Source organism: Cobetia sp. SIMBA_158, from assembly GCF_046566945.1.
Classification (GTDB): domain Bacteria; phylum Pseudomonadota; class Gammaproteobacteria; order Pseudomonadales; family Halomonadaceae; genus Cobetia; species Cobetia amphilecti.
Genome location: NZ_JAWJYL010000010.1, coordinates 57,672 through 144,726 on the forward strand (window position 1 = coordinate 57,672; position 87,055 = coordinate 144,726).

General features: G+C 64.1%; 67 protein-coding genes and 3 tRNA genes (1 of these 70 running past the window's edge). 19 read left to right on the forward strand and 51 right to left on the reverse strand.

The window, feature by feature from the left end; genetic code table 11:
- A protein-coding gene (gene hemF, locus R2R70_RS14515; RefSeq protein ID WP_107336010.1) for an oxygen-dependent coproporphyrinogen oxidase crosses the window boundary here: on the reverse strand, positions 1–575 show its 5' portion. The gene continues 346 nt to the left of window position 1, outside the view; the window shows 575 of its 921 coding nt (coding positions 1–575); the start codon lies at positions 573–575; its stop codon lies beyond the left edge, outside the window.
- 179 nt (positions 576–754) lie between these two features.
- On the reverse strand, positions 755–1,336 hold the full coding sequence (locus tag R2R70_RS14520; protein WP_410978364.1) for an L-threonylcarbamoyladenylate synthase: 582 nt from the start codon (positions 1,334–1,336) through the stop codon (positions 755–757).
- A 306-nt stretch (positions 1,337–1,642) separates the two neighbouring features.
- Here R2R70_RS14520 and R2R70_RS14525 point away from each other — a divergent pair, with 306 nt between their 5' ends.
- Positions 1,643–2,527 carry a 5'-nucleotidase, lipoprotein e(P4) family gene (locus R2R70_RS14525; RefSeq protein ID WP_410978365.1) on the forward strand — a complete coding sequence of 295 codons (885 nt, stop codon included), beginning with the start codon at positions 1,643–1,645 and terminating at the stop codon, positions 2,525–2,527.
- An 87-nt stretch (positions 2,528–2,614) separates the two neighbouring features.
- Here R2R70_RS14525 and dprA read toward each other — a convergent pair whose 3' ends face one another.
- Complete coding sequence (dprA, locus tag R2R70_RS14530) at positions 2,615–3,904, reverse strand: DNA-processing protein DprA (RefSeq protein ID WP_410978366.1); 1,290 nt, start codon at positions 3,902–3,904, stop codon at positions 2,615–2,617.
- Positions 3,905–4,005: 101 nt separating this feature from the next.
- Positions 4,006–5,058 carry a LysM peptidoglycan-binding domain-containing protein gene (locus tag R2R70_RS14535; RefSeq protein ID WP_410978367.1) on the reverse strand — a complete coding sequence of 351 codons (1,053 nt, stop codon included), beginning with the start codon at positions 5,056–5,058 and terminating at the stop codon, positions 4,006–4,008.
- A 255-nt stretch (positions 5,059–5,313) separates the two neighbouring features.
- Between R2R70_RS14535 and def the strand changes: the two genes are divergently transcribed.
- From def to R2R70_RS14560, 5 genes are all read left to right on the forward strand, one after another.
- Positions 5,314–5,823, forward strand: coding sequence for a peptide deformylase (def, locus tag R2R70_RS14540; protein ID WP_043333797.1), 510 nt, complete (start codon positions 5,314–5,316; stop codon positions 5,821–5,823).
- 185 nt (positions 5,824–6,008) lie between these two features.
- Positions 6,009–7,013, forward strand: coding sequence for a methionyl-tRNA formyltransferase (fmt, locus tag R2R70_RS14545; RefSeq protein ID WP_410978368.1), 1,005 nt, complete (start codon positions 6,009–6,011; stop codon positions 7,011–7,013).
- Positions 7,010–8,461 carry a 16S rRNA (cytosine(967)-C(5))-methyltransferase RsmB gene (gene rsmB, locus R2R70_RS14550; protein WP_410978369.1) on the forward strand — a complete coding sequence of 484 codons (1,452 nt, stop codon included), beginning with the start codon at positions 7,010–7,012 and terminating at the stop codon, positions 8,459–8,461. The genes fmt and rsmB overlap by 4 nt, the downstream gene beginning before the upstream one ends.
- A 160-nt stretch (positions 8,462–8,621) precedes the next feature.
- The gene (gene trkA, locus R2R70_RS14555; RefSeq protein WP_043333795.1) at positions 8,622–9,995 is read left to right on the forward strand and encodes a Trk system potassium transporter TrkA; all 1,374 of its coding nucleotides are present in this window, start codon (positions 8,622–8,624) and stop codon (positions 9,993–9,995) included.
- A gap of 94 nt (positions 9,996–10,089) precedes the next feature.
- Positions 10,090–11,538, forward strand: a complete 1,449-nt coding sequence (locus R2R70_RS14560; RefSeq protein WP_043333794.1) for a TrkH family potassium uptake protein — start codon at positions 10,090–10,092, stop codon at positions 11,536–11,538.
- Positions 11,539–11,627: 89 nt separating this feature from the next.
- On the opposite strand, the gene R2R70_RS14565 is transcribed toward R2R70_RS14560, so the two are convergent.
- From R2R70_RS14565 to R2R70_RS14610, 10 genes are all read right to left on the reverse strand, one after another.
- Positions 11,628–12,539, reverse strand: coding sequence for a tRNA-uridine aminocarboxypropyltransferase (locus R2R70_RS14565; RefSeq protein ID WP_410978370.1), 912 nt, complete (start codon positions 12,537–12,539; stop codon positions 11,628–11,630).
- Between the two features lie 99 nt (positions 12,540–12,638).
- Positions 12,639–13,583 (reverse strand): bile acid:sodium symporter family protein, encoded by a 945-nt coding sequence (locus tag R2R70_RS14570; protein ID WP_043333793.1) that lies wholly within the window; start codon positions 13,581–13,583, stop codon positions 12,639–12,641.
- An 82-nt stretch (positions 13,584–13,665) separates the two neighbouring features.
- Positions 13,666–14,415: an SIR2 family NAD-dependent protein deacylase gene (locus R2R70_RS14575; RefSeq protein ID WP_052384572.1), complete on the reverse strand. Its 750-nt coding sequence runs from the start codon at positions 14,413–14,415 to the stop codon at positions 13,666–13,668.
- Between the two features lie 54 nt (positions 14,416–14,469).
- Positions 14,470–16,248 carry a bifunctional isocitrate dehydrogenase kinase/phosphatase gene (gene aceK / locus R2R70_RS14580; RefSeq protein ID WP_410978371.1) on the reverse strand — a complete coding sequence of 593 codons (1,779 nt, stop codon included), beginning with the start codon at positions 16,246–16,248 and terminating at the stop codon, positions 14,470–14,472.
- 218 nt (positions 16,249–16,466) lie between these two features.
- Entirely contained in the window at positions 16,467–17,432 is a 966-nt protein-coding gene (gene ttcA, locus R2R70_RS14585; RefSeq protein WP_082388814.1) for a tRNA 2-thiocytidine(32) synthetase TtcA, read from the reverse strand.
- Positions 17,433–17,660: 228 nt separating this feature from the next.
- Positions 17,661–17,882 (reverse strand): hypothetical protein, encoded by a 222-nt coding sequence (locus R2R70_RS14590; protein WP_043333792.1) that lies wholly within the window; start codon positions 17,880–17,882, stop codon positions 17,661–17,663.
- Positions 17,883–18,389: 507 nt separating this feature from the next.
- Positions 18,390–19,034 carry a 3'-5' exonuclease gene (locus tag R2R70_RS14595; RefSeq protein ID WP_054556854.1) on the reverse strand — a complete coding sequence of 215 codons (645 nt, stop codon included), beginning with the start codon at positions 19,032–19,034 and terminating at the stop codon, positions 18,390–18,392.
- A gap of 28 nt (positions 19,035–19,062) precedes the next feature.
- Positions 19,063–21,033, reverse strand: a complete 1,971-nt coding sequence (locus R2R70_RS14600) for a DUF294 nucleotidyltransferase-like domain-containing protein (RefSeq protein ID WP_410978372.1) — start codon at positions 21,031–21,033, stop codon at positions 19,063–19,065.
- A 152-nt stretch (positions 21,034–21,185) separates the two neighbouring features.
- Positions 21,186–22,988 (reverse strand): sodium:solute symporter family protein, encoded by a 1,803-nt coding sequence (locus tag R2R70_RS14605; protein ID WP_054556853.1) that lies wholly within the window; start codon positions 22,986–22,988, stop codon positions 21,186–21,188.
- Positions 22,989–23,078: 90 nt separating this feature from the next.
- Complete coding sequence (locus R2R70_RS14610) at positions 23,079–23,336, reverse strand: DUF4212 domain-containing protein (RefSeq protein WP_043333789.1); 258 nt, start codon at positions 23,334–23,336, stop codon at positions 23,079–23,081.
- A 553-nt stretch (positions 23,337–23,889) separates the two neighbouring features.
- Between R2R70_RS14610 and R2R70_RS14615 the strand changes: the two genes are divergently transcribed.
- Positions 23,890–27,888 (forward strand): NahK/ErcS family hybrid sensor histidine kinase/response regulator, encoded by a 3,999-nt coding sequence (locus R2R70_RS14615; RefSeq protein WP_410978373.1) that lies wholly within the window; start codon positions 23,890–23,892, stop codon positions 27,886–27,888.
- A gap of 146 nt (positions 27,889–28,034) precedes the next feature.
- On the opposite strand, the gene R2R70_RS14620 is transcribed toward R2R70_RS14615, so the two are convergent.
- The 4 genes from R2R70_RS14620 to R2R70_RS14635 all read right to left on the reverse strand — a co-directional run bounded on the left by R2R70_RS14620 (position 28,035) and on the right by R2R70_RS14635 (position 33,045).
- Positions 28,035–28,697, reverse strand: a complete 663-nt coding sequence (locus R2R70_RS14620; protein WP_043333788.1) for a response regulator — start codon at positions 28,695–28,697, stop codon at positions 28,035–28,037.
- Between the two features lie 228 nt (positions 28,698–28,925).
- Positions 28,926–29,897 carry a DMT family transporter gene (locus R2R70_RS14625; RefSeq protein ID WP_410978374.1) on the reverse strand — a complete coding sequence of 324 codons (972 nt, stop codon included), beginning with the start codon at positions 29,895–29,897 and terminating at the stop codon, positions 28,926–28,928.
- A 268-nt stretch (positions 29,898–30,165) separates the two neighbouring features.
- Positions 30,166–32,112, reverse strand: coding sequence for an acetate--CoA ligase (gene acs, locus R2R70_RS14630; RefSeq protein WP_107335998.1), 1,947 nt, complete (start codon positions 32,110–32,112; stop codon positions 30,166–30,168).
- Between the two features lie 276 nt (positions 32,113–32,388).
- Positions 32,389–33,045: a SprT-like domain-containing protein gene (locus R2R70_RS14635; protein ID WP_410978375.1), complete on the reverse strand. Its 657-nt coding sequence runs from the start codon at positions 33,043–33,045 to the stop codon at positions 32,389–32,391.
- Positions 33,046–33,226: 181 nt separating this feature from the next.
- Between R2R70_RS14635 and R2R70_RS14640 the strand changes: the two genes are divergently transcribed.
- Complete coding sequence (locus R2R70_RS14640) at positions 33,227–33,955, forward strand: YecA family protein (protein ID WP_131432714.1); 729 nt, start codon at positions 33,227–33,229, stop codon at positions 33,953–33,955.
- Positions 33,956–34,069: 114 nt separating this feature from the next.
- Here R2R70_RS14640 and R2R70_RS14645 read toward each other — a convergent pair whose 3' ends face one another.
- Entirely contained in the window at positions 34,070–35,191 is a 1,122-nt protein-coding gene (locus R2R70_RS14645; protein ID WP_410978376.1) for a phospholipase D-like domain-containing protein, read from the reverse strand.
- Between the two features lie 363 nt (positions 35,192–35,554).
- Between R2R70_RS14645 and plsB the strand changes: the two genes are divergently transcribed.
- Positions 35,555–38,179: a glycerol-3-phosphate 1-O-acyltransferase PlsB gene (gene plsB / locus R2R70_RS14650; protein WP_410978377.1), complete on the forward strand. Its 2,625-nt coding sequence runs from the start codon at positions 35,555–35,557 to the stop codon at positions 38,177–38,179.
- 120 nt (positions 38,180–38,299) lie between these two features.
- On the opposite strand, the gene R2R70_RS14655 is transcribed toward plsB, so the two are convergent.
- From R2R70_RS14655 to ampD, 8 genes are all read right to left on the reverse strand, one after another.
- Positions 38,300–38,998, reverse strand: a complete 699-nt coding sequence (locus tag R2R70_RS14655; protein WP_410978393.1) for a class I SAM-dependent methyltransferase — start codon at positions 38,996–38,998, stop codon at positions 38,300–38,302.
- A gap of 296 nt (positions 38,999–39,294) precedes the next feature.
- Positions 39,295–40,113, reverse strand: coding sequence for an undecaprenyl-diphosphate phosphatase (locus tag R2R70_RS14660; protein ID WP_043333784.1), 819 nt, complete (start codon positions 40,111–40,113; stop codon positions 39,295–39,297).
- A 205-nt stretch (positions 40,114–40,318) separates the two neighbouring features.
- Positions 40,319–41,014 carry a tRNA (adenosine(37)-N6)-threonylcarbamoyltransferase complex dimerization subunit type 1 TsaB gene (gene tsaB / locus R2R70_RS14665; protein ID WP_054556848.1) on the reverse strand — a complete coding sequence of 232 codons (696 nt, stop codon included), beginning with the start codon at positions 41,012–41,014 and terminating at the stop codon, positions 40,319–40,321.
- Between the two features lie 290 nt (positions 41,015–41,304).
- Entirely contained in the window at positions 41,305–41,961 is a 657-nt protein-coding gene (adk, locus tag R2R70_RS14670) for an adenylate kinase (protein ID WP_131432716.1), read from the reverse strand.
- Between the two features lie 554 nt (positions 41,962–42,515).
- Entirely contained in the window at positions 42,516–43,277 is a 762-nt protein-coding gene (locus R2R70_RS14675; protein ID WP_043333781.1) for a TerC family protein, read from the reverse strand.
- A 257-nt stretch (positions 43,278–43,534) separates the two neighbouring features.
- Entirely contained in the window at positions 43,535–45,568 is a 2,034-nt protein-coding gene (gene aceF, locus R2R70_RS14680) for a pyruvate dehydrogenase complex dihydrolipoyllysine-residue acetyltransferase (RefSeq protein WP_410978378.1), read from the reverse strand.
- A 105-nt stretch (positions 45,569–45,673) separates the two neighbouring features.
- Positions 45,674–48,349, reverse strand: a complete 2,676-nt coding sequence (gene aceE, locus R2R70_RS14685) for a pyruvate dehydrogenase (acetyl-transferring), homodimeric type (protein WP_043333779.1) — start codon at positions 48,347–48,349, stop codon at positions 45,674–45,676.
- A gap of 448 nt (positions 48,350–48,797) precedes the next feature.
- Positions 48,798–49,409, reverse strand: a complete 612-nt coding sequence (gene ampD / locus R2R70_RS14690; RefSeq protein ID WP_410978379.1) for a 1,6-anhydro-N-acetylmuramyl-L-alanine amidase AmpD — start codon at positions 49,407–49,409, stop codon at positions 48,798–48,800.
- Positions 49,410–49,580: 171 nt separating this feature from the next.
- Between ampD and nadC the strand changes: the two genes are divergently transcribed.
- From nadC to R2R70_RS14705, 3 genes are all read left to right on the forward strand, one after another.
- Positions 49,581–50,444 (forward strand): carboxylating nicotinate-nucleotide diphosphorylase, encoded by an 864-nt coding sequence (gene nadC, locus R2R70_RS14695; protein WP_054556845.1) that lies wholly within the window; start codon positions 49,581–49,583, stop codon positions 50,442–50,444.
- A gap of 110 nt (positions 50,445–50,554) precedes the next feature.
- Positions 50,555–51,214 carry a class I SAM-dependent methyltransferase gene (locus R2R70_RS14700; protein WP_410978380.1) on the forward strand — a complete coding sequence of 220 codons (660 nt, stop codon included), beginning with the start codon at positions 50,555–50,557 and terminating at the stop codon, positions 51,212–51,214.
- A gap of 135 nt (positions 51,215–51,349) precedes the next feature.
- A complete protein-coding gene (locus R2R70_RS14705; RefSeq protein ID WP_410978381.1) occupies positions 51,350–52,144 on the forward strand; it encodes an SDR family NAD(P)-dependent oxidoreductase in 795 nt (264 codons plus the stop codon).
- A 104-nt stretch (positions 52,145–52,248) separates the two neighbouring features.
- Here R2R70_RS14705 and R2R70_RS14710 read toward each other — a convergent pair whose 3' ends face one another.
- From R2R70_RS14710 to R2R70_RS14725, 4 genes are all read right to left on the reverse strand, one after another.
- The gene (locus tag R2R70_RS14710) at positions 52,249–52,770 is read right to left on the reverse strand and encodes a GNAT family N-acetyltransferase (protein ID WP_234368093.1); all 522 of its coding nucleotides are present in this window, start codon (positions 52,768–52,770) and stop codon (positions 52,249–52,251) included.
- A gap of 93 nt (positions 52,771–52,863) precedes the next feature.
- On the reverse strand, positions 52,864–53,544 hold the full coding sequence (gene mtnC / locus R2R70_RS14715) for an acireductone synthase (protein WP_410978382.1): 681 nt from the start codon (positions 53,542–53,544) through the stop codon (positions 52,864–52,866).
- Positions 53,541–54,137, reverse strand: a complete 597-nt coding sequence (locus R2R70_RS14720) for a 1,2-dihydroxy-3-keto-5-methylthiopentene dioxygenase (RefSeq protein WP_410978383.1) — start codon at positions 54,135–54,137, stop codon at positions 53,541–53,543. Before R2R70_RS14720 ends, mtnC begins: the two co-directional genes overlap by 4 nt.
- A complete protein-coding gene (locus R2R70_RS14725) occupies positions 54,134–54,799 on the reverse strand; it encodes a methylthioribulose 1-phosphate dehydratase (protein WP_410978384.1) in 666 nt (221 codons plus the stop codon). The genes R2R70_RS14720 and R2R70_RS14725 overlap by 4 nt, the downstream gene beginning before the upstream one ends.
- 359 nt (positions 54,800–55,158) lie before the next feature.
- On the opposite strand from R2R70_RS14725, the gene tsaA reads away from it, so the two are divergent.
- Both tsaA and R2R70_RS14735 read left to right on the forward strand, forming a co-directional pair.
- A complete protein-coding gene (tsaA, locus tag R2R70_RS14730) occupies positions 55,159–55,899 on the forward strand; it encodes a tRNA (N6-threonylcarbamoyladenosine(37)-N6)-methyltransferase TrmO (protein ID WP_043333824.1) in 741 nt (246 codons plus the stop codon).
- Positions 55,900–56,086: 187 nt separating this feature from the next.
- A complete protein-coding gene (locus tag R2R70_RS14735; RefSeq protein ID WP_043333775.1) occupies positions 56,087–56,665 on the forward strand; it encodes an NADPH-dependent FMN reductase in 579 nt (192 codons plus the stop codon).
- Between the two features lie 161 nt (positions 56,666–56,826).
- Here the strand turns inward: R2R70_RS14735 and purC are convergent, their stop codons facing one another.
- The 4 genes from purC to dapA form a co-directional block, all read right to left on the reverse strand.
- Positions 56,827–57,543, reverse strand: coding sequence for a phosphoribosylaminoimidazolesuccinocarboxamide synthase (purC, locus tag R2R70_RS14740; RefSeq protein ID WP_043333774.1), 717 nt, complete (start codon positions 57,541–57,543; stop codon positions 56,827–56,829).
- Between the two features lie 194 nt (positions 57,544–57,737).
- Entirely contained in the window at positions 57,738–58,520 is a 783-nt protein-coding gene (locus R2R70_RS14745) for an MBL fold metallo-hydrolase (RefSeq protein WP_043333823.1), read from the reverse strand.
- A gap of 155 nt (positions 58,521–58,675) precedes the next feature.
- Positions 58,676–59,614, reverse strand: a complete 939-nt coding sequence (locus R2R70_RS14750; RefSeq protein ID WP_054556839.1) for a hypothetical protein — start codon at positions 59,612–59,614, stop codon at positions 58,676–58,678.
- Positions 59,614–60,498: a 4-hydroxy-tetrahydrodipicolinate synthase gene (dapA, locus tag R2R70_RS14755; RefSeq protein ID WP_043336386.1), complete on the reverse strand. Its 885-nt coding sequence runs from the start codon at positions 60,496–60,498 to the stop codon at positions 59,614–59,616. The genes R2R70_RS14750 and dapA overlap by 1 nt, the downstream gene beginning before the upstream one ends.
- A 447-nt stretch (positions 60,499–60,945) precedes the next feature.
- Between dapA and R2R70_RS14760 the strand changes: the two genes are divergently transcribed.
- On the forward strand, positions 60,946–61,422 hold the full coding sequence (locus R2R70_RS14760) for a peroxiredoxin (RefSeq protein WP_054556838.1): 477 nt from the start codon (positions 60,946–60,948) through the stop codon (positions 61,420–61,422).
- A 134-nt stretch (positions 61,423–61,556) separates the two neighbouring features.
- On the opposite strand, the gene R2R70_RS14765 is transcribed toward R2R70_RS14760, so the two are convergent.
- Entirely contained in the window at positions 61,557–62,648 is a 1,092-nt protein-coding gene (locus R2R70_RS14765; RefSeq protein ID WP_043336373.1) for an AI-2E family transporter, read from the reverse strand.
- Positions 62,645–62,911, reverse strand: a complete 267-nt coding sequence (locus R2R70_RS14770; protein WP_043336423.1) for a sulfurtransferase TusA family protein — start codon at positions 62,909–62,911, stop codon at positions 62,645–62,647. The genes R2R70_RS14765 and R2R70_RS14770 overlap by 4 nt, the downstream gene beginning before the upstream one ends.
- A 255-nt stretch (positions 62,912–63,166) precedes the next feature.
- Between R2R70_RS14770 and R2R70_RS14775 the strand changes: the two genes are divergently transcribed.
- Positions 63,167–64,669: a M48 family metalloprotease gene (locus R2R70_RS14775; RefSeq protein WP_410978385.1), complete on the forward strand. Its 1,503-nt coding sequence runs from the start codon at positions 63,167–63,169 to the stop codon at positions 64,667–64,669.
- A gap of 110 nt (positions 64,670–64,779) precedes the next feature.
- Here the strand turns inward: R2R70_RS14775 and nadA are convergent, their stop codons facing one another.
- The 12 genes from nadA to purL all read right to left on the reverse strand — a co-directional run bounded on the left by nadA (position 64,780) and on the right by purL (position 80,483).
- Positions 64,780–65,859, reverse strand: a complete 1,080-nt coding sequence (gene nadA, locus R2R70_RS14780) for a quinolinate synthase NadA (protein ID WP_404813630.1) — start codon at positions 65,857–65,859, stop codon at positions 64,780–64,782.
- 296 nt (positions 65,860–66,155) lie between these two features.
- Positions 66,156–66,230: transfer RNA gene (locus R2R70_RS14785), tRNA-Lys, on the reverse strand.
- A gap of 16 nt (positions 66,231–66,246) precedes the next feature.
- Positions 66,247–66,321: transfer RNA gene (locus tag R2R70_RS14790), tRNA-Lys, on the reverse strand.
- A 36-nt stretch (positions 66,322–66,357) separates the two neighbouring features.
- Positions 66,358–66,432: transfer RNA gene (locus tag R2R70_RS14795), tRNA-Lys, on the reverse strand.
- 260 nt (positions 66,433–66,692) lie between these two features.
- Positions 66,693–67,553, reverse strand: a complete 861-nt coding sequence (gene rluB / locus R2R70_RS14800) for a 23S rRNA pseudouridine(2605) synthase RluB (RefSeq protein ID WP_043336411.1) — start codon at positions 67,551–67,553, stop codon at positions 66,693–66,695.
- A 332-nt stretch (positions 67,554–67,885) separates the two neighbouring features.
- Positions 67,886–68,953 carry an SMC-Scp complex subunit ScpB gene (gene scpB, locus R2R70_RS14805; RefSeq protein ID WP_410978386.1) on the reverse strand — a complete coding sequence of 356 codons (1,068 nt, stop codon included), beginning with the start codon at positions 68,951–68,953 and terminating at the stop codon, positions 67,886–67,888.
- On the reverse strand, positions 68,950–69,987 hold the full coding sequence (locus R2R70_RS14810; protein WP_084589624.1) for a segregation and condensation protein A: 1,038 nt from the start codon (positions 69,985–69,987) through the stop codon (positions 68,950–68,952). The genes scpB and R2R70_RS14810 overlap by 4 nt, the downstream gene beginning before the upstream one ends.
- Before the next feature lie 126 nt (positions 69,988–70,113).
- Positions 70,114–71,328, reverse strand: coding sequence for a hypothetical protein (locus R2R70_RS14815; RefSeq protein ID WP_043336371.1), 1,215 nt, complete (start codon positions 71,326–71,328; stop codon positions 70,114–70,116).
- A gap of 131 nt (positions 71,329–71,459) precedes the next feature.
- Positions 71,460–73,250 (reverse strand): DEAD/DEAH box helicase, encoded by a 1,791-nt coding sequence (locus R2R70_RS14820; protein WP_410978387.1) that lies wholly within the window; start codon positions 73,248–73,250, stop codon positions 71,460–71,462.
- 215 nt (positions 73,251–73,465) lie between these two features.
- Positions 73,466–74,287, reverse strand: a complete 822-nt coding sequence (locus R2R70_RS14825; RefSeq protein WP_131432728.1) for a crotonase/enoyl-CoA hydratase family protein — start codon at positions 74,285–74,287, stop codon at positions 73,466–73,468.
- Positions 74,288–74,500: 213 nt separating this feature from the next.
- Positions 74,501–76,147, reverse strand: a complete 1,647-nt coding sequence (locus tag R2R70_RS14830) for an FMN-binding glutamate synthase family protein (RefSeq protein WP_279834767.1) — start codon at positions 76,145–76,147, stop codon at positions 74,501–74,503.
- A 421-nt stretch (positions 76,148–76,568) separates the two neighbouring features.
- Complete coding sequence (purL, locus tag R2R70_RS14835) at positions 76,569–80,483, reverse strand: phosphoribosylformylglycinamidine synthase (RefSeq protein WP_410978388.1); 3,915 nt, start codon at positions 80,481–80,483, stop codon at positions 76,569–76,571.
- 172 nt (positions 80,484–80,655) lie between these two features.
- On the opposite strand from purL, the gene mltF reads away from it, so the two are divergent.
- Positions 80,656–82,149 (forward strand): membrane-bound lytic murein transglycosylase MltF, encoded by a 1,494-nt coding sequence (gene mltF / locus R2R70_RS14840; RefSeq protein ID WP_082388806.1) that lies wholly within the window; start codon positions 80,656–80,658, stop codon positions 82,147–82,149.
- An 82-nt stretch (positions 82,150–82,231) separates the two neighbouring features.
- Complete coding sequence (locus R2R70_RS14845) at positions 82,232–84,187, forward strand: GGDEF domain-containing protein (protein ID WP_410978389.1); 1,956 nt, start codon at positions 82,232–82,234, stop codon at positions 84,185–84,187.
- A gap of 108 nt (positions 84,188–84,295) precedes the next feature.
- Here R2R70_RS14845 and tadA read toward each other — a convergent pair whose 3' ends face one another.
- Positions 84,296–84,742 (reverse strand): tRNA adenosine(34) deaminase TadA, encoded by a 447-nt coding sequence (gene tadA, locus R2R70_RS14850; protein WP_216061401.1) that lies wholly within the window; start codon positions 84,740–84,742, stop codon positions 84,296–84,298.
- 200 nt (positions 84,743–84,942) lie between these two features.
- Between tadA and R2R70_RS14855 the strand changes: the two genes are divergently transcribed.
- Positions 84,943–85,788: an acyl-CoA thioesterase gene (locus R2R70_RS14855; protein ID WP_213114017.1), complete on the forward strand. Its 846-nt coding sequence runs from the start codon at positions 84,943–84,945 to the stop codon at positions 85,786–85,788.
- A 165-nt stretch (positions 85,789–85,953) separates the two neighbouring features.
- On the opposite strand, the gene R2R70_RS14860 is transcribed toward R2R70_RS14855, so the two are convergent.
- Positions 85,954–86,232 carry a hypothetical protein gene (locus tag R2R70_RS14860; protein WP_410978390.1) on the reverse strand — a complete coding sequence of 93 codons (279 nt, stop codon included), beginning with the start codon at positions 86,230–86,232 and terminating at the stop codon, positions 85,954–85,956.
- Positions 86,233–87,055: the final 823 nt, after the last annotated feature.

The following is an 87,055-nucleotide window of genomic DNA, read 5'->3' on the forward strand; positions in this document are numbered from 1 at the left end:
AGATCATCGAAGAACAGGCCACCCACGCCCCGCGTCTCGTCGCGGTGCTTGAGGTAGAAGTACTCGTCACACCAGGCCTTGTAACGCGGATAGACATCACTGCCGAAGGCGATGCAGGCATCGTAGGCCGTCTGGTGCCAGTGACGCGCATCTTCTTCATGCGGGTAGAACGGCGTCAGATCGTAGCCGCCCCCGAACCACCATACCGGCGCTTCGCCCTCCTTCTCGGCGATGAAGAAGCGCACATTGCCATGGCTGGTCGGCACGTGCGGGTTGTGCGGATGCAGCACCCAGCTGACCCCGACGGCGTGGAAGCTGCGGCCGGCCAGCTCCGGACGTACCGCCGTCGCGGAAGCCGGCAATTCATGCCCGAAGACATGCGAGAAGTTGACGCCACCCTTCTCGAACACGCCGCCGTTCTCGATGACCCGTGAGCGACCACCGCCACCCTCGGCACGCTCCCAGCTGTCTTCACGGAAACTTGCCTGGCCATCGCAGGCTTGCAGCGCCTCGCACAGGCGGTCTTGCAGATCGAGCAGGTAGACCTTGACGTCTTCGAGATTGGCGTGGGCCACGATGCCTCCGGTAGAACGGGAATGAATGATGACGGGGCGACACCCGTCGTTGGCCGCTGCTGGCGGTGAACTGCCAGCTTACCGCGACACGCTGCGCTCGGCAGGTCGGAAAATGCCCCTCTTGGGCGCCTGGATGACGCGGCACTGATCTGGATCAACCCGAGGGGCGATCCTGCTGCTCAGGCGCGCAGCACCTTGCCGGTCGCGAGATCACGAATGGTGCTGGGACGCGGATTGCCGCCGAGCGGCCCTTCGAGGATCACGTCATTGACCAGCGCGTCGCCGAAGGCGTCACGCACCTCGTCTGCGGTTATGGCAGGCGATTCGCCTGCACGGTTGGCCGAGGTCGACACCAGCGGGCCGCCGAAGGCGGCGCACAATGCCTGGACCAGCGGATGGTCGGTCACGCGCACGGCCAGGCTGACGTGTTCACCGCGCAGCAAGGGGTGCGCACGGCCATTGTCAGGCACCAGCCAGGTATAGGGTCCCGGCCAGCTGGCCAGCAGCTGCTCACGCTGCTCGACGGTGACTCCCGCCAACCAGGGTTCCAGCTGGGCGATATCACCGGCGATCAGGATCAGGCCCTTGGCGGCGTCGCGGGACTTGAGCTTGATCAGCCGAGCCAGGGCCTCACCATCGTCGGGATCACACCCCAGCCCCCAGACGGCCTCGGTGGGATAGGCAACGATGCCCCCATTGCGAAGACAGGCAGCGGCACCGTCGAGGGCACGCTGATCCAGCGAAACATCACTGACATTCATGATCTGCTCGAACTCCTAGCTGCGGCAACACGATGGCGGCGATTCTAGCATGCTCACCGGCGCGAGACCGACGCTGCACATCGACGCAACACGGCGTCGCGTCGGGGGGGCATAGGCGCACCGCCCGGTTCACGGCATGATGAACGGGTCCATCGCCCTCAGGGTATTGCGAAACTGACGCAAAGGCTTGTTTCAAAAGACTATCGAGGTCATTTGAACGCTTTGCTGGACAGTCTCCAGCGCCGGGCCTGATGGCGTTTCACCCCCACTTTTCCTCCCCCTTTTCTTCAGACAAGGATGTGATCCATGCGCCGCGCTTTCTCACTGACCACCTCAGCCGCTCTACTGCTGGCATTGGCAGGCTGTGCCAGCTCTGGCACCCAGACGCCGACCGCGCCGGCGCCACGCCCTGCCCCGCAGCAGGATGCCGCGGCGCAGGCGCCCTTGAGCGACCAGGCGATGCTGGCGACCCTGTGGATACAGCGCAGCGCGGAGTTTCATGCCCTGTCACTGCAAGCCTTCAACGTGGCCCACGACCGCCTGAATCTGGCGCTGGCGCGTCGCCACGCGCAGAACAAGCCGCTGGCGGTGGTCGTCGATGTCGATGACACCGTGCTCGACACCACCAGCTACGGCGGCTGGGCACTGCGTGAAGGTCGTACCTACGACAGCCAGAGCTGGGCTGACTGGGTGGATGACGCCGTCTCCACGGCTTCACCGGGCGCCGTGGAGTTCCTCAACTACGCACACGCCAGCGGCGTCAATGTCTACTACATCACCAACCGCAAGGCAGCCGGCAAGCAGGCCACCATCGCCAATCTTGCCGCGCTGGGCTTCCCGCAGGCCAATGCCGAGCACGTGATGCCGCGCACCGACAGCTCCGACAAGACCGCGCGCCGCGCACGGGTCACGCAGGAGCATGACATCGCGCTGCTGATGGGCGATAACCTCGGTGATTTCGATCAGGCCTTCCAGCAGTCCACCACCCGCGCACGCAATGCCGAGGTCGCCCGCCAGGCAGGTCAGTTCGGCCGTCGCTTCGTGCTGTTGCCCAATCCGACCTACGGCGAGTGGGAAGGCGTGCTCTACGATGGCAACTGGAGTGCCAGTGAGCGCGAGAAGCGCGCCATGCGTGATGCGGCGCTCAATGCCTGGCAGTCCGAGAGCGGCAAGGTCAGCCTGGGCAAATGAGTTCAGGTTGCCGGCCTCTCGGATCATCACTGCCAGGTCGGCAGCCTCAGATCATCACTGCCAGGCCGGCGACTTTTGCTCAGAACGTCAGAGCCGTTTCCAGCCACCGGGAGCCTGCATGACTCGCCCCTCGAGCTCCAGTTCCAGCAACTGCATGCTCAGCTCGCTGACCGAGGTGCCACTCAGCTCGACCAGCTTGTCCAGCGCCAGTGGCACGGCCCCCAGAAAGCACAATGGCGCCGCCTCCTGACTGACAGGCGGCGTGGCAGCGCGTGACGCTGGCGGCGCCAGGGACGGCAAGGGCAGTGATGTCGTGGGTGTCGCGAAGGTGGCGGAGGCTGTCGCTTGCCGAGCCGAAGTGGCGGAGCGAGAGGCCGCAGAGACGGCAGCGGACTGCCTGGATGACGCCACCCGGGGCTGCGTTGACGGCTGCTCGGTCGAGTGAGCCGGCAGCAGGTGCTCGAGCTCCGCCAGCATGTCATCGACGTCGCGTACCAGCGTCGCCCCCTGACGGATCAACTCCAGACAACCGCTGGCGGTGATGTCATCGATGCGTCCCGGCAGCGCGAACACCTCGCGATTCTGCTCCATCGCCAACCGAGCACTGACCAGCGAGCCACTGCGCAGCGTGGCTTCGACCACCAGCACGCCAAGTGACAGGCCGGTGATCAGCCGATTGCGGCGGGGAAAGTGGCGCGCATGCGCGCCGGTGCCAGGCGGATGCTCCGAGAGCAGCAGACCGCCGCCCTCCAGCAGCCGCTGGCGAAGATGATGATGCTGGGCGGGATAGACCACATCGACCCCACAGCCGAGCACCGCCAGCGTCGAGGGGTTGGCCGCATAGTCGTGCGCGCCGAGACGCGCTGACGCCGCCAGGGCTCCCTGATGCGCCGCGGCATCGACCCCCAGCGCCAGCCCACTGGCGACACTCCAGCCACGTGAGACCAGCTCAGCCGCGAAGTCATGCGCATGCCGCAGGCCTGCCTGGCTGGCCTTGCGTGCGCCGACGATGGCCAGCATGGGCAACTCAAGCAGCGACTGCCGCCCCAACGCCCAGAGCGCCAACGGCGGGTCCGGCAGGGTGTCGAGCATGGCTGGCCACTCGGGGTCCGCGGGGGTGAGCAGATGATAGCCCTGTGCCGGCGCATGCCAGGCAAGGTCTGCCATCACCTGCTCATGGAGCGGCGAGGATTCGGGGCGCTCGCACCACAGGCGCAGCGGTGCCGCGAGGCGTGGCGGCAATACCGCCAGCCAGCCCTGCGGCCAGTCGGCCCGCTCACGCAGCTTGGCCGCGGTATGCGTGCCAAAGCCCGGCAGGCGCGCCAGAAAGACGAAATCCGCCCGCGAGGGGCCGCGTTGTTCGACATCGATCGACACGCCACACCTCCCGAGCGGATTATTGACTCACCCTGGTTGTTCACTTCAGCACGACGAGTCGTTTCACCACGCCGATGCTTGCGGATGACAGGGGCTTTCGATCAGCCGTGGGGCTCCAGCAGCTTGTCACCGACGCTCAATGGGCGGCCGGCCTGCATCACCAGCGCGTAGCTGACCTTGTCGTAGATACGAAATACCATCACCAGGCCACCTTCCTCACCGGGCAGGGTGATCGGCTCGCCGGTGACGGGGTCGGTGATCGTCTCGCCGCGGCGCTCGATACCGAAGACATACCCCGGCTGGATGCCTTCACGGCTGCCACGATTGAGCGCCACGATGTCATTGCGACCGATATTGCGCAGTCCATCGGGGGCCGCGAGAATGACGCCGCCCACATCTTCTTCGGGCGGCTGCGGCTGGAAGCTGGTGGTGATCGCACCACCATCCGCCGGCAGCAGCAGATCGCCATTGAGAATCTCGCGATTGGCCGACAGCACGCGCAGCACGCCGATATCGCCTTCGCGGCGCTCAAGCTTGATGTCGCCGATGCTGATCATCTCCAGCCCCAGAAACTCCTGGGTGTCCGGATCCAGATAGCGCTGGCCCTTGCGGTAGACGCTGTAGGTGTCATTGGCGGACCAGTTGCCACGGGCGTAGATGGTATCGCCGGCACCGCTGATCAGGCGGGTGTCATCCCCGGCCACGATATAGGGCGCATCGGTGAGCAGCGCCGGGTCAATCACGCGATGCTCTTTCAAGAAGGCCGAGATCTTCTCCAGCGGAATCGGCGGCACCGCCTCGCGCTTGGGAATCTTGCGGATCTGGGGAGACAGCTTCACGACCCCGCCCTGGCCGCGCTCCAGGCGCAGACGTGGCTCGCCATTCTCGTAGTAGAGCGAGATGCGATCGCCCGGATAGATCAGGTGCGGATTCTTGATCTGCAGATTGGCGCGCCAGACTTCCGGCCACAGCCAGGGTTCACGCAGAAAGCGCCCGGAGATGTCCCAGAGCGTATCGCCACGCACCACCACGTAGGTGGAAGGTACGTCATCACGCACGGTTGCTGCCTGTGCCAGCGACATCCCTGCGCTTGCCCCCAGCGTCGCCATGCCGAGGAGTGCCGTAAAGACGGCATTGCCGACCAGTCGTTTCATGCCCATTCCTGCGTCCCTTGCGTTATTGCCACCCATCGCTCGGTGGTGATGGTCTTGTTCTGAACTCCGCACCGCGCAGACCCGCTCTGCCCCGCGCCTGGTGGCTGCTGCCCCCTGTCCATCGCCATGTCAGATCAATCCTGACTATTGCCGCGATAGTAGCAGCATTGACGGCATTCGGTTCCGTTCCTCGCTTGCGCACACTACAATATCAGGCAAACCCTTTCTGACAGCACAACGGTAATTACACCAGCCATGGCCAAACGCGAAATCCTTGAATTCCCTGATGAGCGTCTGCGCAACGTTGCCGCCCCGATCGACACGATCGACGCCGAGCTGCAGACCCTGATCGACGACATGATCGAGACCATGTATGACGCCCGCGGCATCGGCCTCGCCGCGTCACAGGTCGACGAGCATCGCCGTCTCATCGTCATCGACGTCAGCGAAGATCAGTCCCAGCCGCTGGTGCTGATCAACCCGGAATACACGCCGATCGGTGACGAACAGCAACCGATGCAGGAAGGCTGCCTGTCGATTCCTGAATATTATGCCGAAGTCCCGCGCTATCTGAAGGTACGACTCAAGGCTCAGGACCGCAACGGCGATGCCTACGAACTGGAAGCCGATGGCCTGCTGGCACATTGCATCCAGCACGAGCACGACCACCTGCAAGGCAAGCTGTTCGTCGACTACCTCTCCCCGCTCAAGCGTGATCGGGTGATGAAGAAGATGCAGAAGCGTCACAAGCTGCAAGAAGCCTGATCCCTCACGCTCGGCCACACGGCCGATATTGAGCGCATGGCGGCACCGCACGAAGGCCGAGGGCAACCCCTCGGCCTTCGTGCGGTTACTGGTCCATCAGCCGCGTCTATCGCGCTGGCCGTCCTGCCGCAACTGTCAGCACCTTGAGCACGGCCGCCTCCGTGCTCCTACATGAGTCATAGCACATGTCGAAAGCCCTGCGCATCGCCTTTGCCGGCACCCCCGATTTCGCCGCCGAGTGTCTGTCCGCCCTGCTGGGCAGTCGCCACGAGATCATCAGTGTCCACACCCAGCCTGATCGCCCCTCCGGGCGTGGTCGCAAGCTGACCCCGGGCCCCGTCAAGCAGCTGGCACTCCAGCACGATATCCCCGTCCATCAGCCGCTCAACTTCAAGGACGAGGCCGATCGTCAGATTCTGCTCGACCTCGACGCCGACATCATGGTGGTGGTGGCCTACGGGCTGATCCTGCCGCAGGCGGTGCTCGATATTCCGCGTCTGGGCTGCCTGAACATCCACGCCTCTCTGCTGCCGCGCTGGCGCGGTGCCGCGCCGATCCAGCGTGCCATCGAAGCCGGTGACAGCGAATCCGGCGTCACCATCATGCAGATGGATGCCGGCCTGGATACCGGTGACATGCTGCTGATCCGCCGCACCCCGATCACCGCCAGCACCACCGGTGGCGAGCTGCACGATGCGCTGGCGGCCCAGGGTGGCGAGGCCATCGTCACGGCTCTCGACACCATCGCCGCCGGCGACCTGCCCGCGACCCGCCAACCGGATGAGGGCGTGACCTACGCCGCCAAGCTCTCCAAGGCCGAGGCCGAACTCGACTTCACCCGCCCTGCCGCCGAGCTGGACGCGCGCATCCGCGCCTTCAATCCGTGGCCGGTGGCCTGGACACGCCTTGAAGGCGAGCCGCTGCGCCTGTGGATGTCCCGCACCGGCGAGCGACGCCTCACCGACAGCGTGACGCCCGGCACCCTGCTGGCGCCCGGCAAGGATTGCCTGCGCATCGCCTGCGGCGATGGCCATGAGGTGCTCGAGATCACTCGCGCCCAGCTGCCCGGCGCCAAGCCGCTGTCCGTCAAGGACCTGCTCAATTCCCGTGCTGCGCGCTTCCCCGAAGGCCTCGTCCTCGGCGCAGATCACGCCCCTGATACCGATTCCCAGACCGAGACTTCCGCATGAGCCAGTCAGACAACCCGTCCTCCAAGGGCAACGGCAAGAAGCGCAACTCCCTGCCGCCGGCCCGCAGCAAGGGCGGCGCTCACAAGCATGGCGGCGCCCGTCGCAAGCCTGACAATGCACCGGCCTCGCCGGGTGCTGCGGTGCGTGTCGCGGCCGCGCGGACGCTGGCCCCGGTGCTGGCCGCGCGCACCTCGCTGAACCTGGACAGCCTGCCGTCCGGCGTCGCCGGGCGTGACCAGGGCCTCTACAAGGCACTGTGCTTCGGCGTCTGCCGTCAGCTGCCGCGTCTGGATGCCTTGGCGGGCAAGCTGCTGAAGTCGTCCTTCAAGTCGCAGGATCAGGACATCCACGCCCTGCTGCTGCTCGGCCTCTATCAGCTGCTGTACATGCGCATCGCCCCGCACGCCGCCGTCGGTGAGACCGCTGGCGCCGCCCGTGGCCTGGGCAAGGGCTGGGCCACCGGTGTGCTCAACGCCTGTCTGCGTCGTTTCCAGCGTGAGCAGGAAGCGCTGGAAGCCGAGGTCGACAAGGACCCCGCCGTCGCCCTGTCCCACCCCCAGTGGTTGCTGGATACCTTCCAGCGCAACTGGCCGGACGACTGGCAGGCCATCGCCGAGGCCAACAACGCCCAGGCGCCGATGACGCTGCGCGTCAATGTCGCCGCCATCAGCCGCGACGACTACCTCGCCCAGCTGGCGGAAGCCGAGATCGAAGGCGTGGCCTGCCCGTTCGCCGAGCACGGCATCACCCTGACCAGCGCCTGCGACGTCAGCGCCCTGCCGGGCTTCGAGGAAGGCCTGGTCAGTGTGCAGGATGAAGCGGCACAGCTGGCCGGTCAGCTGCTGGCACCGGCCGTGACGGCCATCAACGCCGAGGGTGAAGGCGTGCGCCTGCTGGATGCCTGCACCGCGCCGGGCGGCAAGCTGGCGGACATGCTGGAGCGCTTCCCGGGCCTGGATGCCACCGCCATCGACATCGACGGCGAGCGCCTCGAGCGCGTGGAAGAGACGCTGGAGCGTCTAGAACTGGGTGCCGGCGTCGTGTGTGCCGATGCCAGCGAACGCGACTGGTGGGACGGCGAAGCCTTCGACGTCATCCTGCTCGACGCGCCCTGCTCCGGCAGTGGCGTCATCCGTCGTCACCCGGACATCAAGCTGCTGCGTCGCCCGAACGACATCGGCGATCTGGCACGCCTGCAGGGCAAGCTGCTTGCCAATCTGTGGGGCATGCTCAAGCCCGGCGGCACCCTGGTCTACGGCACCTGCTCCATCATCACCCAGGAAAACGCCCGCGTGATGGACCGCTTCCTGGCCGCGACGCCGGACGCCAAGGCCGAGACCATCAAGGCCGACTGGGGCCGTGTCTCCGGTGCTGGCCGCCAGATGCTGCCGCAGGTCAATGGTCACGACGGCTTCTACCTGGCCCACATCACCAAGGCCTGCGCCTGATCACAGCCAGGTGAGCCGTGTCGGCGCGACGTCCGTGATGACATGAGACGCCACGCCTGACATTCCCGGACAGCCGCGCCCCGACTCTCGGGGCGCGGCTGTCTTCCGTCCTGGCACTGGTTTATCCTGTGCCGACTGAGCAACAGCGGACGAGCCGGACATGAAAATCATCATTCTGGGCGCAGGTCAGGTCGGCGGAACGCTCGCCGAACACCTGGCCCATGAAGAAAATGACATCACGGTGGTGGATACCGACAGCGAACGGCTGCGCGAGCTGCACAACCGACTCGACATCCGCACGGTCACGGGGCCGGCGAGCTATCCGCAGATCCTGCGGCAGGCGGGTGGCGAGGATGCCGACATGCTGATCGCGGTGACCAACTCTGACGAGGTCAACATGATCGCCTGTCAGATCGCCCATAGCCTGTTCCACACGCCGACCAAGATCGCACGTGTGCGCTCGACCGCCTATCTGACCCGCAAGGGCCTGTTCTCGCATGACGCCATTCCGGTCGATGTGCTGATCAGCCCCGAGCAGGTGGTGACGGACCACATCCGCCGCCTGATCGAATACCCCGGCGCCTTGCAGGTGCTCGACTTCGCCAATGGCGTCGCCCAGCTGGTCGCGGTCAAGGCCTATTACGGCGGGCCGCTGGTCGGTCAGGAGCTCGGTTTCCTGCGTCGCCACATGCCCAACGTGGATACTCGCGTCGCCGCCATCTATCGTCGCAACCGTCCGATCATCCCGCGCGGTGACACCGTGATCGAGGCCGATGATGAGGTGTTCTTCATCGCGGCACGCAAGGACATCCGCACCGTGATGGGCGAGCTGCGACGCGTCGATCGCAACTTCCGCCGGGTGGTGATCGCCGGTGGCGGCCATATCGGTGAGCGTCTGGCCGAGACGCTGGAGCACAGTCATCAGGTCAAGATCATCGAGCACTCGCTGGCGCGTTGCACCGACCTTTCCGAGCGCCTCGATCGCACCGTGGTCCTGCACGGCAGCGCCACCTCCAAGCGTCTGCTGCTGGAGGAGAACATCGAGGATTGCGACATCTTCTGCGCGCTGACCAACGACGACGAGGTCAACATCATGTCGTCGATGCTGGCCAAGCGACTCGGTGCCAAGAAGGTGCTGACGCTGATCAACAACGCGGCCTATGTGGACCTGGTGCAGGGCGGCGAGATCGACATCGCCATCTCGCCGCAGCAAGCGACCATCGGCGGCCTGCTGACCCACGTGCGCAAGGGTGACATCGTCAATGTCCACTCACTACGCCGTGGTGCGGCGGAGGCCATCGAGGCCATCGCCCACGGCGATGAGCGCTCCTCCAAGGTGGTGGGCCGACGCATCGAGGATATCAACCTGCCGGAGGGCACCACCATCGGTGCCGTGGTACGCGGCAAGGAAGTGCTGGTGGCGCATCATGACCTGGTGGTGGAATCCAACGACCACGTCATCCTGTTCGTGGTCGACAAGCGTCGCATCCGCGAGGTGGAGCGTCTGTTCCAGGTCGGGTTGACCTTCTTCTGATGCCGGCCTCCATGACTTCCGCCCCCCGCTCGCGCCCGCCCCGAACGTCACTCGGCGGCCTCGCCACGCAGCGCCTCTCCCAGGGAGGCGCCGCATGAGCCTACGCGTGATCTCTCGCATCCTCGGTATCCTGCTGATGCTGTTCAGCCTGACGCTGGTGCCGCCGATGCTGATCTCGAGGGTCTTCGAGGACGACACTCTGAGCGCCTTCGCCGTGGCGATGGGCATCACCCTGCTGACCGGTTTCGCACTCTTCTACCCCAATCGGCACGCCCGCAAGGAGCTGCGCAACCGCGATGGCTTCCTGATCACGGTGCTATTCTGGACCGTGCTGGGGGCCTTCGGCTCGCTGCCCTTCCTGCTCGCCGAAGACCCGAACCTGACCATCATCGATGCCATGTTCGAGTCGTTCTCGGGCCTCACCACCACCGGCGCCACGGTGATGACGGGGCTCGATCTGCTGCCCCACTCCATCCTCTACTACCGCCAGCAGCTGCAATGGCTGGGCGGCATGGGGATCGTGGTGCTGGCGGTGGCGATCCTGCCGACACTCGGCATCGGCGGCATGCAGCTCTATCGCACCGAGATTCCCGGCCCGCTGAAGGATTCCAAGCTGACGCCGCGCATCACCGAGACGGCCAAGGCGCTGTGGTACATCTACGCCGCGCTGACGCTGGTGTGCTTCGCCAGTTACTGGGCGGCCGGCATGAGCTGGTTCGATGCCCTGGGCCACAGCTTCTCGACCGTCGCGGTCGGTGGGTTCTCGACCCACGACGCCAGCATCGGCTACTTCGACTCCGCCAGCATCGAGATGATCTGCGTGTTCTTCATGGTGGTGTCCTCGATCAGCTTCGGCCTGCACTTCGCCGCCTGGCGCGAGGGCCGCATCAGCCATTATCTGCGCGACCCGGAGACACGCTTCTTCCTGATCCTGCTGCTGATCCTGACCTGCGTCACCATCGCCGGCCTGCTGCTCACCGGCAGCTACGATGACAGCAAGGCGCTGCGCCACGGCCTGTTCGAAGCCGTCTCGGTGGCCACCACCACCGGCTTCGGCGTCGCCGATTTCACCGGCTGGCCGGGTGTCTTGCCGATGATGCTGTTCATCGCCGCCTTCATCGGTGCCTGCTCCGGGTCCGCCGGTGGCGGCATGAAGGTCATCCGCATCCTGCTGATCCTCAAGCAGGGCGTGCGCGAGATCCATCGTCTTATCCACCCCAATGCCATCCTGTCGGTCAAGGTCGGCAAGATGCGCATCTCGGAGGGCGTGGCTGAGGCGGTGTGGGGGTTCTTCTCCGTCTACCTGATGCTGTTCGTGCTGATGATGCTGGGCATGCTGGCCACCGGGCTTGATCAGGTGACGGCGTGGTCAGCGGTCGGCTCGGCGCTCAACAATCTGGGGCCGGGGCTGGGTGAGGTCGCGACCCACTACGGCGATATCCCGGGGGCCGCCAAGGGCATCCTGATCCTCGCCATGCTGCTGGGGCGTCTGGAGATCTTCACCATCCTGGTGCTGTTCACGCCGGCCTTCTGGAGGCGCTGATAGCCGCCAGCGTGCCGAGAGCATCACCTTGAACGCAAACGCCCCCGCCGGAGGACTCCGACGGGGGCGTTTTCATTGTGGCGCTTCGACTATGACTCGCCAGTAGTGTCGTCACGGCGCGCCAGCAGGCGGCGCATCGGCTCGGTCGGCTCCAGCACATAGTGGATGCGGCTGGCACGATAGCAGTCGTTGAAGGCATCGAAGTAGTCATCCAGCACGCTGGCCGCGTTCTCCTCTCCCGCCTGACGCAGCAGCTCCGCCGCCACTTCCGCCGTGCACAGGTGCGCCTCGGAGGCAGGCTTGCGCAGGTGATAGCGGGTCAGACGTTGAGTGTGCAGCGGCAATACCGGCAGGCCGTCCAGATAGGGGCTCTTGCGGAAGATGCGCCGTGCCTGACGCCAGGTGCCATCGAGCAGGATGAACACCGGAATGCGCGCCTCGCCACTGGGGGTATGCGTCGCCACATCGGCGCCGACGCCGGCGATGGCATTCACATCGACCACGCGGTCGGCGTAGTCGGGCTGGTCATCCGGGAAGATGATGAAGGGCTGATAACGCTCATCTTCCAGCAGCGCCAGCAGGCGCGGGTCCGGCTCGACGCGATACCAGCTGAAGACCTCGGTGCCCGCCAGCACATCCGAGATCAGGCGCCCGGTATTGGTCGGCTTGTAATGCTCCAGCGGATGGGTGATCAGCCAGAACTTGATCCGCGACTCGGCAGTGACCTGATAGGGACACAGGCAATTGAGCCTGGGCAGGCGGCACGCCTCACAGCGAATCACCTGACTGCCGCGCGCCTTGAACTCGCGGCGCGGATGCCGTCCGTGCCATGCCTCCGGCTCGCCACTGGGCAGCGTGGTGATGCCACTGCCTTCGCCTGGCGCGCCGGTATCGATTGCCACAGCATCGCCATCGACGCTGGAGGCGACAGCGGAAGCAGATTGAGGCGCACAGGCGGCGATATCGTCGCCATCAGCCGGCGGGGGGCGGGAATCACACATGATGAGCAGTCAGAACCAAGGAAAAAGGGACGCGCATTCTAGCATGCGCGTCCCTTTCTCATATTCCTCTATCACAGCTCAGGCGGCCAACTCGCGGGATCAGACCTCGTAGCGGTGCTTGCTGCCGGTCACGAACTTGGGCGGACGACGCTTCCAGTAGCCTGCCAGCAGCGACCCCGAGACGTTGTGCCAGATGGAAAAGATCGCCCCCGGCAGCGCCGCCGTGGCGGAGAAGAACTGACTGGCCAGTGACGCCGCCAGGCCGGAATTCTGCATGCCGACCTCGATGGCGATGGTGCGCGAAGTGCGCTCATCCAGCCCGAACAGACGCGACAGGCCATAGCCGGCGCTCAGGCCGATGGCATTGTGTGCCACGACCGCCAGCGCGACCAGCGGGCCCAGCGTGGCGAGGCGCCCGACGTTGAGCGAGACCACGATGGCGATGATCAGCACGATGGCCAGCATGGCCAGACTCGCCAATGCCGACTCCCACTCGCGGATCAGATCACGCGCGAAGTGGTGCACGACCACGCCGAGCACGATGGGGGCGACCACCAGCTTGGCGATGCTCAGCAGCATGCCGCTGACCGGCACGTTGATATCGGTGCCCAGCAGCCACCAGGTCAGCAGCGGCGTCATCACGATGGAGAGCAGCGTCGAGGCCATGGTCATCGAGACCGATAGCGCCACATGTCCGCCGGCAAGCCAGGTCATCACGTTGGAGGAGGTTCCCCCTGCCGTGGCGCCGACCAGCACCATGCCCACCGTCAGCGCCGGGTCCAGCCCCAGCAGACGTGCGATCAGGAAGGCGGCCAGCGGCATCACGCTATATTGCAGCAGCAACCCAAGCGCGATGGGGCCAGGGCGACGTGCCACGCGTATGAAGTCGTCACGCGACAGGGTCAGGCCCATGGCGAACATGATCAGCGCCAGCAGAGGCTGAATGGTGTCCTTGAGCGCCACGAACGGCGTCGGAGCCACCACGGCGATGCCGGCAAAGACCAGCGCCCACAAGGGGAAGAAACGATTCAGCGTCTCGAACATGCTTTTCACTTTTCGGTCGCCCGGGGCATCGATTTCCCGGAAATTGCTGGCCCGCCTCCCATGGCAGGCCTGAAGGCGCGCATCATAACGTATCAGGCAGCCCCAGGTGGCCCTGATACAACCAATGGCGCACAAGGCGCGGTACCGCCTGACCGGCACTTTCGGCCAGCGGCAGCACGCCGGGCTCGGCCAGTTCATCGGCATTCGGGTCGACCAGCACGATGGGGGCATCCAGCGGCGCTGCTGCATAGAGGTTGGACGCCGGCATGACCTTGAGCGAGGTGCCGACGATCAACAGCAGGTCCGCCTCGGCGGCGATCTCCTCGGCGACCGCATAGAGCGGCACCGCCTCACCGAACCACACCACGTCCGGGCGCAGCTGACTGCCCTTGTCACACAGGTCTCCGAGGCGAATGCCGCCACGCGGCAAGGGATAGCGCAGGCCGTGGTCGACGCTGGAGCGCGCCTTGAGAATCTCGCCGTGCAGATGCACGACCTCGCGCGAGCCCGCTCGCTCGTGGAGGTCGTCGATGTTCTGAGTGATGACCGAGACGCGAAAGCCGTGCTGCTCCAGCTCAGCCAACGCCTTGTGGGCCGCGTTGGGCCTGGCGCGGCGTACCTGGGTACGGCGGTCATCGTAGAAGCGCAGCACCTGCTGGGGGTCACGTCGGAAGGCCTGCGGCGTCGCGATGTCTTCCAGACGATGTTCTTCCCACAGGCCATCCTCGGCGCGGAAGGTGCGCAGGCCGCTCTCGGCACTGATGCCGGCGCCACTCAACACGACCAGATGGCGTCCGTGACGTGCACCGGGGTCCTTGAAGCCTTCACTCATCTAGCACTCTCTCTGGCGTTGGACAGGATCGAACTGCGGGCATGGCGAACACACTCAGTCATCGATGAAGTCCTGACTGCGATCGACACCGAAGCGCCGCTTGTTGCGATAGGGATAGACATCGATCACGCGCCCTTGCGCGATGGCGTCCTGCAGGCCACGCCACCAGCTGGCCTGGAAGATCTCGGGATGCAGCTCATAGAACAGCTTGCGCAGCTGAATATCGGCAAACAGGAAGGGGCCGAACTCCTCGGGGAAGATGTCGTTGGGCCCCACCGAATACCAGGGCTCGCTGGCCAGTTCCTGCTCAGGGTAACGTGCCTCGGGAATCTCACGGAAGTTGCACTCGGTCAGGTAGCTGATCTCGTCGTAGTCATAGAAGACCACCCGCCCGTGGCGCGTGACGCCGAAGTTCTTGAGCAACATGTCGCCGGGGAAGATGTCAGCGGCAGCCAACTGCTTGATCGCATTGCCATAATCATTGAGCACCGCGCGGGTTTCCTCGCCGTCACACTCGTCGAGATACAGGTTGAGCGGCGTCATCATGCGCTCGGTATAGCAGTGACGGATCAGCACCTTGTTGCCGCGCAGGCTGATCGAGGAGCTGCACACCTCCAGCAACTCTTCGAGGCAGGCCGGGTCGAAGTGGTCCTTGCCGACGGTGAAGTTCGAGAATTCCTGCGTATCGGCCAGTCGCCCGACCCGGTCATGGCGTTTGACCAGACGGTACTTCTCGCGCACCTGATCACGACTCATGTCCTTGCCGGGGGCGAAGCGGTCCTTGATCAGCTTGAACACCAGCCGGTAGCTGGGCAGCACGAAGACCGCCATCACCATGCCGCGCACGCCCGGCGCGATGATGAACTGATCGGAGCGACTCGCCACATGCTGGTTGAGGCCGCGGAACAGCTCGGTCTTGCCATGCTTGTAGAAGCCGATGGCGGCGTACAGCTCGCCGATGGGCTTCTCGGGCATCAGGGTCTGCAGGAACCCGACCACCTCGCTGGGCACTTCGATCTCGACCTGAAAATAGGCCCGTGTGAAGGAGAAGATGATCGAGACCTCTTCCGGCTCGATGATCACGGTATCCAGATAGACGCCATCGCGCTCGGTATGCAGCACCGGCAACACCAGCGGCAGGGTCTGGCCGCCACCCTCGATGCGCCCGACCAGATAGGCTCCCTTGTTGCGATAGAAGACGCTGCGCAGCATCTCGAAGGCGGCGTCCGGCGCATCGCGCACCGCCTCAGGCAGCGTCGCGAGCAACATCTCGGCGCCCAGCGTCACATCGCGCCCCTGATGCTCGAAGGCGATCCCCAGCGGCGCCTCGTTGAGCACGGATTCGAGTGCCCCGGCCCAGTCACCCTCGACCGGAACCCGATGACTGATGCTCAAGCCGGAATGGCGTGCCGGCCTCTGGCGGGATGGCGAGACGAACATCCAGTCGTCGCGGATGTGACGATGGGAAAACACGCTGCAGAAGATGGAGTTGTAGAAGGTCTCGGCCAGCTTGTAGTCAAGGCGTTGATCGATCAGCGCCATGTACTGCCGCTTGGCCTCGCCCCACAGGGTGCACTCGCACAGGCGGTCGGGCTCGAAGGCGCGCTCCAGCCGCTCCATGGTGGCGGCGACCTTCTCGTCGTAGAGGTTGATACGTGCGGCGGAGGCCTGCTGGGCCTCACGCCAGTCGGCCTCGATGAAGCGCCGCCGCGCATCACTGGAGATCTGCTTGAAGCGTGATCGATATTCATCGAAGCCATGCAACACGGTCGCCGCCAGCCGCTGGCCCTGCTGGCCATTGCCGCGCTCGTCACTGTCCACATCATTGCCCATCGCCGCCTCCCTGCCCTTCAGTCACCTGACATGACCAAAGCATGCGGACTGTCGCGCCAGCAAGCGAGACGACAATGGTCGCGGGCCTTCAACCCTGGCTCACGCTAGGTGCGCCATCCACCAAGGCCGGGATGGCAGCGGACCGCCTGAAACGCAGAACGCCACCCCGCAAGCGAGGTGGCGTTCATGATGTCTGACGATGGCCAGGGGCGCGTGGCTTACAGCTCATGCCCCAGCGAGGCCGCCGAGTCGGCCAGCGGCTTGACGCGGCGCTCGGCCTCGAACAGGTCATCGGCCATGCCGGCCTGCTCGGAACTCATGTCCAGCGCATCGATGCGCGAGGCCTGGAAGCGGTCACGCTGCTCATCCAGGCCGGCGAAATCGAACAGGTCACGGTCTGCCAGATGTGACGGCGCCACCGAGGTGACGGCATGGAACATGGTTTCCAGCCGCCCCGGATGCTTCTTCTCCCAGTCCTGCAGCATCTCCTTGACCACCTGACGCTGCAGATTCTCCTGCGAGCCGCAAAGGTTGCAGGGGATGATCGGAAACTCGCGGGCGTTGGAATAGGCCTCGATATCGGACTCACGGCAATAGGCCAGCGGGCGAATCACGATATGGCGCTGGTCATCGGAGAGCAGCTTGGGCGGCATCGTCTTGAGCTTGCCACCGAAGAACATGTTCAGGAACAGCGTCTCGAGGATGTCGTCGCGGTGGTGGCCGAGGGCGATCTTGGTCGCGCCGATCTCGGCGGCGAAGCCATACAGCGAGCCGCGACGCAGGCGCGAGCACAGCCCGCAGGTCGTCTTGCCCTCCGGCACCTTCTCCTTGACGATGGAATAGGTATCGCGCTCGAGGATGTGGTACTCGACGCCCACCGACTCGAGCCATGCCGGCAGCACATGTTCCGGGAAGCCGGGCTGCTTCTGGTCGAGATTCACTGCCACCAGCGTGAACTGCACCGGCGCATTGCGCTGCAGGTTCATCAGGATATCCAGCATGGTGTAGGAATCCTTGCCCCCGGACAGGCACACCATCACCTTGTCACCATCACGGATCATGCCGTAATCGGTGATGGCGGTACCGACATTGCGCCGCAGGCGCTTCTGCAACTTGTTCAGTTCGCGCTTGGCAGTGGCCGCATCAGTGGGGCTGGACGAAAGCTCGCTATCGGGTGTGAACATGGGGCATCAGGCTGGCAGTTTGGAAGGGCGCACAGTCTAGCATTGGCCAGTAGACGGTCACAGAGGCAGCGTGCTTCAGGCGGGGGTGCCTGCCCCTGTCGGGCCAGGTGGCGTGACGCCGACGCAAGATACGCCAACGCCCGCAGTCAGCGGGCGTTGGCATTTGGTATGCGCCGTGGGCAACAGCGGCGCTTGCAGGACGTCCGTGCAAGCTAGAAAAGGCGCAGGCTAGAACAGGCGCAGCACTTCCAGATAGCGGATCACCACCCCGCCCAGCATCACGAGGATACCGAAGCGTTGCAGTCTGAATTCAAGCGCAGTGAGCGCAAGCTTGCGTGACCAGAACATCAGCACACCGCGCATGTCCTGTGTCCGGCGAATATAGAGGCCGTAGGCAAACAGCACGATGGCCAGGCCAAGAATCAACAGCGTATTGGTCGCGATCAGCATGTCGCACCTCGTGGGCAAGTACCCCTGAGTCATAAGGAAGGCAATCTCGGGCGGATGCCTTATCTGAAGCCGGGCCCCGAGCAGATGCCCGGAGCCCGACAGTCATCACCTGGCGCAGTGATGACGATCCTGAAGAGAAAGATGCCGTCCTCAGGCCTGACAGAGGCTGGCTGACAGCAGGTCCTTGTCACGCATGGCCTTTGCTCGCTGTCGCCGCTTCATTATGGTTATCAAAGCTGCTCGGTCTTGCATCCTGCATGGCTTGGCCGTCCTGCTGGCCGATAGTGCACTGGCGTGTAATCAGAGTCGACCTCTCGCCGCAGTGGGCGTGTCGTATGGCTGCCAGTGTGGACAAAGGCAGTGAGCTGGGCCATTGGACATTCCGGCAACAGACCTTGGAATAATAGCCTTGAGGATGATGTCGGCTGATGAGACGTCTGATACCGGGCCTGGCACGCATCCAACGCCTGCCCAGCCCCTGCCATAAGCTCCTGACATAAGCCCCGCTCAGGCCTGGCTGGCCAGCGAGGGCGACAGCGGTGCCTGCATCAGGCGCTGCGCCATCAGCGCACTGGTCACGGCGTCCCCCAGCGCAGTGTGGCGACCGATCACCGGCACGCCCAGGGCATCTGCCATCGCCTCGAAGCGCAGGTCCGGGGCGGCGTCCGGCTGCTCATGCTTGCAGCGCCGGACGTAATCGCGCGCCAGATCATGACGCTGGTTGGGCAGATCAAAGCCGAAGCGTGGCCGCAGGTGACGGTTGATCACCGCGACATCGAAGTCGATGCACCAGCCCACCAGCGGACGATTGCCGATGAACTCCAGCAGCTGTCGCAGCGCATCGCCCAGCGCTTCTCCGCCATGCAGATCGATACCGCGCAGACGATGGATGCGGATCGAGTCGCCCTGCAGCCCTTGCGGGCATTGCAGATAGAGCGACAGCGCGCTGGAGGTATGGATATGGCGCGCATCGAAACGCACCGCCGCCAGCGAGACCAGCTCGGCGTGGCCGACATCGAGACTGGTGGTCTCGCAATCCAGCGCCACACGCTCCCCGCCCCGCTCGGCGGCATGCCAGGGACGAAAGAGCTCGGCGAACTCCCCCTGCGCATGACGACGACGATCACTGGCGCGTCTCAGTTGTTCGAACATGCCACCTCCCCTCGGCCCTGAGGCCGGTTCAGTATTCCAGGTGATAACGATGTGACAGGCGCTGCTTGAAGTCCTTGACCCGACTCAGGGCATCGCGCAAAAGATCACGCTCCAACGAGGACAACGACTGGGTGATGATCAGGTTGCGACTCCCCGCCTCCCGCGCCGCCGTGGTCTTGTCCTGGCCATCCCTTCGCGAGTCGCTAGCCCCGCCAGCCCCCGCGCCGTGTTCATCCTCTTCCAGATGGCGCAGCTGCTGGCGCAGACGCAACTCGGCAAACAGGGACAACGCCTCGGCAAGGTCAGCGCTGTCGCTGGCCTCGATACGCCCATCACTGACCAGCGCCTCAAGCCGCGCGAAGGTGCCGGTGGCCATCACTCCGCGTTCCAGCGCCATGGTGCGAACGCCATGCACGATGGGGAAGATGCCGCCCTTCTTGATATCGATGCCGTGACGCGGCGAACGCAAGGAGCCGAACAGCGTCAGCGGAGTCGAGAAATGCAGCGCCGGGCGCGCGAAGTGCGACAGCAGCAGTTCATCGCGTGTGGCGTGACGCACCAGGTGGCCGCGCAAGCTGTCGACCAGCGCTTCATTGCCGCCGCTGGCGCGCGCATCGAAGACGATGGCCAGATTCATCAGCGCCTCGCCATCGCGCCCGGCGCACCAGCGTGCGATCTTGCCGCGCCAGCGCGACTCGGTGGCGACCCACTCCGGATTGGAGACCATGATATTGCCCGGGCATGGTGGATAGCCGAGACCCGCCAGGGCGTCACTGAAGCGCTGCAGGGTGTCCTCGTTTTCGGGCCACTGGTGGCCATCGGCGATGATCAGCCCATTGTCCTGATCGGTCTTGAGGATCTGTTCGCCACGCCCTTCGCTGCCCATCAGCATCAGGCAACTCGAGGCTCGGTGCTCCTCCGCCACCAGCATGGCGAAGGTGCGCTCGATCAGGCGCCCGTTGAGCGCACTCAACAGCGCCATGGCATGGCGCATGTGTACCCCCTGCATCGCCAGCGCCCTGACCATTTCCGGCAGACGCGCACTGGCCTGCTCAAGCGCCGCCATGTCAGAGGCGCGTTCGATCTCGAGACTCACCAGCTGACTGCGATTGGAGAAGAACCCCAGCACGTCGGTCAGCTCGATGACCCCGACGACCGCCGCGTCAGGCGTCAGGCGCTCCTTGACCACGACCCGCGCGACCCGGTGGCGGGTCATCTGCACCAGCGCCTGGAACAGATATTCCTCCGCCGTGACCGCCACCAGCGCAAAGCTGCCCAGCGAGGCGAGCGGATGATTGGCAGCCAAGCCCTGGATCACCAGCGCATTGAGCAGGTCCGTGCGTGTCACCACGCCCTGACGGCCCTCGACAGAGATGATCAGGCTGTCCGCCCCCGCCGTCTGCATGGCCTTGACGCCCTGCTCGATGCTGGCGCTGGCCGCCAGCTTGAGCGGCGGACGCATGCAGTCCATCACCCGCGCCAGCATGAAGCCCGCCTGGTCGCGACTCGCGCCCTGACGGGTGTCACGCTGTGCCGCCAGCAGCCGCGCCTTGTCACTCAGGCTGTGCTGGAAGTACTCACCGAAGGCAGGACACTCATCGCACAGCGAGAAGAACAGCTCTGCGGGCAGCTGATAGCACAGCGTCTCCTGCTCGCAGACGAAGCGGGTGCGGCAATGGCCATTGAGCAGCGTCAGCGCCCCGAACAGGTCCCCCGCGGTGTAATGACCGATGCGCAGACTGACCCAGGCATCCAGCCCCTCGCGCTGCGCCTTGTCGAGCGTGGCAGCGTCCGGCAATGCCGAGTCGGCGGCCAGTTCCGCCACCTCGCCCTTGTGAATGATGTAGACCGCCTCACCGACGGCCCCCGGCACCAGCGGCTGCGCCAGCGCCTCGAAATAGTGAAGGTCCACCCCTTCGGCCAGCCGTTGCCGAAGACGCTCATCCAACAGACTGAACGGCGGCTCCTCGAACGCGATATCCACCAGTGACGCTTGCATGACAGCGACTCCCCTCTGCGCGTGCACCGCTGATCGATGCACGAGCCCTCAAACCACGAGGCCCCGCCTGCAGGTGCAAGACGGGGCTTCGGGAAACGGGGGCCTGTTCGCGCCGATGCTGCGTGCTGCGCGAACAGGCCCTGCTGCCTGAATCAGTGATCCACTGCTGTTCCGGCCCCGCGCGGAACACGAATGTCCTCGACGATATGCTGGATGTGCTCGGGCGGCGGCGGGGTCATCTTGCAGACGATGACCGCGACGACGAAGTTGAGCACCATGCCCAGCGAGCCGATCCCCTCCGGCGACACACCCAGCAACCAGTTCTCGGCGCTGTTGAGTTCCGGCGAGATGAACTTGAAGTAGACGATGTAGCTGAAGGTGAAGACCAGGCCGACCAGCATGCCCGCGATGGCACCTTCCTTGTTCATGCGCTTGGAGAAGATCCCCAGCAGGATGACCGGGAAGAAGCTCGATGCCGCAAGCCCGAAGGCAAAGGCCACCACCTGCGCCACGAAGCCTGGCGGATTGATGCCGAAGTAGCCGGCGATCACGATGGCCACGGCCGCCGCCATGCGTGCCGCCATCAGCTCCTGCTTCTCGCTGATGTCTGGTTTGAAGGTCTTCTTGAGCAGGTCATGCGAGATGGCCGACGAGATGACCAGCAACAGACCGGCCGCCGTCGAGAGTGCTGCCGCCACCCCACCCGCCGCCACCAGTGCGATGACCCATGCCGGCAGGTTGCCGATCTCCGGGTTGGCCAGCACGATGATGTCGCGGTCGATGTAGACCTCGCTCTCGTTGTCGGTGGGCGTGTTGCTCACCAGACGCTGACCGTACTCACCGCGGGCCGCCTGGCTGTCGGCGCTGCCTTCGTAGCTCGGCTTGCCCGCGAAGGGATCACCGCCACGCATCTGGATGATGCCGTCGCCATTCTTGTCGACCCAGCCGATCAGCCCGGTGTTCTCCCAGTTGTAGAACCAGCCCGGCAGCTCCTCATAGGCCGTCTCGTTGACGGTTTCGACCAGATTCACCCGCGCGAAGGCACCCACGGCCGGCGCAGTGGTGTAGAGCAGTGCGATGAAGAACAGCGCCCAACCGGCGGAGATACGCGCATCCTTGACCGTCGGCACCGTGAAGAAGCGCACGATGACGTGGGGCAGGCCCGCAGTACCGCACATCAGCGCGGCGGTGATGAAGAAGACATCGATGGTGGACTTGGAACCCTCGGTGTACTCGCGGAAGCCGAGATCGGTCACCACCTGATCGAGCTTGTGCAGCAGATAGACGCCGGTGTCATTGCCCTGAGCATCGACCAGGGTGCCGCCGAAACCGGTCTGCGGCAGCACGTGGCCCGTCATCATGATCGACAGGAACACCGCCGGCACTAGGAAGGCGAAGATCAGCACGCAGTACTGGGCCACCTGGGTATAGGTGATGCCCTTCATGCCGCCGAGTACCGCATAGAAGAAGACGATCGCCATGCCGATCACCACGCCGACGTTCACGTCCACCTCGAGGAAGCGCGCGAAGACGATGCCGGTACCGCGCATCTGGCCGGCGACATAGGTGAAGGAAATGAAGATGACGCAGACCACCGCCACGGTGCGCGCGACGCTGGAGTAGTAACGGTCACCGACGAAATCCGGCACCGTGAACTTGCCGAACTTGCGCAGGTACGGCGCCAGCAGCATGGCCAGCAGGACATAGCCGCCGGTCCAGCCCATCAGGTAGACGGAGGCGTCGTAGCCGACATAGGCGATGATGCCCGCCATCGAGATGAACGAGGCCGCCGACATCCAGTCAGCGGCGGTCGCTGCCCCGTTGGCGATGGGGTGAACGCCACCCCCGGCGACATAGAATTCCTTGGTGGAACCGGCTCGCGACCACACCGCGATCCCGATATAGAGCGCAAATGACGCGCCCACGAACAGATAGGTCAGCAGTTGAACATCCATTGGCAGTGTCCTTGGCGATGTCGATCATATTGTTCTTATTCACACAACGGCGCGTCACGACGAGCGGCCTGTGCCCGGCGTATCACTGACTCATTGCTCGTGAACATCGAAGCGCTCATCGAGCTTGTTCATCGAACGGGCATACAGAATGATCAGCGCGAGGAAGAAGTAGATCGCCCCCTGTTGCGCAAACCAGAAGCCCAGCTTGAAACCGAAGAACTGGATGTTGTTCAGCACGTCCACCAGCAATATCCCGCATCCATAGGACACCACGAACCAGACCACGAGATAGCCCATGATCAGTTTGATATTGGCGGACCAATACGCCTTGGCATTCGCTTCCTTCATGATGGTGTTCTCGCATTGTTATTGTGATTGGCGAAGTGGAGTGATTGGCGATCCGGAGATCGATGACCACCCGTCAGCGGATGATCCTTTCTCGGCGGTTGATGGGTATTTCCTGCGCCTTTCAAGGCATGACAGGAAACTTGGCGACTCGAATCTGACAGTAGACAAGGCCCTGCAACGCTGCAGGCTGACTTTAGTCGAGAATGTCAGCCATCCCTGATGGAGCAAAGTTGAGAACGATGCAATTCATTTGAAATCAACAAGTTGATTCATATCCTAAAGATGCAATCCCTTGGTCTATTGGCCAAATGGGCGAAGAATGATCAGCGAAAGCTTCGACGTATTGCGCGCATGACATTGGCCAATGCCGGAAAACAGGCCCGTTGTGCAGACGCCATTTCCGGCTTCTTGACGCCAATCATCGAGGCGTCTGCGTGGCAATGGATGACACAGCCTCTTCCCCACGACTCTCAAGACGCCGAGTCTGTTATGCACAGTGCTTGGGACTCGTGGCGGGGCTGCGTAGAATGGCGCTTCCAGAGAGGAGAGCGACATGTTCCAGGGTTGGTGGCTGATCGCAGTGGCACTCGCATATATCGCGGTGCTGTTCACGATTGCATGGCGGGGGGATCGCAACGCCAAGAAACACGGGTCGCCGAATCGGCGCCCAGCGGTCTACAGTCTGGGGCTTGCGGTCTACTGCACCAGCTGGACCTTCTACGGTAGCGTCGGGCAGGCCGCGACCAGCGGCTGGAGTTATCTGAGCATCTTCATCGGGCCGATTCTGGCCTGTCTGCTGTTCTGGCCGATCCTGCTCAAGATGATTCGGGTCGCCAAGCGCCAGAACATCACCTCGATCGCCGACTTCATCGCCTCGCGCTACGGCAAGACGCAGTCGCTGGCGGTGTTCGCCTCGCTGGTGGCTCTGGTCGGCACCCTGCCCTACATCGCCCTGCAGCTGAAGGCCGTCTCGAGCGCCTATCAGGTACTCACCGACACCAGCGATGTCACGCGGACCGCCTGGCTGGGCGATACCGCCTTCTATGTCGCGGCGATCATGGCGCTGTTCGCCATCCTGTTCGGCACCCGCCACACCGACGCCACCGAGCACCATGTCGGTCTGTTGCAGGCGATCGCCTTCGAATCGCTGGTCAAACTGGTCGCCTTCCTGACCCTGGGCGTCTATGTCACCTGGGGCATGTTCAATGGCCTGGGCGATCTGTTCACCAAGGCCGATAACTATCTGGAGCTGCAGCAGCAGCTGGAGACCCAGACCTTCGGCACCGGCTTCTGGGCCCAGACGCTGCTGGCGATGCTGGCGATCTTCTGCCTGCCGCGTCAGTTCCACGTCGCGGTGGTCGAGAACACCCACCACGATGACGCCCGGCGTGCGCGCTGGATGTTCCCGATCTATCTGGTCGCCATCTCCTTCTTCGTGCTGCCGATCGCCGCCGCCGGCCTGACCATGTTCCCCGATGGTTCGGTGTCACCGGACAGCTTCGTGCTGGCACTGCCGATGGCGGCGGACCAGACCTGGCTGACCCTGCTGACCTTCATCGGCGGCTTCTCCGCCGCCACCGGCATGGTGATCGTCGCCGCCGTCGCGGTCTCGATCATGATCTCCAACGAGATCGTGATTCCGCTGTTGTTCCGCCTGCGCTGGTTCGATACCGAGGCACGCGACTACAGCCATATCGTGTTGCTGGCGCGCCGTCTGACCATCGTGATGATCCTGGCGCTGGCCTACGGCTTCTATCTGCTGATCGCCGAGTACAGCACCCTCTCGGCCATCGGCTTGCTGTCGTTTGCCGCCGTCGCCCAGTTCGCGCCCTCGCTGATGGGTGGCCTCTACTGGAAGCGCGGCAATCGCCTCGGCGTCATCGTCGGCCTGAATGTCGGCTTCGCGGTCTGGGCCTGGACCCTGCTCGTGCCGGCACTGGCACAGGCGGGCCTGATGCCGGCCGAGATCGTCAACCAAGGCCCACTGGGCATCGACTGGCTGTCGCCGCATGGCCTGTTCGGCTTCCGCTTCAATGACCCGCTGACCCACGGCGTGATGCTGTCGCTCGGCCTGAACCTGTTCTGCTACATCTTCGTCTCGCAGATGACGCCGCAGCGCGTGGTCGAGCGCATCCAGGCCTCGCTGTTCGTCGACAGTGTCGAGACCCGCCAGACCAGCGTTTCGCGCCCCTGGACCGGCTCCACCTCCGTCTCGGACCTGCGCGTCCTGTGCGAACGCTTCCTCAGCCACGAGCAGGTCGAGCGCGCCTTCGAGGACTACGCGCGCCGCAGTGGCCAGCCGCTGGAGCTGCATGCACGCGCCTCCATCGACCTGATCCAGTTCACCGAACGCTTCCTGGCCTCGGTACTCGGCGCCTCCTCGGCACGCATCGTCGTCAACTCGGCGCTGCAGGGTCGCGGCATCGGCATCTCGGATGTCATCTCCATCGTCGATGAAGCCTCGCAGGTGCTCGAATTCAATCGTGCCCTGCTGCAGGCGACCATCGAGAACATCCACCAGGGCATCAGCGTAGTCGACCAGCACATGCGCCTGGTGGTGTGGAACCAGCGCTACCTGGACATGTTCCGCTTCCCTGACAACCTGATCCGGGTCGGCGCGCCCATCGATCGCATCTTCCGCTACAACGCCCACAACGGCGAATACGGCCCGGGCGACCCCGAAGAGCACGTCGACCAGCTGCTGGATGCCATCCGCAACGGCGAGCCGCACCGCTACGTGCGCTATCGCCAGGATGACAGCGTGATGGAGATCCAGGGCAATCCGATGCCCGGTGGCGGCTTCGTCTACACCTATCAGGACATCACCCAGCAGAAACGCACCGAAGAGGCGTTGATCCGCTCGGAAAACAACATCCGCATCTACACCGACAATGTGCCGGCGCTGATCGCCTACTTCGACAAGGAGTGTCGCTACCTCTTCACCAACCGTGCCTATGAAGCGGTGATGGGCATCGACCGTACCGCCGTGATCGGCGAGCCCGCCGAAGAGGCGATGCCGGAAGACATCTATCGCCAACGCGCGCCGTGGATGACGCGCGCGCTGTCCGGTGAGCGCGTCTCCTTCGAGATCTCGCTGGAAGCCCCGGAAGGCGGCGTGCGCTACATGCTGGTCACCTATACGCCGCACTTCAGCACCAAGGGCAACATCCTCGGCTTCTTCGCGCTCTATCAGGACATCACCGAGCGACGCCTGGCGGAGATCGCCCTCAAGGAGACCAACGAGAACCTGGAGGAGCGCGTGCGCGTGCGTACCCAGGAGCTGTCACAGGTCAACGAGGCCCTGCGCACCGAGAACCGCGTGCGCGCCGAGGCCGAGCAGGCACTGCGTCAGGCCAAGCAGCTGGCCGAGGATGCCAACGCCTCCAAGACTCGCTTCCTGGCCGCGGCCAGCCACGACCTGCTGCAGCCACTGAATGCGGCGCGCCTGTTCACCTCCGCCCTCGCCCAGCAGGTCGAAGGCGAGATGAAGACCACCACCAATCACATCGACAACTCGCTGCAGGCCGCCGAGGAACTGCTCAGCACCCTGCTCGACATCTCCAAGCTGGATGCCGGGGCGCTGGCGCCACGCCGCAGCGTGTTCCGTCTCTCCGACATCCTCAAGCCGCTCAAGGCCGAGTTCGAGGTGATGGCGGAAGACCGCGGGCTGGACCTGAAAGTGGTGATGACGCAGCTGGCAGTGGATTCCGATGGCCAGATGCTCAGACGCATCGTGCAGAACTTCCTCTCCAACGCGGTGCGCTATACCCGTCAGGGCCATGTGCTGCTGGGCTGCCGCCGTCTGGGCGACCGCATTCGCATCGAGGTCTGGGACACCGGCCCCGGCATTCCCGAGTCGAAGCTGACCGAGATCTTTCAGGAATTCCGGCGTCTCGATCAGACCGAGCGTCATAAGGAAAGCGAGAAGGGTCTCGGCCTGGGGCTGTCGATCGCCGAACGCATGAGCCGGGTGCTCGACCACCCGATCACGGTGCGCAGCTGGGTCGGCATCGGCACCGTCTTCGCCGTCAGCGTGCCGATCAGCAAGGAGCTGCCGGCGGCCGAGCTGCCGGATGCCGTGCCGGCTCGCAAGCGCGCCGGCAACAAGCTGACCGGCACTCGCATCCTGTGCATCGACAACGAGAGCCTGATTCTCGAGGGCATGAAGGCGATGCTGTCCGGCTGGGGTTGCGAGGTGTTCACGGCGACCTCGATCGGCGGCGCCAAGTCGGTGATCCGCAACCTGGATGGTGATCCAGATGCCATCCTCGCCGACTACCACCTCGACAACGAGGTGACTGGCCTGATGGCGCTGGACGCGCTGGATGAACGTCTGGCGGGCTCGGTGCCGGGCATCGTGATCACCGCCGACCGCACCGATGAGGTCGCCGAGGAAGTACGCCGTGCGGGCTATCACCTGCTGCTCAAGCCGGTACGACCCGCCGCACTGCGTGCGCTGCTGACGCGCACCCTGCAGGCCAATCGCGCCGAGAAGCACACCAGTGGCGCGAGTGATGCCCCCGACGCCGCGACGGATGACCCAGCCCCCTGATCAGGCGGGCTGGCCTGTCGCTCTTTAGCCCTCTAGCTCTTTCATCCATGACGCAAAAAGCCCGCCCTGTCAGTGACAGGGCGGGCTTTTTGTGGCTTGAGGGCAAGACTCTCGAAGAGAGCCTCAGCTCAAGCGCTGACGCAGGATCAGGAGCGGACTTTCGGCGGCTCGACTTCCAGACGCTGGGCCGCGATGACGGCCTGGGTGCGCGAATGCACGCCCAGCTTGCGCAGAATGGCGGTCACGTGTGCCTTGATGGTGGCCTCGGACACATTCAGCTCATAGGCGATCTGCTTGTTGAGCAGACCTTCCGTCAGCATGTTGAGCACGCGGAACTGCTGCGGCGTCAGTGACGCGATCGCCTCGGCGAAGCGCGATTCATCCTCGGAAGACTCGCCCATGGCCTCGGCGATATCCGTCGGCAGCCAGACTTCACCTTCGAGGATCTCGCCGATGGCTTCGGCGATGACGTCGAGGCTGGCGGACTTGGGAATGAAGCCGGAGGCGCCATAATCGATGGCGCGGCGCACCACGTAGGGCTCCTCGCTACCGGACACGACCGCCACCGGGATGTCCGGTGTCTGGCCACGCAACTGGATCAGACCGGAGAAGCCGTGGGCTCCCGGCATGTGCAGGTCCAACAGGATCAGGTCGGCATCGGGATGGCGGGCAACGACTTCGTTGGTCGCTTCCATGCTGTCAGCCTCGACGATCTCCGCCTGAGAGGCGACTTGTCTAAGCGCCTGGGTCAGTGCGGCACGAAAGAGCGGGTGATCGTCTGCAACGATGAACTTCTGGGCAAAGGCCATTGAGTCTCCTCCAAAACCCCGATGGTGATCATCACCGACCTTCCTGGCCGGTCAACAATCGCCGTTATTTTCTGGCATGTTACCCCATAAAACGTGCGTTTAACAAAGCAGCCCACCATCGGAAGATGTACTGATGTTTCGCTCGGGGAACACGAGTATCGCACGGATTGATGCCCGGCGAGCGAACAATCCGTGCGCTGATTCTGACAGCATCCTGGGGATGGTGAGTCAGACAACCCTACCCGCAACGCGACTGGCATGCCAGCCGATCAATGCGACACCGGCAATCAGCACGAAGCCGATCAGACTGGCGATATCCGGCACCTCCCCCCAGATGGTCCAGCCCGCCAGTGCCGAAAACACGATGGTGAGATAGGAATAGATCGACACTTCCCCCGCCGGTGCGAGGCGATAGGCGGTGGTCATCAGAATCTGACCGCCGGCCGCAAAGATGCCGATGCCCAGCAAGGCCAGCGCCTGAGGGCCGCTCGGCATCACCGGATTCATCAACATCGGCACCAATGTCACCACACTGGAAACCAGCGAGAAATGCAGCACGATGGTCGCCGAGGCCTCGCGCCCTCTCATCGCACGGATGAGCGTATAGGCCGCCCCCGCCAGCATTGCCGAACCCAGCCCGACCATGGCGGGCAACAATGCCTCCACCCCACCCTCGGCAAATGCCAGTTGCGGCTTGATGACCAGCGCCGCGCCAGAAAAGGCGACCAGCATGCCGACCAGCCGCCAGCCACCAAGGCGCTCGGCCAGGAAGAGGCCGGCAAACAGGCTGACGAAGAACGGCGATAGCTTATTCAGAATAGTCGCATCTGCCAGCAGCAGATGATCGATGGCGTAGAAGAAGCTCATCACGCCGCCGAGGCCGATCAGTGACCGCGCCATCAGCATCGGCTGGTGATGCCAGTGGCCCAGAAGACGCGCGCCCGCCATGCGCACCATCACCACCGCCACGCCGAGACTGACCAGGTTGCGCACGAAGACCTTCTCGAACAGCGGCAGGTCGCCACTCAGCTTGACCATCGCCCCCATCAGCGCGAACGAGATCGCCGACAGGCACATCAGGATGACGGCGCGAGGACGATTCTCGCCCTCAGTGGACGACGACGCGGCGGCGGGAGAACTGGCGGGAGAACGGGCTGGCTGAGAGGCGGGGCAGGATGCATCCGACTTGCCTGCTGACATGGGGGCGGCCTTGATCATGAATTGATTGGGGAAATGCGCAGCGAGGCGCGAACGGACTCCGCGGGCACATGCGCTGCCACGTCATTATCAAGCCAGCGCCTCCTCGATGGCCAACCTTTCACGTCTCGCACTTCGCAAAAGCGCGGGTCAGGAATACGAACAGGCAGATGCTCCCGGACAGGCGCACAAAAAAGCGCGGGAGCCAGGCTCCCGCGCTTCGCTGTCGCTGCGTGTCTTGTCAGGCCTCGAAGACCGTCACTCGACGCGTTCAGCGGTTGGCGCGCTGCTCGATCAGGTCATCCACCACTGACGGGTCCGCCAGGGTCGAGGTATCGCCGAGGCCGTCGGTCTCGTTGGCGGCGATCTTCCTGAGGATGCGGCGCATGATCTTGCCGGAACGCGTCTTGGGCAGCCCCGGCGCCCACTGGATGACATCCGGCGAGGCGATCGGGCCGATGTCCTTGCGCACCCACTGGGTCAGCGTCTTCTTGAGTTCATCACTGGCTTCGATACCGTCGTTGAGCGTCACGTAGATGTAGATGCCCTGGCCCTTGATGTCATGGGGATAGCCGACCACGGCGGCCTCGGCGACCGCTTCATGCGCCACCAGCGAGGACTCGATCTCGGCGGTGCCCATGCGGTGGCCAGAGACGTTGAGCACATCATCGACGCGCCCGGTGATCCAGTAGTAGCCATCCTCGTCACGACGACAGCCATCACCGGTGAAGTACATGCCCGCATAGGTGGAGAAGTAGGTCTGCACGTAGCGTTCGTGATTGCCCCAGATCGAACGTGCCTGCCCCGGCCAGCTGTCGAGAATCACCAGGTTGCCTTCGGTCGCGCCCTCGAGGATGTTGCCCTCGTTGTCGACCAGCGCCGGCTGCACACCGAAGAACGGCAGCGTGGCGGAGCCCGGCTTGAGATCGGTCGCACCCGGCAGCGGCGCGATCATGATGCCGCCGGTCTCGGTCTGCCACCAGGTGTCCACCAGCGGGCAATTGCCATTGCCGATCACGCGGTGGAACCACTCCCAGGCCTCGGGGTTGATCGGCTCGCCCACCGAGCCGAGCAGTCGCAGGCTCGTGCGCGAGCTTGAGTCCATCACGCTGTCACCGTGTGCCATCAGCGCACGCACGGCGGTCGGGGCGGTATAGAGAATGTTGACCTGGTGCTTGTCGACGATCTCGCCGATGCGCCCGTGGGTCGGATAGCTGGGCACACCCTCGAACATCAGCGTGGTCGCGCCATTGGCCAGCGGCCCGTAGACGATGTAGCTGTGGCCGGTCACCCAGCCGACATCCGCCGTGCACCAGTAGATATCGCCATCGTGATAATCGAACACGTAGCGATGGGTCATCGCGGCATAGAGCAGATAACCGCCCGTGGTGTGCTTCAGACCCTTGGGCGTGCCGGTGGAACCGGAGGTGTAGAGGATGAACAGCGGGTCTTCCGCACCCATCGCCTCGGCCGGGCAGTCACTGGACTGACGGTCCACCAGCTCATGGAACCAGGCATCGCGACTGCCCCAGTTCACCTCACCGCCGGTACGCCGCACCACCAGCACGTGGTCGACACAGTCGGTGCCATCACGCTCCAGCGCCTCATCGACGTTCTCCTTGAGCGGCACGCGCTTGCCACCTCGCAGTGACTCATCGGCGGTGATCACGATGCGCGAGCTGGAATCGACGATACGCCCCGCCAGCGCGTCCGGCGAGAAGCCGCCGAACACCACCGAGTGCACGGCACCGATGCGCGTACAGGCCAGCATCGCCATCGCGGCTTCGGGAATCATCGGCATGTACAGCGTGACCACATCGCCCCGCTTGACGCCCAGTTCCTTGAGGCCATTGGCAAACTGGCTGACACGCGCGTGCAGCTCGCGATAGGTGATCGACTGGGACTCGTTCGGGTCGTCCCCTTCCCAGATGATGGCGACCTGATCGCCACGCTCGGCGAGGTGGCGATCGAGGCAGTTGTGCGCCACGTTGAGCTTGCCGTCCTCGAACCAGCGCACATCGACATCACCGGGGCCGAAGTTGGTATTGCGGATCACCGAGGGCGCATCGAACCAGTCCAGTGACTGGGCCTGCTCGGCCCAGAATGTCTCCGGCGCCTCGACGGACTGCTGATACATGGCCTGATAGCGCTCGCGGTCTGCCCAGGCGTGGGCGGCGACATCGGGAGTGACCGGATGAACCTTGGCATGTTCGCTCATGTGGCGTGACCTCTGACGGATTGGCTGGCGACTCGCTGTCCCACGCGGCATGCGTGAAGCGCAGGCGAGCCGAGGCAAGTCCATTTCAGCTTAAACCCAAGCATGGGGGGGCCACACACTAGACCTTGGTAGATAAATTTTTACTAATTATTTCAACTGTTTATCAACAAATTACACCAAGGTCACAGCGACGTTCGGAGGACAGAAACCGCCCGAAAAGACACCTTCTGGCGCGACTCGCACTTTGCAACGACGCGCCAGCGAGCGAAATGCGCCTCAACGCGCAGTCGACGCATTGCGCGCCGGATCATTCAATGGCCCGCTCAATTCCTGGCCACAGCGCCGACAGCGATAGCGGTGACCGCGCTGGGCATTGGCGTGGCGTCGCGAGCTGAAATAGTGCGCGGTATCGCAGCCACAGCCATAGGCCCAGGGCATCGGACTGGCAGTCGAGACATCCATGCGATGCGTCACCTCCGGCGGGATGCCGTAGAGGTTGGTCATCACCTGCTGCCACTCGGGGCCATGCGGTTTGACGCGTGTCTTGCCGGCGCGCTCGACCACCTCCATCACCACCCAGTGCGCGACCTCGTGAGGGACGGTCTGGCTGAGGAAGTGATGGCGGTTCTCGCTGAGCAGTTGCCAATTGAAGCGCAGCCGCTGGCGCGCCGAATCCGCCGTGCCCGCCGTGCGCCCCTTGAGGCGGCAGGAGACCGACGGCATGCGCAGCTCTGGGAACAGGGCACGCGCGCGCGCCAGACATGCCAGCACCTGCGCCTCCAGCGTCGCGTGCAGAGCAGGCGCCGTCAGCGCCTCGAGCGCGGCGGCATCGGCCAGCGGCAGCGGCGTCGCGGGGGTCTCCCCCAGGCAGGCCAGGGCATGATCGGGCGCAAAACGGTGACGACTGACGACACGACGAGTGGATGATGACATGACACGAAGACCAGACAGCAGAGCGAAGGAACGGATGAGCTGATGACGAGCGAGCGTACCACTCCTCGAGGCGTGAAATGATACACTAGCGCCATTCACGCCTGCCCGGTTCCCCTTGGTTCACCCAGGTAGCCAGGCGGCACTGTTCGACTTCTCCCCTTATCGCACGTGAGACTCCCCCATGGCCGAGCCTGTCCAGACCCAGCCGCTGCTGGATGATGAATCCCTCGACATCCTCGACGAATTCCTCGAGTCCGACATCGTCGGCCCGGAAGCTCTCGATATCATCAGTGCGCATGGCTTCATGCTGGCACTGGCCATCGCGCCGCGCGAAGTGCCCTCCAGCCTGTGGCTGCCGGAACTCTTCCAGGGGCAGCCAAGCTACGAAAGCCCGCAGCAGGAAGCGGAAGTCGTCTCCCTGTTCGAGCAGATGCGTGCCAACGCCATCGATGCCCTCGAGCACGGCGTGCTGCCGGAACTGCTGTTCGAGCTGGAACTGGGCGGTGTCGACCCCGTCGAGACACCGATCGGCGACTGGTGTGCCGGCTTCATGGAAGGCGTGTTCATGGACGAGGAGGCCTGGTTCGGCACCCAGGAAGAGGCGGCCGCCGAACTGCTGCTGCCGTTCATGGCCATCTCCGGCGTCTTCGACGATGAAGACCCGGAGATCGGCGAGCTGATCGCCGACCCGATCGGTGCCCAGCGCTTCGTCAACCAGCTGCCGGAACTGCTGCTGGATCTCTACCTGCTCTACCGTGTCCCGCCGGAAAGCCCCAAGCCGTCGCCGCGTCGCAAGGGTTCCGCCGCACCGGGCGCGGCCGGCATTCCGCGCAGCAAGCACGCCGGCAACAAGGGCGCTGGCAAGGGTGGCAATAAGAACGGTGGCAAGGGCGGCGGCAAGAAGCGCTGAGCTCGCCATGGCGCTCTTAACGCCATGCAGCCTTTAAAACGATAACGCCGGGCGACCTCATGGGTCGTCCGGCGTTTTGGTTCCACGCAGCCGCGTCTGACAGCTGAAAGCCGGTCAGCGCAGCCGCGTCACCAGGCTATCCAGGGTGCCATAGCCCCACTCGCGACAGCGCTGCATCAACGGCCGACGCTGCCAGGCGGCCTGGGTGATCTCGACACTGTGGGCGAAGTGATGCTCGAACAGCGTGGCGACGTCGGTGGCAAAGCGATGGTCCTGCACCTCCTGATTGGCCTCCAGATTCCACTGCAGGCTCCAATGATCGAAGTTGCACGACCCCAGCGTCACCCAGTCATCCGCCAGCGAGAACTTGGCATGCAGAAAGCGGGGCTGGAATTCATGGATACGCACGCCCGCCTTGAGCAGCCCGGCGTAGAAGCGCTGCCCCGCCGAACGCACGCCCGGGTGGTCATGATGCTGGCCGGCGATCAGCAAGCGGACATCGACACCCCGGCGCGCCGCGCGCTTGAGACGCCGCCGCATGCTGAAGGTCGGCACGAAGTATGGCGTACAGATCCACAGCCGCTTGCGTGAGCTGCTGGCCTGATGCTGCAGGGAATGACGGATGGCCTGATAGCGGAAACCATGCCCCCAGACCACCCGCCCGCGCATGCTCAGATAGCCCTCGACCCGGCACGCCCGCACATTGATGCTGCGCACCGCCAGCCGGCTGCCATGGCCACGACTGGCCGCGGAGTCCCACACGCGTGCGAACAGGCGCACCCAGTCACTGATGCACGGCCCCTCGATGCGTATCGCGACTTCCGACCAGGCCTCGGCGAAGACGTCCACCGCACCGAAGCCGCCGGTAAAGCCCACCTCCCCATCGACCACCAGAAGCTTGCGATGGTCACGCGTCAGATTGCGCCCCAGCCGCCACCAGGAGAGCGGGTTGTAGATCCTGAGCTGGATATCGGTCTCGATCATGCGCTGGCGATCAGCTTCCTCAAGGCCCAGCGAGCCGAATCCATCCAGCAGCACCAGCACCGTCACGCCGCGGCGGCGCGCGCCACATAGCGCATCGATCAGGACGCGACTGAGGTGGCCGCTCTCGGCCAGATACAGCTCGAGCAGGATGGAATGGCGCGCGGATTCCACCGCCTCCAGCATGCTGGGCAGAAACCGCGCGCCTTCCGGCAGCAAGGTGAATCGATTGCCTGATCGCCACATTCCCAGCATGCCTTGCCTCCCGTCATTTCCCTGCACGGCACGATACAGATGACGATGCCCATGACGGTGCACCGCCAGATGCTGCCACTGTGCGCTTCGTCACTACGCACTCAGTCACTAAGTACTCTGTCGCTACGCACTCAGTCACCAAGTACTCAGTCACCAAGTACTCAGTCACCAAGTACTCTGCCACGGCGTCTGCGGGCAGAATGCGTATAATGTTCAATATCATGCTTGCGCTGAGCGCTACCAGCCAGACCATGAAAACGTCGCAATCAACCCTCATTCATCGTCCCGATGCTTTATTCGTGAACGCCGACAGATTGTCGTTTCCGGTAGTCCGTCCTTGTCCACACCTGCGAGAGCCTCACCATGTCGCCAGTCACCTTAGTCTTGCGCCCGTTGCGCAATGTCAGTCGCCGTCTGCTGGACAAGTGGGTGGAGCTGCGCGCGGTGGAGCCCGACATCAATGCGTTGGACCACAGCGCCTTGAACCTCGATCCGACGCTGCCGGTGGTCTACGTCTTCCCCTACCAGGCATTGTCCGACGAGCTGGTGATCGAGCAGCTGTGCGAGGCACGTGGCCTGCCCTCGCCGACCCTGCCTCTGAGCATAGGCGACCTGCGCCTGAGCCACTCCCGTCTCCGTCTGTTGCGGCGCTCGCGCAGCGACAGGAGCCTGCTGTCACGTCGACTGGCCAAGTTGATCGCCGCACTGGAAGACGCCCCGAGTGATGTCGAGGTGCAGCTGGTGCCGGTCAGCGTGTTCTGGGGGCGTGCCCCGGGCAAGGAATTCGGCTTCTGGAAGTTCATCTCCGCCGATAGCTGGCGGGTGACGGGCGTGCTGCGCCGCGCCATCGCGATTCTGGCGCATGGGCGCTCGGTGGATGTGCATTTCGGCCAGCCGCTCAGGCTGCACGAAGCGCTCAGGGAAGGTCCGCAGGACTCGGCGCTGGCGCATCGCCGCATCTCGCGCCTGCTGCGCGTGCACTTCCGGCGCGTGCGTACCCGCCTGCTGGGGCCAGACCTCTCCCACCGCCACACCATGATTCGCAACCTGCAGAAGGCACCCGCCGTGCAGGACGTGATCAGCGAGCTGGCACGCGAGCAGAATCAGCCGCCGGCACGTCTGGAGAAGCGCGCCCTGCAGTATGGTCGCGAGATCGCCTCCAACATGGGCTATCCGGTGCAGCGCTTTCTGGCGCATGCCCTCAAGCGGCTGTGGCACAAGCTCTACGACGGCGTCGAGGTGCGTGGCATGGCGCAGGTCAAGGCGATCGCCGGCGACTGCGAGCTGATCTACGTGCCCTGTCATCGCAGCCATATCGACTACCTGCTGCTGTCCTACGTGCTGTTCCACGAGGGCCTGATGACGCCCCACGTCGCCGCGGGCAAGAATCTCGACATGCCGATCATCGGCCCGATCCTGCGCCGTGGCGGCGCCTTCTTCCTGCGCAGAAGCTTCCGCGGCAATCGCCTGTACGCCACCGTCTTCGACGAGTACGTGCATCAGCTGATCACCCGTGGCCACCCGCTGGAGTACTTCATCGAGGGTGGCCGTTCACGCACCGGCCGCATGCTGCCCCCGCGCCCGGGCATGCTGGCGATGACGCTGCGCTCCTTCCTGCGTGATACACGCCGCGAGGTGGCCTTCGTGCCGGTCTACATCGGCTACGAGAAGGTCTTCGAGAGCCTGAGCTATCAGCGCGAGCTGTCGGGGGCCAGCAAGAAGAAGGAATCACCGCTGGACCTCATCCGCGTGCTCGGCCAGCTCAAGCAGCCCTTCGGCAAGGTCTACCTGAACATCGGCGAGCCGCTCAAGCTGGGCGAATGGCTGGATGAGACCGCGCCGGACTGGAAGGCCAGCCGTCATCAGCGCCGCCCAGAATGGCTGACCCAGGCGGTGCCGCAACTGGGGCATGAAATCGCCACGCGCATCAATGCCGCCGCCGCGCTCAATCCGGCCTCGCTGACGGCGCTGGTACTGCTGTCCACCGCCCACCACGCCATCGAGGCCAGCCTGCTGCAACGCCAGCTGGCGATGCTGGTGCGTCTGGCCGACAAGCTGCCGGGTCGCCATGACCACAGCCTGCCCGAGGGCACGCCGGAAGAGTGGGTCGCACACTGTGCCCATCTGGGGCTGGTCACCCTGCGCCCGCAGAGTCTTGGCGAGCTGGTGATCGCCACCCCGGAGCAGGCCAGTCTGCTGACCTGGTATCGCAACAACGTGCTGCACCTGCTGGCGTTGCCGGCGCTGATCGCCTTCGCCTTCCGCAATACGGCCCAGTACACCCTCGAGGCACTGGAAGATCAGATCAGTCCCGCCTGGCCGCTGCTGGTGCGCGAGCTGTTCGTCCCCGAGGCCCCTGAGCTGAAGGCGGATATCGCCGCCACGCTGACCCTGATGAGCGAGGAAGGCCTGCTGGAGCATCAAGCCGCGACTGGCGACACTCCGGAGCGCTGGTCACGCCCGGTGGCCAGTCAGGAGCCTTCCGAGCAGCTGCGCCTGCTGGCTCAGCCGGTACAACCGACGCTGGAGCGCGGCTATCTGTTGATCGCCGCCCTGTTGCAGCACGGCAGTGGCACGCTGGACCGCGAGTCCCTCGAGAGCCATTCCGGCGCCCTGGCCGAACGCCTGACCCTGCTGTCGGGCCTCAATGCACCGGAGTTCTTCGACAAGCGTCTGTTCAGCGGCCTGCTCGATACCCTGCTGGAGCTGGAGTTCATCTGGCTGGAAAGCGGCCAGCTATGCTTCGGCGAAGCGCTGGAAGACCTGCAGGTGCACGGCCGCGACCTGTTCGATCCCGCCCTGCGCCACCGCCTGCAGCATGTGCGCCTGCGCGAAAGCGAGAATGAGAACGAGGCCGAGAAAGCGAGCGACGCCCCGACTGAAGGCATGGCCGAGGCGCAGCTTCCAGCCCTCGACGACAGCGAGGCCGCTGACGAAGCCGCATCAGCAGACCACAAGGCATCCGACACCTCCTCTCAGCGCGAATGAGATGATGGGCCGAGGCCCATAGAGCAAAAAAGCCCCCGCCGCGATCAGATCGCGAGCGGGGGCTTTTGCGTTTGGCGGAGGCTGTTACATCGCTGACGCCATCGTCAGGCGTCAGCGCTATCAGCGCAGCGCCTGCTTCACATAGATGTCGTAGCGGCTGGTCTTCTCCTCGACCACATGACTCGGCGCGAGCCCGCCGATCGGTTCGGCCTTGCGTGGGCGCTTGACCACCACGCGATGCGTCGCGACCTCCAGCGCCGCCTCGAGCAGCGCCGGGGCATCCGCATCATCACCGGCCAGGGCGCGGAAGACACGCATCTCCTTCTTGACCAGTGCCGACTTGTCACGGTGCGGGTACATCGGGTCGAGATGCACCACCTGAGGCGGCTGATCCCACTGCGTCACCAACTCCCCGAGCTCCCGCGTGGCATCGCCGTGCAGCGCCTGCATGCGCAGCGCGATCGCGCGAATCTCGTCATCCGCGCAGCCCTGTGCCCGGGTCAGGCCATCGACCAGAATCGCCGCCGTGGCCGCCACGCGTTCGATCATCAATACCGGTGCCCCAAGACTCGCCAGCACGAAGGCATCGCGCCCGAGCCCTGCGGTGGCATCGACGATGCTCGGCAGTGCGCCTCGATTCAGGCCACAGGCCCGTGCGATCAGCTGGTTGCGCCCCCCGCCGAAACGACGGCGATGATCGGCACGACCGGCGACGAAATCGACGCACAGCGGCTTGCCGTATTCGCGCTCGTCTCCGGCGATCACCAGGCGCGGTGCGCCCTGCTCGTCCAGCGCCACCTCAAGCTTGAGCGCCGGCATCTCGTCATCTTCCCGCAGTGCGATACCGAAATGTGCCGCCAGCATGGCGAGTTCCGGGCGCGTTTGCAGCCGAGAACGGGCAATGGCGATCACGGGAGCGGCATCGGCGGCTGCATCATGGGCAGCGAGGGAGTCTTCGGGTGGCAGCATGGATGGGCTCTATGAGAAACGGTGAAGCGAAACGGTGAACGCAGGAAAAGGGAAACTCGCATGGCATGCGGTCAGGCTGACAAACGCCGACGGCGCCGCAAGAGCGACGCCGTCAGGGGACAAGCTTACGTCATCGCGCGCATGGCTTACAGCAGCAACAGCATGCCGAACAGCATCATGCCCAGCAGCAGGCGGTAGATGACGAAGGGCAGCATGCCGATGCTGTCGATGGCCTTGAGGAACAGCTTGATGCACACCAGCGCGGAGACGAAGGAAAGCACCACGCCGAGGGCGACATCGAACAGCTGCGCCTCACTGCCGGTCTCGATCAGCTCCAGGCCCTTGAGCAGGCCCGCTGCCACGATCAGCGGAATCGACAGCAGGAAGGAGAAGCGCGCAGCGCTCTGACGCTCGAAGCCCAGCAGCAGCGCGGCGGTGATGGTGATGCCCGAACGCGAGGTGCCGGGAATCAGGGCCAGCGCCTGGAACAGGCCGATGATCAGCGCGCCCTTGAGCGTCAGCGTCGCCAGGTCACGCGTGCGTGCGCCCTTGACGTCCGCCCACCACAGCAGCAGACCGAAGACGATGGTGGTGGTACCGATCACCGCGATCGAGCGCCCGGCCGTTTCCACCACATCGCCCAGCAGGCCGCCGAAGATCACGGCTGGCAGCGTCGCCAGCAACACCGCCCAGCCCAGACGGCTGTCTTCGGTCTGGCGCGCCGCCAGCGTGCCGCTGCCGCTGAACTGACCAAACCAGCCAGCGAGAATATTGGCGACATCCTTGCGGAAGGCCATCACCACGGCCAGCAAGGTACCGACGTGTACCGCGACATCAAACGCCAGCCCCTGGTCCGGCCAGCCGAACACCTGGGAGGGCAGAATCAGGTGGGCGGAGGAGGAAATCGGCAGAAATTCCGTCAGACCTTGAATGACGGCCAACGCCACCACATGCATGAGTTCCATGAAACATCCTTTTAAGAGAGACGGGCCTCAGTGGCCCACACGGACGACAGACATCGTCTGTGGCACTGCACGTGCCGTAGTGACAGAACAACGCTTTGCGTCAAGCCGCGCCGCGAGTGTCGGGCGCGACATGATGATGCGCAAACCTTATGTCAGCCTTGGCTGAACCCACGATGACGCAACGAGATGGCAATCCCTGGTGCCATCAGCGCCACGCCACCTCATTGCGCAGATAGACCGGCTGGGCCTCGACCGCCGACACCGCTTCACCGCGGGCATATGCCTGGGCGGCCAGCATCACCATGGCCTCGGCATCCGGTTGCGGCTCGGGAAGTTGCAGTGCCAGGCTGGCACGCACGCTCTCGGGCAGCTCGTCGTGCATCACCAGCCCCGAACCGACCGCCAGCCAGTCGTGTTCGCGCAGCGCCGCAGGCAGCTCCAGCAGGCCCGGAGCGCAGACCTGCTCGGGTAGCACCTGCTCGACCTCGATCTCGCCGTCAGCGCGCGTCACGACGCGATAGGCGCCGGTGTAGAGCTCGCCCATGCGTGCATCCAGCATCGGCAGCACGAAACGCGCGTGATGCAGGCGGTGGGCCTGCAGTGACAGGGCCGCCAGCGTCGAGACGCCGATCACCGGCACATCGAGACCAAAGGCGAGGCCCTGGATGGTGCCAGCGGCGATGCGCAACCCGGTGAACGAGCCCGGTCCATGGCCATAAGCCAGGGCATCGAGGTCGTTGAGGGTCAGATCGGCAGCGGCCAGCAGCGCCTCGATCATCGGCATCATGCGCTGGGTGTGCTGACGGGGAGCCTCACAGCGCTCGGCAGTAACAACGCCGTCTTGCCACAGGGCAACGGAACAGGCGGAAGAGGATGCATCGATGGCCAGAAGCGTGGTCATGGGCGGTTCGTCGTCAGAAAAATGTGACGCGATTCTACCCGTCCCCCGCGGGCAGCAAAAGACGCAGGCTGTCCACGGCTGGTGTCGGCCGCGGGCGTCACTCCTGCTGCAACCCCCACGCCCACGCCGTCAAGCGGCCTGCCGCAACGCCTAATTCCTGATTCGCGCCAGTATGCGAAGAACAAAAAAACGCCCGCAGACAATGTCTACGGGCGTTCTTCGTCAGGCGACCGGCTTCACCAGCGCAACCCGATCTGTTCCAGCTGAGCCACCTGAGGCGTGCCGGGCAATCAGTGCTCCAGCGCGCTGACCAGCTGAGCACGAATGTCGTCGACGGAGCCGACGCCTTCGATGCGGTGGTAGGCCGGGGCCTGGGCATCGCCAGTGGCAGACCAGCTGGAGTAGTACTCGACCAGCGGTTCCGTCTGCTCGTGATAGACGGACAGGCGGTTGCGCACGGTGGCTTCGCGGTCGTCTTCACGCTGGATCAGGGCTTCGCCAGTGACGTCGTCCTTGCCTTCTTCGCGCGGCGGGTTGTACTCGATGTGGTAGACACGACCGGAATCCGGGTGCACACGACGACCGGACAGACGCTTGACGATCTCTTCGTCAGCGACGGCGATCTCGACCACGTGGTCCAGCTTCACGCCCGCTTCCTTCATGGCGTCAGCCTGCGGAATGGTGCGCGGGAAGCCGTCGAACAGGAAGCCGTTCTCGCAATCGGGCTGGCTGATGCGCTCCTTGACCAGGGCGATGATGATCTCGTCGGACACCAGTCCGCCGGTATTCATGATCTCCTTGACCTTGAGTCCCAGCTCGCTGCCGGCCTTGACCGCGGCGCGCAGCATATCTCCGGTAGAGATCTGCGGGATGTTGAAACGCTCGCAGATGAACTGGGCCTGGGTGCCCTTGCCGGCGCCGGGGGCGCCCAACAGGATCAAACGCATCGGTACTGCTCCTTGAGTGTGCAAATGAAAAGCATCAAACGGGTGTAAAGGGTCATCTGGCGCTGGTGCACCTTGCCCTCGGCGGCAGATAGCCATCCAAGGCGCTCTGGTCGTCGACACGATCGAGGTGAAGCGGCGAAACTCGCGGCGTCGAGACGCTCGACTACCTCATGAGGGCCGAACGCATCGAGCGTATCGATGACCAGGATGAATATGGGCAGCGGACCAATATGTGCTGCGCGAAACGACGGCGCGCACGGATGATCTCATTATGTCATCGCCATGCAATGTAGAGCTGACGATACCGTTCACACGACGCCGGCACAAGCACACCAAAGGCGCGTATGCCGCCCTTTGGCACTGTTTTGGCGCGCAGGAGGGCCTGTCGCCCTCCTCGCCGGTTCCCGACCTGCCATACACGGCTGTCATGACACGAAAACGCCCCCTGCGGCACGCGGTCGCAGAGGGCGTCTTTCCACTCACGCCGGGCCACCTTGCCCAGTCGCCGTGGCGTGATCAGGCTGAGTCATGTCAGCCGTTGCTGTGCCAGTGTCTCACTCGGTGACGTCTTCCGCCTGGCTGCTGCGACGCAGACGCACTGCCTTGGCGCGCTTGCTGCGCAGACGGATGTTGAGCATTTCCACCGCCAGTGAGAAGGCCATCGCCACGTAGATGTAGCCCTTGGGCACGTGGACACCGAAGCCTTCGACCATCAGCATCATGCCGACCATGATCAGGAAGGACAGCGCCAGCATCTTGATGGTCGGGTGACGATCGACGAAATCGCCGATGGGCTTGGCGGCCACCATCATGATGCCCACCGAGATGACGATGGCGATGACCATCACCATCAGGTGGTCGACCATGCCCACCGCCGTGATCACCGAATCCAGCGAGAAGACAATATCGATCAAGGCGATCTGGACCATGATTGCCATGAAGCTGGCGCTGCCTTTCTTCGCGCCCTCTTCGGCAGGGTCTTCGCCTTCCAGGTTGGCGTGGATCTCGTGGGTGCTCTTGCCGAGCAGGAACAGGCCCCCGAAGACCAGAATCAGATCGCGTCCCGAGAAGCTGAAGTCGGCCACGCTGAACAGGGGCGCGGTCAATGACATCAGCCACGACAGCGACATCAGCAGCACGATGCGCATGCCCATCGCCAGGCCCAGGCCGATCATGCGCCCGCGCTGACGCTGGGACTCGGGCAGCCGCGCGACCAGAATCGACAGGAAGATGATGTTGTCGATGCCCAGCACGATCTCAAGCGCGGTCAGGGTCGCCAGGGCCACCCATGCCGAAGGGTCCATCAACCATTCCATTGTCTTGCTCCTTGTGTGTTGCGAGAACCGGCCTTCCCGGGTCGTGCCAGCACGATGCGGCAGATCGCGGCAGGTTGGCGTGAAGCATCGCATGTTGTGCAGGGCAGCAACAGCTGTCGCCGCCCTGCCACGCCAACGGACATGCACAAAAAAACGGCCTCCCGAAGGAGGCCGTTATGTCAGCCAGACCTGTCAGCGACGGACGCCGAAACCTTCCAGGAAGGTCACGGCACCCGCGCCTCATGCCATAGGCATCATCAGAGCAGCATGCGACGCACGTCGGTCAGCACCTGAGCCAGATACGCCGTGAAACGTGCTGCATCCGCCCCGTTCACCGCACGGTGATCGTAGGACAGTGACAGCGGCATCATCAGACGCGGCTGGAAGGCAGCGCCGTCCCACACCGGCTTCATCTGCGCCTTGGAGACGCCCAGGATGGCGACTTCCGGCGTGTTGACGATCGGTGTGAAGGCAGTACCGCCAATGGAGCCAAGGCTCGAGATGGTGAAGCAACCACCGGTCATCTCTTCGCGCTTGAGCTTCTTGGTCTGCGCCTTCTTGGCCAGTTCCACGGACTCCTTGGCCAGGTCCAGCAGGCTCTTCTGATCCGCATTGCGGATCACCGGCACCATCAGGCCGTCCGGCGTATCCACCGCGATACCGATGTGCACGTACTTCTTGTGCACCAGGGTCTCGCCGTCGGCCTTGAGGCTGACGTTGAACTGCGGATACTTGGCTAGCGCGTGAGCCGCCGCCTTGATCATGAACGGCAGCGGCGTGAGCTTGGCACCTGCCGCTTCCGCCTCGGCCTTCATGGACTTGCGGAAGGCCTCGAGCTCGGTGATATCGGCTTCATCGAACTGGGTCACGTGCGGGACGTTGAGCCAGCTGCGATGCAGATTGGTGGCACCGGCCTTCATCAGGCGGCCCATCTTCTTCTCTTCGATTTCACCGAACTGGCTGAAGTCCTGATCCGGCACCTGCGGGATACCGGCACCGCCGGTGGCCTGCGCGGCAGGTGCTGCCGGTGCGGACTTGGCCTTCTGCATCATCTGCTTGACGTAGGCCTGGACATCTTCCTTCACCACACGGCCCTTCGGACCGCTGCCGGAGACGTCCGCCAGGTCGACACCGAACTCACGTGCCAGCAGGCGAACCGCAGGTCCTGCGTGGACCTTGGCACCCTTGCTCGGCTTGTGAGCGGCCATCTGGGCTTCCGGGCTCGGCGCACCGGCCGGTGTCGGAGCCGGCTTCTGCTCGCTCTTTTCCGCCTTGGGAGCAGCCGGCGCTTCGGACTTGGCAGCCTTCGGCGCAGGCGCGGCACCCGCGACCTCGATGTAACCGATCAGGTCACCCTCGGAGACGGTGTCACCTTCCTTGACGGAAAGCTCCACCACCTTGCCCTTGTAGGGGCTCGGGATGTCCATGGTCGCCTTGTCGGACTCGAGCGTGATCAGCGCGTCTTCCTCGTTGACCTCGTCACCGACGGCCACGGCCATCTCGATGATCGGCACGCTGTCGCTGCCGGACAGATCCGGGACACGCAATTCCTTGCGCTCCGGCTCACCGGAGGCCGGCTCTTCTTCAGCAGCCGGTGCCTCGGAAGACGTATCTTCAGAGGTGGGCTCGGAGGAAGAAGCCTGCTCGGCCGGCGCGGAATCAGACGCGCTGTCACCGCCTTCACCGGCGATTTCCATCTGACCGATGACGTCGCCGGAAGCGACGCTGTCGCCTTCCTTGACGGTCAGCTTGACGATCTTGCCCTTGTGCGGGCTCGGGACGTCCATGCTGGCCTTGTCGGATTCCAGCGTGATCAGCGCATCTTCGGCGTCGACTTCGTCGCCTTCGGAGACGGCCATCTCGATGATCGGCACGGCTTCGGAGTCGCCCAGGTCCGGCACGACGATGTCGACGGTCTGGGTGCCACTGGAAGCGGCCTTCGGTGCAGGAGCGGACTCTTTCGGCGCTTGCTGCTCAGAGGCTTCCTGCTTGGGAGCCTCTTCCTTCGGCGCTTCCTGTTCGTCAGAAGCGTCAGAGGAGGTGTCACCACCGCCTTCGGCTTCCAGCTCCAGGATATCGTCGCCTTCGGAGACGGTGTCGCCTTCCTTGACGAGAATCTTCACCACCTTGCCGCCCTTCGGTGCCGGCACATCCATGCTGGCCTTGTCGGACTCAAGAGTGATCATGGTGTCTTCGGCGGAGATGACATCTCCCACCGCCACCGCTATCTCGATGATCTCGACATCGGAACTACCGCCAATGTCGGGAACCTTGATGATTTCGCTGCTCAAGATCGTGCTCCTTCCAAAACGTGCACGGGGAGCGACACCCGAATCACCTGCGCATCATCATGATGTCGAGGAGGGAGTGCCGCTCGCCTGTTCCGCGATCTCCGCTCAGACGTTCAGCGGATTCGGCTTGTTGGGGTCGATGCCGTAGGTCTTGATCGCTTCCGCGACCACCTTGCGGTCGATCTCACCACGATCCGCCAGCGCCTTCAGGGCCTGGACGGTGACGAAGTTGCGGTCGACTTCGAAGAAGTGACGCAGCTTCTCGCGGGTATCGGAACGACCGAAACCGTCGGTACCGAGCACGTGATAGTCAGCCGGCACCCAGGCACGAACCTGGTCAGCAAACAGCTTCATGTAGTCAGTGGCAGCCACGACCGGGCCGTCACGTCCTTCCAGACACTGAGTGATGTGCGGCTTGGCCGGGGTCTCTTCCGGCTTGAGGAAGGCCTGACGATCCAGTTCCAGCGCTTCGCGACGCAGCTCGTTGAAGCTGGTGACGCTCCAGATGTCGGCGTCGACACCGTAGTCCTGCTTGAGCATCTCGGCGGCTGCCTCGACTTCACGCAGGATGGTGCCGGAACCCAGCAGCTGAACCCGTGCCTTGCCGTCCTTGCCGCCTTCCTTGAGCAGGTACATCCCCTTGATGATGTCCTCTGCGGGCACCGTCTCGAGTGCTGGCTGCTCGTAGTTCTCGTTCATCACCGCCAGGTAGTAGAAGACCGGCTCGTGCTGCTCGAACATGCGCTTCATGCCGTCCTGCACGATGACCGCCACTTCGTGAGCGTAGGTCGGATCGTAGGTGCGGCAGTTCGGGATGGTCGAGGCCAGGATATGGCTGTGGCCATCCTGGTGCTGCAGACCTTCGCCGTTCAGGGTGGTACGACCGGCAGTGCCGCCGACCAGGAAGCCACGTGCCTGCAGGTCGCCTGCGGCCCACGCCAGGTCACCGATGCGCTGGAAGCCGAACATCGAGTAGTAGACGTAGAACGGCATCAGCGGCAGGTTGTGGTTGGCGTAGGACGTTGCCGCCGCCACCCACGCAGACATGGCGCCTGCTTCGGAGATACCTTCCTCGAGGACCTGACCTTTCTGGTCCTCGCGGTAATACATGATCTGCCCCTTGTCAACCGGCTCGTACTTCTGGCCTGCCGCGGTGTAGATGCCCAGCTGACGGAACATGCCTTCCATGCCGAAGGTACGCGCTTCGTCAGGAATGATCGGCACGACACGCTCGCCGAGGGTCTTGTGCTTGACCAGCCCGTTGAGCACGCGCACGAAGGCCATGGTGGTGGACACTTCGCGGCCGTTGGAACCCTTGAGCTGGGACGCGAAGATCTTGTCGTCCAGCGGCGGGATTTCCAGCGTTTCATACTCGGTGCGACGCTGCGGCAGGTAGCCGTTCAGACGTTCGCGCATGAGGTGCATGTACTTCATTTCCGGGCTGTCGTCCGCCGGCTTGTAGTACGGCACTTCCTCGAGCTGCTCGTCGGTCAGCGGAATACCGAAGCGATCGCGGAATGTCTTCAGCGCTTCGTGTTCCATGGTCTTGACCTGGTGGGCTTCGTTGGCCGCTTCGCCATCGCCCATGCCCATGCCGTAACCCTTGACGGTGTGCGCCAGGATGACGGTCGGACGACCATTGGCGTTGTTGACCGCTTCGTGATACGCCGCGTAGACCTTGTACGGGTCGTGGCCACCACGGTTCAGACGCCAGATATCGTCGTCTGACATGTCCTTGACCAGATCGGCCGTCTCCGGGTACTTGCCGAAGAAGTGCTCACGCGTGTACGCGCCGCCATTGGCCTTGTAGTTCTGGTAGTCGCCGTCGACCGCTTCGTCCATGCGCTTCTGCAGGATGCCTTTCTTGTCCTGTTCGAAGAGCGGATCCCAGAAGCGACCCCAGGTGACCTTGAGCACGTTCCAGTCGGCACCACGGAAGACGCCTTCCAGCTCGTCCATGATGCGGCCGTTGCCGCGCACCGGACCGTCAAGACGCTGCAGGTTGCAGTTGATGACGAAGATCAGGTTGTCGAGATTCTCGCGGCCAGCCAGCGAGATGGCACCCAGGGATTCCGGCTCGTCACACTCGCCGTCACCCATGAAGCACCACACCTTGCGGTCGTACATGGACTTCAACTCACGCGAGTTGAGGTACTTCATGACGTGCGCCTGGTAGATCGCCTGGATCGGGCCCAGGCCCATGGAGACGGTCGGGAACTGCCAGTAATCCGGCATCAGCCACGGGTGCGGATAGGAAGACAGGCCGTTGCCGTCGACTTCCTGACGGAAGCTGTCCATCTGCTCCTGGCTGAGACGACCTTCCAGGAAGGAACGGGCGTAGATGCCCGGCGCCACGTGACCCTGGATATAAAGCAGATCGCCTTCGAAATCTCCTTCCGGTGCACGGAAGAAGTGGTTGAAGCCTACGTCGTAAAGCGTCGCACTGGACATGAAGCTCGAGATGTGACCGCCCAGGCCCTTGTGGGCGCGGTTGTTGCGGATCACCTGAGCGATGGCGTTGTAACGGATAAGCGAACGGATACGACGCTCCATGAACAGGTCGCCCGGCATGCGCGCTTCGCGATGCACGGGGATACTGTTGCGATGGGGCGTGGTCACCGAGAAGGGCACCTGATGGCCATCACGACGCAGGCGGTCAGCCAGGCGTGACATCAGGTACTGGGCACGATCCTCACCCTCACGATCCAGAACCGATTCCAGGGAGTCCAACCATTCCGTGGTTTCGATCGGATCGAGATCTTCTCTTGCCTCCAGACTCATAGACGTCTCTCCGAGTGAAGAAATTTTTTGTCAAACGTTTCGACGAACAGCGATATCGAAACCAGTGGCGCTCTTCAGTGTGGGCACGACCTTCTGAGTGGGTCGCATCTCCGATAGACCTGTCGTGACCGGGTCTTGCCGGCCGTCAATCTCGACGCGCATCCTGCGCCAAAGCAGGGCACAAGATGCAGTCATTTGGCGTGAAAGATACCGCAAACACCCCCGCGTGCCAATTCAGGGCAGCAAGACTCACCGGGCAGGTGCAAGGCTTGGCTGCCCCGCGGAAGCACTGGCCTCATGCGCCTCGCGGTCGGGACTCATACGCCAGACTGAGCCGCCCTCGATGGCCGTGATGTAGTAAAACTACCAACGCGCCCCGCCACTGGGCGTTTCCTGCCTGGAGACGCCACACAATGCTGCAATGCACCATCGCGAGGCACCTGCGACCTTAGTCATGAATGTCGTCCAGCAGGCGATCGAAGTAAGCCCAATCGAAGGCCGGACCAGGATCCGTCTTGCGCAACGGCGCAATCCGCGCATGCGAGGTGATGCGCTCGCGCGTCAGCGCGGGATAGCTCGCCATCAGGCCGGCCACGGTGCGTGCCAGGGTGCGATATTGGACATCGCGATAAGGATGCACCTCATCGCCCTCGAGTTCGATGCCGATGGTGAAATCATTGAGCTCGACGCGTTCACGCTGACCGTCATGCCAGCGCGAGCGACCGGCGTGCCAGGCACGACGATCGAAGGGCACGAACTGCACCAGGCGACCGTCGCGCTGGATCAACACATGCGCCGAGACGCGCAGCTGATGGATATCGGCAAAGTAAGGGTGGGCGCCAGGGTCGAGCTGATTGGTGAACAGCTGCTCGATGGCCGGGCCGCCGAAGCGTCCGGGCGGCAGGCTGATGGAATGCAGCACCAGCGCCGAGACTTCTCCCTCGGGACGAGCATTGTGATTGGGAGACGGCACCTGACGGGCGCTCTCCAGCCAGTGCTCGGGGGTGACCGCCAGACGCGTCAGGTGGCCCGACCGCGGGGAAGAGGACAAGGGGGGCATCGAAGACTCCAGACGGGAAGGTCGTCGCACGCGGGGACTGACCGCTCGCGTGGCTTTTCCTATAATGGCGCACATTATGGCATGCTCGGCAGCCACGGGTCTGTGCCACTGCCCTGGCACACGCACAGACCCCGGCTCCGGCAGCACTCTTCGTACAAGGATCAGACGCGCATGAACTTCCACGACGCCCTCGCCGAGGATATCCGTACCAGCGCCGCCCGCCTGCTCGCCGAGGATGTCGGCGGTGGCGATATCACCGCCGAATTGATTCCGGAGCGCCAGTGGGCCAAGGCGCGCGTGATCAGTCGCGAACCGGCCATCCTGTGCGGTGTGCCCTGGGTCGATGAGCTGTTTCGGCGCCTCGATCCGCGCGTCAGCCTCAAGTGGCTGGCCAGCGACGGTGATCGCCTCGAGGCCGACGCGCCCTTCCTGGAGCTGGAAGGCCCGGCACGTTCACTGCTGACCGGCGAGCGCGCGGCGCTCAACCTGCTGCAGACACTCTCCGGCACCGCGACCCGCGCCAGCCACTATGCCTCGCTGGTCGAGGGCAGTGGCGTGCGCCTGCTCGATACCCGCAAGACCCTGCCGGGCATGCGTGTCGCGCAGAAGTACGCCGTCAGCTGCGGCGGTGGCCACAATCATCGCATCGGCCTCTATGACGCCTTCCTGATCAAGGAAAACCATATCGCCGCCTGTGGCAGCATCGCGGCGGCGGTGCGTGAGGCGCGCGACATCGCCTCCGACGTCACCTGCGAAGTGGAAGTCGAGAATTTCGAGGAGCTGGCCCAGGCACTGGATGCCGGTGCCGACGTCATCATGCTCGACAACTTCGACAACGATCAGCTCATCGAGGCCGTGGCGCGCAACAAGGCGCATGCCAAGCCGGCCGTGCTGGAAGCCTCCGGCAACGTCAGCGAGGCGACCCTGCCGGGTATCGCCGCCACCGGCGTGGATTGCATCTCGATCGGCGCGCTGACCAAGGACGTGACCTCCATCGACCTGTCGATGCGCATCTACACTGTCGAGACCCGCTAGCCAACGACAGGTGAATGCCTTCCTGCTGGCCAGCTCCTGTCCTGCAGAGGTCGCCGCTGACGCCGGCCCAGCTGTCACGACACATTGCCATGCCGCCAGGGAGGCGCCACATGTCCCCGCCATCTCCTCATCAACCGCCACCTGAAGCCCCCAGGGCATCAGGCGGCGGCTGGCAGACGCGCCGCTGGAGTCTCTACGCGCCGATCTATGACCGTGTGGCCGCCCGCATCCTGCGCTCCGCGCGGCGTGATGCCATCGCGACTCTCGATATCCAGGCGGGCACCCGCGTGCTGCTGCTCGGCGGTGGCACCGGGCTCGACCTGCCCTTCCTGCCCCGCGACATCGAACTCGAGGTGATCGACGCCTCCCCCGCCATGCTGCGCCGCTGCCGCGAGCGTGCCGAGACGCTGGGCTTCGATGCCAACGTCAAGCCGGGCGACGCCATGGCGCTCGACTTCCCCGATGGCTATTTCGATGTCGTCATTGCCCACCTGATCATCGCCGTGGTGCCCCAGCCCCAGCGCGCCTTCGATGAAGCGCTGCGCGTGCTGGCCAGCGATGGCGAGTTGTCGCTGCTCGACAAGGGCCTGCGTGGCAATCGCCCGGCCGGGCGACTGCGTCGTCTGCTCAATCCTCTGGCTCAACTGGTGGCGACCAACCTCAATGTGCCGCTGGACAACCTGCTGGAGGGCCATGCGGTGCAGCGACTCGAGGACCGCGACCTCGGCCCCGGCGGGGTGTTGCGCCACATGCATCTGCGCAAGATCTGATCTGCACTGCCGCTCCCCCCTTGCATTGCGCGTTCGGCATCGCCATGCAATGAGCACACCCGGACGACGAAAGCGACACAGCTCGAGGCACCTGACTGGGCTCTCGTCGCCGTCGCTCCCTGCAAGGAGGTTTGCATGCAGATTGATCTACGCGGCCGCAGCGCCATCATCAGTGGTTCCACTGCCGGTATCGGCTTCGCCATCGCCACAGGGCTTGCCCGCGCAGGCGCCAGCGTCACCTTGACCGGCCGCACCCAGGCGCGTGTCGATGAGGCCGTCGCCAGCCTCAGAGACAAGGCGCCCGGCAGCGAGGTACAGGGCGTGGCCGCGGACCTGGGCACACGCGAAGGCTGCGACACGCTGATTCACGCCGTGCCGGACACTGACATCCTGATCAACAATGTCGGCATCTTCGCCCCGCAGGATTTCTTCGACACCGACGACGACACCTGGGAGCAGTTCTTCCAGGTCAACGTGATGTCGGCGGTACGCCTGTCCCGCCATTATGCGCGCGGCATGAAGGAGCGCGACTGGGGCCGCATCCAGTTCCTGTCCAGCGAATCGGCGCTCAACATCCCCAGCGAGATGGTCCACTACGGCATGACCAAATCCGCGGTGCAGTCCGTCTCACGCGGGCTCGCCAAGGTGCTGTCCGGTACCCAAGTGACCGTCAACGCCATCCTGCCCGGGCCGACCCGCTCCGAGGGCGTGCTCGAGATGCTCAAGCAGAACGCCGAGGAGCAAGGCAGGTCACTTGAGGAGGTCGAGGCCGACTTCGTCAAGCAGGCCCGCCCGACCTCCATCCTGCAGCGCCTGGCAAGCCCCGAGGAAGTCGCCAACATGAGCGTCTACGCTGCCTCCGAGCAGGCCAGCGCCACCACCGGCGCCGCACTGCGCGTGGAAGGCGGCATCGTCGACACCATGGCCTGATCGTCTGATCACGCGGCATGACTGACACCATGCCAGACACAAGACGCCCCCGCCGGATGACCGGCGGGGGCGTCTTCATTTCCGATATCACCGTGACGCACGCGTCACTCGTCGAGACGTTTCTCGAAGCGCTCGCGCTTGAGACAGATGCCATCGCGCTTGACGTGCTCAAGCCCGAGGCTGAGCCAGCCACGGCGGGCCAGGCCCGGTGACAGCGTCAGACTGGCCTCCAGGCTCATCACGCGCACCTTGCGCTCGCGCAGGTCGCGCTCGGCCGCCGCCAGCAACTGGCTGCCGATGCCCTGCCCCATCAGACTCGGATAGACGTAAAGCATCTCGATGCGCGCGAGCGGCCATTCGGGGGCGTACTCGCAGAAGCCGATGCAGCGGCCATCACGCTCCGCCACCAGCACCTCGAAGCGATGCTGACGCGCGGCCCAGCGTTCGGCGTCGCGCGGGACACGCGCGGCCCACTGCTGGCGCTGCGCCAGATCATAATGACCGGCAGCGCCCTGCATGACGGCCTGGTAGAACACCTCGGCCTGATCCGCGGCATGCTGCGGCTGCGCCGCCACGATATGAACACGCTCCCTGGCCACTTCACGGCTATCGGTCTGGCTGTGCAATCGTTCGTCCTCCTTGTGTCCTCGAACGAGGACGATGTATTCATGGAAAATCTGACAGGCCCACGGCTGACACCTGTCACTGAAGCGTCCTGTTCAGCCGCTGAAGGACACCTCATCGAAGCGGCTGGCCCGCGGGTGATCTCCGGTGACCATGTCCGGCTCTCGCACCAGCTGCCAGGTATGGAAGCCGGCGGCTGCAGCGGCGTCCAGCTCGGCGACGACATCCGACAGGAACAGGATCTCCGCGCCCGGAATGCCCAGCTGACCGGCGATGCGGCGATAGCTCTCGGCTTCCTGCTTGGAGCCCGTGGTGGTGTCGAAGTAGCCGGCAAACAGCGGAGTCAGATCGCCGACATCGGAATGCCCGAACAGCAGCTTCTGGGCCTGGATGGAGCCTGAAGAGTAGACATACAAGGACAGGCCGCGTTCCTTCCAGTCGCGCAATCCCTTCACGGCATCGGGATAGACATGGCCGGTGAAGTCGCCGTCCGCGTAGCCCTGTGCCCAGACCATGCCCTGCAGTGCCTTGAGCGGCGTGGCCTTGCGGTCGGCGTCGATCCAGCCTTCCAGAATGGCGATCACGGCCTCGAGATCGGCCGCGGGCGCCTCGGCCAGCTCGCGGGTGGCGGCCAGCTGCTCGGCGACGTCCTCACGCTCGGCGTTGGCACGCACGAAATCGCCCAGATTGGCGCGCGCATAGGGGAACAGCACCTGATGCACGAAGCGAATCGAGCCGGTCGTGCCCTCGATATCGGTGACGATGGCGCGAATCATGCGGACTCCTGGGAATGCGGGGCTGCGGTCTGGGTAAAGTGCTCGGCCAGCGCTTCATGACGCGGGAAGCGGGCAGCGATGTCATTGTCGGTGAAGTTGGCGATCCAGCCTTCCGGATTGGTGAACAGGCGGATGGCGGTGAAGTCCGGCGTCGGCCCCATGTCGAACCAGTGCGGCGTGCCGGCCGGCACGGCGATCAGGTCATCCTTCTCGCAACCGACCGCCAGCACGCGCTCGCCCAGATGCAGATAGAAGATGCCGCTGCCGCGCACGAAGAAGCGCACCTCATGCTCCGCGTGGCGGTGCTCATCGAGGAACTTGCCGCGCAGGGCGTCGCGGTCAGAGTGATCCGGCGTCAGGCCGATCACGTCGGCGGTGACGAAGCCGTTCTCGGACTTGAGACGCGCGACATCGTCGGCGTAGGCCGCCAGCACCTGCGTCTGGTCGGTGGGGTCACTCATCTCGCAGCCCGCCGTCCAGCGCTCGAAGCGAATGCCTTCGGCCTCGAGTTCGCTGGCGATCTGCGCGCCATCATTGGTGATCAACTGCGGACGCGAGGCGTCCTGCTCGGCGTAGATGGCCAGAAAGCTCATCGCTGTCTCCTCAGTTCCAGTTCACAACCCATCAGGAAATCGAGCGCTTCGACATGGCGGCGACAGGCCGTCATGCTGCTGGCCCAGGTATAGAGGCCATGGCCGCGGATCAGGTAGCCGTGCAGACCGGCATCGGCGGCCAGCCGGGCGCGCACGTCCAGCGCCAGCGCCTCGATATCCTGAGTATTGTCGAAGACGGCCAGGCGTACCGCCGTCTCATGACTCTTGACGCCTTCCAGCGCCTTGTTGAGCTCGAAACCCTCCAGGCTCAGGGTGTCGCCCTCATGACACAGCGACAGCACGGTGGCGGCCCTGGAGTGGGTATGCAGAATCGCCTGCGCGTGGGGCAGGTCTTCGTAGAGCTGGCCATGCAGGCGCGCCTCGTCAGAGGCCTTGCGGGAAGTGCCCTGCAGCCTGACGGCAAAATCGCTGACCAGAATGTCGCCACTGGTCAGGCGGCCCTTGTGGCAGCCCGAGGCGGTGACCGCCATCAGGCGACCGCTGAGACGACAGGAGAAGTTGCCACCGGTGGCCGGCACCTGCCCGGCAGCATCCAGCGCCTGACCGGCCTCGATCAACTGTTGGCTCGCCAGTGCAAGGCGGTCGAGGTCCAGTGTCGACGGCAGGCCGTCGGCAGCGGCAATGGCGATAGGGTCTGACATGATCAAAGTTGCCCTCAAGAGTCGCGCGGGGCATTCACGCCCCGTCGCCAGCATCACGATTCAGCGCCACGCGGCGCTGCTCTCGCGGCAGACTACACAAGCCGACCCAGTGAGACCAGTCATGCCGTGCGACGACGAGCATGGCATCATGGCGGCCTGGAATGTCACACGACATTCTGCGCCATCATCACTTCAGCCTCTGCCACGGTCATGCCATGTCCTCTCCCGATCAGCCCGCCAACCCCCACCCGATCGCCGATACGGCCGAGCGCCCGATGAGCGACGCCGCACTGGCCAGGCGCCTGCCGCTGCTGCCCCCTCATCTGCGTGAACAGGCCGCGGCGCTGGGGCAACAGGCCATGCAGCCGGTGGGCATCATCGAAAGCTGCTACCCGGACAAGTTCGGCATTCCCCGCCAGCCGGGGCTGGCGCGCCACGCCACCGCCATCCTGCACCTGCTGCCACCCTTCGATGACCCGGACTGCGTGCGCGACATCGAGGGCTTCAGCCATCTGTGGATCCACTTCCTGTTCCACGCCAGCCCCACACGTTGGACGCCCTTGATCCGCCCGCCGCGCCTGGGGGGCAACGCGCGCACCGGCGTCTTCGCCTCGCGCAGCACCCACCGTCCCAACCGACTGGGGCAGTCGGTGGTCGAACTGGCAGGCGTCGAGACGGCGGCCAACGCCACGCCGGATGGCGGGCAGTCGGGCAAGCGCAACGGCGTGCGCCTGCTGCTGCGCGGCCATGACCTGCTCGATGGCACGCCGGTGATGGACATCAAGCCGTATCTGCCGTGGGTCGATGCGGTGCCCGAGGCGCGTGCCGGCTACGCGCCTGCGCCACCGCCACGTCACGCCGTCGCCTTCAGCGCACCGGCCGAGCAGACACTGGCGACGCGGGCCGACAGCGCCACGCTGCGCGCGCTGATCGAGGAAGTGCTCGCCCAGGACCCGCGCCCCGCCTATCACGCCGCCAGGCCCGCCGATGGCAAGCGCCAGTATGGCGTGCGGCTGGTGGACGTGGATGTGCGCTTCACGGCCCGCACGCAACCCGATGGCTCCTTGACGATGGAGGTCGCGGCCATCGTGGCCGTCTGATCAAGCCCTTGCGCGAGCCAGGGCAGCGCCTTGTCCAGTGGGGGGCAACGCCTTGCATGAAGCGGATCGAAGGATTGCGCGCGCCAGATCAAGACAATGCCAGATTGGATTGGCAAACCGTCACGAGTCCTGACCATACTGGGCGTGCGTTCCTTCATCTCCACTCGCTTCACCGGGAGTCCGCCGCATGAGTATCCGTCTGCTTGCCTTTGCCGCCAGTACCCGCAAGGCCTCCGTCAATCGACGCCTGATCGAGCGCCTGGCGCACCACGCCCGACAGGAAGGTGCCGAGGTCAGTCTGCTCGATCTCAACGACTTCCCGATGCCGCTCTACGATGGCGACAGCGAAGAGGCCAATGGCCGTCCCGCCAGCGCCGACCGCCTGCAGGAGATGCTGGCCAGCCATCAGGGGCTGCTGCTGGCGACGCCGGAATACAACGGCTTCTTCAGCCCGCTGCTCAAGAACACCTTCGACTGGCTGTCACGCCCGGCGGCGGATGGCCAGAGCGGCATGGACGCCCTGCGCGGCATGCCGGTCGGCATCGTCTCGGCCTCACCCGGTGCAATGGGCGGCATGCGGGCGTTGCCCTTCGTGCGCCTGTACCTGAACAATCTCGGCATGCTGGTCGCGCCCCAGCAGATCGCGGTCTCGCGCGCCGCCAGCGCCTTCCACGAGGATGGCAGCCTGGATGACGAAGGCCAGGACCACGCCCTCGCGGCTGTCGCCCGCCAGGTGATCGACCTGGCCAGCCTGCGCGCCTCCTGAAGCGCCACGCCTCTTTCCTCACAGCTACGTTCCCGGCCAGACACTTGGCGCCTGCCAAACAGGAACGGCCCCCTGCCATTGGCAGGGGGCCGTTCCTTGATGCGCTGTCTGTGACGTCAGAGCGTCAGTGCATCACCTCAGACTTAGACCCAGATTCAGGCTCAGGCCGAGAAATCGATACCAATACGGCGACCGACTTCCTCATAGGCTTCGATCACGCCGCCCAGGCCCTGACGGAAGCGGTCCTTGTCGAGCTTCTCGCGCGTCTCGGCATCCCACAGACGGCAGCCGTCCGGCGAGAATTCGTCACCCAGCACGACCTCACCCTTGAAGACACCGAACTCGAGCTTGTAGTCGACCAGCAGGATGCCGCCGTCGAGGAACAGCTGCTTGAGGATGTCGTTGACCTGGAAGGTCAGTTCCTTGGCGCGCGCCAGATGCTTGGGCTCTGCCCAGCCGAAGGTCTCGACCAGCGACTCGTTGATCATCGGGTCGCCCTTCTCGTCGTTCTTGAGGAACAGCTCGAAGGTCGGCGGATTGAGCTCGATGCCTTCCTCGACCCCCAGACGACGCACCAGTGAACCGGCGGAGATGTTACGCACCACGCACTCCACCGCCATCATGTCGAGACGCTTGACCAGACATTCGTTGTCGCTGACCAGACGCTCGAAGTGGGTCGGGATACCGGCCGCCTTGAGTTTCTCCATGATGAAGGCATTGAACTTGTTGTTGACCATGCCCTTGCGATCCAGCTGCTCGATACGCTTGCCGTCGAAGGCGCTGGTATCGTCGCGGAATTCCAGCAGCAGAAGATCCGGGTCGTCAGTGACGAAGACGGATTTGGCCTTGCCAGCGTAGAGCTCTTCACGCTTTTCCATGAGATTCCCCCTGATGACGCTAGACGCGTCGAGTGTTGAGGCGGTCGACGATGAATCGATCACGCTTGAGTCTGTCACGCCCAGTCGAGAAGGACTGTGGCGCTGGTGTATGAGGTGATTCGAGAGCTGTCCATCTGGTCAGCTCATCCGGAATCACAAACGCCCGATCGCGAAGCGACCGGGCGTCATGAATATCAGGCGATGGCCTGCCAGCCAAAGCCGCTGTCCTGCGCGGCGATGATCAGGCGACTATCGTCATCCGCAAGCCAGGGGGCCAGTGCCTCCCGGGCCAATGACGGATGGTTGTTGCTCTCCGACAGGTGCGAGGCCACCAGCCGCTGCAGGCGCGCCAGCCCCAGATAGGGCAAGGCGGCGCATGCCTGGGCATTGGCCAGGTGGCCGAGCCGCCCCCCGACCCGCCGCTTGAGGCTGGGCGGATACGGCCCACTGGCCAGCATCTGCGGATCGTGGTTGAACTCCATCACCAGTGCGTCGCAATCGGCAAAGCACTGCAGCACATGCTCACTGACATGACCGAGATCGGTCAGCACGCCGAGGCGACGCGTGGCCGTCTCACCGCGCCGGTTGAACACGAACTGCACCGGCTCGCGCGCATCGTGGGGCACCGTGACCGGCAGAATCTCGAGATCCTTGATCGCGAACTCCTGCTGCGGCGTGATCAGATGCCGACTCGGCAGCGCACCGAGCTTCTTGGCACGCCCGGCAAGCCAGGTGCCAGTGGTCAGATGCACCGGCACACCATGACGACGCGCCAGCGGCCCCACGCCGCTCAGGTGATCACCATGTTCATGCGTGACCAGCACGGCGTCCAGCTGCGAAGGATGCACGCCGAGGCGCGCCAGGCGCGCCTCGGTCTCCTTGAGGGTGAAGCCGCAATCGACCAGCACCAGTGCCTCGCGAGTGCGGATCAGCGTGCCGTTGCCCTTGCTGCCGCTGCCCAGCGAAGCCATCGCCATCACGCCCTGGGCGTCGCCACTCGGCCCACGGGCGGCCGTCAGGCCAGTCGCCAGCGCCCCACTGCCTGCCACCGGGAGGGGGATCTGAAACGACGCAGCCGCCTCACCCGACGAGTCGTCAGATGAGGCGGCGCAGGGCGTGTCGAGCCACATGCTCAGCGCAGTGTCGACGCCACGGCGTCGAGCAGCTCACGCGCCAGTGCCGGCGTGGTCTCTTCACCATCGGCACGGGTCGCCGTGACCAGGGTGTGGTCATTCTCGGCGCGCAGCTTGAGTACCATCGGCACCGGGTCACCATCGCCGCCGATACCCAACCAGCCGCCATCACGCTCTTCACGCGGGATGTAATCGACCATGAACTCGCCACGCGAGCGGTCCTGATCGGTCAGCGTCTGGTAGTCGGTGTTGAAGTTCTTCTGCAGCTGATAGAGCAGCTCGGCCCAACTGCGCTCGGTGTCCAGCGCCAGGTCGACCTGCCAGGTGCCATCGCGACCTTCCAGGCGCACGCGGTCATCACGACTGAGCGACTGGGCCGCCAGCGAGACACCACTATCGGCGGAAGACGCGGCCAGATAGCCGCTCAGCGCGTTCAGGCAGCTGCCGGCGACATCGCCGCCCTGCTGACAACGCACTTCGGAGGCATCGGCACGCAGCCCCTGGCTGACGCTGATGATGCCCTGGGCCGTGGTGATCTCGCCCTTGCCGGCATCGATGCTCTGCACATCAAGGCCCTGGTCGCGCACGAAGGACTGCAGACGTGTCCATACCGCTGCCGGCGCGGCGTTCACGGCCAGCCAGCGGGCATCGCCGCTCTGACGCATGGCGACGAACTCACGCCCGCCCTGCTCGCTGGTCGCCAGCGGCTGGGGACGCGGTGCCTCGAAGTCGTCGCTGGCCAGGAAGTCACTGCTGGCCTGCGGCACCGGCATGGAATCCTGGTAATCACCACGATTGATCGTGTCCGGCAGCTCCAGCGGCGGCGCGATGCTGGCATCGGCATACTCGCTGTTGCGATCGTAGTAGTAGCCATCACTGGAACAGCCTGCGACCGCGAGCGCCGTCAGCAGGGCCAGTGGCACGAAACGCTGACTCATCAGTTGAGCACCTCGGCCAGTTGCAGTGCTTCCTCGACCGTGGAGTGGTACTGCTCGGACAGCCAGGTCAGCGGCAGACGCACGCCGGATTCCGGCGACAGGCCCATGCGGTGCATGGCGAACTTGACCGGGATCGGGTTGGACTCGACGCCCATCGCGGAGTGCAGCGGCATCAGGCGCGTGTTGATCTGGTGAGCGCGCTCGGCATCGCCGGCCACGGCGGCTTCACACATCTCGTGCATCAGGCGCGGCGCGACGTTGGCCGTCACGGAGATATCGCCATGACCGCCCATCAGGATGAAGTCGCAGGCCGTGGGGTCGTCGCCGGAGTAGAGCGCGAAGTCAGTGCCCTTGAGGCGGTCGATCAGTTCCTGACCGCGCTCCAGGTTGCCGGTGGCATCCTTGAGGCCGACGATGTTGTCGAGCTCGGCGAGACGGAAGACCGTCTCGTTGTAGATATCGGAGCAGGTACGACCCGGCACGTTGTAGAGAATGACCGGGATACCGGCCTGCTCGGCGACGGCCTTGAAGTGCTGGTAGAGCCCTTCCTGGGTCGGCTTGTTGTAGTACGGCGCCACGGAGAGGCAGTAATCCGCACCGACTTCCTTGGCGTAGCGAGCCAGTTCGACCGCTTCGGAGGTGGCGTTGGCGCCCGTGCCGGCGATGACCGGAATCTTGCCGGCGACCGTCTCGACCACGCAGCGGATGACATCGAAGTGCTCCGCGAAGGACATGGTGGTCGGCTCGCCGGTGGTGCCGGCGGCGACGATGGCATCGGTGCCATTTTCGAGGTGGAAGGCGACCAGCTGGCGCAGGGCGTCCCAGTCGATCTCGCCGGTGGCCTTCATCGGGGTCGCCAGTGCGACAATGCTACCTGTGATCATCCCTCGAATTCTCCTCTGGTGCCTGATGCGCCAGGCGTGTCCCTGCGCTGTTGAAACAACGGATCTCGGGGACAGACATCTGACATAAATTGGTTGACGCAGGACTCTGATTGCGTGGGCACGCCGACACGCGAGTCGCGTCAAGGGTGATGATGTTACAAAGACCATCGAAGCCTGTACAGACGCCATCTGCACCCGTTGTGCAAAGCGGTGGATTCCCTCGCCTGTCCGCGGGGCAGATGCACGGTGGATGGGCGCGATGGCGCCGGTCGCCAAGACGGTGAAACACAAGAGTTCTGCCCTGTCTTTGACAAGTCAGGACGCCCTGCGTGTAATGCAGGACACACCGCAGAAGCGGGCAAGCGCGATGCCCATCACTGCCGGTTTTTTTCATCATTCAGCACTGTCAGCCGCCACATGGCCGTCAGTCACCGCCAGGAGAGCACGATGAGCGTCAGCCTCGGTCAGCCAATTCCCGACTTTACCGCCCAGGCCACCAGTGACACCGAAGTCACTCCGGCCAGCCTCAAGGGCAAGCAAGCCGTCATCTATTTCTACCCGAAGGACCACACGCCGGGCTGCACCACCGAAGGCGGTGACTTCCGCGACAACCTCGAGGAATTCGAAGCGGCCAACACCGTGATTCTCGGCGTTTCCCGCGACAGCCTGCGCACCCACGAGAACTTCCGCGCGAAACAGGGCTATCCGTTCGAGCTGATCAGCGACCCGGACGAGACCCTGTGCAAGATCTTTGACGTCATTCACATGAAGAAATTCATGGGCAAGGAAAGTCTCGGCGTGGTGCGCTCCACCTTCCTGATCGACGCCGACGGCAATCTGGCGCGCGAATGGCGTGGCGTGAAGGTCAAGGGCCATGTCGAGGAAGTGCTGGAAGCCGCCCGCGAGCTCAACGCTGACCGCTAGTCTCGAATGGCAGCAGCTCGAGTGGCAGCTGTCCGTGTGACAGCAGCTCGTGGAGAAACAGCTGAGCAGAGAGCGCCTGTGCGCCAGCCGCCTCAGCCATGAAAAAGCCCCGCCGATTGGCGGGGCTTTTTCGATCAGGCGCTCTTGTCCGCGACCCGATTCTCCTCGGCGCGCGCCCGGCGCGGCCAGGCGTAGAGCAGCGACTTCATCAGGGTCGCCAACGGGATGGCGAAGAACACCCCCCAGAAGCCCCAGATGCCGCCGAAGAACAGCACCGCGAGGATGATCGCCACCGGATGCAGATTGACCGCCTCCGAGAACAGCAGCGGCACCAGCACGTTGCCATCCAGCGCCTGGATGATGCCGTAGGCGATCATCACGTACATGAAGGTATCGCCCAGCCCGTAATGGAAACCGGCGACGGCGGCGACCGGCAAGGTTGCCCCTGCCGCGCCGATATAGGGAATCAGCACCGAGAAGCCGACCACGATCGCCAGCAGCGCCGAATACGGCAGCCCGAAGGCGACGAAGGTGACGTAGCTGACGCCGCCGACGATGACGATCTCGATCACCTTGCCGCGCACGAAGTTGGCGATCTGGTCATCCATCTCGTTCCAGACCCGGCTCATCAGCAGACGCTTGCGTGGCAGCAGCGCCAGCGTGAAGTCCACCAGCCGCTCGCGGTCCTTGAGCATGAAGAACACCAGGATCGGCACCAGCACCAGGTAGATCACCACGCCCATCAGGTTGCCCAGCGACGCCAGCGACAGCGATACCGCGCGCTGCCCGAACTGGGTCAGCTCACGTCCGGCGGCGCCGACCCACTGCTGGACCTGCTCCGGCGTGATCAGGCCGGGGAAGCGCTCCTGAAGCTCGCCCAGCCAGCGCTGCCCGGAGGCGAACATGCCGGGAATCTCCTGGATCAGATTGGCCAGCTGATGCCAGACCAGCGGCAGCAGAATCAGCGCACTGGCCAGCATGATGCCCATGAACACCAGCGTCATCAGGCTGACCGCCGCCAGGCGCGGCAGGCCGCGGCGCTCCATCCAGCTCACGCCGCTCTGCAGCAGGAAGGCGACGATCAGGGCGGTGAAGAATGGCGCCAGCATGCTGCCGAGCAGAATGACGGCGGCGAACACCAGCACCAGCACCAGAAACAGCACCACCGCTTCTTCGTCGGAGAAATAGCGTTCGATCCAGCCACGCAACAACGTCTTCATGGTCATGACGGATCTTCCTCGCACAGCGCCTTGATCACGAAGCGATAATCGCCCTCTGGCGTCTCTTCACGCGAGACCAGCGCGTGATCGCTCAGCGCCAGATAGGCAGGGATGTCGCCCCAGGCGCCGGCGTCGCTGGCGAGGACCTCGAGTTGCTCGCCGGCACTCATGCCAGCCAGTTTGAGCTTGGTGCGCAGCAGCGGCAACGGACAGTGCAGGCCGCGCGCATCCAGCGTCTGCAGGTGGGTATCGGCCGTGGAGTCAGCCATCGGATTCGCAGTCTCAGCGCCAGGTCGTTCGAATGCCATCTGCCCTTCCGTTCTCGTTATGATGTTCTGCCGCACGCCATGGAGGGTGCAGCTTGAAAACGCCCCGATTTAAGGGCACCTTGCCTGACAAAGCAACTTTCCGCCCTGCGCGGCTGCGTCTTGCCCGGGCTCACGCAGGGCCGTCAACGCCAGTGCGGCGCCCGGCAATCCTGCGAGCCGACCGCACCTTGCGCCATATCGAAGAGGATTGCCTGCATGTCGTTGCTGCCCCCCTTGAGCGGACGCGTCCGCATCGGACGCCGCGGGCTTGCCACCCTGTCGAGCGCCCTGCTCGGCCTGTTGCTGATGGGCGCGCCGGTCGCCAGTGCGCCGGCCGCATCCCACAACGACTATGGACTGCCTGACCTGGGGAGTGCGAGTGGCGGCATCTCCAGCAACGATGAATATCGTATCGGTCGCGCCTGGCTACGTCAGTTCCGCGCCCATGTGCGTGAATGGGATGATCCCATCACTCTGGACTGGATCGGTAGCATCGTGCGTCAACTGGCGCCGTGGAGCGAGCTGGATGACCGCAATTTCATCATCACGCTGGTCGCCAGCAGCCAGCTGAATGCCTTCGCCGTGCCCGGCGGCGTGGTCGGCGTCAATACGGGCCTGTTCGCCTTCGCGCCGGACCGCGACGCCTTCGCCTCGGTGCTCGCCCACGAACTGGGCCACCTCTCCCAGCATCACTTCGCGCGCAACATGGAGCGCCAGGCCGAGACGCGCCTGCCGACGCTGGCCGGCTTCCTCGCCGGCATGGTGATCGCGGCAGGCGGAGGCGGTTCAGCGGGCATCGCGACCATGGCCGGCACCCAGGCCGCTGCCATTTCCGATCAGCTGGCCTATTCGCGCCGCTTCGAGCAGGAGGCTGACCGCGTCGGCATCGATGCGCTGTCACGCGCCGGCTTCGACCCCGAAGCCATGCCGCGCATGTTCCGCGCCATGCAACGCATGGCCAGCCTGCAGGGCGGCAATGCACCGGAATTTCTGCTCACGCACCCGGTGACCGAGGCGCGCATCGGCGACACCCAGGCCCGTGCCGACGCCATGCAGAAGGTGACCCCCGACCCGCTCGCGCAGCTCGCCTACGCGATGATCCGCGCCCGCGCCCTGCTGGCGCTCAATCTGCGCCAGCCCGAGCAGGGGCTGACGACACTGCGCGAAGACAACCCCGACCCCGACGCGATTGCCTACTATCAGGCGCTGGCCGCGGCGGAGCACAACCAGGTCGACAAGGCACTGGCCGCGCTGGACCGCCTGCACGACAAGCATCCTGACCTGACCTTGATCAGCGCCAGTGCGGTCGAGGTCGCGCGGGATGCCCGGCGTTATGAGGAGGCGACCCGCCGCGCCAGACGCCTGCTGCGCCTGCAACCCGACTACCTGCCGACCCGACTGGCCATGGCGGAAGTCGCGCTGCAACAGGACCCCGCCGCCGCGCGCCAGCAGCTGGAGGACATGCGCCGCGACCATCCCGATGACCCCAAGGTCTGGAGCCTGGCCTCCGAAGCCAGTGGGCGCAGCGGCCACACCGCCGAGGCCTTCCTGTATCGCGCCGAATTCGACCAGCTGGAGGGCCGCATGGACAAGGCCTTCGCGCAGCTCAAGCTGGCCGACGAGGCCGCGCGCAAGAACGGCGACTTCAGCATGGCCAACCGTATCAGTTCACGCCGGGAGGACTTCAAGCGCTATCGCAACGCCATCGAGGAGTTCTGAGGCACGCTCCCTCTCGCTGCACCAGGCAAACAAAAACCGCCGCCCCGGGGAATCGGGAGCGGCGGTTCTGGTTCATGCAGGCAGCAATCGGTGGCGATCAGCGTCAGCGCTCAGCCGCGATTGAATTCCAGCATCCGCGTCAACGGCTTCAGGGCGCGCTCACGCAGGTCATCATCGACGAAGACTTCCTCGGCATTGGCTTCCGCCGGATCGCGACGCAGCACGGCGGCCAGATTCTCCAGGCCGTTCATCGCCATCCACGGGCAGTGCGCACAGCTCTTGCAGGTCGCGCCATTGCCGGCGGTCGGCGCCTCGTACAGCTGCTTGTGCGGCGCAGCCTGCTGCATCTTGAAGAAGATGCCACGATCAGTCGCGACGATCAGCTGCTGATTGTCGAGCTCGACGGCGGCCTTGATCAGCTGCGAGGTGGAACCGACCACATCGGCCAGCTCGACCACCGACTGCGGTGATTCCGGGTGCACCAGCACCGCGGCGTCCGGGTAGACCTTGAGCAGGTCACTGATGCCCTGGGCGCGGAACTCGTCGTGGACGATACAGGCACCGTCCCACAGCAGCATGTCGGCACCGGTCTGCTTCTGCACGTAAGCGCCCAGATGCTTGTCCGGCGCCCAGATCAGCTTCTCGCCCCGGGCGTGCAGGTGCTCGATGACATCGACGGCGATCGAGGAGGTCACCACCCAGTCGGCACGCGCCTTCACGGCCGCCGAGGTATTGGCGTACACCACCACGGTGCGGTCGGGATGGGCATCACAGAAGGCCGCGAACTCGTCTTCCGGGCAGCCGAGGTCCAGCGAGCAGGTCGCCTCCAGCGTCGGCATCAGCACGCGCTTCTCCGGCGACAGGATCTTGGAGGTCTCGCCCATGAAGCGCACGCCGGCGACGATCAGTGTCGAGGCGTCATGGCGGGCACCGAAACGTGCCATCTCGAGCGAGTCGGCGACGCAGCCGCCGGTTTCCTCGGCCAGCTGCTGGATGGCGTCGTCACAATAGTAATGCGCGACCAGTGCGGCATCACGCTCGATGAGCAGCTGCTTGATCTCGTCGATCAGCGCGGCATCCTCGGCGGCGGGGCGTGTCGGGCAGTAAGCGCGGGCCAGATGCTCGCGCACCTGCTCACGGACGGCATTGTGGGCCTCACGACCCGGCATGGCATTAGTCAGGCTGTTCATGTGTCTCTCACCTAGCCCACAGGGGCTCCCCCTGTGCTGAGTGGGTCAGGACTCGGCCCGGACACGAACGGCCCGTGGCGGCCCTGCCAGCGCTGCAGCTGGGCTCCCCAGACTGCGGCGTGTGCCTTGGGCGTCTATCGCCCGCAGCGTCGTCCGCACTGGGCGGACATGAGCCTTGGCTCGCCCACAAGGATACGCCTGGCGCGATCACGGCTCCAGTCGACTTGGGGACAACGGACTCTTTCCTTTCGCGTAACAAAAATTGCCCCGCGCCAATGAAGGCACGGGGCAAGATCTGGTGGGTCGTGAGGGATTCGAACCTTCGACCAATTGGTTAAAAGCCAACTGCTCTACCACTGAGCTAACGACCCAAAACTGGGTGGCGGATGGTGGGTCGTGAGGGATTCGAACCTTCGACCAATTGGTTAAAAGCCAACTGCTCTACCACTGAGCTAACGACCCGCCGCCGGGTGCTTTGCAAGAGACCATTCCAGAGAATGGTGGGTCGTGAGGGATTCGAACCTTCGACCAATTGGTTAAAAGCCAACTGCTCTACCACTGAGCTAACGACCCTTGCGAAGCGGGACGTAAGATACCGCCGATCCCGTTTCGACGCAAGCCTTTTGCAAAAAAACTTCAAGCAAATGACCAGCTTGTCCGCTGGCACCTCGCGAAACGCCCGCGCCAGCGCGTGGCCAGCGCCTGCGCCAGCCCCTGTGACAAAGACCCGCAAGCCCGCGATGGGCGCGGGCTTGCGGGTTACCACTTAGGTCGCACGAGCTTATGCCATGTCAGTGAATGACGGCATGTTGCCGCCCTCACCGACTGCGCCATCAGCGCGGCTTGCGCGTACGCTGCGGCGGCTTCTTCATGGCGCGCACCGGACGACGCTTCTGCTTGTCGCGGCTCCAGCGATTCTGCTCGTCCGGCGTCAGGGCCGGCGCCTTGCGATGCTCGAGACCTGCCAGCGTGGACAGTTCATCGATCTCGCTCTGCTCCATCTCCACCCACTCACCGGCGCGAGCGCGCTTGTCGAGGAAGATGTTGCCGTAGCGCACGCGCTTCAGGCGGCTGACGGTCAGGCCCTGGGAATCCCACAGACGGCGAACCTCACGGTTGCGGCCTTCCATGATCACGACGTGGAACCAGCTGTTGATGCCTTCGCCACCGAATTCCTGCACATCGGTGAAACGTGCCGGGCCATCTTCGAGCATCACGCCATTGACCATGTTGACGACGTGCTCGCGCTTGACCTCACCCATGACACGCACGGCGTACTCACGCTCGATCTGGGTCGACGGGTGCATCAGACGGTTGGCCAGCTCACCATCGGTGGTGAACAGCAACAGACCGCTGGTGTTGATGTCGAGACGACCGATCGCGATCCAGCGCTCGCCCTTCAGACGCGGCAGACGCTCGAAGACGGTGCGGCGGCCTTCCGGGTCCTTGCGCGTGCACAGCTCGCCTTCCGGCTTGTTGTACATGATGACGCGACGCGCCGTCTCTTCGGCGCCCTTAAGGCTCTGCGGACGATCGTCGAGGCTGACCTGGTCACGCGGGCCGACGCGATCGCCCAGCTGGGCGACCTTGCCGTTGACCTTGACGCGACCGGCGCTGATGGCGACTTCCATCTCACGGCGGGAGCCGAGACCGGAGCGCGCCAGCACCTTCTGCAGTTTCTCGTCTTCAACCAGCTTGTCGCCCTTGGCCTGCGGCGGCAGCGGACGCAGTTCCGGCGCGTCGGCGGCGGCCGGCTTCTTGCCGACATTGGCCTTGCTGCCACGCGTGGACTTGCCGGTATCACGGGTCGGGCGGGCCTGCTCGCCACGCTTGTCGGCAGAATCAGCCGCGCGCTTGTCCGCGACATTCTTGTCCGCGAAGGCCTTGCCGGTCACGGCCTTGCCACCGGCGTGCTTGCCGCCAGCCTGCTTGTTGCCTGCCTGGCTGCTGCCGGGGCGAGAGGTCTTGCGCTTATCAGAGTCTGTCTTGCTCATGACATGAACCATTTCATCTATAGGAGTTTCGCCTACGCAGGGTCGTCATCATCGACGGTCCCGGCAGCGGAGGAGTCGTGCGGCTGCGCATCGGCAGCGTCGTCATCCTCGTCTGCACCGCGCAAACGTTGGCTGAGGCGCGCTTCGAGTGTGGCGAAGTCGAACCCCGAGCCGGTGGACGCCATCCCGGCGTGGTCATTTTCCGCCTGTGAGGCGGAGGGTGCTGCTGTGTTCGGTGTGTCAGCCGAGGCGCCGGAGGTATCGAGTGCGCGCATCTTCAGCGCCTCTTCCAGCTGCTCGGCGGTGACGTCCGGCGGTTGCCAGTCGTCGGGCACCGGGGTGCCAGTGTCGGTCTCAAGACCTGACTCAAGCCCTGCCTCAGTCTTTTCCCCAGTCTCTGCGTCAGGTGCTGACTCAGGCGCTGTCTCACGCTCTGGATCAGCCCCCGCATCAGCGCCGTCTGCCGGTGCCTCCTCCGCCTCGCCGTCCGGGTCGTCCGGCAGCGGCAAGGTCTGAGAGGGCGGCACATCATACAGGTCTGCCTCGAGCTGTTCGAGTCCTTCGAAGCCTTTCAGTTCATGCACCGGCGGCAGCTCTTCCAGCGTCTTGAGCCCGAAGTCATCGAGGAACTGACGCGTGGTGGCGAATACCGCCGGACGCCCCGGCACATCACGGTGACCGACCACTCTCACCCAGCCGCGCTCGACCAGGGTGCGCATGATCGAGGAGCTGACCGTCACGCCACGCACCTGCTCGATATCGCCGCGGGTCACCGGTTGACGATAGGCCACCAGCGCCAGGGTCTCCAGCAAGGCGCGCGAATAACGTTGCGGACGCTCTTCCCACAGCCGCGATACCCAGGGGGAATACTGCTGGCGAACGCGCAGCCGCCAGCCACTGGCGGTCTCGATCAGCTCCAGCGCGCTCTTGTCGGCCGGGTGACGCGCTTCCAGCTTGCCCAACGCCTCGCGCAGCGCGGGCCTGGTCGGGCTTGAATATTCATCGAACAGACCGGCCAGGCGCTCAAGCGTCAGCGGCTCGCCGGCGGCCAGCAGGGCCGCTTCGATGATCTGGTCCAGCGGGACATCGCGCAAACTCATGACGCCGCGTTCTCCTGCTCGTCGGATGGGGGTAAGGATGGTGACGTCTGCGCATCATCGGACGCTGCGTCATCATACGCTGCGTCATCGAACGCCCCCTGATCGGCCGCCACCTCGTCTTCGTCGGCGAATTCCAGCGCCAGCCAGTCCTCGTCATCCTCGGGGTCCGGCTCCGGCGTGCGGGCGCGCACGTGAATCGGTGACAGCGGCGCGTTCTGGACAATCTCGATCATCGATTCCTTGGCCAGCTCCAGAATCGCCATGAAGCTGACCACCACCCCGGCACGCCCTTCCTCGAGCGTGAACAGCTTCTCGAAGGGCGTGAAGTGCTCATGGGTCAACAGATTCATGATCGCCAGCATGCGCTCGCGGGTCGACATCACCTCACGCGAGATGGTGTGCGCCTGGACGAGGTCCGCCTGACGCAAGAGGCCGGACAACGCGCCGAGCAATTCCGACAGGTCGACATCAGGGTGCACCACCCGCGTCTCGAGCTCGGGCAGGTCTGCCGTGGCCACGAACCAGTCGCGGCCCTGACGCGGCATCTCATCCAGCCCTTCGGCGGCCAGCTTGGTCTGCTCGTATTCCTGCAGGCGGCGAATCAGCTCGGCGCGCGGGTCCTCTTCCTCGTCGTCATCACTCGCCTTGGGCTGTCGCGGCAGCAGGCTGCGCGACTTGATCTCCGCCAGCATCGCGGCCATCAGCAGGTATTCACCGGCCAGATCGATCTGCATGGCGTGCATCAGCTCGACATACTCGATGTACTGATGGGTGATGGCCGCGACATTGATGGCGAGGATATCGAGGTTCTGGCGACGGATGAGGTAGAGCAACAGATCCAGCGGCCCCTCGAAGGTCTCGAGAAAGACACGCAGCGCCTCCGGCGGGATGTACAGGTCCTGCGGCATCTCGGTGAGCGCGGTGTCGTTGACGCGCGCCAGCACCGTCGACGCCGCCGTCGGGGGCGTGACGAGAGGTGCGGGCTGATGCCCATCGGTGAGGGCAAAACTGGCGCCATCGAGCAGGTCGCTCATGACATCTCCTGCAGGAGGCGGGTGAAGGTGGGTCTGGGGGACGGGCATTCTAGCGGCTCGCGCCCCATCCCCCAAGTCTTTACGCCGCCGGTGATACGCCGGGGCCGCGCTCGACGCCGCCCGCCTCTAGCGATAGGTCAGGCCGATCACGCGCCGCAGCTCATCCAGGGTGTCACGCACGGTGTCGCGGGCCCGCTCGGCGCCTTCAGTCATCATGGTGCGCACCTTGCCATGCTCCCCTTCCAGCGCCTCGGCACGCTCGCGAATCGGCGTCAGCGCCGCGTCGACATGCTCGATCAGACAGCCCTTGCAGTCCAGGCAGCCGATGCTGGCATCACGGCAGCCCTCCTCCGCCCACTGGCGGTCCGAGGCGGGCGTGAAGCTTTCATGCAGCGTCCACAGCGGGCAGCGCTGCGGGTCGCCGGGGTCCTTGCGGCGCACGCGCGCAGGGTCGGTGGGCATCTCGCGCACGCAGGCCGCGATATCGTCGCGCCCGCTGCGCAGGAAGATGGCGTCTTCCCGTGCGGCCTTGTGTGTCTTGAGCTCCATGCCCAGCAGCGGCTCGACCTCGCCCTGCCAGTGTTCCGGCTCGCCGAGGATGCGCCGCCCGCCGCCTTCCAGATAGCCGAGCAGGCGCTCCTGCTGGTTGCGGTTGAGCTTGCTGGTCTCGGCCAGCAGGCCACGCGCGCGCTCGAAGGCCTCGAGATCGCCCTCTTCCTGATAGTCGCTCAACCATTCGCGATACAGGCGACCGCTCTTCTTGCCCAGGCGCGCGATGGCGCGTTCGGCCTGCTCCTCGAAGCCGGCATCGCGGCCATAGCGATGATTGAAGCGCCGGGCGACCTCTCGGGTGAACTCGATATGCGCACGCTGCTCGGGGCCGGCGGGCACCACCTGCCCCCGCAGCGCCAGAATGTCGGCCGCCTGCATCAGGGGCGCACCAAGCATGGCCAGACTTGCGCCCTGCTGCTCACCGAGCCCGGCGACCATCTCGCGGTAGCTGGGCAGACGCTCCAGCCAGGCCTTGGGCGTGACGCTGGCCAGGATCATGTGCACATCGGTCAGCTCCGGCACCCACGACTGGATGAACAGGGTAGCGACCTTGGGGTTGACCCCACAGGCGAGACAGTCGATCACCATCGCCCAGCTGTATTGCTCGATCTCGTGAGGCGCGTGACCGCTGACCGCCAGCGCGTTCCAGTCGGCGACCAGAAAATAGGCATCGTGATGGTATTGCAGCTCGGTCCAGCGCCGGATCACTGATTGATAGTGTCCGAGTTGCAGGTGTCCGGTGGGGCGTAAGCCGGACACCAGCCTGGCCGAGGTATCGGTGGCACTCACCTTGTGAGTTCTCCCTGAGGCGTATGAAGCCGCCAGTCTAGCAACCCGACGCCCCGATCAGCATCCCCGCGACGTCGTGTCCCTGACAACATGCGCCACGCGACCAGGTCACGCTGCGGCCAGCGCGCCGCTCAGCCGGCGGCGATACCTGTGCGATAGCGCCCGGCGTAGTCGAACAGCTTGTCGCGGATCTGCCAGTAACGCCCGCTCTTGCGCCCGATGACGAAGTCCGGCGCCTTGAGACGCTCCTTGCCCGCCAGCACCTCGGCGATGTCCTTCGGTGCCCAGTCACTGCCCGGCGCGCGCAGATGACGTGCGAGGAAGCTCAAGCGGAAGGCGTGGCGCTGGGCGGAGGTCTCGAGCGCGAACCACTCGGACAGATCGGTGCCATCCTCGTCGTAATAGGTCACCTTCAAGCGTGGCAGACCGCGCCCGTTGCGCGTCTCCTCCAGCTGCCAGCCGCTGACGCGCAGCACCCGTGCGTCACGCAGCTTGAGCGCATCGCGCAGCTTGTCATCCGGGTCGACCAGCCGTGCCTGACAGGCATGACAATGGCGGGCGGCGATGTCATTGGCCTCGCCACACTGCGGACAGGCCTTGGCGCGATAGCGGAAGTCGCACTGCACCAGCGGCCTGCCCTCGCCCTCCGGCGACTCGACCAGCCCCTGGCAGCGACGCCCGAAGTGCTCGACCACCAGCTCGCCATCCTTGCGCCCCCAGAACAGATTGGCATTGCCACACACCGGGCACTCGACCTGCACGATCTCGGTGTCGCCGGCCGGCTTCGGCGTCGCCACCTCCGGCGCGTAGAGGTCCCAAGGGTTGCCGGCGTAGTCGAGAATCAGACAATCCGTCTTGCCGGGGCTCAGACGCAGGCCGCGCCCGACGATCTGCTGATAGAGACTGACGGATTCCGTGGGCCGCAGGATGGCGATCAGGTCGACATGCGGCGCATCGAAGCCGGTGGTGAGCACCGCCACATTGACCAGATACTTGAGCTGCTGGGCCTTGAAGGCATTGATCAGCCGCTCGCGCTCCTCGCCGGGCGTCTCGCCGGTGATCAGCGCCGCCTCGCCGTCAGGCAGGAGTGCAGTGACTTCCTCGGCATGCTCGACGGTGGAGCAGAACACCATCACGCCGCGCCGCTCGCGTGCCTGGGCGACGATATCCAGCACGATGCCCGGCGTCGCGCGGGAGCCCTGCACCACCTCGTTGAGCTCCGCCTCCTGAAAGCTACCGCCGATACCGGGCGCCAGCTGCGAGAAGTCATAGCGCGCCACCGCCACATCGACACGCCGCGGCTCACTCAGAAAGCCTTGCCGCACCATCAGGCGCAGCGGCTGCTCGAAGACGCAATCACGGAAGAAGCAGTCGTCATCCCCGCGCACCATGCCGTGATAGTGACGATGGAAGATGAAGCCCTGACCGAGACGATACGGCGTCGCCGTCAGTCCCAGCACCTTGAGGCGGGGATTGTGCTCGCGCAGATGATTGATGACCTTGCGATAGCTGGCGTCCTTCTCCAGCGAGACCCGGTGACACTCATCGATCACCAGCAGCGTGAAGGGCGCCGCCTGAGCATCAGCCGTCGGCTCAGCCGGCGTGAAGGCATCGAGGTTGCGCACCACTGACTGCACCGAGCCGAACACCACCTGACGCGAGGCCTGCTTGCGCTTGAGGCCGGCACTGAAGATGTCGGCGTCCTTGCCATAGGATTCGTACTTGGCGTGGTTCTGCTCGACCAGCTCGCGCACATGCGCCAGCACCAGCACACGGCCACGCGCGATACGCGCAAGCTCCGCGATCACCAGCGACTTGCCGCTGCCGGTGGGCAGCACGATCACCGCCGCCTCATCACTGCGGCGAAAGTGCTCGACGGTACGCCGCACGGCCTCCTGCTGATACGGACGCAGCTCAAACATGCAGCGCCGTCCAGCGAGATACGCGAGTGGGAGCGCAGCCGGCAGGCAGGCCCAGGGATGTGAGGGCTGACAGGGACGTGAGGGCTGAGAGGAAAATTGACATCAAGGGGCCGCCGAATCGCAGGAAGGGACAATGCCCCCATTATCCGCATCAGCGACTGCAGCGGCAAAGTGGGTGTGGATAACCTGAGCCCGTAAGTCTTGGCCCGTCAGGATCAGAAGCGCGGCGCGCGTCCCTCGAGCTTGGCCTTGATGCACTCGGTCTGCTCCGCACGCCCCAGCAGCGAGGACTGCAGCTCTGCCTCAAGCGCCAGCGCCTCGGCTTCCGGCGCAGCGAGGGCCTCGTCATAGAGACGCGTGATGGCGCGGATGGCGCTGGGAGAGCGCCCGGCAATCTGGCGCGCCAGGGCCAACGCCTCTTCCTGTGGGCTGGAGATGATGCGCGTGACCAGGCCGGCGCTCTGCGCCTCGTTGGCCTCGACCTTGCGCCCGCTCCACGTCAGCTCGTGCAGCCAGTCCGGTCGCACGCCACGCGCAGTGACGCTGATGCCCATGTCCGGAATGATGCCCCAGTCGATCTCGAGCACCGCCAGACGCGCATCAGGATCACACAGCCGGATGTCCGCCCCCAGCGCGATCTGCAGGCCGCCACCGAAGACATTGCCATGCAAGGCGGCGATGACCGGCACCCCGACATCTCGCCAGCCCAACGCCAGCTGCTGCACGGTATTGCGCTGCGGCGCACAGCCATTGGCCCCCGCGACCAGCAACTGCGGCACGCGGGCGGCGTCGCCCATGATGGCAGCGATATCCAGCCCCGCACAGAAACTGGGCCCCTCTCCCGACAGCACGATGGCGCGCAGGCCTGATTCCCGGGCGCGGGCATGCAACTCCTGCTGTACCGCCAGCAGGGCATCGATCATCTTCCAGTCGATGCCGTTGTGCTTGTCAGGGCGATTGAGGCGCACGTCGGCGACATGCTCACTGATCGAGAGGGTCACATAACGTTCAGGCGTGAGGTGGGTAGCGTCAGACATGGCGGTCTCCCTGCGACGGATAACGAGCAAGCACGCGCTCGAACGATTTCACGACAGTGCCGAGCGATGGCACTCATCCAGTGATAAACCCAAAAGGCGCAGGCAACCACACTGCGTTCGTCGAGCTGCCCGCGGGCATGACTCGCTACGTCTCAGTGTGACTGCCTGCACCCGGTTGTTGAACGGTCGTTTGGTCGCAGAGGTGACGATGGTCTACTCGCGCTTGGCGCCCGAGACCTCTGACAGTGATTGCGGCTGGAAGCTCTCGGCCTGGGCCATCGCCCAGACACGACGATAGAAGGGATAGTCATCCCCTTGCGTCAGCAGTGCGCCCTTGGTCAGGAAGGGATGCAGGTGCGAGAACAGCTTGACCTCATTCTCGGAGACACGATGCACCAGGTGGTCCGGGGTGATCTGCCAGGGCGTGTGCAGGCCCGCCGCCGACAGGATCTCGGCCAGCGCATGCAGGGTGTTGTGGTGGAAGTGACGCACCTGATCGGCCTTGTCTTCCACGACCAGCGATTTCTGGCGCAGATCATCCTGGGTGGCGATCCCCGTCGGGCACTTGTTGGTGTGACAGCTCAGTGACTGGATGCAGCCCAGCGCGAACATGTAACCGCGTGCGGCATTGACCCAATCCGCGCCCAGCGCCATCACGCAGGCGATATCGAAGGCACTGATGATCTTGCCGCTGACCCCGATGCGCACCTCATCACGCAGCCCTGCGCCCACCAGCGAGTTGTGGACGAACTGCAGCCCTTCACGCAGCGGGGTGCCGAGATGGTCGGTGAATTCGGTCGGTGCGGCGCCGGTGCCGCCCTCACTGCCATCGACGACGATGAAATCGGGCACGATCCCGGTCTCGAGCATCGCCTTGACGATGGCCATGAACTCCCACGGCTGACCGAGGCACAGCTTGAAGCCCACCGGCTTGCCACCCGACAGCTCGCGCAGGCGCTGGATGAAACTCAACAGCTCAAGCGGTGTGGAGAACTCACCGTGATTGGACGGCGAGATGCAATCCTTGCCCATCGGAATCCCGCGCGTCTCGGCGATCTCCTCGCTGATCTTGCTGGCTGGCAAGACGCCCCCGTGGCCGGGCTTGGCACCCTGGCTGAGCTTGATCTCGATCATCTTGACCTGCTCGCTGGCCGCCTGGCGGGCGAACTTCTCGCCATCGAAGCGCCCTTCCTCGTCGCGGCAGCCGAAGTAGCCACTGCCCAGCTCCCAGATCAGATCGCCCCCGAATTCGCGGTGATAGGGACTGATGCTGCCTTCGCCGGTGTCATGGGCGAAGTTGCCCAGCCTGGCGCCCTTGTTCAGGGCGCGGATGGCGTTGGCGCTCAAGGAGCCGAAGCTCATCGCCGAGATATTGAACAGCGAGGCATTGTAGGGATGCGAGCACTGGGAGTTGCCGACGTTGAGACGAAAGCCCTTGGGGTCCGGCACGCTCGAGGTCTGCATGGAGTGACCGATGAACTCATAGCTGTCGGAATAGACATCGAGCAAGGTGCCGAACGGCTGGGAGGAATTGTGCTGACGGCCACGCGCATAGACCAGCTCGCGCTGCTTGTGGGAAAACGGCAGCTGATCGGTGTCCGACTCGAACAGGTACTGACGCATTTCCGGACGCAGCGCCTTGAACAGATAACGCATGTTGCCGATCACCGGATAGTTGCGACGCACGGCGTAATCCGGCTGCTGCATGTCGTAGATGCCGACGGCGACCAGAAAGGCCATCAGCAGCGTCAGCGGCCATATCCAGGGCGTCAGCTCCGACAGCCCCAGGCAGACCAGCAAGCCGAGGACACAGAGCCCGAAGACGGAGTAGCGAGGTAACAGCGACCATTTCAGTTTCATCAAAGCTTCCTTTGCCAGCGAACAGCAATGTCAGGGCTGTCGTTGTGGGAGGGTCAGGGGTTGCGGTCAGGGGTTGCGCCCAGGGACTGCGATCAAGAGTTGTGACCACGGTCTGCGACCAGTGCGGCGGCCACGGAACACACCATGCCTGTCAGGCAGGCATCATCATCGATAGCGATGGCGATGGCGATGGCGACGTCACGATGACGCCAGCCTGCCGTATGCCGGGCCGACTGTCCTGCTCAACGGTGGAACCCGCTGTTGAGCCAGTCGCACCACGATGCTCTCGGCATGTCTGTAAACAAGAAGACGCCTTCGTGGCGTGAACCACGAAGGCGTCTTCCGTTACTGCATTTCGCCACTGGTGGCGTGCGCCAGCCTCATCGACCGAGGAGGCCGAGTCGCTGGCGCGTCACGTCGCTCAGTCAACCCAGCGACGGGCATTGCGGAACATGCGCAGCCAGGCGCCATCCTGCTGCCAGTCGTCCGGACGCCAGGAGTTGGTGACGGCTCGCGCCACGCGCTCCGGGTGCGGCATCATGATGGTCACGCGACCATCATCGGTGGTCAGACCGGTGATGCCGGACGGCGAGCCGTTCGGGTTGGCCGGATAGCGCGTGGTGGTCTGGCCGTAGTTGTCGACGTAGCGCAGCGCGACCTGGCCGCTGCTCTGCATCTTGCGCAGGTGAGCGCTGTCGCGGAACTCGGCACGCCCTTCGCCATGCGCGATGGCGATCGGCAGGCGCGAGCCTTCCATACCATCGAGGAACAGCGAGGCGCTCTTCTCGACTTCGACCATCGCGACACGCGCCTCGAACTGCTCGGACTCGTTGCGCACGAAGCGCGGCCAGGCCTCGGCACCCGGGATCAGCTCCTTGAGCTGGGAGAGCATCTGGCAACCGTTGCAGACGCCCAGCGCGAAGCTGTCGTCACGGTTGAAGAAGCGCTCGAACTGCTCACGCGCACGCGCATTGAACAGCACCGACTTGGCCCAGCCACCGCCGGCGCCCAGCACGTCACCGTAGGAGAAGCCGCCACAGGCGACCAGCCCCCGCATGGTGTCCAGATCGATACGCCCTTCGAGGATGTCGCTCATGTGGACATCGACAGCCTCGAAACCGGCACGGTCGAAGCTTGCCGCCATCTCGAGCTGACCATTGACGCCCTGCTCGCGCAGGATAGCCATGCGCGGACGTGCACCGGTGTTCAGGTACGGCGCTGCGATATCCTCGTTGACGTCGAAGGTGGCCTGGGCGGTAAGACCCGGGTCACGCACGTCGTTGATGGACTCGAATTCACTCTTGGCGCAATCGGCGTTGTCACGCGCGGCCTGCATGCGATAGCTGGTCTCGGCCCACAGGCGCTCGGCACTGGCGCGGGTGGTGGAGAGCAGGTTCTGGCCCAGCAGCGTGATGTTGATCTGCTCATCGGCACGCGGCGTGGCGATCACGCCACTGTGCTCGAGGCCCACGGCCTTGAGCTCGGCGAGGATGGACTCGGTATGTTCGCGACGTACCTGCACCACGGCACCCAATTCTTCGGCGAACAGCGCGCCGGTGGCCTGACCCGGCTCGGCGGCGGTCCAGTCGAGGGAGATGTCGAGACCGACACGTCCGGCGAAGGACATTTCCATCAAGGTGGTCAACAGACCACCATCGCTGCGGTCGTGATAGGCCAGCAGCTTGCCTTCGACATTGAAGCGCTGGATGGCCTCGAAGAAGTGCTTGAGGTCTTCGGGCTTGGCAAGATCCGGCGCTTCGTTGCCGACCTGACCATAGACCTGCGCCAGCGCGGAGCCACCGAGACGGTGAGCGCCATGGCCAAGATCGATCAGGATCAGGTCCGTTTCCACGGCCTCGCCATTCAGCGTGCGACGCAGCTGCGGCGTGAGGGTACGCATGGCATCGGTGACCGGCGCGAAGCCTGTCATCACCAGCGACAGCGGCGCGGTGATCGACTTGTCTTCGCCATTCTCGTCCTGCCAGGCGGTGCGCATGGACATGGAGTCCTTGCCGACCGGGATGGTCAGGTCCAGCGCCGGGCACAGTTCCATGCCGACGGCGTGGACGGCCTCGTAGAGCGCCTGATTCTCGCCGGTGTGATCGGCAGCGCTCATCCAGTTGGCGGACAGCTTGATGTCAGACAGCTTGGCGATCGGCGCGGCGGCCAGGTTGGTGATCACCTCGGCTACGGCCAGACGCGCGGACGCCGCCGGCGAGATCAGTGCGACCGGCGTACGCTCGCCCATCGCCATCGCTTCACCGACATGGCTGTCGAGGGAACTGGTGGTGACGGCGCAATCGGCCACCGGCACCTGCCACGGACCGACCATCTGGTCGCGCGCGACCATGCCGGTGATCGAGCGGTCGCCGATGGTGATCAGGAATTTCTTGGAGGCGACGGTGGGCAGCTGCAGCACACGGGTCATCGCTTCGCGCGGGTCGAGGTTGTCGAGACCCAGCGCCGGCAGTTCCAGCGTCTGGCGCTCGAAGCTGCGTGACATCTTGGGCGGCTTGCCGAACAGCACATCCATCGGCAGATCGACCGGACGCGTATCGAAGTGGCCATCCTTGACGACCAGTTCGTGCTCCTCGAGGGCTTCACCGACCACGGCGTACAGGCAACGCTCACGCTCGCACAGGGCTTCGAAGGTGGCCAGATTCTCCGGTGCCACCGCCAGCACGTAGCGCTCCTGGGATTCGTTGCACCAGATTTCCAGCGGGCTCATGCCGGATTCAGCGCTCGGCACGGCGCGCAGGTCGAACAGGCCGCCGCGACCGCCATCCTTGACCAGCTCCGGCAGTGCGTTGGACAGACCGCCCGCGCCGACGTCGTGGATGAAGCAGATCGGATTCTTGTCATCCAGCGCCCAGCAGCGATCGATGACTTCCTGCACGCGACGCTCCATCTCGGCGTTGTCACGCTGCACGGAGGCGAAGTCGAGGTCTTCGCTGGAGCTGCCGGAGGCCATGGAAGAGGCAGCACCGCCGCCCAGACCGATCAGCATCGCCGGGCCGCCCATCACGATCAGCTTGGCGCCGACCGGAATATCGCCCTTCTCGACGTGCTGGCTGCGGATGTTGCCGTAACCGCCGGCGAGCATGATCGGCTTGTGATAGCCACGACGCTCGATGCCGCCGGCACCGAAGGCATCCTGCTCGTAGGTACGGAAGTAGCCGTTGAGGTTGGGACGGCCGAATTCGTTGTTGAACGCAGCGCCACCGATCGGGCCTTCGAGCATGATGTCGTAGGCGGTCTTGATGCGCTCCGGCTTGCCGTAGTCGTGCTCCCACGGCTGTTCGAAGCCCGGGATACGCAGGTTGGAGACGCTGAAGCCGGTCAGACCCGCTTTCGGCTTGGAGCCGACACCGGTCGCGCCTTCATCACGAATCTCGCCACCGGCACCGGTCGCGGCGCCCGGATAGGGAGCGATGGCGGTCGGGTGGTTGTGGGTCTCGACCTTCATCAGGATGTTGATCGGTTCCTGATGATAGGTATAGATGTGGCCTTCGCCTGTCGGGAAGTAACGCCCGGCAGTCGGACCTTCCATCACGGCGGCGTTGTCACTGTAGGCGGACAGCACGCCATCCGGATGATGCTGGTAGGTGTTCTTGATCATCTTGAACAGCGAGTGCGACTGCGCTTCGCCGTCGATGGTCCAGTCCGCATTGAAGATCTTGTGGCGGCAATGCTCGGAGTTCGCCTGAGCGAACATCATCAGTTCGATGTCGGCAGGATTGCGGCCCAGAGTCTTGAAGGACTCGACCAGATAATCGATCTCGTCATCGGCCAGCGCCAGGCCCAGGCTACCGTTGGCCTTGGCCAGGGCTTCGCGGCCACCGCCGAGGATGTCGACATGGGCAAGCTTGGCAGGTGCCTGATGCTGGAACAGACGTGCCGCGTCCTGAGTACGGGTCAATACCGTCTCGGTCATGCGGTCGTGCAGTCGAGAAGACAGCGTGGCGAAGAGCTCTTCGCTCAGGGGCGCGTCCAGCTTGATGCGGTAGGCGATGCCACGCTCGAGGCGGCGGACTTGCGGCAGGCCGCAGTTGGCAGCGATATCCGTGGCCTTGGAAGACCAGGGAGACAGCGTGCCGAGGCGGGGGATGACGAGGAAGAGATGTCCTTCCGGAGCGCTCTCGTCACGACTGGGGCCGTAGTCCAGCAGGCGCTCCAGTGTTGTCCGATCGGAACTGCTCAGTTCACCATCGACCTCGGCCAGATGAAGGTACTCGGCATGAAGAGATTCCACCTCCGGCACCAGCTCGCGTAATGCAGCCAGTAGACGGGTGTGACGGAAGGCGGAAAGGGCAGGCGCGCCTCGCAGTTCGAGCATGGTCAGGGAAAGCCTCTGAAGCAGCGTGAACGGACAACCGCCAAACGGCGGCAGCAAGCGCATATCATACGTGAAAGGCGAGCCTTAACGAAGCCCGCAGGCGACATGCGTTGGATGACAGTGTGTTGAGCTGCCGGTATGGTGGAAGCCCTGCCGTGAATGATGCTGACGCATGCTCAAGACTTCGCCCTCTTCTCTCATTCCGCCCGTGCGACAGCTGCTGCGCCACGCGCGGCGTTTCCTCGTCGCGGCGCTGGCCCTCGCCTTGCTGATACTGCCCGAGCGCACCCTCATCGAGATGCCCACGCGACTGGACGATGTCCGCGCGCGCGACTTCATTCAGGTCGCCACGCGTAATACCCCCACGACCTTCTATCGTGGCCGTCAGGGGCCTACCGGTTTCGAATACGAGCTGGCACGGGACTTCGCCGATTATCTTGGCGTGAGTCTGTCGATGGATTCCGAGCACAATATCGAGAGCCTGACCCAGAGCGTGCTCAATGATCAGGCCGATCTTGCGGCCGCGACCCTGCCGCTGGATCTCTCCGAACAGGACCTGCGCTTCTCGCGCCCCATCCTCGAATTGCAGGCGATGGTGGTCTATCGGCGCGGCATGCATCCACCCAAGGAATTGAAGGATCTGGTCGGCAAGCGCATCGGCGTCATCAAGGGCGCCGGCACCAGCTTGGTACTGCGCGAAGTCCAGCAGGACATCCCCGAGCTCAGCTGGAAGGAAACCGGCGAGCTTGAGGTGGCGGACCTGCTGCAACGCATCGAGGAAGACAAGCTGGATGCGGCGGTCGTCTATGCCCATCAATTCAAGCTCAATCGCCTGTTCTTCCCAAATGTGGAGAACGGCTTCGACGTGGGCGATCCGCTGACGCTGGCCTGGGCCTTCCCCGCGCATGGCGACATCTCATTGCTGACCGCCGCCAATGATTTTCTCGAGACACGCCGCCAGGATGGCACCCTCGATCAACTGGTCGAGCGCTATTTCGGCCATGATGACTATCTCGAGTATGTCGGCGCACGCACCTTCATCCGCCAGGCACGCGACCGCCTGCCGCGCTATATCGATACCTTCAAGGAAGCCGCGCGCGAAACCGGCATCGACTGGAAACTGCTGGCCGCCACGGGCTATCAGGAATCGCACTGGCAGCCCAAGGCCACCTCTCCCACAGGGGTGCGCGGCCTGATGATGCTGACCAATGTGACGGCGCGCGAAATGAAGATCGCCAACCGTTTGGATCCCGTTCAGAGCATCGATGGTGGCTCACGCTATCTTGTGAGTATAAAGGGACGCTTGCCGGACGAGATCAAGGAACCGGATCGTACCTGGATGACGCTGGCGGCCTACAATGTCGGCCTGGGGCACCTGTTTGACGCTAGACGGATCGTGAAGATGAAGGGCGGCGACCCGAATCGCTGGAAGGATGTCCGCGAAGCCCTGCCCTTGCTGCAGAATCGTGAGTGGTACCAGAAAGTCCGTTATGGTTATGCACGCGGCGGAGAACCTGTCATCTATGTCCGCAATATCCGTCGTTATTATGAAATACTGAATTATGTTTACCGTAGCCAGCAGCAGTTCTATCAGCTGGATGAGCGTCCGATTACCGACGACGAAGGCGACAGCAATCCCTTCGATACAGTGCCTCCGATTCTCTGAGGATGGAGTTCGGACCGTCAGCACTCTGGTGCCTCAAGTGCACGCATCTTCACCACGCATCAAGAGCCTCTAAGGACAGGGAATGACACGCAGACTCGTCTTGATGTCGCTAAGCCTGATCGCGTTCGGCATCGCCTTGCTGGGGCTCTGGCCGTCTGCCGGCAATGAAGCCAATGCGCTGTTGCTGATGATGCTGGCCCTGCAAGCTGCCGGCCAGGCTGCCTGGCATTGGCGCAACACCTCCCTCAGTCAGCTGTTCCTCAGCGCCTCATTGATCCTCAATATCCTGCTGATCTGTACCTTCCTGCTACCGGAAAGCTGGGTGGGAGTGGACCACTGGGGAGACCTGCTGATCAATCTGCCGGGCGATTGGCATATCGCCAATATCCGCCCGCCCATCCTGATACTGTTCGCCTGTTTCGGCCTCACGACCTGCGCCCTGTTGCGCATGCGACTGGGGTTTGGCTCTGCCATCCAGCTGACGCAAGTCACGCTGCTGTTGCTGTTTGCCATGATGTCCGATGCCAGTCTTTCCGTCGCCAGCATGGTGCTGGCAGGCCCGGAACGCATCACGCTGACCAGCTTCGTCAGTCTACTGTTGATCGCTCAATGGATCGATCTACAGCCGGCATTCATGCAGATGTGGCGCCGCAATCTCATACCGCTGATCATTTCCTCCTCGATCACCCTGGTCTGTCTGCTCGCCTGGCAGCAGCAGAGCCAGGACGAGAACAATCGCATCAACCAGTCGACCTACGTACTGGGCGACAAGATCGCCACGGAGCTGTCTCGTGAGATCAACGACCAGCTCAATGCAATGCGACGTTTCGCCGGTTTCTGGAGCCTGATGGGGCAGACACCGTCACGCGGAGAATGGCAACGCCTGGCACGCAGCTATTACAAGGATTTCGATTACTTCCAGAACATCGCCTTCATCGACCCGGACAGCGTGATAACGCGCGTCTTCCCGGACAAGGGCCGCAATCATGATGTACTGGGCGTACGCCTGCTGGATGCTCAGCCGGACACGCCGCTGCGCAACCCGCTGGAACTCGGCATCGAGGGCCATACCGGCATCATCGACCTGATTCAGGGCGGCAAGGGCATGGTGTCCTACCTGCCGGTGCGCGATCCTCGTGATGGCACCATCCTGGGGGCGATCGCCATGGTGGTGGATCTGGCCCCTCTGCTCGACAGGGCCATGGACACGGCACGCAATGAGGCATTTGCGGTCACCCTGTCAGAGCGCGGCAACATCTATATCCATGTCGGCCCCGAAAGTCGTCTGGCGCCCTGGGGCCATCGCATCCCCATCGAGCTACCCGCCACCGACCTGACCCTGGGTCTGCAGCCGACACAGCAGTTCCTGGCGGCCACTCGTGGCCGTCTGCCGGAGGTGACGTTGCTGACGGGCATGCTGCTGGCCTACCTGCTCTTCCTGGTGATCTACATGTATCGCCGCGTCTCGCAGGAGCACGGCATCGTCAAGAATGCCAATGATGCACTTCGCGAAGAGATGGTGCGGCGAGAGCGACTGCAGAACGAGATCCAGTGGCTGGCGCGTCACGACGAGCTGACCCAGCTGCCCAATCGTCGCTATTTCCTCGAGCAGGTGCAGAGCTTCAGCGGCAAGATGCCTCTGACGGTCATGATTCTGGATATCGACTTCTTCAAGACGATCAACGACAAACTGGGGCACTTGGAGGGAGATCGCTACCTGCAGAAGATTGCCGCCGTCTCACGGGCCCCCGTGGAGTCTGCCGGCGGCATACTGGCGCGCTTCGGTGGCGAGGAGTTCGTGGTGTGCATTCCGGAATGCCCGCGCGCGGTAGGCCGCACTCTGGCGGAAGAGCTGCGGCGTGCCGTGCAGGCTGCAGGGCTGCCGCAGCCTGCTACGGACAGCGTCGTCACGGTATCCGTGGGCATGGCATGCGTGGCGCGCGCTCCATTGCGGCTGGATGCACTGCTGCAGGCAGCGGATGAGGCGCTGTATCGCGCCAAGTCCAGTGGTCGCAATCAGGTTCAGATCGCTGCCTGACGGTCCATGGAGACCATCATGAGAGCAACGCCGGGGGATCAGCTCGGGAGGACCTGCTCGGGCGGATCTGAGCGGAAGGTTCAGCGCGAAAGGTTCAGCGTGAAAGGATCAGCGCGGAAGCTCACCGCGCCGCTCAGCGAAGAAGGACTTGAGCAAGCGCTTGGCGTGAGCGGCCAATAGCCCCCCTTCCACCACGACGTGATGGTTATGCCAGGGCTGTGCAAACAGATTGGCACGCGATTCCACCATGCCGGTCTTCGGCTCTGCTGCCCCGTAGACGACCCGCTTTACCCGCGCGTGGATCAAGGCGCCACTGCACATCATGCAGGGTTCCAGCGTCACATACAGCGTGCAATCGTCGAGACGATAGTTGCCGAGTCGGGCCGCCGCCGCGCGCAAGGCCTGCACCTCGGCATGTGCCGTCGGGTCCGGGGTGCTGACCGGCGCATTGTAGCCAGTGCCGATGATGTCGCCCTGGGGATTGACCACCACCGCGCCGACAGGCACCTCGCCAGCCTCGAATGCCAGCCGCGCCTGGTCCAGCGCCCGATGCATATAGTAATGATCCCCACGTGGCCCACTCCGGGCCTGCGGCGCTATCGCCAACTCGTCACTCACCGTTGTTCTCCGGTATCCTGAGGCCATTGTTTCGCTCACCATGATAACGGCTTGGCGCTCGCGCTTCCTCCTGCATTGCCACCGCGCGCAGCCTGGCACTGCTCCGAGCGCCTGCCCCTCAGTACAAGGATAGATTCATGACCCAAACAGCCACTGCGCCTCTTGAGGCACTGGTCACCCTGCTGGGTCTTGAGACCCTGGAAGAGAACCTGTTCAGAGGGCACAGTCAGGACCTCGGCTTCCCTCAGCTGTTTGGCGGACAGGTACTCGGACAAGCGTTGTCCGCAGCGACACGCACGGTACCGGTCGAACGCCAGGTCCACTCTCTGCATGGCTACTTCCTGCGCCCGGGCGATGCCCACAAGCCTGTCATCTATCAGGTTGATGGCGTGCGTGATGGCGGCAGCTTCACGACCCGCCGCATCAGTGCCATCCAGAATGGCAAGACCATCTTCTTCTGCAGCGCCTCCTTCCATGGCAAGGAGGCAGGCTTCGAGCATCAGCTCGCCATGCCCGATATCGAATCTCCAGAGCAGTTGATCGAACAGGGGGCACGTATCGAGCGCTACGAAGGCCATCCCATCGAGTTCCTGCGCCTGAAGGCGCCGATCACGGCGAGTGATGATGACGCCTGCCCCCCACCACGCCAGCGGCTATGGTTCCGACTGGCAGGCGAGCTGCCGGAAGATGATGCCCTGCATCGCTACCTGCTGACTTACAGCTCCGACTTCAATCTGCTGGCGACAGGCCTCGGCGGACATGGCGTGCGGTTCGGTTCGCCCGAACTGCAAATGGCGAGCCTGGATCACTCGCTATGGTTCCACCGCGATGTACGCGTCAATGATTGGATTCTCTACGAGATGGATAGCCCGTGGGCGGGAGGCGCACGTAGCTTCGCTCGCGGCAGTCTCTACAACCGGCACGGCGAGCTGGTGGCATCCAGCGCTCAGGAAGGCCTGACACGCCTGCGCAAACGCCCCTGAACAAATCGCCCTGTGCGAATTGTCCTGAGCTAATCGTCCTGAATAACAATGCCCCTCCTGAGACATTCTCAGGAGGGGCATTGTCATTTTTGGCTGCGTCTATCTACAACCTACAACGCTGAGAATAACGCACTGCGATTCACTATTATCGCGTCAATAGAGGAGTCACTTCAGTGCTGTCCTGACGCGCGTGCAGTTTTCATCCCGGTAGCGCTGCTTGTAGTCATTGCGCTGGGACTGCCAACTTCGCATCTGGCTCGACGACCCGCCGCCGCGACGCCTATCGGTATAATATTCGATCTTGTCCTTGATGAACTGACAGCGCTCTATCTTCCTCTCTCGCTCCCCGGCAGATGCCATTTCTGACGACATCAGCCCCAACAAAAGAGCCATCATTCCTGCCAATCGAAGTCTTGATAACGAATATGAAAAGCCCCTCGACATGTCGCCTCCTTGCGCCTATTCATGGCTAACATCAATGAGTGATATTCAATGACAGCGCAGACACCGAGCAGGTGCTGCAACAGTAAAGATATCTCCCGATAAAGATATCTCTCAACAGCGTGGAATGCCTGTCGATCAAGTACACTCAATGGAGAGCCAGCACGTTTTCCCAGTGATACTGATCTATATACAAGGATGCCTCTACATCCTTGTATCATATAGCTCATGTAGCCATGTCTTGTGCTGTACGCATTTACCCCAGTACGGCTGTTCTTGCGCCAACGTTTACTGAGCACCACTTTTCCTGCGCACAAAGAGAACCGCCCCTGCAGCAAGGCTGCAGGGGCGGTTCGGTATAAGTGCCTGACGAGGATCGGGGCGGCCATCCGCTACTCTCACATGAAGAAACTCTACACTACCAAATGAATATCAATATGATGGGCCAGCGCTAAGAGCTCCATACCAGGCGCTTCAAGCCGCATAAAAATACACCCCCACAGTAAAAGCTCCAGGGGAGATTCTTGGCAAAACCAGGGATAAAGAAAAAGCGCACATCATTTTTCGTCAATGACAGAACCATCACAGCACGATGATGAGCCAAAGACTTTCTTCTTGTGCAGCCTGGGAAGGTTATCTCTCGTACCACTTTTCCATGCACGTCCTTCTGCACACGGCTTTCTATTGCGCCAATTTTTTCCTGCGCACAAAGAGAACCGCCCCTGCAGCAAGGCTGCAGGGGCGGTTCGGTATAAGTGCCTGACGATGACCTACTCTCACATGGAGAAACTCCACACTACCATCGGCGCTAAGCGGTTTCACTTCC

Bases quoted from the DNA above. Each gene is read 5' to 3' on its own strand.
- tadA (WP_216061401.1), bottom strand. From the start codon at position 84,742: ATGCATCGGGCGCTGGACCAGGCGCGGCTGGCATTCGAGGCTGGCGAG.
- scpB (WP_410978386.1), bottom strand. From the start codon at position 68,953: ATGAGTTTGCGCGATGTCCCGCTGGACCAGATCATCGAAGCGGCCCTG.
- tsaA (WP_043333824.1), top strand. From the start codon at position 55,159: ATGCAGCCGGTGGGCATCATCGAAAGCTGCTACCCGGACAAGTTCGGC.
- R2R70_RS14825 (WP_131432728.1), bottom strand. From the start codon at position 74,287: ATGTCTGACGCTACCCACCTCACGCCTGAACGTTATGTGACCCTCTCG.
- R2R70_RS14820 (WP_410978387.1), bottom strand. From the start codon at position 73,250: ATGTTTGAGCTGCGTCCGTATCAGCAGGAGGCCGTGCGGCGTACCGTC.
- R2R70_RS14600 (WP_410978372.1), bottom strand. From the start codon at position 21,033: ATGCAAGCGTCACTGGTGGATATCGCGTTCGAGGAGCCGCCGTTCAGT.
- ampD (WP_410978379.1), bottom strand. From the start codon at position 49,409: ATGCCCCCCTTGTCCTCTTCCCCGCGGTCGGGCCACCTGACGCGTCTG.
- R2R70_RS14615 (WP_410978373.1), top strand. From the start codon at position 23,890: ATGTTCCAGGGTTGGTGGCTGATCGCAGTGGCACTCGCATATATCGCG.
- R2R70_RS14735 (WP_043333775.1), top strand. From the start codon at position 56,087: ATGAGTATCCGTCTGCTTGCCTTTGCCGCCAGTACCCGCAAGGCCTCC.
- R2R70_RS14645 (WP_410978376.1), bottom strand. From the start codon at position 35,191: ATGCTGGGAATGTGGCGATCAGGCAATCGATTCACCTTGCTGCCGGAA.
- R2R70_RS14775 (WP_410978385.1), top strand. From the start codon at position 63,167: ATGTCGTTGCTGCCCCCCTTGAGCGGACGCGTCCGCATCGGACGCCGC.
- acs (WP_107335998.1), bottom strand. From the start codon at position 32,112: ATGAGCGAACATGCCAAGGTTCATCCGGTCACTCCCGATGTCGCCGCC.
- R2R70_RS14560 (WP_043333794.1), top strand. From the start codon at position 10,090: ATGAGCCTACGCGTGATCTCTCGCATCCTCGGTATCCTGCTGATGCTG.
- ttcA (WP_082388814.1), bottom strand. From the start codon at position 17,432: ATGTTCACACCCGATAGCGAGCTTTCGTCCAGCCCCACTGATGCGGCC.
- R2R70_RS14535 (WP_410978367.1), bottom strand. From the start codon at position 5,058: ATGAAACGACTGGTCGGCAATGCCGTCTTTACGGCACTCCTCGGCATG.
- nadC (WP_054556845.1), top strand. From the start codon at position 49,581: ATGAACTTCCACGACGCCCTCGCCGAGGATATCCGTACCAGCGCCGCC.
- R2R70_RS14810 (WP_084589624.1), bottom strand. From the start codon at position 69,987: ATGAGCGACCTGCTCGATGGCGCCAGTTTTGCCCTCACCGATGGGCAT.
- R2R70_RS14760 (WP_054556838.1), top strand. From the start codon at position 60,946: ATGAGCGTCAGCCTCGGTCAGCCAATTCCCGACTTTACCGCCCAGGCC.
- R2R70_RS14720 (WP_410978383.1), bottom strand. From the start codon at position 54,137: ATGAGCTTTCTGGCCATCTACGCCGAGCAGGACGCCTCGCGTCCGCAG.
- R2R70_RS14660 (WP_043333784.1), bottom strand. From the start codon at position 40,113: ATGGAACTCATGCATGTGGTGGCGTTGGCCGTCATTCAAGGTCTGACG.
- R2R70_RS14520 (WP_410978364.1), bottom strand. From the start codon at position 1,336: ATGAATGTCAGTGATGTTTCGCTGGATCAGCGTGCCCTCGACGGTGCC.
- R2R70_RS14770 (WP_043336423.1), bottom strand. From the start codon at position 62,911: ATGGCTGACTCCACGGCCGATACCCACCTGCAGACGCTGGATGCGCGC.
- R2R70_RS14605 (WP_054556853.1), bottom strand. From the start codon at position 22,988: ATGGATGTTCAACTGCTGACCTATCTGTTCGTGGGCGCGTCATTTGCG.
- purC (WP_043333774.1), bottom strand. From the start codon at position 57,543: ATGGAAAAGCGTGAAGAGCTCTACGCTGGCAAGGCCAAATCCGTCTTC.
- R2R70_RS14565 (WP_410978370.1), bottom strand. From the start codon at position 12,539: ATGTGTGATTCCCGCCCCCCGCCGGCTGATGGCGACGATATCGCCGCC.
- R2R70_RS14635 (WP_410978375.1), bottom strand. From the start codon at position 33,045: ATGTCATCATCCACTCGTCGTGTCGTCAGTCGTCACCGTTTTGCGCCC.
- R2R70_RS14625 (WP_410978374.1), bottom strand. From the start codon at position 29,897: ATGTCAGCAGGCAAGTCGGATGCATCCTGCCCCGCCTCTCAGCCAGCC.
- rsmB (WP_410978369.1), top strand. From the start codon at position 7,010: ATGAGCCAGTCAGACAACCCGTCCTCCAAGGGCAACGGCAAGAAGCGC.
- R2R70_RS14725 (WP_410978384.1), bottom strand. From the start codon at position 54,799: ATGTCAGACCCTATCGCCATTGCCGCTGCCGACGGCCTGCCGTCGACA.
- R2R70_RS14525 (WP_410978365.1), top strand. From the start codon at position 1,643: ATGCGCCGCGCTTTCTCACTGACCACCTCAGCCGCTCTACTGCTGGCA.
- purL (WP_410978388.1), bottom strand. From the start codon at position 80,483: ATGCTCGAACTGCGAGGCGCGCCTGCCCTTTCCGCCTTCCGTCACACC.
- aceK (WP_410978371.1), bottom strand. From the start codon at position 16,248: ATGGGCAATGATGTGGACAGTGACGAGCGCGGCAATGGCCAGCAGGGC.
- R2R70_RS14830 (WP_279834767.1), bottom strand. From the start codon at position 76,147: ATGAAACTGAAATGGTCGCTGTTACCTCGCTACTCCGTCTTCGGGCTC.
- R2R70_RS14750 (WP_054556839.1), bottom strand. From the start codon at position 59,614: ATGAGTCAGCGTTTCGTGCCACTGGCCCTGCTGACGGCGCTCGCGGTC.
- dapA (WP_043336386.1), bottom strand. From the start codon at position 60,498: ATGATCACAGGTAGCATTGTCGCACTGGCGACCCCGATGAAGGCCACC.
- fmt (WP_410978368.1), top strand. From the start codon at position 6,009: ATGTCGAAAGCCCTGCGCATCGCCTTTGCCGGCACCCCCGATTTCGCC.
- R2R70_RS14610 (WP_043333789.1), bottom strand. From the start codon at position 23,336: ATGAAGGAAGCGAATGCCAAGGCGTATTGGTCCGCCAATATCAAACTG.
- tsaB (WP_054556848.1), bottom strand. From the start codon at position 41,014: ATGACCACGCTTCTGGCCATCGATGCATCCTCTTCCGCCTGTTCCGTT.
- R2R70_RS14620 (WP_043333788.1), bottom strand. From the start codon at position 28,697: ATGGCCTTTGCCCAGAAGTTCATCGTTGCAGACGATCACCCGCTCTTT.
- R2R70_RS14640 (WP_131432714.1), top strand. From the start codon at position 33,227: ATGGCCGAGCCTGTCCAGACCCAGCCGCTGCTGGATGATGAATCCCTC.
- R2R70_RS14860 (WP_410978390.1), bottom strand. From the start codon at position 86,232: ATGTCGAGGGGCTTTTCATATTCGTTATCAAGACTTCGATTGGCAGGA.
- R2R70_RS14595 (WP_054556854.1), bottom strand. From the start codon at position 19,034: ATGTTCGAACAACTGAGACGCGCCAGTGATCGTCGTCGTCATGCGCAG.
- aceE (WP_043333779.1), bottom strand. From the start codon at position 48,349: ATGAGTCTGGAGGCAAGAGAAGATCTCGATCCGATCGAAACCACGGAA.
- adk (WP_131432716.1), bottom strand. From the start codon at position 41,961: ATGCGTTTGATCCTGTTGGGCGCCCCCGGCGCCGGCAAGGGCACCCAG.
- R2R70_RS14655 (WP_410978393.1), bottom strand. From the start codon at position 38,998: ATGCCGGCGCTCAAGCTTGAGGTGGCGCTGGACGAGCAGGGCGCACCG.
- R2R70_RS14855 (WP_213114017.1), top strand. From the start codon at position 84,943: ATGACCCAAACAGCCACTGCGCCTCTTGAGGCACTGGTCACCCTGCTG.
- R2R70_RS14575 (WP_052384572.1), bottom strand. From the start codon at position 14,415: ATGAGTGAAGGCTTCAAGGACCCCGGTGCACGTCACGGACGCCATCTG.
- trkA (WP_043333795.1), top strand. From the start codon at position 8,622: ATGAAAATCATCATTCTGGGCGCAGGTCAGGTCGGCGGAACGCTCGCC.
- nadA (WP_404813630.1), bottom strand. From the start codon at position 65,859: ATGAACAGCCTGACTAATGCCATGCCGGGTCGTGAGGCCCACAATGCC.
- R2R70_RS14765 (WP_043336373.1), bottom strand. From the start codon at position 62,648: ATGACCATGAAGACGTTGTTGCGTGGCTGGATCGAACGCTATTTCTCC.
- R2R70_RS14700 (WP_410978380.1), top strand. From the start codon at position 50,555: ATGTCCCCGCCATCTCCTCATCAACCGCCACCTGAAGCCCCCAGGGCA.
- R2R70_RS14570 (WP_043333793.1), bottom strand. From the start codon at position 13,583: ATGTTCGAGACGCTGAATCGTTTCTTCCCCTTGTGGGCGCTGGTCTTT.
- R2R70_RS14845 (WP_410978389.1), top strand. From the start codon at position 82,232: ATGACACGCAGACTCGTCTTGATGTCGCTAAGCCTGATCGCGTTCGGC.
- plsB (WP_410978377.1), top strand. From the start codon at position 35,555: ATGTCGCCAGTCACCTTAGTCTTGCGCCCGTTGCGCAATGTCAGTCGC.
- mltF (WP_082388806.1), top strand. From the start codon at position 80,656: ATGCTCAAGACTTCGCCCTCTTCTCTCATTCCGCCCGTGCGACAGCTG.
- mtnC (WP_410978382.1), bottom strand. From the start codon at position 53,544: ATGATTCGCGCCATCGTCACCGATATCGAGGGCACGACCGGCTCGATT.
- R2R70_RS14705 (WP_410978381.1), top strand. From the start codon at position 51,350: ATGCAGATTGATCTACGCGGCCGCAGCGCCATCATCAGTGGTTCCACT.
- R2R70_RS14745 (WP_043333823.1), bottom strand. From the start codon at position 58,520: ATGGCGATGGCTTCGCTGGGCAGCGGCAGCAAGGGCAACGGCACGCTG.
- R2R70_RS14590 (WP_043333792.1), bottom strand. From the start codon at position 17,882: ATGCTGATCGCGACCAATACGCTGTTGATTCTTGGCCTGGCCATCGTG.
- def (WP_043333797.1), top strand. From the start codon at position 5,314: ATGGCCAAACGCGAAATCCTTGAATTCCCTGATGAGCGTCTGCGCAAC.
- R2R70_RS14675 (WP_043333781.1), bottom strand. From the start codon at position 43,277: ATGGAATGGTTGATGGACCCTTCGGCATGGGTGGCCCTGGCGACCCTG.